This is a genomic window from Oligosphaera ethanolica (genome assembly GCF_030814695.1).
GTDB classification, from domain to species: Bacteria; Verrucomicrobiota; Lentisphaeria; order Oligosphaerales; family Oligosphaeraceae; genus Oligosphaera; species Oligosphaera ethanolica.
Genome location: NZ_JAUSVL010000001.1, coordinates 1,729,248 through 1,844,590 on the forward strand (window position 1 = coordinate 1,729,248; position 115,343 = coordinate 1,844,590).

Sequence of the window (115,343 nt, forward strand, 5' to 3'; positions counted from 1 at the left end):
CGTGGCCGAGGGCGTCATTCGAACCCACTACTGCGACGTGCCCTGCCAGGTCCGTCTGGACTGGCTGTCGGCCAGACACGGACTCGTCGATCTCAAGACCTGCGACAGCCTCCGATACTTCGAGAACGACTGTCGCCGCTATGGCTACATCCACCAGCTGGCCTTCTACCGCGCGGTCATCCGCCAGGAGTCGGGGGAGACGGTGCCCGTGCACATCATTGCCGTGGAGAAGAACGAGCCCTTCGCGGCGGGGGTGTGGCCTTAATTACTTCCTGGAATTTAACTCACACACATATATTGTAATGTCAATGTATTACTTTTGTATTATGTTCAGTGCAAGAAAAAAACAGGAGCTGCGTTGTGGAAACAACCAAAACAACCATTTTTACCGTCCGCTTGGATGCTCAAGTGAAAAAAGACGCCGAACGTCTCTTCCGTGATCTGGGCATGACCTTGTCTTCGGCAGTCAATATTTTCCTGCATCAGTCTCTGATGGCGCAGGGCTTGCCCTTTCCCGTCCGCAAAGAACAACTCCCGAACAAAGCGACAGTTGCGGCAATGCGCGAAGCCCTTGAACTAGCGAACGATCCCAACGCCAAAACGTTTTCCTCGGTCGACGAATTGATGCAGGATATGAACGAATGACCTACAATCTCCAAATCACCACGCAATTCAAAAAAGATTGCAAGCTGATGAAAAAGCGTGGCAAAGATTTGGATGAGTTGCGCACAGTCATTGAAATGCTTCAGGCCGGAACACCTTTGCCAGCAAAATATTATGACCACGAGTTGGTCGGCAAGCTAGCCAAATTCCGGGAATGCCACATTCAGCCAGACTGGCTGCTGATTTACCTCGTCATGCAGAACCACCTGGTCCTGACTTTGATGCGCACCGGCTCGCATAGTGATTTGTTCTGAAATTGATCAGACACCACTTGCAGGGAAAACAAAAACGCCGTCGAGTGCTTGGACCCGACGGCGTTCATAAACGTAATGGTGGAGCAAAACCTCGCGAACGAGCCGGCAGTCTCTGTTTTCTTTTATGCGCCGCCAAAGCAGCAGCACCTGACCACTGCTTTTTTAGCCGACCACCGCCCTACCCGCCGAGAACCATTCCCTGCCTGAATACCCCAAAAGCTGAAGGCCTAAAACGCCAAAAAGTTATCGTCCGCAGACATAAGCCTACCATAGAAAAGCCCAAGAAATCGACCAAGACCAGAAAGGCCGGCGGACCTGCGTCAAGCACAACTTTGTTAGCCGACTGCCGTCCTGCCCGCCGCAAGCCATTCCCTGCCTAAAAACCCAAAAAGCTGAAGGCCGATAACGCCGATAAGTTATCCACCGCGAGGATAAACCTACCATGGAAAAACCGTGCTACACGACCAAAATGGGGAGTGTGCGTGATTTTCTGTAAATACGCGGAACGGTCGCTCTGCAGGCGACTGGTCGCGCGTAACGCCTTTTGACGCTCATGCAGGCCATGGTGCGCCTGTGGCGACCCGACGAGAATGGGACACCATCTCGTCGGAGTCGGGTCGCCACCAGTGCCTGACCGGCTTGCCTGGGCAAAAAAAGTGGTAAGTTTCCCGAGTCGTCTAAGCTACCAACAAACACGCCTCGGAAAGGACTTACCACAATGTCTGAATGTACCACTGAAAATCCCATTCTGCAATCCATTTTGGAGCACGGCCTCGACGGCATTGCCGAATCGCTTCGCGTCATGCTCAACGAGGCCATGAGGCTCGAGCGCGAGAACCACCTTCACGCCTCCAGCTATCAGCGTTCAGCCGAACGTTCCGGCTACGCCAATGGCTACAAAAACAAGACGGTTCATACCCGAGTTGGCAGCATCACTCTGGATGTCCCTCAGACGCGGGATTCTGATTTCTATCCCTCTTGCCTGGAGCGCGGACTCCGTAGTGAGCGAGCCCTTACGGTGGCTATGGCGGAGATGTACGTGCAAGGCGTCGCAACCAGGAATGTCACCGAGATATTGGAGAAAATGTGTGGTCTGGAGGTCAGTGCATCCCAGGTCAGCAAAGCCACGGCGACGTTGGATGCGACCCTGACCGCCTGGCGGGAACGCCCGTTGTCCGAACCGGTGGATGTCCTTCTGGTTGACGCCCGCTACGAAAAGGTGCGCCGGGATGGCAATGTGCTGGATACGGCCCTGCTGACCGCCTATGGCATACTTCCCAATGGCCGGCGCAGGGTGCTCGGAGTCAGTGTCGAGCACTCGGAGGCAGAGATCCATTGGCGGAAGTTCTTCGAATCGCTTGCCGCGCGTGGCCTGCATGGCCTGAAGATGATCGTAAGTGACTCGCACGCCGGCTTGCAGGCGGCGAGAAAAAGCGTCTTTCCCTCCGTGCCATGGCAACGCTGCCAGTTCCACATCCAGAAAAACGCCACGGCCTACATCCCGAAAAAGACGATGGAGACGGAGGTGCATCGCGATATTCGCACGATCTTCTCCATGCCGTCCCGGGAGGAGGCGGAAAGTCTGCTCAAACGCACCGCCACGCGCTACAGAGAGGCCAAATTCAAGGACTTGGCCGACTGGATGGAGTCAAACATCCCCGAAGGCTTCACGGTCTACAGTGTGGCTAAAAACGACTTCGCCAGAAAAAGGTTGCGCACTACCAACATGGTCGAATTCCAAAACAAGGAGTTGAAAAAAAGGACTCGCAACATTAGGGTCTTCCCAAACAAGGGGGCGCTCCTGAGAATCGCCTCCGCAATGCTCATTGAACTGGATGAACAATGGCTTTCCGAAGAGAAGGCCTATATCTGATTTTTCCGTTGACGAAACGGGGAATTTACAGAAAAATGCGTACGTAGCCCGCCGCAATGCGGCAGACAACCCCAACGGGCTTGCGACAACTCTCATTATTGTTCTCTGTGGTAACGGAATAACAAGCTGCCACGTTGCATTAAGGAGGGATTTTCCCAATACCAAGAAGATGCATTATTTCTGTTTTGAAATAGTCAAAAAACACTATATACTCATTGCTGTCCTCGAAGTTGTGGCGTGAGAAGAAAAATCATAAGGTTAGGGAGGATTGTCACATGATGTCCAGAAAAAATCGCCAGTCCTGTTTTACCCTGATTGAACTGCTTGTCGTGATAGCAATTATTGCCATTTTGGCGGCCATGCTCTTACCGGCGTTGAGCAAGGCGCGCGAGAAAGCCCGCACTATCAGCTGCGTCTCCAACATGAAGCAGCTGGGTACGGCAAACATGATGTATTGCCAAGACTATGACGACTTCATTCCCATTGTCTACGGAAACAATGGCGCATACGGATCATCAGGCATCGGTCCGTGGTGGTGGGAATTGCTGGGAGAGTCCTATATCGGCGACAGGAAGATTTTCCGCTGCCCCACGAATCCGACCGGTATCTTGAGCGATTGGCATCGCACTTTGGGCAACAGCGGCAATGGCACCGCCCTTGCCCCCAACGACCATTATCTGCACTACGTCGCGTTCCAAAAACACAACTACCCCGATGGCGGAGGCGATTGGCGCTCCCGTACCCTTGGCTCATTCAAAAATCCCTCCTCACAGATTTTATATGGCGAATACAGCCAAGCCTACTCACACTGGTGTCCGAGCTGTAACGACGGACAGGAAAATGTCGCCATTTTCATCAGGGACAAGAACTTGCATAATAAGATCATGAACAGCACCATGGCGGACGGCCATGTCGAAAGCATCCCGTACCTGAAGCTCTCCAGCGCTTCGGATGGCGGTAATATGATCGGACACAACCAGTTCTAATCTTTGATGTAGCTACCTGCATGATCAACAACTGCATGCTGAAACGCAAGCAGAACTGGAACTACCGGCAACGCTGCATATACATGATCACGGTGACCGTGGAAAAACGCCGGCCACTCCTGGGACGGCTGACTGGATGCATCGACAACCCCGCCACCGAATTGAGCGACGTAGGTATGATGGTGGCCCAATGTTGGCAGGAAATCCCGGCGCGCTTCCCCGGTGTCTCCCTACTCGAATGGCAGGTGATGCCCGACCACTTCCACGGCATCATTTTCGTGCAAGCGCCTCAAGACAAACCCCTGGGGGCGATTATCGGCGCCTTCAAAGCGCACAGTACATCCCTTTACCGAGAGGGAATCCGCGCCGATTGCGGCGCGGCACAGAACGAAAGCGCCAGCCCGGAGGCCCCCCCGGCAAGTCCCGCCCCAAGCGCTCCGTCGCCAAGCCCTCCGCCGGCTGTTCCAGGGCTGGCCGTTCCGTGGCCGGCCGCTTGCGGCCGGCTTGAAGGCCCCGCCCCAAGCGCTCCTTCGCCAAGCACTCCGCCGGCTGTTCCAGGGCCGGCCGTTCCAGGGCCGGCCGTTCCAGGGCCGGCCGCTTGCGGCGGGCTTGAAGGCCCCGCCCCAAGCGCTCCTTCGCCAAGCCCTCCGCCGGCTGTTCCAGGGCTGGCCGTTCCGTGGCCGGCCGCTTGCGGCGGGCTTGAAGGCCCCGCCCCAAGCGCTCCTTCGCCAAGCACTCCGCCGGCTGTTCCAGGGCCGGCCGTTCCGTGGCCGGCCGCTTGCGGCCGGCTTGAAGCACGTCTCTGGTCACCAGGCTACCAGGACACAATCCTCCTCCACCGCGGGCAATTGGCCAACATGCGGGCTTATATCAAAGACAACCCGCGGCGCCTGGCAGTCAAGCGGGCGCATCCCGAGCTGTTTCGGATTATTCGCAACTTGTCGATCTGTGGCCATACCTTTGCGGCCATCGGCAATCCCTTTCTACTCGATGCCCCGGTCAAACGCCAGGTCCAAATCTCGCGCTCGGTGACCCCAGAGGCCTTGGCCGCGGCCGAAGCTGACCTGCTGGCAGCGGCACTACATGGCGCCGTGCTGGTGTCACCATGCATCAGCCCCGGCGAAAAGCAAATAGCCAGGGCGGCACTGCAGGCGGAGCTGCCGCTGATTGTCATTCTGGAAAATGGTTTCCCGGAATTGTACAAGCCGCCAAAATCTTATTTTGACGCCTGCGCCGCCGGCCGGCTGCTGATGCTGGCGCCCTGGCCGCATCATTCCGACCGGCGCTCGCTAACGCGTGAGCAATGCCTGACTCTGAACAGCTTCGCAGAACAAATCACCCAAGAGGACAACACACCATGAGCACCAACGCATCGTTGTTGCGGCGTTCGATATCGCCACGATAGTACTCGGCAGGCTCAATGTAGCGCGGACCGGCCCCGCGCCAAGCCATCGCGCCGCGCGGGGCGTACGTGTTCTGCCCATCGGTGAATCGAAATTTTGGCATCATCCCTTAACCGCGATTACATTCAGTCAATCGCCCAGCCATCAAGGAACACCAGGATGCCAAAATTGAAGTACCAGACTAATCTCAAAGTCCAAGCCATCACCCGCCACTTTCAAGATGGCGAGCCGCTATCCTCAATCTGCGCGGACCTGCGCGTGCCGCCGGTCGTATGTGAGCAATGGTGCAAGGACGTCATCAGCGGCCTCCCGTCGTTCTTTGCCTAAACTTTTCATATTTTTTGATAAATAAAGTAACTACCAGCTTTTTGAGCTTGTTTTTTTGTTTTCTGTAGTTACTCTTATTTGTTAACAGGAGTAACTACACCAACTCCTGTCAAGGAGGCGCGCATGTCCTATATTGTCCAACAACGTTTTGGCCAAGACCGCGTTCATGTCTATGTGGTTGACAGCCATCGGGTCGAGGGCCGGACCTATCCCGTGCAAAAACGGGTTTATCTTGGCGTACTCGACCAGGAGGCATCGGAGCTGCTGCTGGGCAGGAGCTGCTCCGAGCCCACGGCGGAGCTTGTCGCCCTGCTGCAGGCCAAGGGGATCAGCTACAGCGGGCGCAAGCGCCTGCTTCGCGAAAGGGAGACCGTGCTCAAGACCCTGACATCCTGTCACGACGTTGAACTGGGCCGCGTCTCTCTGCTTGCGCGACTTGCCAGCGACAGCGGCCTGCATGGTTCCCTGATACGCGCCTTTGGCGAGCAAGACGCTCAACGCATTTTGGCCGCGGCCAGTTTTGCGTGTTGCGAAGGAGGAGCGCTCTGCCGTCTTGAAGACTGGGCTGACGACACGTCTTTGCGTGACGCGGACCTGTCGTTGTCGCCGTCATCGGTGACTCGGCTGCTTCAGCACCTTGGCGAACATTCAGACCTGCGTAACGACTTTTTTCGTGCCTGGTTCAAGGCCAGCGGCAACCCGAAAGCTATGATCAGCGACACCACATCCATCTCCAGTTACGCAGAAAAGCTCTGCCTGGCCGAATGGGGGCACAATCGTGATGGCGAGCATTTGCCGCAGGTCAACTTGAACGTGGTGTATTCGCGAGAGACGCATCTGCCGTTGTTCTACAGGCTTATACATGGTAGTGTCGCCGATGTCACAACTCTGATAAACACCTCGCGAGCCATCACTAAGCTCGGCCTGTCAGCCTATACCTTCTCCCTGGACAGAGGGTTCTTCAGCGCAGAAAACCTGCATTACCTTCACAACGAAAAGCTGGGCTTCACCATCGGGGTGCCTGTGAGCAACAACCGCGAAGCAGAACGGCTGCTGGATAAAAACCGGCTGAAGTTCCGTTCCTTCAAGAGCATAGTCACCTTTGATGACACGACGCTACACCACGCGGCGGATACCTACGTAGTGACCAAACACGGACGAAAAGGCGAAAAAGACAGCTGGTTCGCCGCTACGGCCCATCTCTTTCTGAATAAAAGCGAACGCGCCAGGCAGGAACGCGAACTGGCAGAGCTGCTCCACGGTATCATGACGGACTTTTCGCGGACATCCTTCTCCACGCTTGAGGACGCCCAGGCATGGCTGACGGCGATAGCGGGCAAGAGCAAGGCGGACCTCTTCTCGGTCAGGAAAGCCACCCGCGGCCTGCGCGAGGAAGGCGATTGCGCAGCCATCTCGAAAGAGGGCGATTTCCAGCTCTGTGTGGCCGAAAAGACCTACGCGGCAACGATGAAAAACCTCGGTATGTTCATGGTGCTCAACAGCGATCGCGAAGCCGACGCCGAACAGACGCTGCGAGACAACCGCAGCCGGGACTGTCAGGAGAAGGTTTTCGACATTCTGAAAAACTCAACGGGCAACGATCGCCTGCGCTCCGCCGGCGATGACAGCGTTGAAGGACGGCTTTTCCTCGCCTTTATCGCCGTGACGCTGTTCAAGTTGCTTGAGAACGCGCTCCGCAAGGCCGATCTGCTGGGACACGTTTCGGTCAACAAGGCCCTTGACCAGGCACGGAAGCTCAGGGCCGTAGCCCACGCCGATGGTTCCAGAATCGTGGCCGAAGTGCCAATCAAGGTGAGGGAGATATTCGAGGTCGTGGCCCCGGGGCTGCTCACGGCACTCGCCGTCGACCCGGGAAGCGCTACCGCCACCGCCAGGCGATGGCAAAAAAATGTAGTTACTTCCAAGAGATGAAAAGTTTAGGCTGAAAACCCCAAAAGCTGAAGGCTCAAAACACCAAAAAGTTATCGTCCGCAGACATAAGCCTACCATAGAAAAGCCCAAGAAATCGACCAGGATAATCACGGCCACGCCAGCGGGTAGGCGTCAAGCCTCCTCGCTGCCATACCCCGCGCATAGCCGGATGGTCGTGTTTGTGTTAGCGTTATACATCAGTGTCTTGAAACGGTGTGGACAAAGATGTAGAACAGAAACCAGAGAACCGATAGTATGGAGAACAGCGCGGCATGACGCTTCCTCCCATGCAAACGCAGAGCCGCAATGATACCCAAGGGCAGCCAACCGTAAACCACGAGAATAAACAAAATGCCCTGAAATGCGTCCACGGCAAAAGACATCATTTTCCCTCGAGGTAGAGCAGGCACTGGTGGAGGACGCTGGCGGCGATTATGATGGCTTGCTGCAAGTGAATCGGCAGGTCGGGTTTCGGTTGTTTCGGGGTACTCATGGTCATCTCCTGGTTCAAACGGTAGCAGCACGCCGGTACCTCCGGCGCTGTCCATTTGAATTGCCCACTGAAACCAGGAACTTGGCGGGACAAAGAGCGCCGTCATCATTCGAGCCGGATGATGTAGCGAATGTCATCCTTGTTCCTCTTTGGGTCATATTTCGGCCAGCTTATCATGCCGTCATCATCACGGCCATTCGGGCCCACGCTCCAGACTTGAACTGCCTCAAGGTGGTGATTTTCTCTAATGAAGTCATACTCGGGCGGAGAGTTAGGGGACGCGTCACCTGCCGGTGAAGTCGTCGTCATGGGCCCGTCTTCCCTGCTGATCAGGCTGCAGGTCACTATCGGGACCTCACAAGGGCCAAGCCGGTATTTCAGCGGGGTACCGGAGAAAGGGTCCAAGGGAAGATCGTCCGGCTGCTCAGGATAGCGGCCGTCTTGGCGCTTGCTCCGTTCGGCCGCCAGCAAGGCGCGGGTGATGCGCAGTTTCGCGACGAGGGTAGGAAAATTTTGTTTGCCGGCCTTGTGCAGAGCGGGGGCAGTCAGCGCCAGGAACGGATTCGCGGTCGCGGGGCCAGGAAATTCAGCAAAATCGGCAATCGCGTAGGCGCGGATGGTTTCCTCTGCTGTGCGAGCCAGATAGCTCCAGGCTTGAGGAAAAAACCAACGCAAGGTATAATACTTCTGCGTCGGTTGGCTGTACTCGCTGCCGGGCAGCGGCAAAAAACGCGTCAACCAGTTGGTGGCGTTGACGGCAAAGACCGCCTCACCGTAGATGGCCTTTTGCTGCGTCGCGGGAACGGTGTTCTCCAAGTCATCAAGCTTCTGGATTTGCTCACGTAACCAGTCATCATCCAGCCATGGCTTGGCGGCGACACTGACGATTGCTTGCAGCCGGATGTCCTCAAGACCCATCCACACCAGACTGCTGATCAGCAGAGGATCATGTTGCAGGTAGCGGCAGAGGTTTTCCATGCGCGCCAAAGTCCGTTTCACCGTCTGCGCATCGCCGTCTTCCGAGGCAAAGCGAAGCCCCCAACGCTCGTATAACATCAGATTCCGGCACTGCGACAACTCGGGCAGCGGCATGCCGAACAGGGGTTGATTATCTGCATAGGGACGCTCAGTCGGCGGCAGCGGGCTCTCATGCATCGCGCTGCGCTTTTTCAGATTGTCATCGCCCCGAAACAACGCTTGCCAGTGATCGTAGATATCATCCGGGAACACCGCCTGCGGATATTGAACGATTGAGGCGCCGCTACGGTATTTTACGCCGTCCGGACTCCTCATGCCCGCCGTTTCCGCCGCGAACGCGGGTGCGAGGGCTTTCAAAGTATTCCAGAATTCCGCATCTGGCGCGCGCCCTTGGTGATATAACTCAGCCAGAGCCGATGGCGTCAAGGGGCGGCCAAAGTAGTCAGCCACGTCGGCAATCGCCTGATGATATTTCGTCGTGGCCTGTAAGGCCATGAGCAAACAGGCCAGGTAGCTGACGGCGGTCAAAATCCATAGGGCAAGCACAGGCTTGGTGATGAGTTTGCGATAGGGAACCTCGCCTAACCAGGCAATGGATTTGCCGATAAGAACGTACGCAGCGACCACCAAGAGGATGCTGATCAAAGCGAGGCAGCACCAGCCGCTGGCGGTAAAGCCGATGTACTTGTTGTAGTCGAAGCCCCGAATGTTCGTTTGGGCCAGGATCGTATCCAGGTCAGCGAATGCGCTGTCGGCAATCGCCCACAGCGTGAACACCGCGAAAACGGCCAGTATGGAGCTAATTGCCGATAAGTATCGGGCTTTGCGGCGGGCGGGATTTCGTCTGACCTGACGGGCGAAGCGTTGAGCAAGATACGAAGCGTAGAACAAAAGCAGCAGCGCGACGAGCAGCGGCGTCAAGATGTCAAGCCGGCTGAAAAAAGCGGCGGCGCCGCGAGAGCTCAGAAGTGCCGCCAAGGCATTGTGGAAAAACCACGCCAAGGCAAACCACGGCAAGGTAAACAGCAGTGTCCACGCAAAAAACGCGCCCTTTTCGGGCTCTGCGCCAAAGAACATTCTTTGTATCAGCTGCTTCATCATGACACTTCGTAGTTGCAGTTCGTTCGGTATGCATCCATTCATGACGCGACTAACGCCGACTGCGTCCTGACGCGGGATGGCTTGCACAGGAGGACTTGAGACGTTTTGTGCTGCGCACCTTGCCGCCCCCTTGGCAGCGCTACTTTCCATTCGGGCGCTTCCGATCTGTCCGTCCTGTGCTGCGCCCCTTGCCGCGCTGAATATTCCATCCCGTTAGGGGGAGGCCGTTACCAAAAACAGATCATCAATTTTCTCATACCACTTTCGTCCGAAGCATAGCCTAACATACCCCATCCCCCAACCCTGACAACTATAGTGGCCCCCAATAATTGGACAGGGCTTGAAGTGTAGAAGACTTTACCCGTTAGCCACCCCCGAGTAGCCCCGGTGGCGCTCAGTGACGATTGCCATGCCGTCGCCGAATTGCCAGGTAATCAGCCAGCCATTGATACCGGCCATGCCTGCAGTTTTGTTTTCAGCGTCAAAGGCGCGGTCGAAGATGGCCTAGGACAAACGCTCGCTGGGCGCTACATTCGCCAGGCACATCGCGTTCCACCGCGCCGGAAAGACGAATTACTGGCATACAGTGTCAATGGCTGACCAAGTACGTCATCACGGCGTAACACGCTGTTGTTTGTCGGCTTGGAGAGTGATATAGTGGAGCGGCTTTTTTGCTGCGACCGATGATGTTATGCGGGCGGAGGCATGAAGGCATCATATGGCAGGAGGCGTATCAATGGATAATAACTGGCCGTGGCGGCGCATCGTCCTAACGTGGGTACTGGCTATTGCCTGCGGTTACCTGTCGGCATTTGCCAGTGGGGATAGTCGCGCCGTGATTCGCGCCGTGATTCGCGCCTGCTTTTTATTCGCCTTCCTGACGGCCTTTTTACCGATGGCCAATCGCCTGCGCCGGCGTGGTGACTCGGGCTGGTGGTTGGTGCTGACTGCCGCCATGGGGTGGGGCTGCCTGGGCAATGCCTGTGCCTTCCTGTGGTTGGACTCGTTTGCGTTGCGGCTGTACTGGCCGCTGTACATTCTTGCCGGCGGCGTGTATCATGTCCTGCTGTATGGGGCGTATCTGCTGGGACATAAATACCAGCTCCGGAAAGTGCCGTTGTTCTTGCTATTGCTCCTAGCGGCCTGCCTTGGCTATGTCTTTCTCTCCTTGCCATTCATCAGCAGCGTGGAAATGTTGTTGGGGACAATCTTGTCGTCGGTCAACAGTGTCATTGTTGTGCCCGCCTATCTCCTGTTACTCTTTACGGCGATGAATGGCGATGCCTGGCAGGCTCGGGTGAAAGCCAGACGACGTTCGATCCTGGAAGTGCTTGCCGTCCTCAGTCTTGTCCTCGGCTTCGGCTTTGCAACCATGATAGGCGCGGCTATGAATAACGTTCTTCGCGAGTGCGAATTCATGCTGCGGCATCATTCATCGCTCGAGCCGTTGCGTGGACTGCAAGGCCGTCTGCGCGGAAAAGGGAGCAGCATGAAGGCCTATGACCCTGACGAAAAAGGCTGGGTGCCGGCCGTCATTGACTTCATTGGCGCGTGTATCCCTGAAGTCAACACCAAAACGCTGATGAATGACCCGCCCCGGGATGCCGTAGAGAAGGTCACGACCTCGCCTGACGGCAACTACGTCGCTGAGCTGAGTACGGCCGCAAAAGAGACGAATACCGCTTTGCAGATCAACAACGCCGCCACTGGCGAGCAGCTTTTTCGCGGACCGTTGACAGATCTTGGCTATAGACACGTTCTGGTTTGGTCAGATGACAGCAAAATGTTGGTGATGTTCGATAGCTGCGAAACAAATAACATCGTCGTGTGTGTTCAAGAGGACGGCAGCTTTTCCCAACAGCACATTGACGGGCGACTCCTGGGTTTTGTGCCGTCACGGAAAGACCTGCTGATCATCAAGGCCGGCAGCGTCTTCCGGCAACAGCCAAGCGCACTGCCGGAGGAATTGTTGCAGGTGCCATGGCTGAACGCGATACCTGGAATGGACTGCCAGACCATGACAACGACTCCCGATGGCCACTTTCTCATCATGCTCTGCAACCAGGAACATTTACTTGCACCCTCACAATCTCTCCTGATAGTGGCAAATCTGAGTGAAAGGACGATGTGTTGGCTAGAGGTTGATACCAGAGACGTCACCAAATATCTCGTTATGGAGGAATTACCGCATGAGCAGTAAACTCACGAAGATTTTTCTCTTGCTGGCAGTTCTCGAGTTGTTGATACTGTCCGGCTGTGGTCCGATATGATATGGACGGCCAGAAGTATCTGAATTGCCTGAGGCTGAACTGGCAGATGCTCAAGCATTGTTGCCGGGGGCGCTTTCTGACTTCGGCAGACGTCGCTCGCAGCTATGATCGGCTGGCTGACGACTACAACCGCAGTTGGCTGGTGCATCTGCGGGCCGTCACTGATCAACTGCTGGCGCTGTTGCCGACGCAGCTGGTGCAGGGTGACATCCTGGATCTGGGCTGTGGCAGCGGCTATACCAGCAGCCGGCTGCTGGCAGCCTACCCGGAACGTCATCTGGTCGCGGTGGACATATCAACTCAAATGCTGGCCCAGGCACGCCGCCGCTGCCCCGGCGGTGATTTCCGCACGGCGGACATGCTGGCATTTTGCCGGCAGGTTCCTGATGCCTCACAGGCCTTGGTGTTGTCCGCCTGGGCCATCGGCTACAGCCAGCCGGCAAAGCTCCTGCGGGAAATCAGCCGGGTGCTGGCCCCGGGCGGCTGGGAGTTGTTCGTGACGAACTTGGCGGACACCATGCAGCCCGTGTTTCTTGCCTACCGACGGACGCTGGCGCGTTTCCCCGAGCGGACGAAAGGCGCCATCGTTCACCATTTCCCGCCATCGCCGGCTGGGCTTGCCGACACTCTGCGGCGCTGTGGCGTCGCGGTTGACGAGCTGCAGGCGGGCGAGATCGCCATTACCCCGCCTGCGGCTGAAGATATAGTCGACTGGCTGCTCAAGACGGGCATACTGGCCGGCTTCGCCGAAATCCTGCCCATACACGATGACCAGGACGTGCGGGACTATTTTCGGCAGGAACTGCTGCTGGCGCTCAAGCAGCAGCCCCTGGCCCACCATTATTGCCTCGTGAAGGGAGCGCGTCCATGCTGAAATGGCTGAAAATCATGCTGATGCTGCACGATCCGCGGATATTGCGTGTGCCATTGCGGGTACTCCGCGAATTGCGGCGGCGCGGAATTGAGCGGCTGCCCGGGCGGTCGGCGCCGAAGTGCAGCGTGAACGGCCCGGCCTGGCGACCTTGCGCTATATGGCCAAATGGCTTGCCGGTGAAAACCCGACCCGCCATCAGGGGCAATGGGTCTTGAACTCGTTTCTGCCGCCGTTCCCCTCACGGGCATTTGACGCCATGTTCCTGGCTCTGCTTAGCGGTCGCCATCTCAGCCCGGTGTCGGCGTTTCTGGCGATCACGGCGCGCTGCGGTTTCAACTGCCCGCATTGCAGCGCACGGGGGCGGCCTACGGCGGAACTGACCACGACCGCCTGGCTGGACACTATCCGCCAGATACACGAACTGCAAACGGCCATCATCGGCTTCACCGGCGGCGATCCCATCCTGCGCGACGATTTGCCGCAGCTGATCAAAGCCGCTGCGGATGGCGGCTCGGCGACCATTCTCTTTACGACCGGACAGGGCTTTGATGCCGACTGCGCGGAGAAATTGCGGCAGGCTGGGCTCTGGGCGGTCTGTTTCAGCCTGGACCGGGCAGACGCGGCGGCCTGCAATGCGTTCCGTGGTCATCCGCAGGCATTTGCGACGGTCGAGCGGGCCGTCCCCCGCGCCTTGCAGGCAGGATTTTACACGATGCTCGGAGCGGTGGCCACGCCGGATTTTGTTGAAAGCAAGGAATACCTGGCCTTGCAACGCTTAGGCAAGGCGTGGGGAGTGCATGAACTGCGGCTGGTCGAGGGAATGCCCTGCGGCAATTGGCGGCACGCGCCTGATGAGCAATTCCTGAGCAAGCCGCAGATTGACGAGCTGCGCCGTTTTCACGTGGCTGCCAATCGTGCCGCTGCCAAACCCAAAATCTGCGCGTTCAATCAGATCGAGAGCCCCGAATTCTTCGGTTGCGCGGGCGGCACCCAGCATTTGTACATCGACAGCGCCGGTAAAGTCTGCCCCTGTGATTTTACGCCATTGAGTTTTGGCTCAATCAGCGACGAGAAACTCAACGACATCTGGCTGCGGATGAATCGCGCGCTCGGAGATAATCCGCGCCGCGAGTGCCTGATCCGCAAACACTACCGCCGCCTGGGCCAGTGGGTCGCCGACACCGGCGAATATCCCCTCCAACCCGACAACAGCTGCCGCTTTTGCCAAGGAATACAGGAACCCGCATTGCCTGACTATTTCCGGCATCTGCAACGCTGAGGATATGCACTTACCTGCCACATAAACAGCTGAGATACGTTCAGCCTATGCCTATAGTGACCCCCCAATAATTGGCCAGGGCTTGATGTGTAGAAGGCTTTATCCGTTGTCCACCCCGAGGAGCTATCACAGCTTGACGTCTGGGACTCCTGGAAACACCGCTGTAGGTCGCGCTTGTGGCGCTCAAATACAGCACCCGGCAGCACTCGACGGCACTCGACTGCACTCAACGGCAATCGCCCGTAATCGTTGGCGCGCGTCACCTTGGCTATCATAGATCGCGCTTTCTGGTCTGCACGCCATGCCAGACAACAAAGTCGTCCGTCGGCCCATCGGCCAGCGGCGCTTGTGTTTTCGGCTAAAATCCGTCTCTAGCCGTGGTCGCCCAGTTATACGAAACAATGCAGGCAGTTCGCCGCGATCGATAAATTTCGTGGCCTGAGCGTCCGCCTCAAAATGGCCAAATAGAGACCGCAACAGGCGTGCGCAGCGGAAAAAGAGACGCGTTTATAGGCGGAAAAAGCCCCAGGCATATAAACCTCATAAACCAGTGGACTTCTGACCTCGGCTACAGCGCTGAAGGCGCGATCTATGATAGCCCAGGGCAAGCGACGCCAAAGGCGGAGCGCCGCCCTGGGTGGCGCGCCTTTTTTGTTCGTGTTCCTCGGCCTCTTTGGCCCCAGTCGGCGAAGCTGACTGGGGCCAAAGAGGCAATGGAACCCGATATGACGTCTTCACCATCTTGTGCCTTGCGACCTTTGCATTGTATTTTTCGGTCGCCCTTACAGGGCTCATTTTGGATTGGGCCCCTACCCAGGGCGGCGCGCCCTGCGGGCGCTTGCCCTGGGCTATCTTAGGCCGCGCCTTTGGCGCTGAAAACAAATGGCCGCAGGAAAGCCTAATATCAATGGCTGACCGATTTCCCCAGCCGGTTGGCATCACAAACCGCAGCCAAATGGCATCACATTCCGCTGGCTAGCGCCAACACAATCGTTTTACGCTTCTGCGGCCTTCTGCGCCTGCTTCTCCTTCATGCGCCGGAGGACGCTGGCGGCGATCAGGAGTGCTTGCTGCAAGTGAATCGGCAGGTCGGGTTTCGGACGTTTCGGGGCGTTCATGGTACTCTCCTGGTTCAAACGCTAGCAGTACGCCGGTACCTCCGGCGCTGTCCATTTGAATTGCCCACTAAAACCAGGAAAACAAGGCGATAGGCGGGGAATAAGACGACGAGGACTAGGGGACCTCCCTCACGAGGCGGAAGCCCAGAAGAATGTCCCGAAGCATCTGCGACTTCGCCGAGCTGACCAAGTTCTTCGATCAGTACAACGTCAGCTTCTGCTCGGTGACGCAGGACATCAACACCTCGACCTCGTCCGGCCGGATGATGCTGAACATATTGATGACCTTCGCGCAGTACGAGCGTGAAATCATCGGCGAGCGCATCCGGGACAAGTTCGCGGCCAGCAAGCGCAAGGGAATGTGGATGGGTGGCGCGGTCCCGCTGGGCTACCGTGTCCAAGACCGCAAGCTGGTTGTCGTTGACGAGGAGGCCGAGTCCGTACGGCATATCTACCGGCGCTACCTTGACCTGCAATCGCCGAAAAGGATCGCCATCGAGCTCAATGCCAAGGGCCTCAAGACCAAGACCGGCCGCCCGTGGAACAAGGGCAACCTGCACCATATCCTCCGGAACTGCGTCTATATCGGGAAGGTGAGTCACAAGGGCGAAACCTTCGATGGCGAGCAGCCGGCCATCGTGGACCTGGACACCTGGGAAACGGTTCAGCACTTCATGAATGCCACCCCCACGAATACCGACCTGACGCGAAAGTCGGATTACGTGTCGGCCCTCAAGGGGCTGCTCACCTGCGGGCACTGCGGCGGCATGATGACCATGGCAGCTACCACCAGAAAGAACGGGAAGCGCTACTCGTATTACAAGTGCTCTAGGGACTCGCGGCGGGCGGTCTCAAGTTGCCCGGTCAAGCAGGTGGCCGCCACGACGCTTGAGGACGTGGTATTCGAGCAGATCTCGGCGGTGTTCCGTACGCCGGCCATGGCAGCCAGGCTCGCCGGTCTCAATGGCACTGACGCGGGCGGCATGGCCGATGCCCTCGGCAAGCCCTTCTGGGCCGCGGCGACCAGCGTGGAAAAGCGCCGGCTCGTCGAGCTTCTGGTAGAACGTATTCAACTCCACGAGGACAGAATGGATATGGAACTCAAAGCGGAGGGCATCATGGCCCTCAAGGAGCAAATCGACCATGAAAACCGTAACGACTGATCTTCTGCCCAATGGCAACCTGCAGGTGTCGGTGCCGATATGCCTGAAGCAGCATGGCAACGGCAAAAAAGTAATCGTGCCGGGAGCAGATGCCGTCGATCCCAGCCGGCAGGCGTTTCTCTTGGCCGTGGCGCGCGGACGCCGCTGGCAGCGGCTCATCGACGAAGGCAAAGTGGAGAACGTCAAGACCCTGGCGGCGGCCATTGGCCGCGACATCAGCTACGTGGCCCGCATTATCCGTCTGTCCGTACTGGCGCCGGACATCATCGCGGGAGCCATCGCCGGCGAGGATTTCGCCGGCTTGTCCGTCGATTTGGCCCGCAGGGCGATTCCGGACCTGTGGAGCGACCAAAAAGAACTGCTGACACGATGAGGAAACCGTAGCGAGAAAGCCGCTGGCCAAATGGTCGGCGGCAATGATAGTGTTTTCTCCGCAGATTCCGCAGATTGGCGCCGATTTTTTTTAGATTGGCTGCTTGGACATCCAAGGCCCAGCCTGCCACACATCGCGGCGCCAGTTGCCGGATGCGACATGCGCTCGTTACCGGATTGCGGCGTAGGCAACGGCGCCCGCTTGGAAATTCCACTCCGGCCAGGGGGGCTGCCCCCTGGCAACCCCCGCGGGCTCCTGCCTCGTCTCGCCCTGGCAACCCCCGCAGGCTCCGCCTCGCCGGCCTGCCCGGGCGCTCCGGGCGGAGCCCGGTGCTCAGCAAAGCGGCCGGGAATGGCCCTACTGAACTGGCGGCGCGGAAAGCGCCACGCGGAGGCCGCTGTTGCCGTAGCTGTAGTCCGGCCCGCTCCTGCTGCGGTACGCGGAGCGGCAGTACCTGGCGAGGTTGTCCCAGCTGCCGCCGCGGAGCACGCGGCCCGCGCCATCGTCCGTCTCCCGGCCAGCGGGTCCTGCCGGCTGTGCCAAGGTCACCGGCCCCGCCGGATACGTCTCAAACTTGTCCTGGCACCACTCCCAGACATTGCCGATCATATCGTATAGGCACCAGGCGTTGGGCTTGAACTGGCCGACCGCAATGGTGGTCCCTCGATATTCGCCTTTCTTCCCAGCGCCATAGGGGTAATTCCCTCTGAAGTTGGCCATCGACGCGTCCAGCGAATCACCATAGTGGAAGGCCGTCGTCGTCCCCGCTCGGCAGGCGTATTCCCACTCCGCCTCCAGCGGCAGGCGCAGGCCCGAACCGGCCTCTGTGCAGAACGCCTGGCAGTCGTCCCAGCTCACGCGCTCCACCGGCGCCGTCGCGCCGGCATTCGGAAAACCCGACGGATTCACCTTCATCACCTTCTCCCACTGCGCCTGAGTCACCTCGGTCTTGCCCAGGTAGAAGCCCTGCGGAATCGTCACTTGATGCTGGGTTTCGCCACTACTGCGGCCCGTCTCAGTGGTCGGACTCCCCATGGTGAAGGTCCCCGCCGGAATATACACCAGCTCAATGCCGCTTTGCTCGTGGATGATCGCCTGCACCCAGCCCGTGTTCGTGTAGGACTCCGGGCCCGCGCCTGGTGCCAGGCGGAAGCCCTCCGGAACCCGCTGATGGCGACTGGATTCAGCCCAGAGCGCCTTCGCCTCGGCATGTTCGGCATCAAGGGCCAGGGCCTTATCTGCTGCGGCCAGGACCGCCGGCCAGTCCTTTTGGACCTTCGCCGCGCGCGCAACAGCCAAATGCGACTCAATTATGGCAGCATCAACATTCGCCTTAAGCTGTTTCGCCTCGGCATGTTCGGCATCAAGGGCCAGGGCCTTATCTGCTGCGGCCAAGACCGCCGGCCAGTCCTTGTTGGTCATCGCCGTGCGCGCAACAGCCAAATGCGACTCAATTATCGCATTCATCTTGAGCACCTTCGCCTCGGCGTTGGCTGCGTCCAGGGCCAATGCCTTATCTACTGCCGCCATGGCCTCAGCCCAATCCTGCACGTTTATCGCCGTGCGTGACACGGCCATATGAACATTAATTCGTGCTGCGCGTTGGTGCATGAGAACAATAGTGCGGCCACCGGCCAGTACCGCTAGAAACACAATAACAATCATCACCAGTCGCTTTATTTTCTGTCGATGAGAAAGCTGGTCCTGCCGACAATGACGCAACAACCGTTCCGCCTCGGGGTGTCCTTGGTGATAAACCAGAAGCGCCTCGCAGGCAGCTTCCACTTCTGTCCAGCATTTCATAGTCCATGCCTGCTGGGCCTTCCGCAACAACCTTTCAACGGCCGCTTTGGACATCTCTGCCATCTGGGCCAACTCTTCAGCAGCCGTGCTTTCAACATTGAGGGCACTAGCTTGGGTGCAAAGAGCTGAGCAAGCTTCATAGTCGTTCTGGGATAATTTTTCACGGGCTGATGTCAGCAATGCGTCATATTCGGCCTTGAGAGCCGAATAATCTTTCTCCAGCTTCGCCAGTGGCTCCAAGGCAGACTGCATTCGCTGAGCGCAGACGGGATCATCGGCGTCGCCAATACTGTCTTGCAGGGACCACAACAGCGTCAACAGCCGTCCGCAGGAAACGAGCTTACGGTTTTCATACAAAGCCCGGGCGATCGGAATGCCGGCAACGAAGTCGTCCACATTTTTCTTTTCGGCTGCCGCGCCTGCCACCGCTCTCTGGCATAAATCAGCCAGTACCTCAGAATCGGGAAAATCATGCCTGGCCGTCTCTGCCAGCTGCTGCGCTTGTCGCCATCGTCTTAAAGCAATGGCCTTTTCAAGCTCGGCAGCAGTTGCCGTAACCCGCTTTGCTAACTGATCCAGCTGATTGCGGACTTCATTGGCCGTGGCATTTTCCGGGAAGATATCCAAGCATTCTGTCACTGCCTGTGCTGCAACCACATAGTTGTGTTTTTCCATGGCCGTTGCCATAGCGGTGAGTAGCTCATCGCGCCGTTGGAAAGCGGCTGCCGCGCCTGCCACCGCTCTCTGGCATAAATCAGCCAGTACCTCAGAATCGGGAAAATCATGCCTGGCCGTCTCTGCCAGCTGCTGCGCTTGCCTCCATCGTCTTGAAACAATGGCCTTTTCAAGCTCGGCAGCAGTTGCCGTAACCCGCTTTGCCAACTGATCCAGCTGCTTGCGGACTTCAGTGGCGGTGGCATTTGCCGGGAAGATATCCAGACATTCTGTCACTGCCTGTGCTGCAGCCGCATAGTTGTGTTTCTCCATGGCCGTTGCCATAGCGGTGAGTAGCTCCTCCCGCCGTTGCAAAGCGGCCTTGATGGCCGTAGCCATAGTCGAGAGTTGCTCGTCTCGCTGCTGCAAAGCAGTCTTGGCAGCCTCATTCAAGGCGCTGATCTCAGCGAGTAGTTCCTGCCCCTTACCTCCGGGCAGCCGGGCGTTCTTTGGCACATGGCCATATTCATTCGCAACCCGACTCCATTTGTTGTCGTTGCTGTAAGCACGCATTTTCTGCGCACTATCCCGCACGCTCAAGAACGCCTTCACCTCGGTACCACACCTCCCGCAGAAAGGCCTGTGCACCGGGTGTTCGCATTCGCACTCTGGACAAAGACAGGTCAGACCGGCACCGCAGCTGACACAGAATTTCACGCCGTCACGATTGCGCGCGTGACAAGAAGGACAGACGTTGTCGTCAAAGAGACCGCCGGATAGCCCCGAAATGCGCGTGCCGCATTCCGGACAGAATTTCGCCGTATCAGCAATCTCTTTATGGCATTGGGGACAGTGCACCGACGATTCCTCCCTAATTGCTGTAACAGTCACTCAGGCAATCACACCATGCCTGACCATGACAGCAACGCTGTCTCAAATATCGCCCCCACGACAATCATGTCAAATGAATGTAGTACGACGAAAAAATAAGCAGGCGATCCTGGGCCCCAAGCAGCCAGTCTCAAACATCATCTGCGTTAATCTGCGGAATCTGCGGAAAGAACACTACCATGGCCGAAGAGCCCCGGTCGGCGGCGCTTGTGTTTCCGGCTTGAGTTTGTCTCTAGCCGTGGTCGCCCAGTTATACGAAACAATGCAGGCAGTTCTCCGCGAACGCTAAATTTCGTGACCTGAGCGTCCGCCTCAAAACGGCCAAATAGAGACCGCGACAGGCACGCCCGGCGCACAAAGAGACGCGTTTATAGGCGGCAAAAGCCCCAGGCATAGAAACCTCATAAACCAGTGGACTTCTGACCTCGGCTACAGAGACAAGTGCCGAGATTGCCGGCCTGCGGGCGGTCAAAACGGCCCGCCAAGCGGTCTCGGCGGCGCCGGAGGGCGCCACGGGCAAACGCCGCAACACACTGCGTTTACGCCACTTGCGGAGAAAATAAAAACGCCATCGAGTAGCTGGACTCGATGGCGTCGATAAACGGGGTGGTGGAGCATATCGGGCTCGAACCGATGACCTTCTGCATGCCATGCAGACGCTCTAGCCAACTGAGCTAATGCCCCATTTTTTGGAAACAGCTTTACTATAGGGATGCTTCGCTACAAATCAAACAAATCCGTGCTATTTTTTGACTTGGCGTTACTTTTTTTCAACTGGCCGAGACAGCATCGGCCTAAGCCACCCAGAAAGGACCCCTGCCATGAAATCTCACTTCCAGCACTTCCTGTTGAAGCTCGTTTTGGCGGTTGCCGTTGTGGCGCCGATGCTCAGCATTGGCGGCCCCTTGGATGATCGTGACCAGTCGTCGGACCGCGGCGCGGACCTTCGGCCCGAGAAACGCCCCGGCAAGCCCGGTGAGAATGACTTGACGAACGCCCGCAAGAATCCCAAGTTCAAGGAGTTCTTTGCCGCCTACGACGAGATTGTCGGCATGTACCGCGAGCAGCAGGCGCTGGAGACCGCCAATGATCCCAAAGAGGCACGCAAAGCCAAGAGCAAGCTCGAACGGGTCGACCGCAAACTTGAGCGGGCCAAGCGGGACTTTTACAAGATCGCCGAAAAAATCCGCAAGCCATTGGATAAGGACTATGACAAGCTTCAAGAGCGCCTGGATGACTTGGGTAAAAAGGCTGAAGACGCCGAAGCAAAAAAGCAGGAAGACCGCGCCACGAAGTTCTATCAGGAACAAGGCAAGTACACCGGCAGCCATGCCAATCTGAAAAAACAGATCGATCTGATCAATTATCACCTGTTCTTTGATGAATACGAGCCTGAAAGTCTCGCTGATGAGCCAAAGGACGAACTCAAGGATGAGGACAAAGAGGGCGGCAAGAAGGAAAGAGGCCCGAAGAGGCCGAAGGACCGTCGCTGAGCACCACAAGCTGCCACCTGTGAACAAACGCCCCCGTCTGGTCAGTAGTAAGGACCAGACGGGGGCATTTTCGTGTGGTAATCCATCTCTCCAACGAGGAGATAAATTGTGCGGCCAAGATGGCCAGGCCGCCGGGACGGCGGCGGTCCCAGGATGAGGGCCATGCCGCCGGGACGGCGGCGCTCCCAGGCAGATTGCCGCCGGGACGGCGGCGGTCCCAGGCAGATTGCCGCCGGGACGGCGGCGGTCCCAGGATGAAGGCCATGCCGCCGGGACGGCGGCGTGGGATTATGTCCATTGCGTCCATGCTGTCCATAGAGCTCCCCGGTGCCTTGTCGGGAAGCAGGCCGCATGCGCCGGTGCGGGCGAGACGCCCGCACCACAAGCGAATGACGCGCGTGACCGTTCTGTGGTCGAGTGAGGCGCTGGCCTCAGCGAGGGTGCGGGCGAGACGCCCGCACCACAAGCGAATGACGCGCGTGACCGTTCTGTGGTCGAGTGAGGCGCTGGCCTCAGCGAGGGTGCGGGCGAGACGCCCGCACCACAATCGAATGACGCGCGTGACCGTTCTGTGGTCGAGTGAGGCGCTGGCCGCAGCGAGGGTGCGGGCGAGACGCCCGCACCACAATCGAATGACGCGCATGACCGTTCTGTGGTCGAGTGAGGCGCAGGCCTCAGCGAGGGTGCGGGCGAGACGCCCGCACCACAATCGAATGACGCGCATGACCGTTCTGTGGTCGAGTGAGGCGCAGGCCTCAGCGAGGGTGCGGGCGAGACGCCCGCGCCAGAAGCGACGAGGGGCGGCGTGATAATCGGAAGGCGGGCGCCAACGACACATGACGCTGATGGGCGGCGCGACGATGCGGGCGCGCCCGCACCCGAGTTTTGCCAAACTCCATGCCGCCGGGACGGCGGCGCGCACCTGCTCAGGGCTGGAGTTCGATGATGCCGGCGGCGGCGACATTGTAGGAGTAGCCGCCGGTGGGGGCCCACATCAGCCACAGATTGTCGTCGCCTTTGCGGACGGTCAGATTGAAGGCCAGGCGATTGTTGCGCGCGGGGTCGAGGCCGAGCGACGCGAGAGGAATGGCGATTTCCGCCTGCCAGAGATCCGGCCGGGGGCGCGTCGCCGCATATAGGAACATCGGCGACGCCGGTGCCATGCTCGGCTCAGCGGCGCCGTCCTTGGCAATCCTGTGTTCAATCACGCCATTGCCATAGCTGCGGAAGATATGAATGGGCTGTGCAGGGGCGGGGGGGAGCGCCTGCAGGCTGCATTCCACGGCATCGTAATCGCCCCAGGTGGCACCGTCGAGTTTCGCGGTAGCCGCAACGGGATTGGTCACTGCCACGTAGAGGAATTCGCCATCGTGGCTGAGCCAAGCGGAGCTGCTGCGGGCGGCGGCGGCACCATTGTAGTTCTTGGCGAGGGGCATGGCATCGGCGGCGAGGCGGCCGGCCCATTCGTCGGCCTCGATCACGCCATTAATTGCGGGCGCGGCGTTCGTCCGGCGCACCTTATACAACGGTGGGGTGCCGGCCGGCGGCGCTGGCCGCGCGGGCGGCGCCGCGCGTTTGGGCAGCGGCGGCAGGGGGCGTGGGGGCTCATGCGTCCAGGGCACCGGCGTCACCACGGGGCGCAGGGCATCGACGTAGAGGCCCATCTTCGCAAAGGGCGGCGCCTGGAAACCGGGGATGCGCTGGAAGACAGCGGCAGCGGCCTTGAAGCGGAAATCGCCCTTGGCGATATCTTCGAAGCCGGGATCGTCGTCGGTCTGCCAGTTCGAGTCATCGAGCTGCCAGTTGCCACTGCTGGGCTCGGCGCTCATCACCAGCAGGTTGCGCTGGGCGCGGTTCACACGCATGGCACTGGGCTGTGCGTCCATGAAGCCGACCAGCGCGGGGTAGCGTGTGATGTAGGGTTCGCTGGTAATATCGACATCCTGCAGCAGGCGTTTCTGCCACAGTTCGGATTCGACGTAGGTCCGCCAGCGCTGGTCATTCCAGGGTGATGATCCCAGCGGGCGCTTGCACTCGATGAAGACGTTGTCGGTGGCTAGATTATCGTGGCCACCGTGGGAGAACACCGTTCCGAAGTTGCCTTTACCGGGCTCGCCGCAACGGAAGAAGACATTACCGACGACCTTTTCGCCGCCATCGCCGTCATCGAAATAGATGGCGGCATTGCCGTGTCCCAAGGGGCGGCCGATGTTATACCAAAAATTATAGCGCACGACATTGCCGCGGCAGGACGGATTGCGGCCCTTGTAGAGCGCCCCGGCGTCATCGGCGGCCAAGCAGACATCGTGGACGACATTGTATTCGAAGACATGATCATTGCCGGACAGACTGATGGCCATGTGCGGTGCGTCATGGACGCGGTTATGGCGGGCGTTGTTGCCGACGCCGCGGAGCGCAATGGCCGATGCGTAGGTCAATTGATGCACGGCGAAACGCCAAATGTGGCAGTTTTCGATTACGTGCCCGGCGGGCGTCAGCGTCTTGCGGTCGCCGCCAGTGACATTGACGCCGCCCGTGCCCGTGTCGTGGACATCGCAGCCGACCACCCGCGCCGCGTTGCCGCCGTTGACACGGATGCCCTCGCGCTGCTGGTTGCGCACCACGCAGCCCTCAACGCGGAAGTCGTCGCAATCGTCTGCTGATATACCGACCTGCCCTTCTTCAATGACCAGTCCCTGCAGGTATACATGCGGCGTCTTGCTGAAGTGCAGAACTGAACCGCGCAGCACCGTGATGGCCAGGCGCGCCGTCGCTGGCGGGGCCGGCGGCCAGCAATACAACCGCTTGTTCTCGCAGTCGATGGTGTATTCGCCGGGCCGGGTCAATTCTTCCAGCAGATTGACCGCGCGCCAGCGCCGAGGCGAGGGGTTTCCCTGGCGCAGGCCGTATTGATGGCCGCGACTGAGGGTGATCTGTCGCGTCGCGGTGTCGATGTTTGCGACTTTGAGCACCTGCTCATACCAATCGAAACACCAGTACCCATGCAGCCACAGCCCACGGTCGGCATGCCAGCGGGCCGGCCTATCCCCGCTGTACTGGAAAATACCGCCACGGTCCTCGACCTTCCTTGCCTTGCTGGGATTGGCTGCATCGAATGCCCCGCCAGAACTGAAGGTGGCGCCGCTGTCGATGATCTTCTCGATAGTCGCCCAGCCATCCTCCGGCCAACAAGCCAGGTCCATACGTTGCCCATCGCAGTAGAGCTCCGGTAGGGCAAAGGGCATGCGGAAGCGCTCCTCGATCTTCGTCGGCAGGGCAATTCCCGCTGCCGCCAGATCGACCGCCAGAATGTGGTCGACCGCTGCCGGGTCTATGATCGCCCGCAGCGCCGGCGCCGTCACCGGTTGAAAAAGCTCGGGCGCGAGCCGGCGCGAGCCGGACAGGCGCGCGGTGCCGGGCTCGGCGGCCCGGATCAGCAGCGGCGAGGCCGCCGAGCCGCCGTCCTGCTCGGCAAAGCGCACGGTTGCCGACAGCTCGTAGAGGCCCGGCAGCAGCACAATTTCGCCGCCGGGAGTGCCTGTAGCTTGTGCCTGTTCGCGCAAGACGTCGCGAGCCCGGGCCAGCGACGCCAGGGGTGCGTTGCGGCTGCCGTCGCCCTGATCATTGCCCTGGGGACTGACGTAGAGCGTCACGGCATGACTGGAAACGGCGGCGCAGAAGATGATGCCAATGGCACAATGGCTGATTTTCATGGGCTACCTCACGGCTGAAAGGAGTGTTCGGAGGGTGGTTCCGGCTGCGTTTGCTGGTCCACGCAGCTCGCAAGGCCAATTGCAGTGCATGGGTAAAGAGGTTACAGTACATCAGCCTTGCGCGGAAAACTACCACCCGACTTTCCCCCCCCAACATCTGCAGGTCCTGCGCGTATGATTCACACCTCTCGTCTTGCCCTTTTATGCCTTCTTGCCGGCGCCCTGCTCTGCGGCTCCTGCCGCTCAGTATGGCCATTCAACCGCAAAAAATTGCTGCCCACCCCTGGCGGGGAAACCGAAACCACGGCCTCTAAATTGGCGAAGCCGCCCCCAGAAAAAGAAAAGCCGGCGGTGTCCATCGACAGGCTGGAAAAAGTCGCCAAGGCCGGCAATCCCAACGCCCAGCTGGCGCTGGGCAAAATTTATTTTGAAGGGCGTGCCAACGTCAAACAGGACTATGTCGAGGCCATCCGTTGGTTCACGATGGCAGCTGAAGCCGGCAATGGCGCGGCGATGTTCAATTTGGGGATATGCTATGAGAACGGGGTCGGGGTGGCCATGAATCCGACTGCGGCCTACGACTGGTACCGGAAGGCCGCGGATAGCGGCGTCGCGGAGGCGCAGGGCAAAGTCGCGGCCATCGCCGAGATGCGTGGTGACTACCAGAGCGCGGTGAAGTACCTGCGTCTGCGTGCCGATGCGGGTGACACCATCTGCCAGCGCAAGCTGGGCGTGTACATTCTCAACGGCATCGGCACCAACGCCCCCGCGTCCGAAGCGGTTACGTACCTGCTCAAAGCGGCTCGCAAAGGCGATATCCGCGCGCAAGTGTATCTGGCCGACTGCTACCAGCGCGGCAATGGCATCGAACGCAATTACTACGAGATGTTCAACTGGCTGACTCTGGCGGCGCAGGAAGGCGATCCCGAGGCCCAGACAAAGCTCGGTTACTGCTACCAGCGAGGCATGGGCATCTCCAGAAACACCGACCAGGCCGCAGCTTGCTACCAAAGCGCCGCCAACGCCGACTACGCGCCGGGAATCGTCGCCCTCGCCAGTTGCTACCTCGAAGGCTGCGGCGTCCCCCACGACCTCACGAAGGCCGTTGAACTCATGAAGAAAGCGGCCGAACTCGGGGACGAGATCGGCGAATACCAATACGGCATGGCGTTGCTCAGCGGTACCGGCGTCGAAGCCAATCCGGGCGAAGCCTTCACCTGGATCGAACGCAGCGCACAACAGAATTTCACTGCGGCCATGCTGCAAGTGGCCACACTCTATGAAGAGGGCATCGGCACCAGCAAGAACGATGGCGCGGCCCTGCACTGGCTGAGCAAGGCCGCAGATATCCGCAACCCCGAGGCCATGTACCGCATGGCCATGTTCCTGCTGGAAGGCCGCGCCACCCCCAAAAACCCCAGCCGCGCTAGAGAACTGCTCGACATGGCGGCCAAGTACGAGCACCCGAACGCTGCCACGGCCTTGAAAACGTTTTTCCCGGACAGCGCCACGCCTTGAGCGCTGGCCCTATCACCATTGACCGGGTTGCCACCCAATCGGCAGCCCGCCCTTGCAGAAGGAGTACTGACATGGACAATCCCGTGCGCAAAGTCACGGTCCGCGATCTCAGCAAAAAAAAGGCCGCCAAAGAGATGATCGTGACCATCACGGCCTATGACGCCATCATGGGCCGACTGGCAGACGAAGCCGGCTGCGATCTGATTCTGGTTGGCGATTCCATGGGCAACACCGTCCTCGGCTACCAGAACACCATCCCCGTCACCTTGGCCGAGAGTCTCATGCTCACGGCGGCGGTCTGCCGCGGCGTCAAGCGGGCCATGGTCATCGGCGACATGCCCTTCATGAGCTACCAGATCAACGGCGACGAAGCCGTCCGCAACGCCGGCCGTTATCTCAAGGAATGCGGCGCGGACGGCGTCAAGCTCGAGGGCGGGCGGGTCATGCTGCCGGTCATCAAGCGGCTGGTCGAAGCCGGCATCCCGGTTTTCGGACATATCGGCCTGCTGCCGCAGTCGGTACTCAAAGACGGCGGCTACCGCATTCATGGCCGCAGCAGCAACGAGGCCGCGGCGCTCCTTGACGACGCCCTTGCCGTCCAGGAAGCCGGCGCCTTCGCCGTCACCCTCGAAGGCATCCCCGCGCCACTCAGTGCGCAGATCAGCGAACAGCTGAGCATACCCACCATCGGCATTGGCGCCGGCCCGCACTGCGATGGCCAGATCCAAGTCATCACTGACCTCCTCGGCCTCGGCGGCGCTTTCCTGCCCCGGCACGCCAAACTCTACGCCAAATTGGCCGACACGGTGCGCGACGCCATTGGCACCTACCGCGAGGACGTCTGCGCCGGCCGCTTTCCCGGAGAGGAGCACAGCGCCAAATGATCATCCTCCGCAGCATCGCCGATACCCGCGCCGCCCTTGACTCCTGGCGGCGACGGGGGCAGACCATCGCCCTGGTGCCCACTATGGGCTACCTCCACGAAGGTCATATGTCGCTCGTGGACGAAGCCAAAAAACGCGCCGACCGCGTCGTCGTCAGCATCTACGTCAATCCCACCCAGTTCGGCCCCAACGAAGACCTGGACAAATATCCGCGCGACTTCGCCCGCGACGAAGCCTGCTGCCGGGCTCGCGGCGTCGACGCCATCTTCTATCCCGACAACGCCGTCATGTACTGCCCGGACCATTCCTGCTGGGTCACGGAAGAGAGTCTGTCGCAGACCATGTGCGGCGCGGCCCGGCCCGGGCATTTCCGTGGCGTGACCACGGTCGTCCTCAAGCTCTTCAATATCACCCGCTGCGACGTGGCGATCTTCGGCCGCAAAGACGCGCAGCAAGCGTTGATCATCTGCCGCATGGTGCGTGACCTGAATGTGCCGGTCGAGATCGTCGTCGCGCCTTTGGTGCGGGAACCAGACGGCCTGGCCATGAGTTCACGCAACAAGTACCTCAGCGACGACGAACGGCGCCGCGCCCTGAGCATCGCCAACGGCCTGAACCAGGCCACCGCGCTCTTCGCCGGCGGCCAGCGCCAGGCCGCCGCCCTCTGCGACCTGGTCAAGACCGGCATTGCCAACGCCGGCGGCAACATTGACTACGTGGTCGTGATGGACCGCGACAGCCTCCGCCCGCTGGCGACCGTCGACCGCCCGGCCGTCCTGGCCGTCGCCGCCTTCTTCGGCAAGACCCGCCTCATCGACAATGTCTTCCTGGACTGAAAAAACGAGCGCGGCCAGCAACCGGTGCTGCTGGCCGCGCCGTGGCTGTCCCCCGTGCGTTTCCGTGGAGTTGGCCAATACCCTGACGCCGTGTGATACGAAATCGATCGGCCATTGATAACGGCCAGTCCTGGGGGACGCCTGGGACCGGTGGGACTGATTGGCGGCGGCGCTGGGGCGAGGACTCACGACTCATGAGGCATGATCCCATGGATTGGACCACTGGGACGCTCGGGACCGTAGGGAATGACGCGTTGGACTTCGGGGACTGGTTGGGGACCTATTGGACTTCGGGGACCAGTTGCCTGACGCCTGGGACTGATTGGGTATACTTGGATATCCAGGGACTCCTGTAGCGCCGCCGTCCCGACGGTTTTCTCCTATAAAACCGATGGCTCTTCATTTAACGGTATCCATGGCACTTGTTGTTTCAACCAAGCAGCCCTTTCTCGTCGTGCATTTCCGCCGCGAAGCGGCAGAAGCGCTGAAAGCGCGATCTATGATAGCCCAGGGCAAGCGGCGCCGAAGGCGCGCGCCGCCCTGGGTAGCGCACCATATTGGCCCGTGTTCCTCAGCCTCTTTGGCTTCAGTCGGCGAAGCTGACTGGAGCCAAAGAGGCAATGGAACTCATTGATTGCTGCGGCAATTTTGCGCTGTGACCCTTCGTCGCAGGTCTTTTAGGCCGCCCTTACAGGGCTCTTTTGGGTGGGGCACCTTACCCAGGGCGACGCGCCCTGCGGGCGCTTGCCCTGGGCCTGGACTTTGGACAATCTTGCACGGACTCCTACGCAACGTCCGGTGCTGATTTTTTTCCCTCCGCCAGCTCGCTTTGCATTAAACGCACCAGATCGCGCAGGGATGGACGGGTGACCGGGTCGTTTCGCCACCGTTCTCGCGTTGGGAATGCCTCGTTTCGCTTGTCATCGTAGAGTCGTATGCTTGCCAGAAGCAAAGCGGCATAGCAAGCCGAGATGAAAGCGGGCACTTTAGCTACTGAATCTTTGTTCCACACCTGGGCTTTGCCAATGCCAAGTATTGCTTTCTGGTCTCGAAAGCTGACTTCGATCTCCCAGCGAAGCAAGTAAGCCCTTATAGCCTGTTCGATCGTGATCTTGTTTATGGCACCGGTTACGACCAGGAAGGCAGGCTGCCGATAGAGAGTGCGCCCATTCTTGGTCAGACGATAGGGAAAAGGCTTAATGACTATGAGATTACAGGGCTGATCGTGGGTCGCACCCGGCCACCTGACGTTTTGGACGCACTTGTAATGCACGGCAAGTTTACGTCCGTGCTTGAATACCTCCATGGTCCGCGTTTCGTAGTTGTCGCTGGCAAGAATATCCTTGGGTGAAGGCAGACGTTGGCCGTACTTGCGATTGCCTTTGCGTTGTTCGGGGCAAAGAGGCTCGACAAAGACCGTGTCCTTCCTCGCTCGCGCGACGATCACGGTGTTGTGAGGAGGATCAGTCAGGAAACAGCTGTTGGCAAAACTGCCGTCGGCGCTTTGGATAAGGACACGGTCGTAACCGCCAGGTATTGCGTCGATTGCCCCACGAAGGGAAAAAAGCTGCTGGCGACCGCGCACACTCATGTTGTGCTTTTTCTTCTCTTCCTTCAGTATCTGTTCCTCCTCCGGACTTGTCACTTTTCCAGCCTTGACCGGTGGTGCGTGTCTGAACGCCACGGGTACGGCTCGACTGGAGTTGGGATCAGAGCCGTGGCACATGATGGTCGTTTCCAGATAGCGCTGGCCAATGACCAGATTGACATGAAACGGGGGGCTGATAGGGTCCCGGGCGTAAGCAGTACCGGGGATTTTTTTGCCGGTCTTGCGCACGAGCGTATCGTCGATGGCGGAAATGATGGGGTCGTAGACTGGGCAGAGACTGACGGCCTCCTGGATAATGGGCCCGAATATGCCTTCACAGTCCCATTTACTCCGGGAGAAAAGTTTATAGAACGCGCTCCAGTGGAACACCATATCTAGAAAGTTAATGGCGCTGGTTATGGTTTTTGGATGACTGGCGCCCAAAAGGCCGATGCCTATCGTGACAAATCGCTTTCGTGACCGAACATCCTTGATGCCCACGCTCAGAGTCGCCAAAAAAGCACGCAACCACACAAGCAGCGATTTGTTTTCCATGGCTAATCGTCCTCCTCTTGGTCCAGCAGTGCAAATTCGTTGCGTCCTGTACGCCGGAACGTGTGTCCGTCGAGAACCTTCTTGGTCATCGCCGACACGATGGACTCGCGACGCAGCTTCACGCCATGGCGCTTCTGCACGCGGTCAAGGATCTCATTGATGTGAAGAGGCTCCCCCGCTTCTCGGAGTATATCGCTAACTAGTAACATGTTAGATCTTTTTCCGGCTGCCTTTCGGTTCGCTTCCAGGCGACCGTCCAAACCTTTGGCCGAGCGCAATGCCTTTAGTCCGGATTCAAGCATTGTTTCCAAGACATTACAGAGATCATTGCTGCTGATTTCTTTTGCCATACCCGTAGCCCTTCTTTGTTGTGACCAGACACGCCAGCATTCAAGCTACGGGTAGCATAATACGGAGTAGGTAGAATGCAAATTAATTTTTAGATTTATTTTTAAACAAAAAAAATTGTCCAAAGTCCAGACCCAGGGCGACGCGCCCTGCGGGCGCTTGCCCTGGGCTATCTTAGGGCGCACCTTCGGTGCTCAAAACCTCGGCGAATGATCTTGTGCATGGTTACCAATCAACTCATCGCCGGCGATTGCCGCATGCTAGGTGAAGAGCATTGCTCCTATGAAATCCGCTGCCTGGTTAGCCACCCATGTGTAATAGCAGGGCGGCGACTGGCCGTAGGTTTCCAGCAAATTGTCCCTGGTGTTTTCACCACCGGGGTGATTACTCCTATGAAACACGCTGCCGCAAAGGTCGGCGGAAATCAAGGTCGAATGGCTGGGCGGCGGCGGGCCGTGGGTTTCCTGCAAATTGTCCCAGCGAAGCGCCGGGGTGTACACTGACCGATTACGTGTGATACTACACGAAGACCTTCTTGAGGAATTCGATGCTGGAGCGGGCAATTTTGTCCGCGCCGAAGGAGAAATCGAAGACCTCGACGGATGCGTAGTCGTCATAGCCGATGGCTTTGACGCCACGGACGATGGGCGCGTAGTCGGTGTCGCCCCAGCCCGGGCCGTTGCGGTTGGCGTCGTTGACATGGAAGTGGCCGACGTAGCCTTTGGCGCCCATGATGATCTCATCCAGGGGCCGCCCTTCGTCGCACATGGCTTTGACGTCAATGTGCACGCGGAAATTGGGGTGATCGCCCAGCTCCTGGCACATCCGCACGCCTTCGCCGACCGTGGTAATGAAGTCGGTTTCGGTTCGCGCGAGGGGCTCAATACAGAGCACGACTCCACGTTCGGCAGCGGTATCAAGCAGGGACGCAAACGTGTCCTTAGCCCAATTCCATGCCTGCTGATAACTCACCCCGGGCATGAGATTGCGGCTCTTGGGCGAGCCGATCACCATGCGGTCGCCACCAAAATCCGCACAGCAGTGAATCAGCGCCGCGAAATAATCGCGGGTTTTCTTGCGCAAAGCCGCGTCGGGGCAGTTCAAGTACAGGCCGGTGGGCTTCACCAGCAGCCAGTGCAGGCCGATGATGGCGACGCCGCTGGCCTCGGCCGTGGCGCGAATGCTGTCCCGCTGCGCCGGCGTGATGTCCAGCACGGAGTCTGCCAGCGTGAACGGCGCCACTTCCAGGCCCTGGTAACCGCAGTCGCGCGCCAGTTTCAGACAGTCGGCCAGCGGCCAGCCTTCACAGAATTCGTTGCACATGGCAAATTTCATAACACGCGTCCTTTGCATTAAAGATACTCATTCGGTCGTCCGGGGCTAGGCCATGCCGCCCCGCGGCTGGCACGGCCCTAACCATAATTGGAGCCGGCCGAGAATCAAGTCCGCCAGCCCATGCCGCCAGCTCGGCCACTCCCCACCGCCACAGTCGTCGGTATGTATCCATCTAATTCATAATGAGCACATTGCACAAGGAGCGAAAAGCGCCTTTTCTCGTCCCAGCCATTGCACATGACCGCCGATAAACTATATTAGGCGAATTCTTTTCCTGACTTGACCATTTTCAACCATCAACCCATCAACGGATTATGCCTACCTACGAGTACAAATGCGAACAGTGCGGCGACCGCTTTGACCACTTCCAAAGCATGACTTCAGAACCACTGCAAACCTGCAAAAAATGCAGCGGCAAACTCCGCCGCTTGATCGGCGAAGGCGCCGGCATCCTCTTCAAAGGCAGCGGCTTTTACTGCACCGACTACAAAAAAAGCAGCAGCAACGGCGCGAGCACCCCGGCCAAAAACACCGACAGCGGCTCGTCCACCAGCGGCGGCAAAGACGGTGGCAGCAGCAGCTCGTCCACCAGCGGCGGCAAAGACGGTGGCAGCGGCACGAAAAAGAACAGCGCCGCGACTTGAGCGCCGTGGCGACTGCGCTTGCAACTGAACAAACGAAACATTCCGCGAGGAAAGAAGACCATGATCAAATGTCCCAAATGTGGATCAGACAACCTACTGAACGCCATCTTCTGCCGTGGCTGCGGTGAGAAGCTCGATTTGAGCGAACTCAAACCCGACTCGTTCCTCGAAAAAAAGTTAACGAAGTCGCAGAAGATCATGAAGATCGTCAATCAGGTGCTTAGCGTCGTCATCGCTCTGCTGCTGATCACGCTGATCGTGGGCATATTCTTCCCCGTCGCGCACCTCACTGGCAACGAGCCCAGCGCCGACGCCACCAAGCAATTTGAAGAGGCGCAGACATTCGGCGTACAGGCCGTCCGGCGCGGCCGCCGGCCGCCACGCAACAAGGATGATGACAAGCCCAGCAGCAAGAGTTTCACCTTCAGCAGCCAGGATGCCACGGCGCTGCTCAACAAGTCCCTGCATCTGCCCATCACCGGCGGCGACAACAAACTGACCTCGGAAAACCTCAGCGTGAGTTTTGCCGGCGACGGCTGCGCCACCCTCATCCTCACCAGCAAACTGATGGGTAAGGTGCCCATGCACAACACCGTCGTCGTCAAGCCGACGGTCAGCAACGGTGTCCTAGCCATGAATGTGCAGAAAACCAAGATCGGCTTCGTGCCCGTGCCCGCACAGCTGAACCAAAAGATCACCCAGAAATTCGTCAATCTGTCCGGCGGCAGCACCGCCCTGGATAAGATCAAGAGCAAGCTTACCGAAGTCAAGATCAGCGACGGCTCGCTGACCATCACGGTGAGCAAAAAATAAACGCCGCCGCCGGCCACCGTTCCTCCCCCGCAACCGCGGCCGCCACAGCCTGGACAGCAGCATGAGCGAACCCGCCGGAAATTTCATTCTGAGCGTCAGCGATCTGACGGCGCGGGTGAAATGGCTGCTGGAACAGAATTTCCGGACACTGGCCGTCCAGGGCGAAATCAGCGACTTGGTCGTCCATCGTTCGGGCCACGTTTATTTCACGCTCAAAGATCGCGGCAGCCAACTTCGGGCCGTATTCTTTCGTGGTGCCGCCGCCGCTGAGCGTCTGCAGCTTGCGCGCGGCATGGCCGTAGTCGCCACCGGCAGCTTAACCGTCTATGAACCCCAGGGCGCTTACCAGCTGTCGGTTCTGGACGTCAAACCGCTGGGTCTTGGCGACCTCCACCAGCGCTTCGAAGAACTCAAGCTACGGCTACAGACCGAAGGCCTCTTTGATCTCGAGCGCAAACGGCCCATACCAACACTGCCCCGCTGCGTCGGGCTGATCACGTCACTCGACGGCGCCGCCATCCAAGATTTCTTCAATGTCCTGAACCGCCGCTTTGCCGGCATGCACGTGCGCATCATCCCCACGGCCGTCCAGGGCGATAACGCTGCCGCCCAGATCGCCAACGCCATTCGCTTCTTCAATGTCCGCCGGGCTTGCGAGGTCATCGTCGTCACCCGCGGCGGCGGCAGCATCGAAGACCTCTGGGCCTTCAATGAAGAAGTGCTCGCCAGAGCCGTCGCCAGCTCCGAAATCCCCGTTATCAGCGCCGTCGGCCACGAACGCGACCACAGCATCTGCGACTTTGTCGCCGACTTCCGCGCCCCAACCCCATCAGCGGCAGCCGAACTGGTCGTGCAAGCAAAAGAAAGTTTCACCGACCGCGTCGAAAACCTCCGCCGTCGTCTGCGCGATGCCTTGCTGCTGCGTCTGGCTGCCCTGCGCCAGCGTTACGCCCGCGCGGCCAGCTGCCCCTTTCTGCAACGGCCTGACGACATCGTTCTGCAACGGCAGCAGCGCTTGGACTATCTTGCCGCGCGTCTGGAACAGACCTTGCCACGGCTACATGAACGCGCGCGCAGCCGCTTGGCCAACGCCAGCAGCCGCCTGCCGTTGGCGCTCAATGCCCTCGTTCGCCAGCGCCGGGATCGTTTTGCCCGGGCGGAACAGACCCTCAACGCCCTGGCGCCGCGACGCGTGCTCGCCCGTGGCTACAGCATCCTACTGAACCAACGCGGCCTGGCCCTCCGTGATGCCGCCGAAACGCAGCCCGGCGAAAGCATCCACGCCATGCTGGCCAAAGGCGACCTGGAACTCAACGTCAACCGCGTCATCCCAACGGAGCCATCGCCATGAATCAACAACCAGAACCCGAACTGAGCTTCGAAGAAGCACTGACGCGCCTGGAAGGCATCGTCAGCCAACTCGAAAATGGCGGTCTGTCCCTCGAACAAAGCATGGCGTACTTCGAAGAAGGCATGCGCCTGCAAAAAGCCTGCGCCGGCAAGCTGGGCGAGGCCGAGAAAAAAATTGAAGTGCTCGTCAAAAAAGCCGAGGGCGACTACGCCTGGGAAGATCGCGGCGAAAAAGGCCCCGGCAACGCCGGCCTAGCCCGCGAAAGCCGCTAGCCAGGCGGCCACGAGCAGTACGGCGGCGGCACCGGCCAGCGCCAGCTGCAGCCAGCGCCAGGCTAGCGCCGGTCGACAGACAGGCAGCAGCGCGCCGATAGCCACGCCGGCACCGAAGCCGCAGCCGTGTCCGAGCAAGTCGCTGCCGGGCGCGGTGCCGTAGATGCCGAGCATCGCCAAGCCAGCCAGCAGGGGCAGCCAAGGCACGATCCGCAACAGCTGTCCCCGCCCGCCCTGGCGCCGTCGCCAGCTATGCCAGGTCCGCACCGCGCTGAGTATGCCCAACAGCCCGAAGACCATCGTGGACGCCCCCAAGGCGCTGTGTCCTTCCGGTGCCAGCGCGATCATCACGGCATTGCCCAGCGCGCCAGCAAACACCATTGCCGCCCAGGCCGCGCCGGCGCCGATCTCGGCGCCCAGTACTGCCAGCAGGCCGAGCATCCAGAAGAGATTGCCCAGCACGTGTGGCGCATCCGCATGGAGGGTCAGGGCCGTCAGCACTCGCCACCACTCGCCAGCGGCAAACGCCGAATCCCGCCACGCGCCACGCTCGCGCCAGCCAAGCCCCGGCGTGTTTTCCACCCACAGGTAAAAACGGAAGAGCGCCGCCGCGCTCGCCAAAGCCGCAAAAAAGGACGCGTCGCTCACCAACGGCTCATTGGCCCTGGGGTCGGCGGGCGCCTGCCGCGGCCACGCGTGATTGATCCGCTCATAGGCCGCCAGCTCCTCACCGGCCTTTTCCGCATAGCCCGCCGGCACCGCAATGCGGCGTTCAGCACCATCGTACTCGACCCGGTACGGCACCCGCCGGGACGCCAACGCCGCTATCCATGGATTAAAGCGCGACGCCGGCGAAGGCACGAAATAGACCTCGTCCTCAGCCACGTCTGGAACATCGTCACCGGCAGCATTGGCGCGAGCGCCCATCGGGGCAACAACCGCTTGCACAAGGGCGGCACCGGGGCTGGCCGGAAGCGGTTCTGGAGCTCGTTTCTGCTCATCAGGATCTACATGCATCTTCAGGTCTCGCAGTTCTTGTCTTCTCTACCGTTCCCCTACTGGCGCTGAAGGTCCTATCAGGTTTGCGTCATGGCTATTTTATCAGCGCTGGCGGTCTTGACTAATATACTGAGAAACAATATAATAACCCCGCTTTTCACCCCTGAGCATGACTGACATGCAGAGATTAGCCGGCCAACAGCCGAGCCCTATGATGTCGGCTTTGAGTCTGGGATGGTAGTCAGCCTCAACTATGCCGGCGCGATAACGGGGCCATGTCCCCCTGATAGTTTCACTGGCGCCGGCTGCCGTTTTTTTGCCTTTGGCCCGTCCAAGGTTGTTTCATTCTATTCTCGGGGTATGTTATCCGTTCTGCCCTAACTTAAGGACAGCACCTAACTTATAGCAATCAAAAACGTCGCATACTGCGCGTACGGAGGCATCATGACCATGACGAAACGTGATTTGGTGGTTCGGGTCGCTCGTCAAACCAACCTCAAACAAAGTGAAGTGATGGATGTTATTCAGCTGACGCTGGATACCATTACTGAAGAACTCGCTGCCGGCCGCAGCATCGAATTCCGCAACTTCGGCGTGTTTGAAGTCATGCGCCGCAAAGAACGCGTTGGCCGCAACCCCAATGAGCCCAAGACCGAAGTGAAAATCCCCGAACGCGCTGTCGTCAAATTCAAACCGGGCAAGGAAATGCGCAAACTGGTGCTCAAACTCGATCCGCAAGACCTCCAATAAGGCGGCCGACGGTCAGACAAAGCTTATAGTCAACGACGATTTTTCCCGAAGCCAGCCTTGTGCTGGCTTCTTTTCTTGCCCCATGACAGACTCGCCGGCGCCCCGCCGCCGGTGACCTGTCCAGCCCCCAGCCCCCCGCAGGAGTCTCTTCATGGCCGCCAACGAGCCCCTACCCGGCACCGCCGATATCTGGGAACCAGAAACCCTCGACTGGATTGAACTGGAAAACAACGCCCGCGATGTCTTCCACCGCTACAGCTACAGCGAACTGCGCACGCCAATCTTCGAGCGTACCGACGTCTTCGTCCGCAATCTCGGCAACGAAACCGACGTCGTGCAGAAGGAAATGTACAGTTTCAACGACCGCGGCGGCCGCAGCCTCACCCTGCGCCCGGAAGGGACCGCCGGCGTCATCCGCGCCATCGCTTTCCGCGGCCTCGAACAGGGCGACGAAGCCCGCGTATTCTACTTCGGGCCGATGTTCCGCGGGGAACGCCCGGCGGCTGGCCGCCGGCGCCAGTTCCACCAAATTGGCGTCGAAGCCGTCGGCAATGACTCGCCGTGGATGGACGCCGAGTGCATCGCCATGCTCACGCAGTACCTCGATCAGCTCGGCATCAGCGGCTCCCGCGTGATGCTCAACACTCGCGGCTTGCCGGCTGACCGGCCGAAGATCAGCGCCGCGCTGGTCGAGTACTTCACGCCACACGCACCGGCCATGTGCGAAGACTGCCAGCGGCGACTCAGCACCAACGTCTGGCGCATGCTCGACTGCAAGAATCCCGCCTGCCACGACATTGCGCTCAAGGCCCCGAACATCGTCGATCTCCTGGGCGATGAAAGCCGTGGCTTCTTCACCCGGGTCTGCCAGGGCCTGAAAGACCTCGGCGTGTCCTACGAACTGGCGCCACGCCTGGTCCGCGGCCTCGACTACTACATCCACACGGTTTTTGAAGTGACCCATCCCGGCCTCGGCGCGCAGGACGCTCTCGCCGGCGGCGGCCGCTACCGTATCGAACTGCCAGGCGGCAAGAAGGCCGTCGAGGGCATTGGCTTCGCGGCTGGTATGGAACGCCTGCTGATGGCCCGGGCCAGCCTCGGCTTGCAGACACAGCCCAATGCCGAAGCGGACGTCATGGTCCTCAGCCTCGGCGACAACGCGCTGCTGCCCGGCCTGCAGTTAGCCCAGCAGCTCCGCCTGGACTGCGGTGGTCTGCGCATCAAGGCGGACTTTTCCGGCCGCAGTCTCAAGGCGCAGTTGCGCGGTGCCAACAAGGCCGGCGCCAAAGTGGCCCTGATCCGCGGCGACGACGAACTCGCGCAGGGCAGCGTCCTCTGCCGCGACATGACTTCGTCCGAACAAGAAAGCGTCGCCCTTAGCAACCTCGCGGCGTGGCTGCGCGGCAAACTGCCGACGGCATAAGCGTATTCACCGATTTGAAGCCACTCACAGCGCAAAGGAACCCCCATGGCCTATACACGCACGCATCACTGCAATGAGCTGGGCACAGCCCAGATCGGTCAATCGGTCAGCCTCTGCGGCTGGGTCAATTCCAGCCGCAATTTGGGCGGGCTGATCTTCATCGACCTCCGCGACCGCGAAGGCATCACCCAGCTGTTTATCGACCCCGCGCAGAACCCCGAACTGGCCGCCAAGGCCAAAGACATCCGCGAAGAGTGGGTCCTCGCCGTTAGTGGCGTCATCCGCAGCCGGCCTGACAACATGGTCAACAAGCAGCGCCAGACCGGCGCCATAGAAGTCGAACTGAGCTCGCTGACGGTCCTCAATCAGGCTCAGCCCATGCCCTTCCACCTGGACGATCCCAGCGCCAGCGATGACCTAAAACTCAAGTACCGCTACCTCGACATGCGCCGCTCCGGCATCGTCGCCAATCTCCGCCTCCGCCACCGCATCACCAAGGTCTGCCGCGACGTGCTTGACGCCAATGGTTTCATGGAAGTCGAAACGCCCATCCTCAGCAAAAGCACGCCCGAAGGCGCCCGCGACTACCTCGTGCCCAGCCGCGTCCGCCCAGGCACCTTCTACGCCCTGCCGCAGGCGCCCCAGCAGTACAAGCAGATCCTCATGGTCGGCGGCGTCGAACGCTACTTCCAAATCGCTCGCTGCTTCCGCGATGAGGACCTCCGCGCCGACCGCCAGCCCGAATTCACCCAGATCGACCTCGAAATGAGCTTCGTCGAACAGGACGACGTCATGGCCCTGGTGGAAAAAATGATCGTGGCCGTCGTCAAAGACGTCCACGGCATCGACGTACCCACGCCTTTCCCGCGCCTAAGCTACCAGATCGCCATGGACCGATATGGCTCCGACAAGCCCGACCTGCGCTTCGCCATGGACATCCAGGACCTCGGCGCTGTCTTCGCCAAATCCGAATTCAAGGCCTTCCGCGAGGCCCTTGACGCCGGCGGCGTCATTCGCGCCATCAACGGCAAGGGCATGGCCGCCGCCAGCAGCCGTAAGCAGCTGGACGCGTGGACCGAAACGGCCCGCCTCTTCGGCGCCAAGGGCCTCGTCTGGCTCAAGGTCGAGGCCGACGGCAGCATCAGCGGCTCCGCCGCCAAATTCATCAGCGAAGACGAAAAACACGCACTGCTTGGCGCCATGGATGCCACGGCCGGCGACCTACTGCTGATCGTCGCCGACCAGTGGCGTTGCGCCTGCGAAGTCATGGGCCGCCTGCGCCTCGACCTGGCCGCCAAGGCCGGCATCATTGATGACAAAGTGCTGAATTTCCTCTGGGTCGTCGAGTTTCCGCTGCTGGACTGGGACGCCGAATCCGGCCGTTTTGTCGCCGTGCATCATCCCTTCACGAGTCCGCTGGACGAAGACCTCTCCCAGCTGAGCAGTGACCCCGGCAAGGTCCGGGCCAAGGCCTACGACGTCGTGCTCAACGGCGTCGAGCTCGGCGGCGGCTCCATCCGCATCCACCAGGCCGATCGCCAGGCGCTGATGTTCAAGACGCTCGGCATTAGCGACGACGAGGCCAAGCTGCGCTTCGGCCACATCCTCGAAGCGTTCTCCTTCGGTGCGCCGCCCCACGGTGGTCTGGCCATTGGCCTCGACCGCTTCGTTATGCTCATGTGCGGCGCAAAATCAATCCGTGACGTCATTGCCTTCCCCAAAACCGCCAAAGCCGCCTGTCTGATGACGGATTCGCCCAGCACGGTTGATCCCGCCCAGCTCGCGGAGCTCTGCATCGCCAGCACTGTCAAAGACAGCTGATCCACACTGCCACCGCCCCGCCGCCGCCGCCCGCGCTCTGCGCGCGGCGCGGTTGCCGTACTCACCGACTTCGCCATGACCGCCAACACCACCATCGCAGCGCTCGACATCGGCTCCAACACCGTCATGACTCTCGTCATGCAAGCCGATGAACAAGGACAACTGCAGGTCATGGACGAATTCGGCGAGGTCACCCAGCTCGGCGCCGGCGCTAACGCCAAAAACGGCCATTGTCTGCGCGACGAGCCCATGGCCCGCAGCCTCGCCGCCGTCCGCCGCCAGCTCGCCCAACTGCGCGACCGCTACCGCCATTTCACCTTGGTCGCCGCCGCTACCAGCGCCGTCCGCGATGCGCCCAATGGCGCGGCTTTCATGCACCAATGCGGACAGGAACTCGCCCTGCAGGACGCACCAACCATCCTCAGCGGCGCCCTGGAGGCCGAAGCGACCTTCCTCGGCGCCGCCAGCGCCTTCGCCCCACACCAAGCCTTCATCAACATCGATCCCGGTGGCGGCAGCACGGAATTCAGCGCCGGCGAGCCTGGACAACTCGGCCACGCCTTCAGCCTGCCCATCGGCTGCGTCCGCTGGCGCGACCGTTTCGACCTCGGCGAAGCATTCGGCAACGACGCACGCGAACACGCCGCACATGCCGTCCGCGATGCCATCAACTCCGCCGGCAAAGACATCGCCGACCTACAATGCGCCGCCAGCAAAAACGGCGGCAGAGCTGTACTTAGTGCCACTGGCGGCACTGCCGCCACGTTGGGCGCCGTCCTTGCCGCCCGCCACGACTTCGACCCCCGCCTAGTCCATGGCCGTCACTGCGGCGTCGCCGAAATTGCCGGCCTGCTTGACCGCATCGCCGCCATGGACTGCGCCACGCGTCAGGCGTTGCCAGGCATGCCGCCGGGCCGCGCCAGCGTTTTTCCCGCCGGACTGATCATCATGTTCAGCAGCATGTGCGCGCTAGGCCATGAGAAGCTGATCATTAACTGCCACGGCTTACGCCACGGCCTCATTTCCCTCCTCCAGCGGGGCCGTCTCGCCCCACAGCTGAGTGTGTAAAGCATGCGTCGTGTCATCGTCATCATCCTGTGCCTGGTCGGCTGTTGCCTGGCTGAGATTCGGCAGCTGACCATTCTGCAGAGTACCGACATCCACGGCGTCTTCACGCCTGCCGACCGCAGCGACTCGTCGCAACCCGGCTCGTGGCTGCAACTGGCCACCGTCATCGCTGACCAACGTCAGAAATACGGCGAAGATCAGTGCCTGCTTATTGACTGCGGCGACACCGTCCAGGGCAGCCTCACCACCGCGCTTTCCCGCGGCGAAACCGCCATCGTCCCCCTCCGCCAGCTCGGCTACGATGTGTGGATACCCGGCAACCACGAACTCGACTACGGCCTGGAGCAGTACCAGCGCTTCCTCGCCTTGGCCGGCAACATGGCCCTCGGCAACAACTTCCGCGTCAAAGGCCAGCCCGCGCCGGCGCCGTGGCGGCTCTTCATCCGCAACGGCATCCGCGTCGCCGTCATCGGCGCCCAGGCGTCTTTCACCTCCAACTGGCTGCTGCCGCAATACAGCGCCCAATGCGACATCGAACGCGCCGCCGACATGCTGCAACGCGTGCTCCCAGACGTGCACCGCACAAAGCCCGACATGATTGTCCTAGCCACCCACCAGGCATGGTTCGAATTCAAGGACAGCCGCGGCGTCAATGAAATCAATGACATCGCCCGGCGCTTCCCAGAAATCGACCTCATTCTCGGCGCCCACAGCCACCGGCTGGTCCCCGGCCAGCGCATCGGCCTGAAAAGCTGGTACGTCCAGCCGGGCTGCCACGGCGCGGGCCTGGGCGTCATCCAGGCCCAGGTGGACATCAGCGCCCACCGCGTCGTCGATATCGCTTCCGAAGTCGTGCCCGTCGGCGCGGACACACCTGAATGTCCGCAGCTGGCACAGGCCCTCCGCCCATGGCTCACACGGGCGAAAGAGGCCGGCCGGCAGATCGTGCTCCCGGCCCTGGCCCGGCCCATCAGCGCCAGCGGGCGCCCAGGCGTCAACTGCGCCACCAGCGAACTCATCTGCCAGGCCATCGCCGACGCCACCGGCGCCGACGCCGTCATCCACGGCAAGTTGTCCACCAAAAGCCTCGACGGCCCGGCTGTGACCATCGCCGATCTCTTCCAACTCGTCCCCTACGAAAACAACATCGTCCTCGCCGAAGTAACCCCAGACGAACTCGCCGCCATCGTCAGCGAACAATGGACCCAGCGCGATAACTACCGCTTCTGCGGACTCTGGGGACGCTCCTGTCGCATCAACAGCGCCGGCAAAGCCACCATGGTCGATAATGCCCACCACAGCAGCGAGGCTGGCACCGGTAACAGCGCGCCCAAAGCCACCGCCGGCAACGTTCAGGCGGGGCGCCTGCTCCTGGCCATGAACAGCCACACCGCCGCTGGCTCGGGCGTCCTGCCCGTGCTCACCAGCATCATCCGGGCGGAGGCCGCCCGCTGCCGTGACAGCAGCATCAGCACCCGCGACTGCGTCGAGGCATTCCTGCGCCAACACCCCGGCATCGTCGTTACGCCGCGCCAATGGCTCATCACCGACCGCGACCACTAGCCGCCCACAGTGAAAATCCCGGCGCCATAAAAAAACACGCTGGACATCAGCCGGGTGATTTGCATCTTGCGCTTTTTTCCATTACATTTTCTTCCCGTCGTCCCCCAACCCGAAAGGCCAATTACCTATGAAGTACGACGAGAACCGCGCCTTGCTTGCCACCGAGATTCCCGGCTTGACATCACCCCAGCGCGGTAAAGTGCGCGATGTCTATGACCTCGGCGACAAGCTGCTTTTCGTAGCCACCGACCGCATTAGCGCCTTCGACTGCGTCATGCCCAACGGCATTCCCGACAAAGGCAAGGTCCTCACCCAGCTCAGTCTCTTCTGGTTCGATTTCTTTGCCGACACCCCTAACCACCTCATCACGGCTGACGTGGACGATTTTCCCCCGACACTAGCCGCAGCCAAGGACGACTTGCGGGACCGCGCCATGCTGGTGAAGAAGCTGCGCATTGTCCCCGTCGAGTGCGTCGTACGGGGCTACCTGGCCGGCTCGGGCTGGAAAGAATATCAGCAGCAGGGCACCGTCTGCGGCACCCCCCTGCGCGCAGGCTACGCCAACTGCGAGCGGCTTGATCAGCCCATCTTCACGCCGACCACCAAGGAAAGCTCCGGCCACGACATGCCCATTTCCTTCGCCGAACTCAGCGACAAAGTCGGCGCCGACCTGGCGCAACAGCTGCAAGATATGGCCCTGGACCTCTACCTCCAAGCCGCCGACTACGCCCTCACCCGCGATATCATCATCGCCGATACCAAATTTGAGTTCGGCCTTGACGAAAACGGCGTTCTCACCCTCGCCGACGAAGTCCTCACGCCAGACTCCAGCCGCTTCTGGCCTGCCGCTTCCTATCAGCCCGGGCAGAACCCGCCGAGCCTGGACAAGCAATTTGTCCGCGACTGGCTGGACGGCGTCGGCTTCAACCACCAACCGCCCGCGCCGAAGCTGCCTGCTGACGTCGTCACTCAAACCCGAGAAAAATATCTCACGGCTCTCGAACAACTCCGGGCCTGACGGGATTGCTCGGCTGTACCGCCGAGCAACTGCGAGCTAATCGGGCAGTGATTGATAACCAAAGCTGTGGTGCCTCTACGAGGCACTGTCCGTTGGCAGGCTGCGTCCCCAGGCTAAAGCCTGGGGTTAAGCATGGTTAAGCGCCTACGGCGCAAAACTTGGCACTCGAATGATGGTGGTTTTCGGCCCGAACCGGACAAAGCAAGTCGTCAGATCGGCCAAGTTCGGCCCGGAGGGCCGCACCATGCATAGCCCCGGTTGAGGCGCCCGGAGGGCGCCGCAACCCGGGGTATGATAGCACGTTAGAATTGCGCCCGGAGGGCGCCACATTGGCGAGGCACGCCGCGTCCCACGCGCCAGCCAGAGGCATGCTGTGCATCCGTTATCAATCACTCCTATGAAACCCGCTGCCGCAAAGGTCGGCGGAAATCAAGTTCGAATGGCTGGGCGGCGGCGGGCCGTGGGTTTCCTGCAAATTGTCCCAGCGAAGCGCCGGGGTGTACACTGACCGATTACACCGCGAGCATCAGAGCTCACGGGCGCTATTTGACTACGAGTTCAATGTCACCCAGTAACTCGTCGCCACGGAACAACTTCAGCGTCGGCAGTGGCTTGTGCTGCAGAAATTCGGACGACAAGCTCAGACGCAGGCGCAGTTGCAGGTCTTCTGCCTGCATCTCGACCGTAATGCCCGTCGCAGGTTGCCAGCGCAGTTCCTCGGCCAGCTTGGCAAAAATGGCCTTGGTGCCGGCCTGTTGTTCATCCACCGTGACCTGCTGTCCATTGCCTTGCCGCCTAGCTGGCATCAAGCGGCGCCGGCCACGGCCCTGGGCGCCCTCGGCGGCAACCCGGATGATGGCTAGCTCACGCTGTTGTGCGCCACCACCAGCGATCTCCGCCCGCGTGAATTCCAGCAGCGGATTTTTCACCACCAAGGCCCGGCCACGCACATGGCCATGCAACAGCAGCTGCAGATCGCTATAATTCTCCAGACCTTTGACCGCAACACTCACCCGCTCGTGAAATTCGCCCAAGGGCAAAGGCAGGCGGGGCCGAATCGCCAGCTCATGGCGGCCATGGGCCAACGGCTTCAGCTCAAACTCAAAACGCTCGCTCGCCTCCGGCGCCACAAAGCTGACTGCATCGCCAGCCAGCGCCGTCGTCGTCAATTCGAAATGCCGTTTCCACATCACATCGACGCCTTCAAAACTGCCAAGGTCCATTTCCGTTCCCGGCGACACCTGCACCGGCTGGACACACTCACCGTAGACAGCGAAGCGCAGGCTCTCGCAGTTGCCGAAATCCACGATCACATGCCGGGTGAAGGGCCCGGGAGTGAGCGCCGAGGCGTCAAGCTGAAGCCGGAGGCTAAAGGTGTCGCCTGGGAAAAGATTGAGGTTCATGGGCGCTTCCAACACCGCAATGCAGGGGCAGGTCGAGCGCGCGACGCGAAATAGGATCGCGCCTTCACCCGCATGGCGAAATTGCACCCGTATTTCATGCCGGGAGCGATCGTAAACCCGACCAAGCTGCAAAGCGCCCTCGTTCGTAATCTGCACTGGGCATTTGGGAAGTTCGCCCGGACGCGCCGGCGCGGGTAAGAGCAGGGGCAGTTCACCCTCGGCAAATACCCCCAGCGTACAGATAATCAACATAAGCCACGCCGTCTTCATCTTTGCACGTACTCCCATTGATAATGACCTGCAGCCGTGTAAAACACGCACCCGGCAGTTTGCGAAACAACCAGCACGCCATCACGAAGCGCCGCCGACCAACTCGCACGCAATCAAATCATGCAGAAAATACTCCGCCTGAGCCAACATGCAATAGAGATAAAGCGACAACAACGTAAGCAGTCAGTCGTCCCTGGCCAATGCATCCGGCAGGCGTTATTATTCAGGCTATATTATGCCTTCCACCCCCCTGACGCAACGATTATCCGAAAGACTTCCACTGTGAATCTCCCCGCACTTGGCATTCTCATTATAGGCAGTTTCGGTTTGCTGATCGCTGCCTGGCGCCATCATCACATGGCCAACATCCCCGGCAACAAAGCGCAGCAAAACCGTTCGGCAACGTGGAATATTTATACTGAGGCGGCCATCGTCATCATGCTGACTTTTGCCAGCCTCTTTTTCGCGTCACAGTTCTTCACCCAGCGTGAACACGTGATGTTCAGCAGCGCTCTCATGGCCATGCTCAGTATTCTCGGCAGCCACAACCGCCTGCGCGTAGCTATCCGCGATCAGGAGATTAGCGACAAAGCTCGCCACCGCATTCTTCTCAACCACCTCTTTTTCTGCTGCGCCATGGGCTGCTTCATGGGCGCTATTCTCGTTCTCATCTTCAACCGATAGTCTCACCTCTTATCTTCATTTCACCAGCAACCAAAGGACATGATCATGTACGTCGGACGCATCGTCGCAGTCGCCTGCACCCCCCAAGGCCGTGGAGCCGCCCTCTATCGCGTTTCATCGCGCTCTTTTCCCAATCGCGAAGCCAAGATACTCAACCAGGCCATAGCGATTGTGCCCAAAGCCGGCTTTGAAAACGACATCCAGAAGAATCCCTACATTGCTTACAACTGCCTGCGTATCGCCCGCGGCATGGCCGTCGTCAGCAACGGCTCCCACACCGATCCCGTTGCCGAAAAGATCCAGGCCGGCCTGCCCCCCCGTGATGCCATGGCCTCCGTCATGCTGGCCATGGACTACGAGCACGACAGCCTCGACACGCCCCGCATCACCGGCGTCGTCACCCCCGACGGCCAGCACGGCTGGCTCGCCATCATCCGCAAAGATGCGATCATCGTCCGCGAATTCACCCTGCAGCCAGGCCAGGCCTTCTACGTCTGCACCTACGAAAAAAATGCGCCTGGACTCGACCAGGCTGACAGCCAATTCGACGCCAGTGACGCCGACGACGCCTGCGATTATATCCTCAAGCGCGGCGTCTTCGCCGACTTCGAAAAACCCGTGTCGGCCGCTTGCGCCGTCGCCGATGCCACCGCCCAGTTCCAGACCGCTATCCGCTGAACACGGGCAGTGCGCCCCGGGCAGCAGCCCCAGCCAAGCTGCCGCCCGGAAGCGCCAGCACCTCAGCTCTTGCGCACAACAAAGCCGCCGTGGGGTAAATCCCACGGCGGCTTTAGTCAGGCTGTACTAGAACGAACCGGGCCTATCAGGCGTCGATTCCGTCCTTGGCGGCGCGCATGGCCGCGAGCTGCTTTTCGAGAGCGCGAATATCGGCATCAATGACGGCCTTGTTGGCTTTCTTGATGGCCTTGAGAATCTCTTCGCGCGTCGCGGCGTCAACTTTTTTCCAGAACTTCCAAGAGATCAGCATGCCGCCACACTGTTCGAAAAGCTGCTCGGCTGCTTCGCGCTGTTCCTTGGCACGTTTCCGGCCTTCACTAATGCTGGTTTTGCGATCTTCGGTCATGGCTTTTGCACCTTTTTGGGTTTCGCTCATTGCTGTTTCCCTTTGTTCCTGTCACTTCCACATCTGCTAACAGAGTAAATATACAGGAGAAGAGCAAATAATCTCTCAAACACGGAAAAAATAATGACAGATTTACAGGATGCAAGCCACTTTCTGCAATTGGCATTTACTTCACTATTTGTATATATACCACTGGCAGCAAAATGGCTTCGTCCTCACCTCTACCCGCGACACTGCAGATGTCGTCGCAATTAGTCTGCCGCAACAGAGAAATTAGTATCACATATGATCATCGTTATTAATCAATCCATCTGCGTGTTGTTATATGCCGCCGATGCGTTTTTCAGCGCAAATTAACCCGGTGACTATTTATATTTTTTGGGGTGGCAGTTCTGAATAGATACGTCGTCGTCACGATCATTCCAGCCGCGACGGCGCGTTGCCTGCGCCCATTCGCGGGCGCGGCGCATTGTCAGCCGGCGGGCAGCTACTACATTATCAGCCGCCAGCAAGCATCTTTTATCATCATCGAGCCATTATTGATCACAGGAGCACACGATCCATGCATCACAACTTAGCCGGCAAGCCCGTTCCCCCCGACATGCTGGTCAATCTTCCTCGCCTGGTATCCTTGTACTACGCCACCCAGCCTGATTATGAGCAGCCGGAACAACGCGTCGTGTTCGGCACCTCGGGCCACCGCGGCAGTTCCCTCAACGGCAGCTTCACCGAAAGCCACATCCTGGCAATCACCCAGGCGGTGTGCGATTACCGGCGGCAAGCCGGCATTGACGGGCCGCTCTTCCTGGGGATGGACACCCACGCGCTCTCCGAACCAGCACACAGCAGCGCTCTTTGCGTGCTGGCCGCCAATGGCATCCAAACCCGCATCGCCCGCGATCACGACTTCACGCCGACGCCGGTGGTGTCGCACACCATTCTCGGCTACAACCGCGGCCGCAAAGAGGGCCTCGCTGACGGTATTGTCATCACCCCGTCGCATAACCCGCCCGAAGACGGCGGCATCAAATACAACCCCACCCACGGCGGCCCCGCTGAATCCGCTATGACCAAATGGATCGCCAGCGCCGCCAATGTCTACCTGAAGAACGGCAACGCCGACGTCAAGCGCGTCGGGCTCGCCCAGGCCGTTGCTGCCGATTGCGTTCAGGAGTACGACTATCGCACGCCCTACATCGCCGATCTTGACGCCATCATTGACATGACCGCCATTCGCCGCGCCGGCATCCGCATCGGCGCCGACGCTCTCGGCGGCGCCGGCATCAACTACTGGCGCGCCATCGCCGAGTGCTACGGCCTGGACATCACCATCATCAACGGCCATGCCGACCCCAGCTTTCGCTTCATGCGCCTGGATCACGACGGCCGCGTCCGCATGGACTGCTCGTCGGCATTCGCCATGGGCAGCCTCATTCGCCTGCGCAACGACTACGACATCGCCTTTGGCAATGACCCCGATTTCGACCGCCACGGCATTGTCACCCCCAGCGCCGGCCTGATGAATCCCAATCACTACCTCGCCGTGGCCATCCAGTATCTCTTCAGCACCCGCACGGCGTGGCCCCGGCAGGCCGGGGTCGGCAAATCCGTCGTCAGCAGCTGCATGATTGACAAGGTGGCCGCAAAACTCGGCCGCCGGCTGGTGGAGGTGCCTGTGGGCTTCAAATGGTTCGTCAGCGGCCTGCTTGACTCGTCGCTGGGCTTCGGCGGCGAAGAAAGCGCCGGCGCCAGCTTCCTGCGCAAAAATGGCCAGGTGTGGACGACCGACAAGGACGGCTTCATCCTCGCCCTCCTGGCCGCCGAGATCACCGCCGTCACCGGCCGTGACCCCGCTGAGCATTACCAGGACCTCGTCGCCGAATTCGGTGAGACGTTCTACGGCCGCATTGACTCACGCGCCACCCCCGAACAGAAGGCGCGCCTCGCCGCACTCAAACCCGAGGACATCAGGGCGACGACCCTCGGCGGCGACCCCATCACCGCCAAACTGACCCGCGCCGCCGGCAACCAGGCCGATATCGGCGGACTAAAACTGTGCACGGCGCACGGCTGGGTCGCCATCCGCCCCTCAGGCACCGAAAATACCATGAAAGTCTACGCCGAAAGCACCATCAGCGCCAAGCACCTCAAGCAATTGCAGGAGGAAGCCGCCGCGCTTATCGACTGATTGGCCAGCCCGGCTGGCCTCGCGCCAACCGGGCGTCAGCGGTATTTCTGGTAGAGATCGAAGAAGCGATCCTCGTATTCATCAAAAACGCCGTAGTCACGCAGTTTTTTGCCGAGGGCCTCGGCCTTATCCCGGCTGTCCACGGCGGCAAAATCGTCGCGAATCTCATTGCGCACTGCCCAAGGCACGCCGCCCTCGAGGTCCAGCAGGCCGCGTGCGGCTAGTTCGCGGGCGTTGCGCGGGCCGGAGCGATTCACCAGCTCATTGAGGAAGACAAGCAGAGACACTTCCCAGAACGGGTCTGGCCCAACCATGACCCCGCGCAACTCCCGCAAATTGTCCTGGGCGTCTTTGGCGACCTGCTCGGCGATATCATCAACCATGCCACCGAGGAGCTCTTCGTTGTGCTCCTCCTTCTCGAAACGCAGGCCGTACTGCACAATGCGCATGCTGTCCTTGCGGTTCAACACATCCCCAAAGTAGCGCCGGGCGTCCTCCCCAAAATTGTCCAAAGCCTCATGGAGGAAATAATGGGGCGTGATGACACGCGGCCTGGCGGAACGAACCACGCCCCGGCGCATGCGGACCTTCTCGTCCACGTCAGGGACCTCGGACAACACATAGTACTGCACGACGGTTTCGCCAAAGGTCTCCAGCAGACGCGGCGGCCGATACACCACCCGAGTCATCCGAGCCGCATACCATAATTCATTCTGTGAAGGCATGAAACACCTGTATTCCCTTTGCTGCAACCCGCTTAGGACTGCAGATGACAGACCTCAATGCGCACGTCGCCACGCGCCAGCTCAACAACCAACCAGGCACCGACAGCAGCGCCACAGGCCACCACCGCTGCTCCAAATATAAGACGACATGGGCGTTTTCCCCGCCCGACGGGACAAAATCAACCTTTTCATTTTCTACTCAATCACATTTAAATTTGCCTTTTCGGGGCTATTCTACTTAGGCTCTTTTTCCTCCAATCACATCTACTGAGGTCTTTGATGAACGAGAAAAATATCACCAAACACATTGACTGGTTTTGCTATCACGTTGTTTCAGAAAAATTACTCAGTGCCGAAGACTGCATAGCCGTCCTGGAGGCGATAGAAGGGGAAAACCTGACGCCGACCGTCGACCTCATTATCCAAGTCGCCCACGACAATGAGCTCTGCGCGAACATCGACCGGCTCAACGAACTCAAAGACATGAGCAAGCAGGAAGCCGACGTTTTTGGGTTCCCCAGCCGCAGCATCTTCTCGTCTGCCAGCGCCCCCCTGACGCCAAAGGCCCCGGCCGCGCCAGCCGCTGCCGCACGCCCCGCTCACGCATCACCAGCCCCCGCCAGTCCCACGGCAATTTCCACTGCCGGGCCGCTGCCCACCGCCAACGCGCCAGCTTGGTTGCAAGGCTGGCCTGACCTCAATGAAGCCGCTGGCCTGGACTACCCGCAGGCCAAAAATCTCCTCAACGACTTCCTCCACCGGGCGCGCCAAGAAAAATGCAGTGACGTCCACCTTTCGGCTGGCGCCTACCCCTTCGTCCGTCGCTACAAGGAAGTCATGTACGTTCCCGGGCAGAACATCCTCTCGAAGGAAGCCTCCGAACGCCTGAATTTGGCGCCTTTGACTGAAGGACAGCGCGAGGAGTTCATTGCCAACCATGACTTGGACTACAGCTACAGCATCACCCTCCAAGATCGCTACCGCACCAATCTGCTCAAGCAGCGCCTGGGCGTAGCGGGCGCCTACCGCATCATCGATTCGACCGTGCGCTCCATCCGCGACCTCGGGTTCAAGAATCCCGAAATTGTGGAAAAACTGACCACGAACAACCAGGGGCTGATTCTGGTCACCGGACCGGCTGGCTGCGGCAAGTCGACCACCCTGGCCGCGTTGGTCGACTACGTCAACCGCAACCGCAAAGACCACATCATCAGTGTCGAAGATCCCATTGAGATCATCCATCATCCCAAGGGCTGCAACGTCACCCAGCGCGAGCTGAACAGCCACACGCGCTCCTTCGGCAACGCCCTGCGCGCCGCCCTGCGCGAAGACCCCGACGTCATCGTCATCGGCGAAATGCGCGACCTGGAAACCATCGAGATGGCCATCCACTCCTCTGAGACCGGCCACTTGGTTATCGGCACTCTCAACACCAGCAGCGCCGCTGACACCATGAACCGCATTCTCGACGTCTTCCCCTACAACCAGCAAGCGCAGATCCGCGCGATGGTCGCCGAAAGTCTCAAGGGCGTCATTTGTCAACAGCTCTACACCAACATCAACGGCGACGGCGTGGTCATGGGCGCCGAGATCATGCTAGGCACCCTGGCCATCTCCAATCTGATTCGCGAAGGCAAGACCTTCCAGATCGACTCGACCCTCCAGACCGGCCGCAACATCGGCATGAGCACCATGGAGCAAAGTCACGTCGATCTCTTCAAGGCCGGCGTGCGCAGCTACGACCAGACCATCCCCTTCGTCCGCAATCAGGAGCTTATCCGCGAAATGCAGGTCTTCGAAGCGCAACGCATGGGCACCAAAAAAGCCGAAGCCACTGCGGCGGCCGCCGCTGCCGGCGGCAATCAGAAACGGAAGTGGTTCTAACCAGCGGCGTTCCCGCGGCGGCACGCCATCGTCCCCTTGCACCCCACAAACAGCACAACCCGCGATTCAGCTTAACGATAGAAGGACATGCTCATGGCCAAAATTGATGACTTCCTGCGTGATATGGTCGGCAAAGGCGGCTCGGACCTGCACCTCTGCTCCACTCTGCCACCAAAAACCCGTATCCACGGCGAACTCACGCCACTGGATTTCCCAGCCATCAGCCCCGAGGAAATGGAGGACATTCTCCACGAAATCGCCACCGATGCCAAATGGGACTGGTACAAGGAAAACCTCGACCAGGACTTCGCCTACGAGATTCCCGGCCTGGCTCGTTTCCGCGTCAACTACCTCTTCAATCACTTCGGCCCGGGCGCCATTCTGCGTATCATTCCGACTCGCATCAAGACCATTGAGGAACTGCATCTGCCGCCGGTCCTCCACGAAGTCTGTCAGTACACGCGCGGTCTCGTGCTGGTGACTGGCCCGACCGGCAGCGGCAAATCCACGACCCTGGCCGCCATGATCGACTACATCAACAATACCCAGGCCAGGCACATTATCACCATTGAAGACCCGATCGAATTCGTCCACCCAAACAAAAAATCCATCATCGTCCAGCGCGAAGTCGGCGCCGACACCACGGCCTTCAGCGTCGCTCTGCGCGGCGCCATGCGCGCCGACCCGGACATCATCCTCGTCGGCGAAATGCGCGACCTGGAGACGATCAACTTGGCTTTGACCTGCGCGTCCATGGGCATGCTCGTCTTCGGCACCCTCCACACCAACAACGCGCCCAAGACCGTCGACCGCATTATCGACACCTTCCCCGCCGAGCAGCAGCCGCAAATCCGTGCCATGCTCTCCCAGTCGCTCGCATCGGTTGTTTCACAGCTACTCTGCCGGACTGCCGATGGCAAGGGCCGTGTCGCCGTCCACGAAATCCTCCTCCGCCACGAAGCGCTGCCGGCGACCATCCGCGAGGGCGCCATCGCCAATATCCGCAGTATCATCGAGCAGTCCAGCGGCCGCGGCATGAAAACCATGGACAGCGAACTCATGTCCCTGCTCAAGGAAGGGCGCATCTCCGGCATGGAGGCCTACATGAAAGCCACCAACAAGTCCGATTTCGAATCCAAACTCAGTGCCGAAGACCTCAAATTCCTCAAGTCCTAAAATTACCCCAACGCCCCCGCCCCGGATGCTGCCTGCGCTGGGGCGCACTTTTTACCCTCTCACCCGACGGACAGCCCCACCCACGCGCACAGGCTACGACTGCGTTCTCGTAGCGACCATCAACCCAGCCCACCACCACCGCTATAGACGGAGCACTTGATCATGTCACAGGCTCTGAGCATCGGCACTCTCTTGCGACTGCCGGACATCACCCCGGAACGCCTGCAGTTCCTACGCCAGGCCGGCCTCGAATGCTGCCAGCTCGCCCGCGTCGGCGAAGACTGGCTGCATGGCCAGCAAGGCGCCGACAACAGCGCCGCGCTCATGCGCCTGCTCGCGGAACATGCCATCAAAGCCGTGTCGGTGTTCCTGTCCTTCCCCGCTCAGCGCTTCACGGCCGACGGCGGTGGCTTCGGCCTGACCCCACCGCAACCCCGCGCCGGCCGCATCGCGTCGGCCTGCCGACAGATGCTCTGGGCCCGCCAGCACCACATCGACTTCATCACCTGCCATGTGGGCAAAATGCCCGCACACGGCGACAACGACTACCAACAGCTCATTGACGACCTGCGCCAAGTCGCCCGCTTCGCCAACGAAAATGGCCAGCGCTTCCTCTTCGAAACCGGCCCGGAAAGCGCCCATGAGCTGCAACAGACCTTCAACGACATCGGCATGGACAACGTCGGCGTCAATTTTGACCCGGCAAATCTGCTGATCTACAACCAGGACGACCCAGCCGATTTCCTCTCTCTGCTTGCCGACCGCGTCGGCGTCGTGCATTGCAAGGATGGCCGTCGCCCCGAGCAGACCGGCCACATGGGCAAGGAAACGCCGCTGGGCAAGGGTGATACCCGCTTCGCCGAGCTCCTGGCGCAGCTGGTCGGCCATGGCTTCCGCGGCCCGCTGATCATCGAACGCGAACTGCCACTCGGACCAGAACAGCAACGCGATGTCGCCGAAGCCATCGCCTGGCTCAAACAACTGCGGCAACTACTGCTTAACGCGTAGCTCCTACTCGGCTCAGTGTGAAACCCGGCGGTGATCTTTGCGGCAGCAGGGCTTGTCCGGCAACAACCCCACTTCCATTGCGTTGCCCTGCAAGTAGCAGGACAGCTCATGATAGCGCCTCAGGCGGGGCGGCGTCCAGCGTCATGCTGCTTGATGCATGATGCCGCGCGCATGCGCGGCGGGACCTACCCTTTCAGAACCACAGTGTCGCGGGCAACGGCATGTCCATTTCGGCGACCTGTTTGAGCAACGCGGCCTGTTCTTTGGCGCATTCCGGCGGCATGGCGTGCTGATCCAGAGCGACGCCCATGGCGGCCAGCATCTCGCTCATGCTGTCCTGGAGCGACAGCAGTTCGACGTGAACCCGCCTTGGCCGCGCGGGCAGACGCCCGAGGAGCTCCAGCAGCACAGCCGGCAGCCCCTGCCGAAATTCCAGCAGCGATGCGCCGGGCATGGCGATTTGCGCGCAAAGCGGGCTGCGGCTTTGATGATCGCTGACGAGGAAGACATAGGTCGCAGGCACGGCGCCGTTCTCGTCGGCCTGTGCGGGATCGGGCGGCGCCAGCAGCAGTTCGAGGCGCAGTTCCTGCTTGCCGGTGCGCTTGGCGGCGACTGCCGCCAGCGCGTCGCTGTCCGCAGTCGGCGTTGACCGCGGCAACAGCTCGTCGAGAATCATGGTGACGCGGTCCGTCCGCCAGGCGATGGCGCCCTGTTCATCCTTGGTGGCCAGCCTCGCCACGTAGTCATCTTCGTGACCCGGCACCACCGCCAGGGACGCCGCTCCGCTCTGGATCTCGCGCACGAGCACCGTCGCCTGGCGCAGAACATGCGCCAGCAAGCATATGTCACTGATGTTCAGGCGTGAGGGATAATACCCCGGCCTAAGACTGCGAAAAACCGGATAATGGCCGTCAAAGGCCTCCGGCAGGGTGATGGCCGCGACAATATCGCGGTCCAGGCTGTCCAGCATACCCTTGGGCACCGCGGCAAAACACAGCCCGGGCACGTCGCAGCATAGGTCGCTGACAAAAGCCATGTCCGGCGTGTTGCTCAAGGACCACAGTATGTCCAAACCGCGAGCGCCGCTGAAGATGGTCAGTTCGCACTGGTCGCCTTCGCGGCCAGTGATTTTTGCGAACTGCAGTTCGCCGTCGTCAGGATTCTGCACCGCGAAGACGTCGTCCTCGCCGAGTGTCTTCCACGGCTGCGCCGCGAGGAGCGCAAATGCGGCGTCGTACAACGCCTGATACAAAAATTGCTCCAACTGCGTGACCGCCATCGGCGTCCCTTTCTCTCTCTACAACGATTAGGTCAACAATAAGTCCGCGGTAAACCAACATCGCTCCGCAGAGGGCGGTCCGCGACATCGGCGGGCATCAGCGCCCCTGTTGCCAGCGGGCCAGCATCAGATCCAGAATGGCATCGGCGACTTCCAGTTTGCTCTGCATCGGCAACTCGATACTGCTGCCATCGCGAAGATGCACCGTCACCCGATTGGTAGCTACCGCAAAACCGCTGCCGGCCTCGGATATGTCATTGGCACAGAGCATGTCACAGCCCTTGCGGTACAACTTTTCGCGCGCATTGGCCTCGACCTCATGCGTCTCAGCCGCAAAACCGACCAAAAAGGGCCGCGAGGGCAAGGCGCCCACCGCTGCCAGAATGTCCGGTGTACGCTGCAAAAGCAGGCTGAACGTACTTTCCTGGCCCTTTTTGATCTTTTCCCGGGAGTAGGCCACCGGCGTATAATCGGCCACCGCCGCGCATAGTATGGCGGCGTTATGCTCAGGCAGCCGCGCCGTGACCGCGTCGTACATCTGCTGGGCGCTGCGCACGGCGCAGCACTCGATGCCCGCATGCGGCGGCACCGGCCAGGTCATCGGCCCGTGAATCAACAGTACTTTCGCGCCGCGTCGCGCCGCCTTCACCGCCAAGGCCACGCCCATGCGCCCCGTCGAACGGTTGGTCACGTAGCGCGCGGGATCGGCGTCCTCTGCCGTCGGCCCAGCCGTGACCAGCAGACGCATGTCACGACAGTCCTGCGGCGTCAGCGCCGTCAGCGCCGCTTCCAGGCACTGCTCCACCGAGGCCACGCAGAGCGCACCCAAAGCGCCGAGCGGCTCGGCCGCCGCGCTGGGCCGGATTAACGCAAACTGCGGCCCCAGCCGTGCTGCCAGTTCGTCCATAAAAGCCGGCTGCAGGTCCGTCGGCAGCAGTGCCGGTGCGACCAGCAGGGGCCGTTTCAGCGCCTGACGGCGTTCTTCCCAGCCCTCCCCCGCCAGCAACTCCAGCAGCTGCAGGGACAGGGGCGCGGCCATCACCAGATCGGCCTCGTGCAGCCGTTCGCTGCTCAATGCCGCAAACGATAACGAGGCATGGCCGGACAGGGCCGAATACGCCAAAGGCGGCATGAAGATATTGGCGGACTCGCTGCTGGCGACCGTCACCGACAACCCGGCCGCGCGCAAACCGTTAAGCAATGCCGGCACCCGCAACAGCACCGCCGGTCCATCCACCAGAACAATGACTTTTCCTTGCATAGTTGGTCTCCGGGAGCAGCCGGACCGCACACCGCAGCGGCCAACATGGCCACTGCCGTCACCGCCGGCGCTGATCCGGCGTCCTTACGCCTGCTCCTCCAAGGACCGCAGATACTGGATGCCCTCGGCTAATTTCAGTTCCGGGGCGATATTGGCGCGGAAATCTTCGATGGTGATAAAGTGGCTGTATTGCTGCTTCTGCAACAACTTGATAATCAGCGGGAAATTGAAGAGGCCCTCGGCCATGCTGCAGGCCTCCCACTTCCACTGCGCGGTACCCTTGGCGTCTTTGTCGCCGGGGAACGGCCGATGCGCCCCAAAATGGCAATGCGCGAGATAATCGCCCAGCAGCGACAGCGCCAACGCCGGCGTCTCAAAGCCGTCCTTCACCATGTTCTGCGGGTCGTAAATCACACCCACGGCCGACGACGAGAACTGGCTGAGAATCCGATAGGCCAGCGAGGCACTCGGGTGGATCGTCCCGCCATGCATCTCCAGCACCAACTTGACGCCACTGCCTTTGGTCAATTCCAGGCAACGCGCGTAACCGGCAACAGTCTCGCCGTAAATGGACCAGTAGTTCTCGCCGTCCTTGCCCGTGTAGCCCGCCGCAGCAGCCAGACGAATAAAGGGCGCCCCGGCGGCAACCGCGCCAGCCAGCGCGTGCTTGAACTGCTCTAGGTCAAGACAGGTCATGTTCGTCGCCAAACCAGCCAACGACAAGCCATGATCCGACAGTATCTGCCGGATCGCTGGGGCCTTCTCCGCAAAATTTTCCGGCGTGACGTCGTTCACGTGATAGCCCCAGCTGCTCGGTTCGGCCTTGGCGCGCACCTCGTCAGACACCCGCCGGACCCGCAGTTCAACGCCGTCGAAACCAAGCTTTTGCAGGAGCGCCGCCTGTTGTGCCATGTCCAGGGCGGGCAGACACACTGTGGTCACACTGTACTTCATGATCAACTCCTTGATGATAAAACACTACGCCGGCATTGCTCAGCCCGGCACGGTCATTGCTCAGCCTGGCACTGCTGTCATTTGGGTTCGGGACGAATGGAACGAACCTCAATCAGTGGGTAGCGCCAGTTTTCGGGACGGACGTCCATGCCATCCAATTGCACCCGCATATCTTCCCATTCCCGCAGATTGATATACGGCGCTATCAAGTAGGCCACGAGCTCTTTCCGCTCACCGCGGGGCTCGCACAAGGCATGCGTGGCCTTGCCGGCACTGTTGGGCCGCAGGGGCACCAGCAGACCATTACCGCTGAACTTCGGCGGTAGCTTTTCAGCCTCGAGGCGCAGCCGTTCTGCCTCAAGCCGTTTGGCGTCGGCGTCGGCGCGGGCCTTCTCTTCGGCCTCGGCGGCCAGGCGTTTGGCATTGGCATCGGCAAGGGCCTTCTCTTCGGCCTCGGCGGCCAGGCGTTTGGCGTCGGCATCGGCGCGGGCCTTTGCTTCGGCCTCTGCGGTCAGGCGTTTGGCGTCGGCGTCGGCGCGGGCCTTTGCTTCGGCCTCTGCGGTCTGGCGTTTGGCGTCGGCGTCAGCGCGGGCCTTTGCTTCGGCCTCTGCGGTCTGGCGTTTGGCGTCGGCGTCAGCGCGGGCCTTTTCCTCGGCCAGGCGTTTGTTTTCGAGTTCTTCGCGTTCCTTCTTGGCCTGTTCAATCTGCACCATGACGGCCTGTTTTTCCTGGGTGATGGCCGCTGCCTGCTGTTTCAGCGCATCCAGCAGTTCATTTTCCCGTTGCACCTGTACATCGACCGCTTTTTTCTCCTCCTGGAGTTTTGTCAATCGCGCCTGTGCTTCGTTCTTTTCTTTTTCCACATCGGCGATGGCCAGCTGCAGTTCGGCATGGCGAGTGCTGCCGTCCTTGATTGCGGATTCGGCGGCGACGACCTTTGCGCGCAGGGCTTCGGCCTGGGCAGCGGCATCGGTCTGTTCTTTGGCCAAGCGGTCGGCTTCCGCCTTGGCGACGGCAGCCAGGCGGTCGGCTTCGGCCTTGGCCTTGGCCAACGCGTCGGCATGACGTTTGGCTTCGGCTTCCCAGTTAGCCCGTTCGGCACTAACCGTCTGCGCCTTTTTTTCCGCCTCTTTCTTCAAGTCTTCCAAGCGGATCTGTTCCAGACGGGCTGAGGTATCGGCTTTCTCGCGGGCCATCAAGGCCGCCTCAAGCTGCTTGGCGGCGTCGGTTTTCATCGCCTGCATGCGTTCTTCCTCCGCACGCAGAACGGCGATTTCCTTTTCCCGTTCGGCGGTGTGCTGTTTGATCAGCTCGGCTTCGGCCTGCAAGGCCTCCAGGCGTTCGGCCTCCACCTGCAGACTCGCCTGTTGACGGGCGAGCTCTTCGGTCAGGCGTGGCGCCACCTGCGCCGGCGCCGGCGCCGCGCTCTTGACCACCTCGGCCTTGACTGGTGTCGGCGGGTCCTGCAGGGCAATGTAGTCCGCGCTCACCCACGCCGTCGCCTTGTCCGGCACCCGCACCTGCCGCCAGTTGTCTGCCTCCGCCCCGACTATCGTCAACTTGCTGCCCTTGCCCACCTTGCCGAAGGACGTGAACACCAGACTGGGGCCGGCGTATAGCAGACACGGCTCCGTCACGACGTCACCATTGGTGGCGACGCTGTCGGCCGTCACCCAGCAGACAAAGTTGTCATTGAGCTCGACTTCATACCAGCCGTCCTTCATGTTCACGACGGTGAGGATGTCGTCTTTCCGAAACTGGCCAATGCGCTCATAATGCGTACTGGGACGGGCACGGACATTCACCTGCGTCGCCGTCACCACGCCAGCCTGGGGCCAGCCTTCAGCAAACACCGACACGGCACCCACGAGCAGCACCAGAGCCAGCGCCAAGGCAAAGACGTCACGCGAAAAATACTTCATGGCATGTTTTCCTCAACTGGTGGCCGATCGGCGCAAGGCCAACGGTCGTGCTATCTATTCGTCCCCGGGATTTTCATGCTCGCAGCCATCCCAACAGTAGGTACAGAGGCATTCCTTCGGGATACCAATCGCCGCAATCATATCATCCAGGCGCTGGTACTTCAAGGACGTCAGCCCAAGATCTTCACGGATGTGATCGACCATCGCCGCATATTTCTCAGTAGTACAATCCGTGTACTGATCCAGATTCGCCTCGCAGTCGCCCTCAAGATGCTGGATGGCCCGGCGCGCCGCCAATTCCAGCAAGGCCCGCGAACGGGAAAAATTCAGGTACTTGCAATTGAACAGGATGGGCGGACACGCCGAACGCACGTGTATCTCCTTGGCACCCAGCTCGGGCAGGCGCTTGAAGGTGTCGCGCAACTGCGTCCCGCGCACAATGGAATCTTCGCAGAAGAGCAGCTTCTGATCGCGGATAAAGCGCTCAATGGCAATCAGTTTCATCTGCGCGACGAGCTCGCGGGTCGGCTGGTCACTGGGGATGAAGCTCCGCGGCCAAGTCGGTGTGTACTTGGCAAACGAACGTTTGTAGGGCAGGCCCGACGCGTGCGAATAGCCCAACGCATGCGCCGTGCCCGAATCCGGCACGCCCACCACCGCGTCCACGTCCAGTTTGCCATCCCGTTCTGCCAAGGCCATGCCGCAGCGATAGCGGACATCCTCCACGTTGATGCCTTCGTAACATGATGCGGGAAAGCCGTAGTAGATCCACAGGAACGCGCACATCCGCATGGTCTTGCGGGGCGGCAGAATCTGCTGTATGCCATTGCGTTCGTGCAACAGCACGGCTTCGCCAGGCCCCAGCCGGCGCACGACTTTGAAGCCGAGGTTGTCCAGCGCGCAAGTCTCAAAGGTCGCCGCCAGGCTGCCGTCACTCTTCTGGCCGATGATCACGGGCGTGCGTCCATATCGATCGCGCGCGGCGTACACGCCCTCCTTGGCCAGCAGCAGCATGGAACAGGAGCCCTGAATCTTATCCTGCGCCGAACGGATGCCGTCGGCAAAATTGGCTTCAAGACTGATGAGTGAGGCGACCATCTCGGTGGGATTCACGCCTTCGCCCAGGATTTCGGCAAAATGCGCGCGGGTGCTGCGGAAGGCGTTGCGACTCAGCTCACCAAGGTTGTTGATCACACCAACAGTGGTGATGCCGAAAGTCCCGAGGTGCGACGAGACGATCAGGGGCTGATCACCCGTATCGCTAATACAGCCAATGCCGCGGGAGCCCTTGAGCTCATCGACATCGACTTGGAACTTACTGCGAAACTGCGCGTTGCTGATATCATGAATAAAGCGTTTGAAACCTTTTTCGCCCCAGACCATCATACCACCACGCTGATTGCCCAGGTGCGAATGATAGTCAGTGCCAAAGAAAAGATCCTGAACACAACTACCTGCAGAGACGACGCCAAAGAAACCGCCCATACTTTTCAGCCTTCTTTCGTTCTAGCCAGTGCTCGTACCATCGTCAGCCGATACGCCCGAGGGGGGCTGTCCGGCGTGTCCGACCTCGTCCCTGACTGGCCTGCCGTTTCACCAGCACGTCCAGTCTTGAGGACCAGGGCCCATTCAGAACTCAGCGCTTTGGGGCGTGCGCGGGAAGGGAATAACATCACGGATGTTACCCATGCCCGTACAGAAACGCACCATGCGTTCAAAACCCAGGCCGAAGCCCGCATGCGGCACGGTTCCGAAGCGCCGCAAATCGCAATACCACCAGTAATCTTCCGGAGTCATGCCGATGTCGCGGATGCGTGCTTCCAGCACATCCAGGCGCTCCTCGCGTTGGCTGCCGCCGATGATCTCGCCGACCGTCGGCAACAGCACGTCCATGGCCGCGACCGTCTTCTGATCGTCATTCAGGCGCATGTAGAAGGCTTTGATCTCTTTCGGGTAGTTCATCACAATCACCGGCCCGTGGAAGAGCTCCTCGGCCAGATAGCGCTCGTGCTCGGACTGCAGGTCCGCGCCCCAGTAGGGCTTGAACTCAAATTTGTCCGCCGCCTTTTCCAGCAGGGCAATGGCCTCGGTGTAGCTGATGCGGGTAAACTCCGCCTTGGCGAGGGCTTCGAGGTTTGCCAGCAGGCCCTTCTCCACGCGCTGGTCGAAGAATTTGAGGTCTTCGGGGCAACGCGCGAGCACTTCCTGGAACAGGAAGCGCAGATAGTCCTCAGCCAGATCAGCGTCGTCATTGAGATCGGCAAAGGCGATTTCCGGTTCGATCATCCAGAATTCGGCCAGATGCCTGGTCGTGTTGGAGTTTTCGGCGCGGAAGGTCGGCCCGAAGGTATAGACATTGCCGAGGGCGCAGGCATGGGTTTCGGCTTCCAGCTGGCCACTGACCGTGAGGTTGGCCGGCCGCGCAAAGAAATCCTGCTTGAAGTCGATCTTGCCGCTGTCGGGATCCCGCGGCGGTTTCTCCAGGTCGAGGGTCGTCACCTGGAACATCTCGCCGGCGCCTTCGCAGTCGCTGGCGGTGATGATCGGCGCGTTGAAGTAGTAGAAATCCCGCTCCTGGAAGAAGCGGTGAGTGGCAAAGGCCAAGGCGTTGCGTACCCGCGCCACCGCCCCGAAGGTGTTGGTGCGCGCCCGCAGATGGGCGACTTCACGCAGACGCTCGAAGGATATGCGGCTCTTGCCCAAGGGGTATTCCAGCGGATCGCAGAAGCCCAGCACGGTCAAGGTCGTGGCCTGCAGCTCAACGGCCTGGCCGGACGCCGGCGACTCTACCAGCTGACCCGTCACTTTTATCGACGCACCGGGATGCAGACGCGTAACCTCGGATGCATAATTGGCCAGACTCGCCGGCGCCAGCACCTGCAGATTGCCCATGCAGGAACCGTCATTCAATTCAACAAACGACATGCCCGCCTTCGAATCCCGACGAGTACGCACCCAACCAGCAACCGTCATCTCTTTGCCGTACTCACGGCTGGCTAGCGCGTCACGCACCAATGTCCGCCTCATTATCCGCTCCTTGAATCACCATCTGCACTATATGCAAAACAAACGCCGGCATCCACGCGGTGCTGCCGACTGCCACACGTTATTGCGAAAACTTGTAATATAGCATGACTTGCCCGGCAGTCCGCAGCACCAAAACGGAATTGTGGATTGCCCCGCAAGCGGTCAGTCATTGATACTAGCCTTTCCCGCAGTATGCTTAGCCAAGCGCGCCCGTCTCCCGAAGCGTCACGCGCCTGTCTCCCAGCCGTGGTGCGGGCTTATAGCCCGCGCCGTCGCAAGAGACCAGCAGGCGCCCACTCGCGCGCCCGACATCCCAGGCCGCGAAGCGGCAGCAGCGCTGAAAGCGAAAGGCGCCGGGGAGCCGGTTATCAATTACTCCCATGAAACCCGCTGCCGCAAAGGTCGGCGGATATCAAGGTACAATGGCTGGGCGGCGAATGGCCGTGGGTTTGCTGCAAATTGTCCCCGGTGTATTCCCCACCGGGGTGGTTACTGACCGATTACATCTCGCGGCCGTGGAGTGGGCGTCTCGCCCACTCCGACAAGACGGCTCATTATACCGTCCTCGTCATCCACGCCGACCGTACCCAGCACGTCTCCCCCGCCACACGGGCCACACGAGCCGTGCGCACAGCGGCTTCCTGTCGCTGCACCTTTGGCGGCGCGAACTGCCGCACCGCAACACGGCACAGCGCCAAAAATCGGCGTTAATCTGCGACATCTGCGGAGAAACAAATGGTTTAGTGCCAGAGCGGGTTCATGGCGACGTCGTCGCCGAGAGCGTCCCGGAGCGGGTCTTTTTCCTCGGCGGAGAAACCCAGCCACGAGCGCCGACGCCAGCCTTCGGCGTGGGTGAAGCGTCCGGTGCGGCGTCCGAGTTCTGCCGCGAAGCCCACCATGACCTTCTGGTATGCGTCCATGCCTTGGCTCACATCCAGCCATTCCTTTTGCGAGCTATGGCAGCTGAGCATGTCCCATTTCATCTGCATGACTGGCGCGATATTGACAAAGAATTCCGGCTCAATGCGGCGCCGGAACGGGTCCATCAGACCATGCGGAATCGCGTGATAGACCACCACGTCGTCCTGAATGGGCGGGCGCGGCGGCCGACACTGGGCGTTGCGCATGCCACGGCAAAACGCCGCCGTTACGGCGACACGACAGCTGTTGATGTGGTCCTCCATGTAGTCGTCCGTCGACTGCGTGAGCACTATCTGCGGGCGGACGTCGCGCACCACGCTGAGGACCTGACTGATGACATCCCAGTTGTGAAACACCTCCAGGTCGTTGCACACCGCCGGGTGCCAGACGGCCCCGGCCAATTTGCAGGCCGCCTGGCCCTCTGCGCGCCGCTTGGCGACGATCGTCTCGACGTCGTCCACCGCCGTGCCGCAGCTGCCGTTGGCAATGGTCATGCAGTGCATTTCCCAGCCTCGCGCCTGCAGCATCAGCATGGTGCCGGCAAACATGAATTCAATGTCGTCCGGATGGGCCACCAGGGCCAAAACTCGTGGTTTTTCGCTCATTAGTGCATCTCCACGGCGCAGGGGCCAATGCCCGGGCGATAGAAATTGAACTGGACATTGGGATGATCCGCCAGCAGGCTCATGGGCACGGCCGAATCCGCCAAGCCCTTGCTGATCATGAACGTGGTCAGGCGCATGCCAAAGGCGTTGTCGTGGCAACCGGCCTGCCAGATGGACACCTTGTCGCATTTCCAGGTCTCCTGCGGCCCCACCGTCGCCGCCACAGTCGGCACCATGGCGATATTGCCGCCGCCCGACGTCCGGGCGTTCTGCATGACGGTCATGGGATGGAGATCCACGATGCGGGTGGCCAGCTGCCGGTACTCGGCCGGCGTCGGCGGCCGCTCTGCGTAGGCACCGGCGCGCTTCACCGGGTCGTTGAACGCCCAGTGCTTGGTGTCGCCCTGCCCCCCTTGCATCAAGCGGCAGCGGACGCTGTCAAAACTCCGGCTGTACACGGACAGATCGCCGGTGGGGAAATGCATGTTCGCTTCCGGCAGGCGCAGCTCGGGCCGAATGCGGTCAAAGCACAGCGCCTTGTCACAGCGTGAAAAGGACAACGGGTGATCCGCGCTCACGGCCACGCCGTTTTCCACCCACTCGTCCATGCCCCAGAAATGCGCACCCAAACGCCCCAGATTCATGCCAGTGGCGTTGACGATGCGGGCCACCAGCGGCAGCTGCTCCGTCGGTCCGATCGGCCCGCAGACGCCGCAGGGATTATCTGGCGTCGACTGCTGCCACGCCTCGATATACTCCAGGGCCTCCGCCAGATAGAACTCTTCAATGCTGTCAAACATCACGACCTTGAAGCCGGGGCGCGACAGCTGCTCCAGGTCGCGCACCGTCAGCTTCGCCACGTCGGCGACCAGGTCGTCGCTGATCGTCGTGTAATCCCACCATTCCGGAGCTACCACACTGCGTTTTCTCATCACGTCAATCTCCCTGAAGTGAAATCCATGCCTGCGCCAGCACTGCGCCGGGCGCTTCCGGAACGCTATTGTAATGACCTTTGCGCCTTTTGCAACAGGACGCCCACAGTAGGCCACGCGGTGAAAAAAACATTCCCCAGGCCAACCACGACGCCCTCTGCGTATATAGTACCCGTCACCAGGCTCTGTTACGTCCTCCAGCACAGCTCACCCACGGATGTCACCCCAGTCAGAAGGCCCTTGTCAATGAAAGACCACGTCAGCACCCGCAGCGCCGCCCCCGCCGTCACCGCCGTCACCCTCACCGGTGGCTTCTGGCAGGATAAACAGCGCGTCAACCGCGACATCACCCTCCCCATCGAATACGACCAGTGCAAGAAAACCGGCCGTCTCGACGCCTGGAAACTGGAGTGGAAACCCGGCCAGCCCAATCCCCCCCACATCTTCTGGGACTCCGATGTCGCCAAGTGGATCGAAGCCGTCGGCTACAGCCTCGCACAATTCCCCGACCCCGCCCTGCAGGCCCTCTGCGATGAGGTCATCGACTGGATGGCCGCCGCCCAACAGCCCGACGGCTACCTCAATGTCCATTTCACCATTGTCGAGCCCGACAAACGCTGGAGCAACCTCGAAGGCGCCCACGAACTCTACTGCGCCGGACACCTCATGGAAGCCGCCGTCGCCTACTACCAGGGCACCGGCAAACGCACGCTACTCGACGTCATGTGCCGCTATGCCGACTACATTGCCGCGACCTTTGGGCACGGCCCCGGCCAAAAACGCGGCTATCCCGGCCACGAGGAAATCGAGCTGGCGCTCGTCAAGCTCGCCAAAGCCAGCGGCAACGACAAGTACCTCAAGCTGGCCGAATACTTCATCAACGAGCGCGGCCAGCAGCCCCACTACTACGACCAGGAACGCCGCGCCCGTGGTGATGCGCCCAAGAACCACGGCCCCGCCGAGATCGGTCCCTACGCAGTCTTCCAGGCACACCTGCCCGTCCGCGAACAACTCACCGCCGAGGGCCACGCCGTCCGCGCCTGCTATCTCTACGCTGGTATGGCCAGCGTCGCCAAAGCCACCGGCGATCCGTCGCTGCTGGACGCCTGCCGGCGCCTCTGGGACAACATCAGCACCCGCCGCATGTACATCACCGGCGGCGTCGGCTCGTCGCGCTTTTCCGAGCGCTTCACCTTCGACTACGACCTGCCCAACGAAGAGGCCTACGCCGAAACCTGCGCGGCCATCGCCCTGGTCTTCTTCGCCCGCAACATGCTCGAATGCGATCCCGACAGCCGCTATGCCGATGTCATGGAACGCGCCCTCTACAACGGCGTCATCAGCGGCGTGTCACTGGACGGCCGGCATTTCTTCTACGACAACCTTTTAGCCAGTCATCCGGAATATCACAAATTCAGCGGCCAGAAATCCCCGCGTCGCCAAGAATGGTTCGGCTGCGCCTGCTGCCCGCCTAACATCGCTCGCGTGCTCGCGTCCATCGGCAGCTATTTCTACACCAGCAACGACGATGCTATCTGGGCACACAGCTACGCCAGCTGCGACGCGACCTTCTCGGTCGCCGGCCAAAATGTCCGCCTCAATCAGCAGACCAACTACCCGTGGGACGGCGATGTCGCCATCACCGTCCACCCCGACCAGCCCTGCTCCTTCGCCCTGGCCCTGCGCATCCCCGACTGGTGCCGCCAGGCCGCCCTCAAAGTCAACGGCAAGACCATGGCCATCCCGGCAATCAACGAACGCGGCTACGCCGTCATCCGCCGCCAATGGCAGGCGGGCGACAAGGTCGAGCTGAGCCTAGCCATGGCGCCCGAGCGCATCTACGCCCACCCGTCCGTCCGTCATGACGCCGGCCGCGTCGCCCTCCAGCGCGGCCCCGTCGTCTACTGCCTGGAAGAAGTGGACAACGGCCCGGACCTCGCCGACCTGCGCCTCCCCCCCGTCGCTGAACTCGACGTCCACCCAGGCCCCGCCGATCTCGGCGGCGTCCCCGTCATCACCGGCCCGGCCCTGCGCCGCGACAAAAGCGCCTGGGATATCAAGCTCTACGCGGCCGACAATTCCCACTACCACGCCGGCTCCCTCATGGCCATTCCGTATTTCCTCTGGGCAAACCGCGACCCCGGCGAAATGATCATCTGGATCCTCGAATAAGCACGCTCACCAGACGTCCCGCGCCATGCGTACAACTGCGCCGGCGCGGGCGCCGATGGCAAACGCACGGCCGCTACTGGCCGAATGTCCCGGATCGTGCATAGTATGCTCTTCTTTCGTGCGCAACCGCAAGCCACGCCAACTGGCGGCCTTTGAGGAATGGCATCATGACCTTTCGCGCCATCATCATCAGCATCATCGGCGTCATTCTGCTGTGCAGTTTCACCTTCTTCAACGACATGGTCATCGGCGGCACCTTCCTGGTGGGCAATTTCATGCCCTTCAGCATCATGGGCACGCTGATTCTCTTTGTGCTCCTGGGCAATCCCCTCCTCGCCCGCGGCGGCAAGAACTGGCCGCTAAGCGGCAAAGAGCTGGCCGTCATCATCACCCTGATCTTCTTCTCCTGCTTCATTCCCGGCCGCGGCCTCATGCACCATTTTGCCAACGTGCTCATGTTCCCGCACCACTACACCCGCACCAATGCCTCATGGAAAGCCGGTAGTCCGCGCATCGCTCTCAATGACATCAGCGACTGGCATAAAGTCGCCGCCGTCCTCAGCGCCGCCCCCGACCAACAGCACGCCGCCGCGCTCATTCGCAAACACCTCAGCCCAGACCTGCTCGCCATGCTGGCCGACAGCTCGCACGACATCCCCAACCCCGACTGCCAATTCCGCGCCCTCAGCGAATTCAATCGCCTCATCCAGGACAAGGCCTTCCACGACGAACTGCGCAGCAACCCGCCGCCACTGCCCGGTTACGCGCGCTACCTGCTCAAAAGCAACGATGACCAGCTCTCCGAGGAAGAACTCCAGGGCCTCACCCGCGCCGTCTTCGACGTCGCCTTCGCCGGCGCCATCCGCTTGCGCAACCCCGGTGCCGTCTCGCATATCCCGCCGCTCATGCTGGCCAATCCACGTCAGGACGCCAATGCCCTCGACGGCTTTGTCAACGGCATCGGCGTCGGCGACGAGTCCATCTCCATGTTCCACGACATTCCCTGGCGCGCCTGGCAGCACACGCTGCTGTTCTGGCTGCCGATCATGTTCATCATCTGCACCAGCGCCACCGGCCTGGCGATGGTGGTCCACCGCCAATGGATCAGCCATGAGCACCTGCCCTACCCCACGGTGGAATTCATGCGCATGCTCATGCCCGAACCCGGTCAGGTCCTCAGCAGCGTCTTTCGCAACCGGCTCTTCTGGCTCGGCCTGTTGCCCGTCCTGGTCATCCACCTGAACAACTGCGCCGCCACTTGGTGGCCCACCGTGCTCATCCCCGTCAAACTCAACTTCGTCTTCACGCCGCTGCTCAAAATGGCCCCAACCTACTACCGCTCCGGCATTCACATCTGGGCGCTCTTCGCGCCGACCATCTTCTTCGTGGTCATCGGCTTCGCCTATTTTCTGCCCAAGGACATCTCGCTGTCCCTGGGACTCTCCCCCTTCGTCTACGGTTTTGTGACCGGCAAGCTCGCCGGCTTCGGCATCGTCATGGGCTCGACCATGCTCAAGCCGACGCTAAACACCTTCTGCTACGGCGGCGCCTACATCGGCATGTTCGCCGTGCTTATGTACACTGGCCGGCGCTACTACGGGTCCGTCCTGCGCCGCTGCCTCGGCCTGAAAGGCGGCGACCCGGTGGAAGTCCACGCCGTCTGGGGCGCCCGCATGGTCTTCCTCGGCATGATCGCCTTCGTGCTGATGACGCAGCTGATCGACCTCGAATGGCCGATCGCCTTGATGTACATCTCGGGGATGCTGGTGCTGCTCACGGTCGTCAGCCGGCTTCTGGCCGAGGCCGGCGTGTACTACCTGCATACCTACGTCTTCCCCTGCGCCATCATCTGGGGCTTCCTTGGGGTGCAATCTCTCGGCCCCGAGCAGATCCTCATCATCGGCACCATCTCCTGCGTCACCTTCGTCGATTCCCGCGAGTGCTTCATGCCCTACGCCGTCGCCGGTTTCTGCTTGAGCGACCGCATGCAGTGCCGCATCGGCAAACTCGCCATCACCGGCCTGGCCATCATCATCATCGGCCTGGCCGCCGGCGTGCCGGCGACGCTCTATTACCAACACAAAAATGGCGGCACCCGCAGCGGCGACGGCTGGACCCGCTACACGCCCATGATCGCCATCAATGCCAACATCGAACTGCGCAACACCCTGCAAGCACAGGGCGCCTTGAAGATTATCGAGGACCGCAGCCCCTGGGAACGCATCAAGGCGATCAAACCCGTTGCGCCGTCCCTGGTGGCCTTCGCCATCACCTTCTCGCTCGTGATCATCTTCACCCTCTGCCGACATCGCTTCCCCTGGTGGCCACTGCATCCAGTGATGTTCTTGACGCTGGCCACCTACCAGAGCATCGTCCTGTCCTTCTCCTTCCTCATCGGCTGGCTCATCAAATCGCTGGTCACCCGCTTCGGTGGCGGCAAACTCTACCAGGACCTAAAACCCTTCATGGCCGGCATCGTCGCCGGCGAATTCCTCGCCGGCGTCATCGCCATCATCATCGGCCTCGTCTACTACTTCACGACCGGCAACCCGCCCAAGAGCTTCGCCATCCTCCGCTCGTGACCATGACAGGGCGCCAGTTTCCTTCGCGGGCGCCCACACTCCACCCGTCATTCAAAAAGTGCAATTTCGACAATGGAATAATGTCCAAGGGCGTGCATAGTATGTAGTTTCACCACCCGACGCCCACCATCCGCAGCATTGTTTCAGGACTCGAAATATGACCTTTCGCTCCATTGTCATTGGCATTCTTGGCGTCATTATTCTCTGTGGCTTCACCTTTTTCAATGACATGGTCATCCGCGGCACTTTCCTGGTCGGCAATTTCTTGCCGTTCAGCATCATGGGCTCGCTCATCCTCTTCGTCCTCCTGGGCAACCCCCTGCTGGCCATGTTCGGCAAACGCTGGGCTCTGAGCGGCAAAGAGCTTGCGGTCATCATCGCCCTGCTGTTCTTCGCTTGCTTTATCCCCGGCCGGGGCTTCATGCACCATTTCACCAACGTGCTGATGTTCCCGCATCACTACACCCGCACCAACACCGCGTGGAAGAGCGACAGCCCCCGCATCGCCATCAATGCCATCAGCGACTGGCGCAAAATCGCCAACGCCCTCCGCGCCGGCTCAGTCCAGGACAGCCCCGCCGCCGCCCTTATCCGCAGCAAACTCTCCGCCGATCTGCTGGCCAAGCTCCCCGAAAACCCCGACCAACAGCCTGGCAGCGACTTCCAATTCAAAGCCCTGGACGAATTCAACGCCATTATCCTGCAGAAGGGTCTCCACGCCGATCTGCGACAAGACGGCGCCTTCCTCCCCAACTACGCCAAATTCCTCCTCGAAAATCCCGACGCTCAGCTCAGCGAAGAAGAACTCCAGGGCATCACCCGCGCCGCCTTTGACGTCGCCTTCGGTGACGGCATCCGCCTGCGCAACCCCGGCGCCATCGCCCACATCCCGCCAATCATGCTGGCCAATCCGCGCGTGGACGCCAATGCCCTCGACGGCTTCATCAACGGCCTGGGCTCCGGCGACGCCGGCATCTCCCTGCGCAATGACATTCCATGGCAAGCTTGGCGCCGCCCACTGCTGTTTTGGCTGCCGCTCATGTTCATCGTCTGCGCCTGTGCCACCGGCCTGGCCATGGTCATCCACCGCCAGTGGATCACCCACGAACACCTGCCCTACCCCACGGTGGAATTCGCCCGCATGCTCCTACCCGAACCCGGCAAGGTCATCAGCGACATCTTCCGCAGCCGCTGGTTCTGGATCGGCCTCCTGCCCGTATTAATCATCCACATGAACAACTGCGGTGTCGCCTGGTGGCCGGACTACCTCATCCCCGTGCGTTTGCGCTATTCTTTCTCGCCCCTGCTCAAGCTCTTTCCGACCTACTACCGCTCCGGCATTGGCTACTGGACGCTGTTCAACCCGGTGATTTACTTCGTTGTCATCGGCTTTGCCTATTTCCTACCCAAGGACATCTCGCTGTCGCTGGGCATTGCGCCCTACGTCTTTGGCTTCATCACGGGCAAACTGGCGGCCTACGGCGTCGTCATGGGCACGACCATGATCCGCCCGACCCTGCACACGTTCTGCTATGCCGGCTCCTACCTGGCCATGTTCGCCGTACTCATGTACACCGGCCGGCACTACTACGGCTCAGTCCTGCGCCGCTGTCTCGGCCTGAAAGGCGGCGACCCGGTTGAACCCCACGCCGTCTGGGGCGGCCGCCTGCTCTTCCTCGGCATGATCGCCTTCGTCCTCATGACGCAATTGGCCGGCTTGCAATGGCAGATTTCGCTGCTGTACATCACCGGCATGCTGGTACTGCTCACCGTGGTCAGCCGGCTGCTGGCCGAGGCCGGCGTGTTCTATCTGCACACCAACCTCTTTCCCTGCGCCATTATCTGGGGCTTCCTCGGCGTCCAGGCCATCGGCCCCGAGCAGCTGCTGATCATCGGCATGATGTCCTGCGTCATGTTCGTCGATCCTCGCGAATGCTTCATGCCCTACGCAGTCGAAAGCCTCGGGCTGACCGATCGCCTGCAGCTCCGCATCGGCAAAGTCGGCGTCATGGGCCTGGCCGTCATCATCATCGGCCTGGCCGTAGCTGTGCCAACCACCATGTACTTCCAGTACAAGGACGGCGCCATCCTGACCGGCGACGGCTGGTCCTACGGCAGCCCGCCCACCATGGCCATCAACGCCAATATCAGCCTGCGTACCACCATGCAGGCGCAAGGATCCCTCCAGGCCATCGACCAGCGCAGCGGCTGGCAGCGCTTCCGAGACATGAAGCCCGAAGGGCCCTCGCTCATCGCCTTCGCCATCACCTTCTCGCTGGTCATCCTCTTTACCGCCTGTCGCCATCGCTTCCCCTGGTGGCCACTGCACCCAGTGATGTTCCTCACCCTCGCCACCTGGCAAAGCACCGTGCTGGCCTTCTCCTTCATCATCGGCTGGCTCGTCAAATCATTGGTCACCAAATTCGGCGGCGGCAAACTCTACCAGGACCTCAAACCGCTCATGGCCGGCCTCGTCGCCGGCGAATTCCTCGCCGGCGTCATTGCCATCATCATCGGCCTCGTCTACTACTTCGTCACCGGCGAACCTCCCAAGAGCTTCGCCATCATGAGATAAGACCCGCAGTAACAGGGCCGCGCCACATACTGCGATAAACCGACTACCTTCCACGCGCCCGTCTCCCAACACCTCCCGCGCCCGTCTCCCGACCGTGCTGCGGGCTCTTGCCCGCAGCATCGCATGAGTGTTGCCTGCCACGGAAAATGGCCGCGTTTCTGCCAACTACGACGGCCGGAGACGTTCTTTCGAACCTCGCCACCGGCCAGCTGTCCCTCGCCGCGAAGCGGCAGAAGCGCTGAAAGCGCGAAACATACCAGGGTTGCCTGCCACGGAAAATGGCCGTGTTTCTGCCAACTACGACGGCCGGAGACGTTCTTTCGAACCTCGCCACCGGCCAGCTGTCCCTCGCCGCGAAGCGGCAGAAGCGCTGAAAGCGCGAAACATACCAGCCCAGGGCAAGCACGCTGAAGGCGTGCGCCGCCCTGGGTAAGACGGCACTATGGCCGTGTTCCTCGGCCCTTTCGTCCCCAGTCGGCGAAGCTGACTGGGGACGAAAGGGCAATGGAACTTATATGAAGAGCATTGGCCGCATGAAACCAGTGGGCTCCCATCCCGCGCCCGTTGCCCGCGCCTGCCCCCTCGCCCGCCCGTCTCCCTCCCCCCATCCACAAAACAAAGCGGCCGCGCCGCAGACTCGATCGTCTGCGGCGCGGCCGCATCATAAAAGCCCCGCCGATCTTATTTGGCGTAATCGACCGACCGCGTTTCGCGGATGATCGACACCCTGATCTGGCCGGGATAGCGCATTTCTTTCTCAATGCGCTCGGCCATCTCGCGAGCCAGAATCGACGCGCGTTCCTCAGTGATTTTCTCAGGCTGGACGATGACGCGCAGTTCGCGGCCGGCCTGAATCGCGAAGCAGTTCTCAACGCCGTCAAAGGCATTGCCAATGCTCTCCAGCTGCTCCAGGCGCTTCAGGTAGAGCTCGGTGGTCTCAGAGCGGGCACCGGGCCGACTGGCGCTCAGTGCGTCACAAATCTGCACCAGAATGGCCATTAGCGAGGTCTTTTCCGCCTCCTCGTGATGCGCGGCTACGGCATTGACAACGTCGTCCTCTTCGCCGGCGCGCTTCAGCAGGTCCGCGCCGATCAGCGCATGCGTGCCTTCCACCTCGTGATCGACGGCCTTGCCAATGTCATGCAGCAGCCCCGCCCGGCGGGCTTTGTGTTCATCAAGACCGACCTGCGCCGCAATGGCGCCCATCATGGACGCGACCTCAATAGAGTGCATGAGCACATTCTGCGAATAGCTGTAGCGGTATTTCAAACGCCCCAGCAGGGTCACGATATTCTGACGCAGGCGGGTAATGCCCAGCTGGTTCACCGTGTCCTGGCCGGCCTTCTGTATCTCCGCTTCCACGTCCTTGCGCACCTTCGTCACAATCTCCTCAACCCGCGCCGGGTGAATCCGGCCGTCTGCCACCAGGCGCTCCATGGTAATGCGCGCAACCTCCCGGCGAACCGGGTCAAAGCAGGATATCACCACGGCCTCCGGCGTGTCGTCAATCAGCACATTCACGCCAGTCGCGGCCTCAATGGTGCGGATATTCCGGCCCTCGCGGCCGATAATGCGCCCCTTCATGTCCTCATTGGGCAAAGGAATGGTCGATGTCGTCCGCTCGTAGGCGCAGTCGCCAGCATAACGCTGCATGGCGGTGATCATCACCTCCTGCGCTTCCTGCATCAGCAGCTGCTTGTTCTCCTCCTGGTAGCGGCGGATCAGCGTGCCACGCTCGGTTTCCAACGACTCTTCCAGCCGCGCCAGCAACTGCCGCTTCGCTTCGTCCTGTGAAAGACCAGCAACGCGCTCCAATTCCTGTATCTGCTGGCCAATCTTGACGTCAAGCTCGTCCTTCTTCACTTTCAACGCATCGGACTGCGCCCGCAACTCCTTGTCACGATTCTCCAATTGCGCCGTGCGCTGATCAAGCTGCTCCAACTTCTTGTCGACGTTGTCTTCCTTGGCCGTCAGCCGCTCCTCGGCCTTCTGCAGTTCTTTCCGGCGCTGCTTGGTCGATACCTCGAATTCATCGCGTGACGCAATCAGCTCTTCCTTGGCCTTGATCCGCGCTTCCTTGACGATGTTCTCAGCTTCCAGGCTGGCTTTCTGGCGAATGAGCTCGGCTTCCTCACGAGCCTGCGCCAGCAAGCTGTTGCCGCCCTCCCCACTTGTCCGGCGCTGTCTGATTAACAGAGCCAACAAGCCAAAAACCGCTACTGTAACCACCAGCACAATCACCAAGACAATTTCCCCGCCGCCCAACTGTGCCAACAGCCCTGTCATTAGGGCCGGTAATAACCCCTGTGTAATCATCATAAAATCCTTTCTGCCACTCAGGCAATATGTCCGCCACATGAAACCACACGTGTTTCCGTAGCGACATAGTCCATGCGCACGTCGTGCGCATGAGTCGGTATGGCCGGGACGATCTGACAATCGTGGGCCACGCCGATCTTGATGCCTGTCGCGCCCGTGAGTAAACGGTCATAATAACCGCGCCCGCGGCCAAGGCGGTTGCCGGTCTGGTCAAAGGCCAAACCGGGCACCAACCACGTCCAGGGCGGCTCACAGTCAAAGGGGGGATGCAATCGCGGAAGAGCTGGGTGCGGCTCGCGTATGCCATAATGACCGGCAACCAGCTGCGTGTCCAAATCATGGACCGCAACCATGGCGTAGGCCTGCTCATGCTCAATAAATGCAGGCAAATACAACGCCTTGCCAGTTTTCAGCCAGGCCACCAGATAATCGCTGATATCCGGCTCGAGCCCAAATGCCATATATGCAGCCAACGCCTGCCCTTCAGCTAGCACCGACAACTCCGACAACAACGATGCAATCACTCGGCCACTGCGCAATGAATCTGGCCGGGTTGCGCGTAAGCGCGCCCGTATCTCATGTCGCAGCGCTTCCTTTGTTGTCAAATGGGTCGGCATGTGCATTGGTGGGCACAGTAACAGCCACAACTGGCAGTCAGCCCCATGGCCTCAGTCAACACCCTGAATTCCTCGAACGCGCCTCCATGCGGAAATCACGTCTCTATCATTCGATGACAACAACCAACCCAAACGGCAACAACACCTTGGCCATCGCCGCCCGAACCGAACCGCCGCCATCTGCCTAAATACTTCGCCGCCTCACCCGAGACGACTTGAATAAGTTAGGACACAATACCTAACTTTCAATGTTTTTCGCCAGGCATTTAGCACGAAAACGTAACCGGTCAGTGTACACCCCGGCGCTTCGCTGGGGTGTACACTGACCAATTACACGAAAACCAGCCGGAGTTATTACATTTTTGAAAAAAATGCCGCCGGGGCGCGAATGCCGCGCCGTTCAGAAAGAGGCTTGATAGAAGCGTTGCTGGCGGTTAACAAAATCGGGAATTATGCGTGAGCGCCAAAGTTGCCAGGCACACCAGAGATTCACCAGCCCGAACACCGTCGCCCCCAGCAGTGCCACGGGATTGCCGGACGCGCCTGGCGCGTAATGCTGCAGCGCATAGGCGAGCAGTAACAGGCCGGAAAGAACGGCCCAGCCGGTGAGCAACGGTTGCGACCAGCGCCGACCATGCCACACGCGATAGACCAGCCAGAGACAGAGCACCAGGAGCAACAGACTGCGCCACACCAGGATGTCGCGCGTGCGGTCGGGGTCTAGCAGCAAATAGACGTTCACCACATTCAGAGCCGCCACCGGCAATACCAGCAACGCGCAGATCATCCCCAGGAGAATCCGACCGTGCTGCTGCGGCACGCTCAGAGTCTCCTCCAGCAGCGACACGTAGGATGGCAGGCGCCCGCGCTCGTCGGCCTTGTAATCCGGCTCGCCGCGATCATCACTATGCGAATCATGACCGCAATTCGGGCACAATTCGCGAATGAAGATGGCGTCTTTGCCGCAATGCGGGCACTTCTGAATCTGCTTCATAGATTGCTGACACCTCGTATCTGCACTGACCTCTTGCGCCCACCAGGCGCCCATATACCGCCACCGCATAGCACCGAAACAACTCGCGTTGGCGCCGCCACAAAGCTGTTGAAAACCCCGCCAAGGTGACCATCTTATGGTTCGCACCACGCGCAACCGCCATACACAAGCAAGTAACAACGAATGACACAGTCAGTCCATTGGCACAGGGCCTAGTATTGACAACGGAAAAGATACTATCATGCGCACACGTATTCCAGCAGCAGCGGCACTCCTCCTCAGCGCGGTGTTCGCCATCGCCCAGAACGTGATTTTTGTCGACGCCGCCCGGGGCGACGACCAGCAGGACGGCCTCAGTCCGCAGACCGCGTTGCGCAGCATCGCCGCCGCCATGGCCAAAGTCCAGCCGGGTGACACGGTGTCGCTGGGTGCCGGCCAGTATTTTTACGAGAGCATGGTCTTCGTCCGCGGTGGCACGCCCTGGCGCCCCATCACCATCGAAGGCAACGGCGCGACCATCAGCGGCCTGGCGCCCGTCCCCGCCGACCAGTGGCAAGACCGCGGCGACGGCCTGTTCTTCCAACCCGACGGCACTCGCGTCGGCGCCCTGGAACCCTACCTCATTGACGGCGATGGCCGGCGCCTGGAGGGCTCCCGCAAGCCCGAGGAGCTCAAAGTCGGCCAGGCCTGCTGGCCCGCCAAGGGTATTTACCTGCGCTGCGCACCCGGCGTCACCCCGGCCCAGCTTGGTCTCCGCGGCACTTACCGGCCCTGCGGCGTCACCATGACCAACATCAGCTACGTCACCATCCGCAATCTCAACGCCGAGTACTTCGCCAATGACGGCTTCAACATGCACGGCTACTGCCGCGGTCTCCACTATGAAAACATCTGCGGCCGCCACAACGGCGACGACGGCTTCTCCAACCACGAAGACGTCGCCGCGGTCGTCCGCGGCGGCCATTTTCACCACAACAACTACGGCATCCAGGACATCAGCGTCGCGCGCTCTCTCTACCAGGGCGTGCTCGTCGAGCACAACCACCGCGCTGGCGCGGACTTCTGGGGCGGCTTCCGCAGCATGGAAGACTCGCTCGTGCGCGACAACGCCGGTGGGCAGGTCGTCATCCGCAGCACCCTCGTCGCCACAGCCGGCTACGAACCCGACGATCCCATGGCCGCCGGCACGCTCTTCCTCAAAAACGTCGTCATCAGCGGCGGCCCGCAGGGCCTGGTCGTCATGAGCAATGCCCGCGCCACCGTGCAGCGTTGCAGCATCCTAGACGCTGCCATCGGCGCCAGCGTCCTCAGTGGTGCCGCGCTTCACCTCTTCCACTCGCTGATCAGGCATCCCGAAGGCGGCCATGCCCTGCTGCTCCAGGGCGGCACCCTACGGGCCAACGGCAACGCCTACCACCCCGGCGCCTTCCGCATCAATGATCAAGACTTCCCGCCGACGGCCTTCGCCGACTTCCAGAGCGCCTGCGGCCAGGACGCCCAATCGGTGCTGGGTGCACCATCCTTCCGCGGCATGTTCCTGGCCCAACAGCCGAAGGTCATGGACGGCCGACAGCGCCGGGCGCCAGGCATCGCCAGCCCCATTGATTTGCCCGTCGGTGACATCGCTCCGCCGGAGCCCCAAGTCGTCACCAGCACCGGGCCGCTGCAACTCGACTTCGATTTCGAAAGCGACAACCCGTGGGCTCTCGCCTACGTCTGGCCAGAACGCGCCCCCGACGGCGCGACCATCGCCGCCCAGGCCGTCCTTAGCGACCAGCACGCCGCCAGCGGCAAGCAGGCCGTCGCCGTTTCGGCGCATTTCCCCCCCGCCGACAAAACCAGGACCTGGCAACTCAAGCTTTTCTCGGTCCGCTTCGATAGCCTCGACCGACCCGTCACCGCGCTGTCCTTCAAGCTCTTCGGCGACGGCAGCAACACCCGCTTCATCCCGCGCATCCGCGATCGCAGCGGCGAGCAGTTCTTTGGCCCCGATGGACGCTTGGACTGGCAAGGCTGGCGCATAATCAACTGGGACCTCAAGGAACAGCCGCCAAAATACCTCGGCGGCGACAACAATCAGCAGCAGGACGGACCGCCCATGGAAGTCGTCGTGGACTTCTTCCCGGAAATCCCCCCCGCCGGCGGCTCCGCCACATTCTTTCTCGACGACCTCAGCATCCGCTGCGACTAGCCGCGGCGGCAACACGATGCTATCCTTTCATTTTCTCTCAACGATTTTCATCCCCCCCCCATCCCGCAAAGGACCACCGTCATGATCAACCCGCTAAACGGCCGCGTCACCATCCGTGAATCCCAATCCAGCGAGCAGGCGGATATCCTCATCGCCGGCGACTGCTGCCCCCGCCTCATTGCCGAAGAGCGCGTCCTCGACGGCCAGGCCCATGACATCCTCGCGCCGCTTCACGATATCTTCGCGACTGCCGATCTCTCCCTGATCCAATTTGAAACGCCTTTGACCAGCGACGACACTCCCATCACCAAAAGCGGCCCCAATATCCGCTGCCACCCCGGCACCATCGACTTCCTGCACGCCTGGGGCGGCGATGTCGCCCTCCTCGCCAACAACCATATCGGCGACTTCGGCCCTAAAGCCGCCATGGATACCATCGCCCAACTCCGCGACAACGGCTTCCACACCGTCGGCGCCGGCGAAAACCTCGCCGCCGCCTACCAGCCGCTGATCCGCGAGATCAACGGCATCCGTATCGGCATCCTCAATTTCGCCGAAAACGAATTCGGCAGCGCCACCCCGGATCGCCCCGGCGCCGCGCCGCTCTCGCCCGCCCTGAACACCCGCCAAATCAGCGACCTGGCCAAGGAGGTCGACTGCTGCCTAGTCGTCCTCCACGGCGGCAACGAACACAACCCCCTCCCCAGCCCACGCGTGGTCGAGATGTGCCGGACTTTCATCGACGCCGGCGCCGCCATGGTCGTCAATATCCACACCCACTGCCCACAGGGCACCGAGCTCTGGCACGGCAAGCCCATCGTCTACAGTCTCGGTAATTTCTTCTTCCCCGAACGCGCCCCCAAAGCCGACGATCCCACCAACTTCTGGTACCTGGGCTACATGGTCCGCTTCAGCATCGACAAAGGCGGCGCAACCGCCATGGAGCTCATCCCCACCACCTTCACCACTGACGCCGACACCGTCAGACCACTCGCCGGCAAACAGCGCGAGGGCTTCTTCAACTACATCAATACCATCTCCGCGCCCATCGCCGATATGCAGGAGCTGCGAGGCTTCTTCGAATGCTGGGCCGCCAGCAGCGGCTACCCCCGCGCTTTCATCAAGCCGTCATGGACTCCCGAGGACTTCGACGCGCCCGCGCCAAACCCCAATCTCCTCGGTCTCCGTAATCTGCTTACCTGCGAAGCCCACAATGAACTGGTGACGACCTACCTGCGACTCGTCGAAGAAGGCCGCCGCGCAGAAGCGCTCGCCCGCAAACCACAACTCGACCAACTAGGCAAGGCATCCTTCATGCTCGGCTGAACGCCAACCCACGGAAAAAGCTCCCGCCACCGCCCCAAAGACGGCGCTTGCGGCGTTATATTAACGCATTGCCAGCGCCGGCCTTCTGGCCGGTTTTCGTTCCTTTTGTCCCTTGCAGGAGTACGCCGTTATGGAGTTCGTCAGACGGGTTTTTGTCGAAAAACGCCCTGGTTTCGATGTGGAAGCGCGCCATCTCTTGAGTGATCTGCGCGAAAACCTCGGCATCCGCGGCCTGGAGCGCGTCCGCATCTGCAAACGCTACGATCTCTCCGGGCTGAGCGACGGCGAATATCTGGCCGCGCGCGACAGCGTCCTCTCCGAGCCCAACTGCGATGTCGTCTACGACGAGGCGCTGCCGCCTTGCGCCGGCCAGCTGTTTGCCGTCGAGTTTCTGCCGGGCCAATACGACCAGCGCGCGGACTCCGCCGCGCAGTGCGTGCAGCTGCTCACCCAAAAAGACCGCCCGCTGGTGCGCAGTGCCACGCTGTACATCCTCGACGGCGCCATCAGCACCAAGCAGCTAACGACCATCAAGAACTACCTGATCAACCCGGTCGAAAGCCAGGAGGCGTCGCTGGCCAAGCCGTCCTCGCTGGCCATGAGCGCCGCCGTGCCAGACGACGTGCCCGTCATGACCGGCTTCATCAACAAAAGCGCCGCCGACATCGCCAACATGGTCAAGGACCTCGGCATGGCCATGAGCGCTGAAGACCTCGCCTTCTGCCAGCGCTATTTCCGCGACGAGGAGCAGCGCGACCCCAGCTTCGCCGAACTCCGCGTCATCGACACCTACTGGTCTGATCACTGCCGCCACACGACTTTCCATACCAGCATCGACGAAGTCGAAATCGACCTCAGCGAACTGACCAAGCCGATCCTCAAAAGCTACCAGCAGTACCAGCAGATCCGCCACGACCTCGGCCGCCAGAACAAACCCTGCTGCCTTATGGACCTGGCCACCATCGGCCTCCGCGAACTCAAAAAACAAGGCAAACTCGCTAATCTTGATGCGTCGGAAGAAATCAACGCCTGCTCTATCGTCATCAGCGCCGATATCGACGGCAAGGACGAAGAGTGGCTGGTCATGTTCAAAAACGAAACCCACAACCACCCCACCGAAATCGAGCCCTTCGGCGGCGCGGCCACCTGCCTCGGCGGCGCCATCCGCGACCCGCTCTCCGGTCGCGCCTACGTCTACCAAGCCATGCGCATCACCGGCTCCGCTGATCCCCGCGCCAGTCTCGACGACACGCTGCCCGGCAAGCTCCCCCAACGCAAAATCACCACTACCGCCGCCGCCGGCTTCTCGTCCTACGGCAACCAGATCGGCCTCGCCGCCGGCAAAGTCCAGGAAATCTACCACCAGGGCTACATGGCTAAGCGCATGGAACTCGGCGCCGTCATCGCCGCCGCACCGCGCCGCAATGTCGTCCGCAAGGCACCAACGCCGGGCGACGTCATCCTCCTCATCGGCGGCCGCACCGGCCGCGATGGCTGCGGCGGCGCCACCGGCTCCTCAAAAGCACACACCGGCGAGTCACTCCAACAATGCGGCGCCGAAGTGCAAAAAGGCAACCCACTCACCGAACGCAATATCCAGCGGCTCTTCCGCGTCGCCGACTTCGCCCAGCGCGTCAAACGCTGCAACGACTTCGGCGCCGGCGGCGTCTGCGTCGCCATCGGCGAACTCGCCAGCGGACTGGACATTGATCTCGATAAGGTCCCCAAAAAATACGACGGTCTCGACGGTACGGAGCTGGCCATTTCCGAATCCCAGGAACGCATGGCCTGCGTCTTCGCTCCCGAGGACGTCGCCGCAGCCATTGACTTGGCCGCCCGTGAGAATCTCGAAGCGACGCCAGTCGCGGTTGTGACCGACGCGGAACGCCTGCGCATGCAGTGGCGCGGCAAGACCATTATCGACCTGGCCCGGTCCTTCCTGGACACCAACGGCGTCACCCAGCACGCCACGGCCGTCATTACCGCGCCGGACCCCGATGCCAATTTCTTCCTGCAGGCCGTCGCCGCCGGCACCGCCGCGCCATCCATCGCCGATGCCTGGCTGGCCACGCTGCGCGACCTCAATGTCTGCTCCCAAAAAGGCCTCATTGAGCGCTTCGACGGCACCATCGGCGCCGCGACGGTCATCAGCCCCTTCGGCGGCAAAACACGCCTGACGCCCAACGAGGCCATGGCGGCAAAACTGCCCGTCGCCGGCTGCACCAACACCTGCACCCTCATGAGCCACGGCTTCAACCCGCAGCTCAGCGCATGGAGCCCGTACCACGGCGCCCTCTACGCCGTCATCGAGGCCAACGCCAAAATCGCCGCCGCCGGTGGTGACGTCAGCCAGGTCCGCATGTCTTTCCAAGAATACTTCGAACGCCTGGGCGACGACGAAACGCGCTGGGGCAAGCCCCTCGCCGCCCTCCTCGGCGGCCTCAAAGGCCAGCTCGAATTCGGCACTGCGGCCATCGGCGGCAAGGACTCCATGTCCGGCTCCTTTGAAGACATCTCAGTGCCGCCGACACTGGTGGCCTTCGCCGTCACCTGCTGCAAGGCCGGCGGCCTCCGCAGCCCCGAGCTCAAACACCCCGGCAGCCGCCTCCTCCTGCTCACCGCGCCCCGCAATGCTCAAGAAATGCCCGACTTTGCCCAGCTGCGCCAGAATTACGCCAATCTCCACCGCTGGATCAACACCGAGCGGATCATCGCCGCCACCCACACGGTCGGCCAGGGCGGCGTCGCCGCCGCGCTCGCCAAAATGTGCTTCGGCAACTGGCTGGGCGCGACCCTCGACGACGGCTGGGACGCCAGCAATCTCTTCTCTCCGGACTACGGCGCGATCATCATCGAAACCGTCCCCGGCTGGACCGAGACGCTCCCCGGCACCGTGCCACTAGGCTGGACCAGCGCCGAACCCGTAATCCGCACCGGCAACAACAGCATCAGCCTTGATGACGCTGCGGCCGCGTGGCAGGAACCGCTCGAAAAGGTCTTCCCCACCCGCGCCGATCAAGCGCCACCGCCACCGCCCTGGCAACCCTACACCAAGGGCCCGCGCCGCCAGAAAACCAGCAAAATTGCCAAACCGCGCGTCTTCATCCCCGTCTTCCCCGGCACCAACTGCGAATACGACACTCAGCGGGCTTTCGAGCGCGCCGGCGCCGTCGTCGACCGCGTGGTCCTGCGTAACCGCAGCACCGCCGAGATCGAGGAGAGCGTCCAAGCCATCCTCAAGGCTATTGCCAACGCCCAAATCATCGTCTTCGCCGGCGGTTTCTCCGGCGGCGACGAACCGGACGGCAGCGGCAAATTCATCGCCACGACCTTCCGCAATCCCCGCGTCGCCGCCGCCACCGAAGCGCTGCTGCGCGAACGCGACGGCCTCGCCCTCGGTATCTGCAACGGCTTCCAGGCGCTGATCAAACTCGGCCTCGTCCCCTACGGCGAAATCCGCCCGCGCCTGGCCAATGACGACCCAACCCTCACCTTCAATACCATCGCCCGCCACGCTGCCACCACCGTCAGGACCATCGTCGCCTCCAATCTCTCGCCGTGGCTCATGCATACCACGCCTGGCGAGGTCCACGAAATGGCCATCTCACACGGCGAGGGCCGCTTCGTCGCCAGCGACCAGCAAGTCAAGGATCTCCTCGACAACGGCCAGGTAGCCTTCCAATACGCCGATCTCAACAGCAAACCCTGCGCCGATATGCCCTGGAACCCCAACGGCTCCATCGCCGCTATCGAGGGCATCTGTTCGCCCGACGGCCGCGTCCTCGGCAAAATGGGCCACAGCGAACGCAGCGTCGACACCCATATCAGCATCAATATCCCCGGCCAACGCAGCCAGGGACTCTTCCAGGCCGGCGTCGACTACTTCGCGTAAAACTTGGTATGAATATCCGACTGATCCGACTGATCAGACTGATCCGACTGATCCGACTGATCCGACGACTGATCGGTCCGATCGGTCCGATCCGTCCGATCAGTCCGCGATAACCAGACAGGCGAGCCGTCCGCGACAACCAGCTGACGATCCGTCCGCGAAAAAACCAACAAAAACGCCCGGGGCGCAATGCCCCGGGCGTGTGTGTTTTCCTCACGTGTTGCGCGCGACTATCGCGCACTCTGTGCTTATTGTGCCGGAATACCCACCGGTGCGGCGGCGCCGTTTTCAGGGGCGGGCTTGAAGACCTCGGCAAAAATGGTGATGTCCTCCTGGGTCACGCTGGCCAGGAAGCTGGCGGCGTTGCCCTTCTGCTCAGTCTTCATGCTTTCGAGCATAGGCGTCATCTTGCCGATCTTCTGCATCATCATCATCTTCAGCGACGGCATCACCATGGTGTCCATCAGCATGCTCTTGATCAGCGTCGCATCCTCAACGGTCGCCATCAGCACCGAGAAGACAAAGTCGATCTTATCGCCGGATTTGACCGTAAAGACCGTCCCCTTCATCTTGGCAAAGCCCGCCATGATACCGCCCATGGCCGGATTCGTCGCCTGCTGCTGCTGCGCGAACTCGGCAATCTTGGTGCGCATCGGCTCGGTCGGCGCGAACAGGAAGAAACTGTCACTGTCTTTCGTGCCCTGCTGCATTTCGGCGAGGCCCGCGGGATACTCTGCCGGTTTGCCGGAAGCTAGCCGGCCAAGGGCGCTCTTCACTGCCGCCTCACCGCCGAAAAACAGCACTCGGCCATCGCAAGGCATGGCCACAAAAAGCTGCGTGAACATCGCGTCCGCAGGCGCGTCGGGATTGAAGACGGACACGACTGGCACGCCCTGAATTTCCATCTCGTCAATGATGCTCTCCACACCACCAAGAACACTGTTTTCTTCCAACGCCGTCCGCAGCTTCTTTTTCTCAATCGGCTGCTTGAACTCGCTGGCAAACACCATGTCCATCTGCTGAAAATTCATCTTCTGACCAAAGGTCCACTGGGCGAGATTGATCGACACCAAAGTCCGCAAGGTATCTTCGGGTTTCACGCCAAGATCCTTGCCCATGCCCTCGGCAAAGGTCGCCAATTCATTCCATTTAGCCAGCTGATCGGGCATGCCGCCTTGCTGGATCACGTTGACCTGTTCGCGGAATTGCTCAAACTGACCCGTCAACGGCGATTTCGACGCTCGCTCCAGGTCGGAAAAGAAGACTATGCTGGCGTTGGGTACCAACGCCGCCTTGAGAGCTTCCGCCGGCGTGCTCGCCATCGCTGGCAAGCCAAGTAGAGTACAATAGCCGATCAGTAGAACATAGAGAGTCGTTTTCATCGCTGCATTTCCTTCCAGTTAGGGAACACTTCACCGCGCAACAGCTGCCAGCCAGCAACACCACAACGCCAGTAACTGGCTGTCTCTCGCGACTTCAGACCTCGCGCGTTACTGGTTTTGCCGGCACAGCCAAATAAACCTCAAAACATAACCTTTGCGCACCCCGCATGCAATGGCCAACAACGCCCACCTGACGTTTTTTCGTAATCGGTCAGTAACCACCCCGGCGCTTCGCTGGGACAATTTGCAGGAAACCCACGGCCCGCCGCCGTCCAGCCATCCGACCTTGATTTCCGCCGACCTTTGCGGCAGCGTGTTTCATAGGAGTAACCACCCCGGCAGGGAATTCACCGAGAACAATTTGCCGGAAACCCACGGCCAGTCGCCGCCCAGCCATCCGACCTTGATTACCGCTGACCTTCGCGGCAGCGGGTTTCATAGGAGTCATTGATACCGTGTGGACCACGGCTTAAGCGCAGCTCGCTTCGCGCGCGCGACCATAGGATGGGGGCCCCCTACGGTGGGGGGGCTGATTTCAAGAACCGCAGAAAAAGTAGTCAAAAACTCGCCCATTGACAAGCAAAAAAACGCCGAATAACAGCAAATTGTGGATCACTATGATTTGAGCTGTCTTGTTCGTGTGATTTGGGTATTCATCGTTGTGAGTTCTGGTGAACCGATCGCGTCGCTCAGATGCCCGCTTTATCGCGGCGGCGAGCGATATTCCACCTGAGTCATGTCCCTCTAGTGCGTAGGTGGGCGGCGCTGGCAATAACGGCGTATCAATGACTGCCCGACGACGCGAAAAGGTACTCGGTCAGTCATGTCCCTCTTGTGCGTAGGTGGGCGGCGCTGGCAATAACGGCGTATCAATGACTGCCCGACGACGCGAAAAGGTACTCGGTCAGTCATGTCCCTCTTGTGCGTAGGTGGGCGGCGCTGGCAATAACGGCGTATCAATGACTGCCCGACGACGCGAAAAGGTACTCGGTCAGTAACCACCTCGTTGGGGAAAACACCGGGGACAATGTGCCGGAAACCCACGGCCAGTTGCCGCCCAGCCATTGGACCTTGATTTCCGCCGACCTTCGCGGCAGCGGGTTTCATAGGAGGAATTGATAATTGAGCCGTAGAGCAACAGACGGCTCTCGGTGCGTCCGTCTCCCAGCGTGGTGCAGGCTTTCAGCCCGCGCCGTCGCAAGAGGCCAGCAGGCGGAGCCAAGTAGCGCGCCCGGGGCCGTTCCGTGGGGCGCCCTGCTGGGCGCCCAAAACTCGGCGTCATGCGGCGCTATCGACTCGGGCGGACACACAGGTCCGCTCCTGCTTAGACTCGGGCGGGCACACAGGTCCGCTCCTACTTAGTTCTGCGCGTAGCCCCACTCCAACAGTTCGCGGGCCAGCGCATCGCGGCTCTTGCTGTTGGCGGCACCCATAACCACCACGGCCAGACGGCGACCGTCGCGGTCGCAGGTCAGAGTGATGCAATGCCCGGCTTTGTTGGTCACGCCGGTCTTCATGCCATTGACGCCGGGACAACGCCCGAGCAGGCTGTTGGTGGTATCCAGATAGAGAATTTTCTTGTCTTCGCGAATGGCATCACGCCGTACCGTTGTCCAGCGCATGATCTCCGGAACGTCCATCAGCACCCCAGCCAGATAGGCCAGCTCCACGGGGCTACTGAGATTTTCCCGGCCATTGTCCGGCAAGCCGTGCGTATTATGGAAGACGAATTGCCGGCAGCCCAGCGCCTTGGCGCGTTCGTTCATCCGCGTCACAAACGCGCTCTCGCTGCCGCTGAGGAATTCCCCGAGCAGGTAGGCGCAGTCGTTGGCGCTGCGAATCAGCACGCATTTGAGCAGCTCGTCAATGGTCAGGGTTTCCCGGGGGTCCAGCCACACCTGACGCCCGCCGATCTTGGAGGCGGCAACCGTGACCTGTACCGGCGTTTCCAGGGTCAGGCGCCCCTCCGAGGCATGCAAGTCCTCAACCACCAGCAAGGCCGTCATCATCTTGGTCATGGAAGCAATGGGATAAGCCTGCAGCATGTGCTTGCCCCAATACACCGTGCGAGAACTCAAATCGACAACCGCACCGGCGGCAATGTCCCCCGTCCGCGTCTCCACCGCCTTCGGCAGAGACCGGCTGCTCACCGTGAAATAACTCGGCGAAAACGGCGTGAAAACCGGCCCGGCCGGCACTGGCGGCTCCGGCGGCGACAAGGGCGCGCCTGCCCCCGGCGCGGCGGCTTCGAGAACTGTCTCACTGGCCACCTCGGGCGCCTGCATGCCGTCATCCGGTGACATCACCATAACCCCAAATACCACCAGATGAACAATGACAATCCCGCCTAGGATGTAATACTTCAACATCAAAACCTTCTCCTCTTAGTCGTTATCACCGTCATGGTCAGGACGCGCGGAAGCAGCACCGGCGCTCCCGTCGGCGTCCGCAGTCTCCGCAGAACCCGTCCGCGGCCCACGCCGACGCGGCCGCCGGCGACGCTTCTTGGCGGGCACCGCCGCTGCCGCTACATCCGCTTCCTCCGGCAGAGGGAGCGCCTCGGCGGCGCCGCAGTCGCGCCCCATGGCGTGCAACAGCAATATCAGCAAGGCACGGCCATACTTATATTCACGATGGCGGAAGCAACGTCGCGCTCGTTCAGGGTCGGCCAACGTCGGCAGCATCATGAACATGTCGCGGATGCGCGCAGAAAAAAAGCGCGGGAGGACAAAGCCCTCGTAAAAAGCCAGAATCGCGGCACTGCAGGCCGAGCCGCTGTCGCCACCGGGCCGCCAAAGGCCCCGCTCGTCCTCGGGCTCCTGCAGCTGGCTGACCACCCACGGCAGACAGGCCGTCGCCAGCGCCAGCGCTTTCGAACTCGAATAGTCGCCACCGCGCAGAGCCGCATCACGTTCCCCCAGCGCGTGCCGCGTGGCCGCGCCCAGTGGCTCGCCCCAGAGCCGCGCCATGGCCGGCCAGAAATGCGCCAGCAAACCGTAATCGGCAAACGCCGTGAAGATCTCCAGCGAGCGGCCCGTGAAAAATATCTTCAGCAACTCTTCAAACAACCGCGACACCGACGCCAGACGGATGCTCGCCGCGTGTTTACGCAACGCCGCCCCCAGCTCCGGCTCCAGCGTAAAACCCTGCTGACCGACCAGCTTCAAGGCCCGCAGCAGACGCACCGGGTCCTCTTCCAGGCGCAATGCCGGGTCACCAACCGTCCGCACCACCCGGCGACGCATGTCGTCAATGCCGCCAACGAGGTCAATGATGCCGCGATTGCCGGCGACGTCGTAATACAGCGAATTGACGGTGAAATCACGGCGGCGGGCATCCTCTTCCAGAGTGCCGTAGCGGTTGTCATTCCAGATCATCACCCCGTCGTCGTCATAGCGGCCGCGGCGCTCACTGGCAGTCGGCTCCCGCCGAAACGTGCTCACTTCGTAGATATCCCCGCCCGAAAAAACATGGGCCAGGCGAAAACGCCGGCCGATAATGCGGCAGCCCCGCCGGCTGAAAACGGCCTGGACTTCCTCGGGCGACGCCGATGTCGCAATGTCGTAGTCTTTCGGTGCGTGGTCCAGCAGGAGGTCGCGAACGGCGCCGCCCACAATGAATGCCTCATAACCACTATCCACCAGCCGTTGAACAACGGCGGCGGCGGCAGGGCGAATTTTGTCACGTATTGGCATAACGAAGGTGCTATCTAGTATATCCATCGGCGGACGACACAGGGCCATTCGCCGAAAAACTCAAACTCAGTTGTTCTGCCGGCGGCCATAGAATTTGCGCCACGGGCGCGAAGGTCCGGCGATGAATGGGACATGGCCCCCGTGCCGCCAGCGCGGCCAGATGCTCAGCCGTGCCATAGCCCTTGTGACGAGCAAAACCATACTCGGGATACTCGCGGTCGTACTCTAACATCAGCTGGTCACGGTGCGTCTTGGCAATGATGCTCGCAGCGGCAATGCTGGCCGATAAGGCATCGCCCTTGATCACAAATTGCGCCGGATAGGGAAAGTCAGGCACGCGCAGGCCATCAACCAGCACCAACTCCGGCGAAGGCTGCAAAGCCCGCGCTGCTTCGCGCATGGCCTCGTGGGTCGCTCGTAATATATTGATCTCGTCAATGCGCGCCGCACTCTTCACGGACACCGCATAGCGAACCCGCGCATCGGCACGCAAGGCCACCGCCAATTCCTCCCGGACGCCCTCCCGCAAGGCCTTGGAATCGCGCACCGGCAAGGAAAAGCCATCTGCCGGCAGGATCACCGCCGCCGCGACCACCGGCCCAGCCAGCGGGCCGCGACCAGCCTCGTCCACCCCCGCAACCAACAGCACGCCATCACGCACGCGTGCCGCGCGCTCGTAGCTGAATAAATCAGCACTCTGCTGCTGTCCGCCCGCCAAGCCCATGCCACGGCCTTTGTCAGCGGCGCCCGTCATGCCGACGCCTGTGGGGAAAAACAAGGGAAGGAAACATGTGGCATGTCTCCTTCCCATTCAATCATCGCAGATAGTGATGCCGGACACGCCACAGCAGCATCAGCGCTGGCGCTTCTCCTTCACCGTCGCGGCATTGCCGACCTGATCGCGCAGATAGTACAACTTGGCGCGGCGAACGCTGCCCTGACGAATGCGCTTGAAACTGGCAATACGCGGCGAGTGCAGCGGAATTACCCGCTCGACGCCTTGGCCGTGGCTGACACGACGCAGCGTCACACTCTCGGAAATGCCACCGCCATTCCGGGCAATCACCGTGCCCGTAAACGCCTGTATGCGTTCCTTGCCGCCTTCAATAATACGAACGTCAACCTGGATCGTGTCGCCAATGCCAAACTCCGGCAACGACGGCTTCAGATTCTCTTGACGAAGCTCTTCAATCACACTCTTTTTTGTTTCCATTGACTTCACCTGTTTCCATGTGCTGTCGCAGCAAGTCTGGACGCCGTCCCGCAGTCCGTATTACCCGCTGCTCCTGTCGCCATTTTCTTATTTCTTCATGATTTCCCGACAGGAGCACGTCGGGAACCTTCATGTTCCGGAAAACCACCGGCCGCGTATACTGAGGGTACTCCAACAAGGGCTCCCTGCCGAATGACTCGTCGTCGGAAGACTCGTCCGATCCCAAAGCACCAGGCAAGAGCCGTATCACCGCGTCAGACACCACTACTGCTGCAATGGCGCCGTTCGTCAATACATAATCGCCCAATGACAACTCTTCGTCAATCAGGGCCTGGCGAGCACGTTCGTCAATGCCTTCGTAGTGCCCACAGACCAATATCAGGTGCTTTTTCGTCGCCAACCGCCGTGCCGTGGCCTGGTTGAAAGGCCGGCCCTGCGGCGTCATCAGCACCACATGCGCGTCGTCATCAAGCAAACTCTCAATACACTCAAACAGCGGCTCAACCCGCAACACCATGCCGGCGCCACCCCCATAAGGGCTGTCATCGACACTCTGTCGACGGTCGTGCGCATAATCACGCAAATTAACCAGTTTGATATCGACCAGTCCTTCACGCTGAGCCCGGCCCATGATCGATTCGCTGAGCGGGCCGGCACAGATCGCCGGAAAAAGACTGACAATCTCAAGGCGCATCGCCCGCCTTCAGGTTAATCCAACACGTCAACCGTGACCCGCAAGCCAATACGGCCGGAAGCGCCACTGACCAATGAACGAATCGCCGCAATCGTCTTGCCGCTCTTGCCGATGATCTTGCCGATGTCCTTCTTCACACAGGTGATCTGGATCACGCTCATCTTGTCGCGCTCAACCGTGGCAATCTTCACCTCGGCAGGCTCGTCAACTAAAGACCGGACAACGTACAGCACGAAGCTCTCAAGACCAGCCAGAGATACCGGCGGAGCTAACTCGCCAACATCGCCGCCAGGCGACGATGACAACCCCGCAGAGGCTTCGGGCACAGCAGCTTTGCTGTCAGCGGCCGGAACACTGTCGTCACTGGCCGCAAACAAATTTTTTAGAAATGAAAACGCCATGATAACTTATGCCTGTGCTGTGGTCGCTTCAGGCTGTCCAGCAGCGCGAGCCCGTTTGATAATTGCAGTCACCGTCTCACTGGGCTGGGCACCACGGGGAATCCAGTAGTCAACCCGGGCCAAGTCGATGCGCTCGAACTCATGACGGGGATCGTACACCCCGATGATCTCGATGAAACGACCATCACGAGGACTGCGGGAGTCCGTCACCACAATACGGTGACATGGCGCATTGCGTTTACCTGTTCTACGAAGTCTGATCTTTACCGACATGCTTGCTTTCCTTGGCTCCGAAGCGCAACCTACCACACAAAGACAGCGTGTGTCACTGCACTTCTTTCTTTGCACATATCAAAAAATATGACAAATAGTGTTTTAGAAGTCGTCTAATATATACAGCCTATGCCACTCTGGCAAATCAGCTGATGACCTTTTCCTATTTTTCCCGTAATCGGCCAGCCATTGATACCAGCCTTTCCCGCAGTATGCTGAGCCAAGCGCCCGTTTCCCGAAGCGTCACGCGCCCGTTTGGCGGTCGTGGTGCGGGCGTCTCGCCCGCAGCGGCGAGACGGCTCATTACACCGTCCTCGCCATCCACGCCGACTGTCGCGCGCCCGTCTTCCGGTCGTTTGGCGCTTAGAGGCCCTTGCTCTGGAGGACGCGCTGCAACTCCATCTGGAAGAGCTGCATGTCCCGCGGCGTCGGCTTCGCCGAGCCCTCGCCGAGCTGGAAGCCAAGCCGGCCGGACTGATCCAGGGTCCACTCGCCCTTGGCGCCAGACGCAAATTCCACGTCGCCGCTGAACATCGCGCCGGGGCGGACCACGGGGCTGACATCGACCTTGGTCTTGCCCTCAGCGGCCTCGCGGGCCAAGTCGTCCTGCATCTTCTGTAGCAACGCGCTGAGCTTGGTCTGGAACAGCCTGATGTCGTCCTCGCTGGGCTGAGCGTCCTGGCCCTCGGCCAGTTGCAGCCCCAGGCGGCCCGTCTGATCCATATACCACCCGCCGTGCAGCCCGGAGGCAAAGCGCACCGCGCCGCTCATGGCCGTGCCTCGGCGCGGCTGCGCGTCCAGGGTCACGCGAGTGCCAGAGCCGTCGTCATCGGCATCGGTAGCGTCATCGTCGGCATCGCCTTCGCGCGCGGCGGCGACCTCGTCATCCTCGGCGCCGCCATCCTCTACCTCGTCATCGTCCTCATCATATGCGTCCTCGGCCTCAGTTAGGGCATCCGTCTCGCCCGCCCCTGCGTCGGCAGCTGGCGCGGCGACGACTGCAGCTGGCGCCGGGGTTTTGGGCTTGTCGTGTTTCTGCCAATCGACGCTGAGATCGGCGGCGATGAGGCGCAGATCAAGAAAGGTCATGCGCAGGCCATGCTCATCGGACAGGAGCTTCTGCACATCGGACAGCGACATGCCCTCGTTGAGTTTCTGCGCAATGAGCTCATTGCGTTCTTTATTGGTCATCATGCTATGCTTTCCTCACTTTGCTTTTGGCACGCAGGGCTGTCATGTACGCGCGTTCACGCCAGCGGCAGACTCGCCGCCGCCGCCGCTTGGCCGTGCCGTTTTTCCCGCTCGTCGGGCTCGTAGAAATTCACTGCCAGCGCGGGGAATTCCCGGCGGAGCAGCGCCTTGGCTTTGTCCAAAATGATCTTGCCGCCATCGCCGGTGACCACGCGACCGAGTACTTCCACGTGGCGCACGCAGGGATAGAAATCGCCGTAATGGGCCACGCTGTAGCCCAAATACACCCCGATTGTCTCGTAAATGCGCCGTGCCCGCTCGTCGCCGGCGGCCATCAGTTCCTGCACCCGCAGCAGGCGTTTGGGGAAATCATGCTCCGGCAAGTCCGGCATGGCAATGCCCGCCAGCGGTATCAGCCGCGCCACGGCCTGCTGCGAAAAATAGTTCGCGCCAACGCCGAAGTCCCGCGACCACTCGTCCACCGCCGCCCGGGGGTTGTAATCCACCGGCGCAAAGGCCAGCTCGTTCATCCAGCCCTTGATCGCGCGCTGGTCATCCACATAACCGCCGGCCAGTGACGATCCCATCGCCAACCCGAGGACCGCGCCGTCATTGAGCGCAATGGCGCCGGCCAGCGCCGTAACATCGCCGTCGTTCTCCAGCCGCAGGGGCACGCCCCATGCCTGCTCAATCGTCTTAAAGATCGGGGCGGCCTCACGCTCGAAGCGTTCGCGTGGCGTGATGCCGCGGAACAGCGACGCCACTCGCACCCGGCCATCCACATAGACGCCGGCCGAACTGCCGCCAATCGCCTGCACCTTCGCCTCGGGATCTACCGCCTTGATGGCCTTTTCGGCCTCTTTGAGCACCCACATGATCTGGTCGAAATGGTAGCGGATGTCGGTCTGAGGTTTGGGATCCCAGACGTATTCGGCGCTGAGCAGCGGCTCGCCGTCCGCCCGCAGCGCCAGCTTGCCGTCCTTGACCACGGCGACCTTGCGGTCGCTGGCGCCGAGATCGAAACCAATGCGCCAGCCCGTCCAGTCCAACTTCACTGCGCTGCTGGCGCCGTCACTGGCAACAGGCATATCTGCCGGGGTCGGCGCGTGCACAAAGGTCATTGGCTGTTCGTAGGTCTGCTCGCCCCAGAACTCGGCGTCAAATGCCCGCATGCCCGTGCGACTGTAACAGCTCCGCAACCAGGTCACCAGCTCCTGCGGACCATGAACCGTCACTTTCCAACCACCAAACTGCCACAGGAGAAATTTCACCACGCGGTCCACGTAGAAGTAATTGGCCGCCGCGGCAGGATGACGCATATCATAAACCCGCGTCGAAAAACACGACACGCGCTGGCGATCACGTTCAACGGCAATCAGCAGCGGCACCGCCGCGCCCGACGCGTTAACATCTGCCAGAAACGCCCGATTACACAAGGCGGGCGGGCAAAATTCCGGGTCCAATACTGGCTGCGTTGGCGCTTTCACCAGCTTGAATACATCCTGCATATCTGCCTTCTCCTGTTACCTACTGTTTGCCTCAGATGGCCTAACGACGCCCCCGCCCGCATCGGGCGCGGCGCCACGTTGCTCATTCAGCGCCACAGCGACGCCGGGTAGCGGCCCGCCGCGGTCAAGGCCCGTATCTGCTCGACCACCACGGCGCGATCCTCTGCGTAAGTCATGCCAAACCAGCGTTCGCTGGACTCCAGGACCACCGCCCGGCATTCCCCACGATGGATCAGCGTGTCAACCACAGTCGGGATATAAAATTCGGATTTGGCCTCATGCCCGCGCGCCTGCAGAAATTCCTTGAACAGCGTCTCGAGATGGGCGAAGAGCCCCGGCATGAAGCCCCAGAAATTGAGTGACACGGGCTCATTCCCCGTCAACGCCTGCCATTGGCCATCATTATCAAGATAACGCGCGCCGCCGGCAGTTTTTTCGATTTGCGTGCGTTCGACCACCGTCTGCAACTCGCCGCGCGCGTCCTTGCTGCACACACCGCGCGAAACCGACCCGTGCTCCGACAGGGTGTTGGCCAGTTTGTAAGCGACCATCGCGTAGGTCGTCGCCGTGCACTGCGGTGAGCGCATGAAATCCGCCAGCACCTGGTAGGATTCGGCCCCGTAAAAGTCATCTGCATTGATAGCCGCGAAAGGGCCACTGATCGCGTTGCGCGCCGACCAGACCGCATGCCCGGTGCCCCATGGCTTCTGTCGCCCCGCCGGACAACTGAAGCCGGCCGGCAAGTCGTCCAGTCGCTGTACCACAAAATCCAGGCTCATCTTGCCGGCGAGCTTCGCCGCGAAATGCTCGCGCAAGGGCTCGCGCAATTCCTCGCGAATGACCAGGCAGACCTGCCGGAAGCCCGCCCGCCACGCGTCGTATATCGAATAGTCGAGCACAAATTCGCCGTCGGGGCCCACCGGGTCCATCTGCTTGATTCCACCATAGCGGCTGCCCAGGCCGGCAGCAAGCACCAAGAGAGTCGGAGCGTCCATCATCTCATCCTTCCATCACATCACTGGAGCCAATTGCGAGCGCACTAGCCGTCTTGCGCCCTTCAGCGCTTCGCAGCCGCCACCGCGGCTGCCGCAACCGCCGCGATGTCATCCCAGCGACCGGCTTTGATCAGCTCTTTCTTCGCAACCCAGGTGCCGCCGACAAACGCCACCTGCGGTATCGCCAGATACTCCGCCAGATTGCCGGTCGTCACCCCGCCCGTAGGGCAGAAGCTGATGCCCAGGTGACCGTAGGGCCCCAGCAGAGCCTTCAGCATCGCGACGCCACCAGCAGCCTCCGCCGGAAAAAATTTCAGCAGCGAGCAGCCCATTTCGACAGCGCGCTCCACATCGCTGGGCGTGCAGACGCCCGGCGCAAAGGGCATGGCGCACTCACGCGCGGCGGCAATGGTCGTCGGATTGCAGCCCGGCGCGACGGCAAAGCGCGCCCCGGCGTCAACGGCCTTGCGCATCTGCTCCGCAGTCAGGATGGTACCGGCACCAAGAATCATCTCGGGAAAGCGCTTTGCGGCCTCGCGGATCGTAGCCTCCGCCGCTGCCGTCCGGAAAGTGATTTCCGCCACCGGCAAACCGCCTGCGATGAGCGCTTCGCATAAACGCAGCCCCTCGTCGGGACTGTCCACCGCCACCACCGGCACCACACCATATGAACGCAAACGATCAAACATGGTCGACCTCACACTTTGCCCATGAAAAAACTGCTCCAAAGCATCTCGCGAACGCCAAAGGCGTAACCTTCTCAATGTAATCCCCAGCCACCGCAACGCAACCTGCCAATAGCCACTATCACCAATTACGGGCAACCGGTCCCGGCGGCAAGACTCCTGGGACCGCCGCCGGCGCGGCGGCAGTCGATTGCCGTCGATTGCCATCGATTGCCGTCGATTGCCGTCGATTGCCGTCGATTGCCGTCGATTGCCGTCGATTGCCGTCGATTGCCGTCGATTGCCGTCGATTGCAGTCGGCAGGCATCCTAGGAGCGCCGGCGGCGCGGGTGGAGCCAAATCACAACAAATCACAATATGTTATCACAGAGCGCGTTGCGGCTTTACATCACCAGAATGTAGCCTTACTCTTACAGGCATGCCGGCGCGTGTCACCGGCCCACACCCAGCCCCGGCACTATTCACCACTCACCGCAACCACGGCTCATTCACTCACAGGCGCGACATGGCCTCATTCCACCACCAACAGCTGCTTTGCTGCGGCGTCGTCACGGCCGTGACAATCGCCCTCAGCAGCAACACCTTGGCGAGGTCCGACAACTCAGTCGCCGAGACCTTGCCGGCGGACATTCCGGCCACTGCCACTGCCTTTCTGACAGTGCAGATTGAGCCAGCGGGAGCCGTTGCGCTTGGCGCGGCTTGGTCCATCGACGGCGAGCAATGGCATAGCAGCGGCAGCGAGCTCGAACTGTCCTGTGAGCAGTACTGCGTCCGCTTCCGGCATGTCCCCGGCTGCATCGCTCCGTCGGACTGGGTCATCAACCTGGACTACCCCAGTCGCTATAGCACTCTGAACGCAGTCTACGAACTGCGCGCGCCAAGCAGCTACCCCTTTTACCTGCCGTTGCGCATCACCAGCCAGAACGGCGACTGCTACACGCTGCATGCCGTCAGCGACCGTGACGCCAGCGACAACATCGTGCCCGAAGAAGATCGGCTCCTGGCGCCACCAGCGAAGGAGGACCTGCCATCGGCCGCGCTGCTAGCGCTGCGACCTGGTGCCAATACCCCCGCCGCGCTCTCCTGGGATTGCCATCGCCATGCCGAGGCCATGCAGTGGCTACTCCAGGTGAACATCCCTCTACAGAGCCAGTCCCTCAGCATCAGCTGGGCACTGGCGGAGATCATCGGCGACAACGCGGTACGCCTGGTCGATATGGCCAACCCGCTGCATTCATACGATCTGCATGAGGCTGGCGAAGTGCCTGTCAGCTCGCCCGGCAGCCACCAGTTCCTCGTCACCGCCCACGGCCCGGCTATGGCTTATACGGATCTGTCCGTCTTGCCTGGCTGGAATCTGGTCAATTTTTCCGCGCCGCCAGCCAAGCCATGGCAGACCCTGCTCCGGCAATGCGCAGCAATGACCTGGTCAGACCGTGCAAAAGCTTGGGTCCGCAGCCGTGACCTCCGGGCCGGGCCGCACTGGCTATTCGCATTGGCTAGCGGCACCCTGCGGGTTTATCTGGAATCCGACACGAACGCGGCGGCGGCCTTGGCTACCGGCCCGTGGGTTCTGACCACCCTCGACACGGCTGGCCTCTGGCTCGGTGCACCTCAGGCCGTATGGTCCTGGCAAGGCGGCAACTACCGCCCCGTCACCGGCAATCGAGAAGCCAACCGGCCTTACTGGGTGTTTTTCACCACGCCGCAATAGCCATGATCAGCGGCGCCACCAGCAACAGCAGACGACAGCTAACCAACGTCGCGGCCTCACGTCCCCGGCAGCGGGGCACGTCGCGGCCTAGAGGTCTTTCGAAAAGTCCCCAGACGACTTTTGCCTGTCAAGACTGCCTTCATCCGGTGTTCTTTTGATCATAAATATAGATATGACTGCCGAAAAACAACGGAGAAAAGTTTAGTACATAGGTGCCGTTCACAAATTACGTTTACACATTGCAGTGCAAACGCTCTTTCATGTCATACCTTGTCGCCGGCCAACATTTCCCCGGCCGCGAAGCGGCAAGCGCCCTGGAAGGGCGCTGTCATCGTAGCCCAGGGCAAGCGACGCCGAAGGCGGAGCGCCACCCTGGGTACAGCGCTTATTGCGCTCGTGTTCCTCGGCCTCTTTGGCCCCAGTCGGCGCAGCTGACTGGGGCCAAAGAGGCAATGGAGCCTCACTTTTTATTGTTTGCGATGTCGCACGCTTTCAGCGTGCCTGGGTATAGCTGTAAATGTAATTATCGAACGGCCCCATACTATCGCCTAGCGCTGAGCCGAAAATGGCTAGGTGGGAGAGCGCGAGGGGGAGGAAAGGAGCGTTGCCCCTTTCCTCCCCCTCGCAAAACCTACCTAATGCATTGCGGACGGCCTCTCCCTAGCGCTGCTCAGCACCGGAAGCATCAGCAGCACCGTCCCAGCTACGGGCGGCGTCCATGATCTGCCGCAGCGGCCGGCCACTGGCCATGGCTAATTCGCGCGCCGAGTCATACTCGGGCACCAGCTCGCTGTGCCCGCCTGGTCGCATGACGCGCTTGCAGCGCAATGCCCCCCAGGGTGTCTGAATGAGCTCGGCTTGCCGGGACAGCACCCAGCGGCGCTCTTCGCGCATGCGCACGCCCAGCGTGCTGGTTTCACGCAGCGCTAGCGTCGCCAGCCGCTGCGCGTCCTCGCAGCGCGCCAGCACCCGCACCTGCGTGCCAGGGCGGTTCTTCTTCATCTGCACGGCGACAAAACTGACGTCCAGCGCGCCAGCAGCCAGGCCGCGCTCCAATAGATAGCCGAGGGCCTCCGGGCTCATGTCGTCCACTTCAAAACTGATTACGGCCACGACATCCGTCTGCAGTCCGGCCTTGCCGTCGGCCGGTTCAAAAAGCAGCGCGCGCACCACATTAGGCATCAGCTCAAATTCTTTGCGACCGTGGCCGTAGCCCGTGCCAAGGAGAGTCATGGGCTGGGAGGGCAATGCGCCCTCGCTCAAAGCCGTCAGCACCGCCGCCCCCGTCGGCGTCGTCAACTCGCCCATGATCGGCAGGCGAGTCACCGCGTAGCCTTCCAGAAGCTTTGCCGTCGCCGGTGCCGGCACCGGCATCACCCCGTGCGCACAACGAACCGTGCCATGGCCAATCTTGTAGCCGCTGCAGTACACAACGTCGACTGACAGCTGCTCCAAAGCCAGGCATATCCCAAAAATGTCCGCTATCGAATCAACCGCGCCCACTTCGTGGAAATGCACGTCGTCAGGACTCACGCCGTGTATCGCGGCCTCAGCCGCCGCTAGTCGCCGAAAAATCTTCTCGGCCCGCGCTTTGGCCCGCGCCGCCGCACTGCTGCCGTGTATCAACGACAAGATGTCACTCAGCCCACGATGCGCATGCACGTGAGCTGGAATCGCCGCGCCAACGTCGCTGTGCGAGTGAGAATGCTCATCGCCGTGATCATGCGTATGGCCGTGGACTTGCGGGTCACCAGGCGCGTGCGTGTGGTCATGCGAGTGCACGACACCATCGCCATGGTCGTGGTCGTGTGTGTGGACGGGATTTTCACCGGGGGCATGCGCGTGGTCGTGGTCGTGCTCATGGGCCTCGCCGGGGGCATGCGCGTGATCGTGGTCGTGCTCATGGGCCTCGCCGGGGGCATGCGCGTGGTCGTGCTCATGCTCATGGGCCTCGCCGGGGGCATGCGCGTGGTCGTGGTCGTGCCCATCGGCATCAGCGCCATGTTCCAGGACCCGCAGGTATCCGCACATGATGCCGTGGCGGCATTTTTCCCGGGTGAATGCCAGCTGAACGCCGGCCAGTCCGCATTCCTGGAGAGTGGCCGTGATGGGTGCCGGATCGGCGCCGAGATCAATCAATGCCGCCAGAATCATGTCGCCGGCAGCGCCCGAGAGGGGTTCCAAACTCAATACCCGCATGTTCATCGCCCTTTCTGCTCCGACTGACCATTCACGGCTTGAAGCGCGTCAGCTCCCGCTGCCACGCGCGGGAGCGCCTTGATCCACCAGAAAATCCTCATTGACGACCTGCAGCGAATAACGCCGGGCGATGTCAAGGCATTCATCGGTATTGCCCCACACATCCTGCGGTCGATGGGCATCAGAGCTGACCATCACCGGCGCCTGGTATTCGGCGATCATCTCCCAAAACGTCATCAGCGGATACATGAATCGCCAGCTGGCACCGTCCTCAATCATCTTCTTGCGCAAACCGTAGGCGTTGATTTCCAAGGGGACTTTGCAGTCCACCGACGCCTGCGCAATGGTTCGTACACAGGCGTGAAGTTCCTCGCCGGCGCCACGGTACGCCACCCCGAACAAATCCGGGTGGGCAATAAAAGCATAGTGGCCGCTGCTGATGGTCTTGACGATGTGGTCGGTGTAGGCATGCAGCTGCTGAACGTCCATCTGCTGCCCATAGATCGGCACCCACTCACCAGCATACGGATACCAGTGGGCCGCGCCAATCAGATAAGCAAGACCGTGCCGCCCCAGCAATTCATCCTGGTAAAACGCCACGTGCTCGGTCACATGCTCGCATTCCATGCCCGCATGGACGCGCAAACCCGGATAAGCCGCCGCCGCGTCACGAATGGCCTGCACATAACCCGGCAGTTCCGCCATCGCCATGCGCGTGCTCTGCCAACGACCGTCCGGATGTGGCGTGTGATCGCTGATGCCCAACGCCGTTACGCCCTGCGCCACCGCTGCCTCGCAGTAGTCTGCCACACCGCCCGACGCGTGCTTGCACAACGCCGTGTGCGTGTGAAAATTCCGCCGTGTTGTCACCGCCACTCCACCTGATCTGTGGACTGTACCGCCACAGCTAACCTACCTGAAACAAAACAACCCAACTCACACGAGTTGGGTCTGAACTGTGGCTGCCCGACCTGGATTTGAACCAAGACAAACTGATCCAGAATCAGTTGTGCTACCATTACACCATCGGGCATCCATGAAATCTTTTGACGAGCAGTTAAAATATCTGATCAACCGCTCTTGTCAACCACCACCACCGACAAAAATTGATTCGCCGGTAATCCCTCTGTCATTGATAACGGATGCCCGACATGCCCCCGGGCAGCGGCGCGCTGCCGTCCAGGAGTCCCCACCGGCACCAGTCGTCCCCTGCACCCTTTTCGCTCGCCCTGGCGCCCCCATCATCCTGTTGGCATGTGCGCGCTCAAAACAAATGCCTGCAGAAAAGTCTGCGGACCATGGCGACCGGTTGGCGTTGCGCGACAGCCACGTATCGACTACCCGCAATGAAAGAAGCTGCGTGACGCGATTGAATCACAAATAATACCATGAACCCGTCACAATCAGCCCATTTTTGTGTCTTTTTCATCAAATAGGCACTTGCTTCATTCCCAAAAAATCGCTACACTGTTCTTGTTGACAAAAAGAAAAAGGCATTTCGCCTTCATATCATGGCAAAGACTCGCAGTCCTTGGCTTTTGGCCAGCGTGGCGTTCATTATCATTAGTACGGGTACTTTTCGTTAAGGCGTAGAAAACCAATCCCAACTAGGAGAAGATCATGCAGAAAAAGTTCTTTACGCTCATCGAACTCCTTGTCGTCATCGCCATCATCGCCATTTTGGCGGCCATGCTCTTGCCGGCTCTGAGTAAAGCCCGCGCGAAGGCCCGGGCAATTTCCTGCACGTCCAATCTAAAGCAGCTCGGCCTGGGCATGACCATGTACCAAGCCGATTTCAGTGACGCCTTCCCCTATTGGCACTGGGCCAGCCATTACCAGCTGCCATTGGCCCAGCAGCCCACCTTTTGGACCACCGCCGTCTATCCCTATGTTGGCGATGGCAACGCGTTCATCTGCCCCGTGCGCACCGACAGCGACCTGCGCAACTACGGCGGCTATTACAGCAACCAACTTTACCCTGGCGCCAAAATCAAATCCTGCTACGGCATCAACGAAAACCTCCATGCCGCCGACAATGGCACCAAGCCCCCCATGACCCTCAACGACCTCAAGGCACCCTCGGATACCTTCCTTTTCGGCGACTGCACGTCGCATCTCAGCGGCCCAGCTGACACGCAGGGCTTTTATGACCGGCTTTGCCGAGTTCTCAACTCCACCGCGACAAACTACGACAGCGCCACCGCCCATGGCGTGGGCTCAAACATCACCTACGTCGATGGCCATGTTGCCCTGGAAAACTGGCGTCTTTTCCGCAACGGTGGCCGGATTCTCTTCACCTATGCGTATTACAAGAAATAGGACCTTACTGTTTGGCTGCATTATCTGCAGCTGCTTACTCAGCCCCCACAAATGAAAGAAGAATGATGAAAAGCCGCTCCTTCACGCTCATCGAACTCCTCGTCGTCATCGCCATCATCGCCATTTTGGCCGCCATGCTCTTGCCGGCTCTGAGCAAAGCCCGGGAGAAGGCCCGCACCATTTCCTGCGCCAGTGGTCTTAAGCAGGTCGGCCTGGCCATCAACATGTACATGGACGACAACCAGGGCAACATCCCGCAGGTTGAATCGGCCCTGATGGGAACGGGTTTCGCTGCCAGCCGCGTCACCTGGCGCCAACAGATGGTCACCTACATCGGCGACAGCAAGATCATGCGCTGCCCCTCCGATGACCGCACGACGTCCTTCGACTCCGGCAATATCATCATGACCTCGGGTTCCGTGGACCTGATCAAGTGCCATGGCTCCTACGCCAACAACTTCAAGATCAGCAGCTGGAATCCCTGCACCAACCAGAGCGAGCTGAAACAACCGTCCGAACTGGCCTGGGCCGGCGATCAGGTCAACTTGACCAACCGCGCTTTCTGCGTCGGCGGCACGCCGTCTACTGACACCAATACCAAAAATCAGCTCGGCGCCGGCGTCACCGCGCCGCGCCACGGCGGCGGCCTGAATCTGGTGATGATTGATGGCCATGTCGCCTGGACCAAGAGCATCGGCGCCTGGTCAAACTACATCGCCAGCACCGGCAGCGCCGCGCGGCGCATGTGGTTCAATGAATAACACGCCATAACCACCAGTCAGCAACACGCGCCGGCCCGACGGGAAGTACCCGCCGGGCCGGCGCATTTTTCAGTCAATTTTCTTCGGCAACAATTACCGCTGGCGATTGAGATATTCGCCCATGCGCTGGCGGAGGCGGGTCAGCGCCTCGGGATCAGGCAGGATTTTGGTGGAGTAGCGCCCGCCAGCGTTGGGAATGCTCACCAGTTCGGCAGCCTGGGCGATAATATCGGCGGCTTCGCCGCAGCCGGCCGCCGCGGCCTTTTTCAGCAGCAGGAGGTACTCGTAGTCCTCTACACCGTCACGGGCGGCTTCGAGGCGAATGGTGGTGACCAGGCCGGAAAAGCCGGCCGGTTCGCCGGGATAGACCAAGAAGCCGTCGCCATTGGGGTAGCGGATCCAGTAGCGGGCGTCCTCACCGGGCCGGTCGGCCTGGGAGATGTAAGCGTGCCAGCCGTATTTCCAGGGGTCGTAGGTCAGCCAGTTGATGCCCCAGAATTCATAGGCTTCGACATCATACTTGAAGCAGTAATGCGGCAGCAGGCGCTCAATGGCGCAGTAGGGCGTATCGGTGCACATCTGGCCGTCGGTGGTGAACCAGAAACGATCGCCAGCGGCGGCGCGTTCGCGCAACACCTCTTCAGGGAAGCAGCCGTAGCTGCCGGCGCCCCACACCGTGATGGCGCCATTCCAGTCGGGGCAATGCCGCCAGCTGCTGCTGTAGATCGGCATGTCGGGCTCCACCTCCTGGATCATGGTGCAAAGGGCCTTCATCTGGACGCGAATGTGCTCGTGGCTGAAGTGAGGTTCGTCGGAGATGTAGAGCACAATCTTGTCCGCCCAGCCCTTTTCGCGCATGTGGTCCATGTAGAGCTTCAAGCATTGCTGATAGACCGACTTGTACTCGGGCCGCAGCTGGTCGCGGGGAACGTCTGCCCACGGATGCTCGCCCTCGTAGGGCGCGACGCCAAGCACCTTCTTCGGCGGATACGCCCAACCGAAGAGATAGAAAAAGCCCGGCGTGTAGGAACGCACGAAGCCGAGCTCGTCAAAATGCCGGGTGGCGGCCTGGTCGTAGGCGCTGAAATCCGCCGTGACCACGCCGTCGGCACCGAGCTTGAAAGACGGCGACGCCAGGACATTGTCAGGCGACACCTTTTTGTCCGCCATGAAGGCGAGGAACTGATCCTGGAGCTGGGCGCCATTGAGGCCGCCTTGCGACCACAGCGCCCACGGTGTGGGCCGGTAGTCATAGACCGCCGCCAGGCTCGGACGCGCCGGCAAGGTGAAATTCCACACCGTGATGGCCACGGGCAAGGTCGCCAGCAACTCGCCGCGCTGCCGTATTTCGATCTGGCCGCGATGCGTGCCCGGGCGCGCATTGGCGCTGGCGCGGATGGACACCCAGATGGCGCGGGTGTCGTTGGCCGGCAAGGTCAGTTTGGCCGTGGGCATGATGGGGTCCGGCCACATGCCGGCCCAACCGTCGGTGCTGCCTTGGCCCGTGGGCTGTTTGCGCTCCCACTCCGGCCGGCGGTTGCTGAAGTAGCCGCTGCGGTGGTCGATGGGCACATAGCCCAGCACGCCCGCTGTCAGTTCCAGGCCCGCGTCGGCAAACTGCGGCAGGACCAACTCCAGATCATCGCGCGTCACGCCGCTGCGCAGAGCCACATGCAGGCCCTCGTCTTCGCCCTTGGCCAGACTCACCGCCAGTGGCGCCGCCTGGCGCCCAAACCAGCGGCTGAACACCCCCGGCCGCGCCAGCAGGTCGCGGGCCTGCGCCGGCGGCGTATCTTCCGGGAAGACCTTCACCACCGGATTGACCTGCCAGGCCATCAATGCCGCCGGCGGCACCGGTGCCACTTCGGGAATCCCCACAATGGACCGCACCGACGGCGCCAGGAAGGCTCCGTCGTGTTTGAGCACGCCAGTGCAGTTCATGGTCAGATGCATCTGGAAAGTGCGGGCATCGGCTGGCGCGGTGAAAGACCCAAACAACGGCGTCCAGTCGCTGTCGCCCTGGACGCCCGGGCCAGCACCGAGATAGCCGCCTGGACAGACTTCGTCCGCCTCATTGCGGAGGTGCGCATGCAGCTGCGCCTTGGCGCTGAGTTTCTCGCTGGCCATCCACACGCCGTAAATGTAGGTCTGCCCGGGCTTGATGGCCACGCTCTGCCGCCAGCCAATCCAGTCGGGCTTGCTGCCTGCCGGGACGTCCAGCCGCGCGTAGCGCGCCCCAAAGCCACCCGGGCGTCCCAGGCTGAACCACGACGACGACGCGTCTTCCTTCTCGCCACTGCCCAGCCAGTATTCAGGCAACATGGCACCATCTTCAAAACTGGGATTGCGTAGCATGTTGGCCTTGCTGCTCATCAGCGCGACGTAGTCGGCAACGCCGGCACTCGGCGGCAGCTCGACCAGTATCTGGTCCGAGGGAATATCGCTGCCCAGCGCACTCTGCAGCTTGGGCGCCGCCGCCGGTTTTGCCGAGCGGTCTTCGCTGACGTAGAGGTAGTACACCTTTTCCGTCCGCGGCGGCACCGAGCAGGTGAAAAGCAGCCCGTCGCCAAAACGAGTGACCTTGACATCCTCGTTTTCATAGGTCAGGCGAAAGTCGGGGTTCTGCAAGCGCCGGAACACGTCGCTGGTCGCGATATTGGCCAAGACACCCGCCAGCGGTTCGTCGCTGGTGTTCATGACTTTCACCGGCACCCGGAACAGCCACGGCCGGCCGCGCGGCGCGGACAACCACGGCACGTCGGCACCCACGCGCTGCAACAACTGCCGTTCGGCGGCACCGACCGCCAACGTGTAGCGGGGTGCATCCGAGCCGCCTTCCATACGGAAGTCATCAAACCAGGCGGCGCCCGCGCCACGCAACACCGAACCAGTCGTCAGCAGAGTGGCACCAGCGGGTATTTCCACCTCAAGGCTCAACTCCTGCCAGTCAAAGTTGCCCTTGCCAGCGCTGACCACGCGATTGACCATCTGTGAATTGCCGGGACTGCCCACATGCACAAACCAGCCGGCCGATTCGGTGACGCCCTCGCCGCGCACCCGCACCCGCAGCATGTATTTTTCCCCGGGTTGCACCGGCATGCCCGCTCGTTCAATGCCGAACCAACTGGACTCGGCATTGGCATCAGCCGTGGCCTTGACGCAGTACGCGCCGTCCGCAGGACGGTCCGTTGCCAGTTCGACGCGATGCTGCGCATCAGTCAGCTTCGGGCGCCAGCCCACCGGCATGCCCTGGGCGACTTTCTCGAACGAGCCGTTGAGATCGCCAGCAGTCGGTATGCGCAAGTAGTCCGACACTGGCCAGGCCGACGGATTGTCGTAGTACACCAGCAGCTTTTGCGTCGACGCCCCATCCGGGCTAACCGGCACGTACAGCGTCCCAGCCGCAGGCACCACGCCAATCTCGACGCGTTCGCCGCTTGCATCGGCCACCGCCCATAACAGTTCTGCGCCACTGTCCGCCGCCACCACTCGGATGCCAGCTACCGGCATACCCACCAGCGGCAGGGAGGCAGACACACCAGCCTCGCCAGCCACCGGCACACCCACCGGCAGCATCTGCTTGGCGTCCATCGTCGGCAAATTGCTGAACTGCAAGGCAAAACGACCGCGCCAACTGTCCTGCCGACTCAACGCCAGCCGGTCATGCCACGGCTGCGCCGACAACGACAACGGTAACGCAAACAAAACCAGCAGCCCCAACACCCATCCTCTTGCTCTTGTCATAATACCCGCACTCCTTTTCTATTGTAGACCGACATATACTGCGATAACCATATCTGCAAAAAACTACGCCCGACAGATTGCCGAATAAGCAGCTAACAGCCAAATGTAAGCCCCTGCGCCTGTCTTGCCACCTGAAAACAACTAATCAGATCAGACCGATCAGACCGATCAGACCGATCAGACCGACGATCCGTCCGATCAGACCGATCAAATCGACGATCCGTCCGATCCGTCCGATCCGTCCGCGACAAAACTAAGTCGATCAGACCGATCAAATCGACGCTCCGTCCGCTTGCTTATTCTTCCCCAGCATCGCCTGCGGAACCAGCCCCCCGGCATTATGGTATAGGGCTTACACACTCTTCTTATTGCTTACACGACATATTCGCATGCGAAAATCATTTACAAATCCCGACGACGGCCCGCCTGAGCCGCGCTGCTGGTCATACGACCTCGCCGACGGCTGGCTGGCCCGCGCCGGTAAAACCGACGACGACAACGACCTGCTGTCCCTGCGCTGCGCCCACCCGAACGACTGGTGGTTCCACGTTCACGCCATGCCCGGCAGCCACGTCGTCCTCAGCCACGCCGACAAAACCAAGGCGCCCGACGCTGACATTCTTCGCGCGGCCGCCGCCATCGCCGCCTGGCACAGCAAGGCCCGCGACGGCGGCAACTGCCCAGTGTCCTGCACCCAGGCACGCAATGTCTCAAAGCCCCGTGGCGCCAAACCCGGCACCGTCACCATCAGCAAGGAAAAAATCATCCGGGTCAAACCAGGATTGCCGCAGGACGGCCCGGCGTAAGGCGGCACCCTGTTACCACGCATCACCGAGCACAATCTCGTTATCGGTCAGTAACCACCCCGGTGGGAAAAAACACCGGGGACAATTTGCAGGAAACCCACGGCCAGTCGCTACCCAGCCATTCGACCTTGATTTCCGCCGACCTTTGCGGCAGCGAGTTTCATAGGAGTGATTGATAACCAAAACTGTGGTGCCTCTACGAGGCACTGTCTGTTAGCAGGCTGCGTCCCCAGGCTAAAGCCTGGGGTTAAGCATGGTTAAGCGCCTACGGCGCAAAAACATCGATATTTAATGATGGTGGTTTTCGGCCCGAACCGGACAAAGCAAGTCGTCAGATCGGCCAAGTTCGGCCCAGAGGGCCGGACCATGCATAACCCCTGGTGAGGCGCCCGGAGGGCGCCGCAACCAGGGGTATGATAGCAAGTTAGAATTGCGCCCGGAGGGCGCCACATTGGCGAGGCACGCCGCGTCCTGCGATAAAGTGGCATACCTGGCATGCCGCCGCCGTCCCCCTCAGGCAAGCAAGTGAGTTCCATTGCCTCTTTGGCCCCAGTCAGCTTCGCCGACTGAAGCCAAAGAGGCTGAGGAACACGGACCAATATGGCGCGCTACCCAGGGCGGCGCGCGCCATCGGCGCCGCTTGCCCTGGGCTGTCTTAGGCCGCGCCTTTGGCGCTGAAGACAAAATGCTGCAAAAAAAAGCCGGCACTGCGGCGTGAACGACTGGCATCAATGAGCAAGGCATCACCCACAATCTGGTGCCGGAGCCGGCGATCGCAACGCATTTTTTGCCACATCGTGCTAGATTACAAGTTTACACTTAAAAAGGCCCCCGGGCCGTTTGTCTTACTCAACGGAGAAGTCCATGTCCTATTTTCAACAGCTGCTCAACGACGGCGGACCCATTGTCTATGTGCTTCTGGGCTGCCTGCTTCTGGCGACAATCATCTTCCTCGACCGCTTTTTCTACTGCCATCGCGCTCGCATCGATACCCGCGAATTTCTCCGCGGGCTGTTCAACATCCTCAAGAACAACAAAGTCGTCGAGGCCATCGCCATCTGCGACAGCACGCCCGGACCGGTATCTGCCACAGTCCGCGCCGCCATCTGCCACTGCGACCAGGACGAGGGGAAGATCCGCCAGGCAGTGGACGAGGCCGCACTGACCGAGATTCCCCGGCTTGAACGTAATACCAAGCTGCTGGCCGCCATCGGCCAGATCGCCCCCGTGCTGGGCCTACTGGGCACCCTCATCAGCCTCATGAGCATCTTCAGCAAAATGCAGGGCCAGGGCCACTTTGTCGAAACCATCCAGCTCGCCGAACATGTCCGCAGCGCCCTCATCAGCTCCGTCATGGGACTCATTGTCGCCCTCGCAGTACAGCTGTTCTACTTCATCCTCGCCGAACAAATCGGCAAGATCGTCCTCGATATGGAAAAGAGCGCCAGCGAAATGATCTACTTCCTCGCAGCGCGCAAATTCACGCCCGCCGACCAAGGCGCCGTGTCAGCCTTGACCGCCACGCCCACCGAAGAAAGCGCCATCGACAACGCCACGATCAGCGACGAGATGGACGACGACAAGCAGAAAGACCTCTGATATGCCGCGCTGGAAAAGCACTATGGGCGTCACCGCCGGCCAGTACCCGCTGGTCGCCATACTCGACTTGTTTTTCATCCTGCTGATCTTTTTCCTCATCGGCAACAGCGTGGTCTTTTGGCCTGGCACCCAGGTCGAGACGTCGCTCAGCCTCCCGCGCACCGCGCAGGCCGAGATGCACGAAGCCGACAAACTCATCATCACCATCACCCGCTCGGGCCAGATCTTCTTCAACGAAAAAGCCCTCGACTGGCACGGCCTGGAAAAAGAGCTGCGCGAGCGAGTCCGGGAAAGCAACATCACCAGCGCCCGCCGACGCAATCTCGATCCCGCCACCGCTCCCAAGGCCTCGCGCCCACCAATGGTCGCCCTGCGGGCAGACAAAGATCTGCCCTATGAACGTATCAATGCCGTGATGGCTCTGGCGCGCTCCCTCGGCCTCGGGGTCTATCTTGTCGCCGACGTCGAAGCGACGAACGCCGCGCCACAGCTCAACCTCGCCCCAGCTCGCAGTAGCCAGATGCCATGAAGCGCCGAAACCGCCGCCAAACTTATCGCACGCACGCCCTGTGGCGCCGACTCTTCGCCTGCGCGACGGCACTGCTCTTGCTGTCGCCAATGCTTTTTCTCGACGTTACCAGCACCAGCGCCGACCCGCAGACCAACAGTGCGAACGACGCCGAGGTCGTCAGTCTACCGCCCCGCCCTGAGGCGGGGACCGCCCCAGCTCTGGCGACGATATACGACTGGCTGAGTATCAGCGACCCGACCATCTTTATCCTGCCCAATATCGACATGGGCTTTGCGCGCTTTCGCCCCCTGCCCCAGCATGAATTCCGCGCGGCGCTGCCCGCCAACGTCTGGAATCCGGGTGCTCCGACGCCGCCGGTGATTCATGCCATGGCCCTGCCCATTCGCTTGAGCAGCCTGGACTTGCTGCTGACCGAGCAATGGCCGCGGGATACGGCGCTGACCATACCGCCTCTGCCGCAATGGCAGACACCCAGCGGCATTTTCTGGCGCGATTTGCGTGGTCGTCTGGTCATTGACCCGCCCATCATCCAGCCGGATTTCATCAGCCAGGCCATCAACGACCACGGCCAGCCCCAGCAGATCACCCTGCTGGAAATCGAGTTGACGCCGTTGCTGCCCATGCCCCGCACGGTCATTCGCCAGAGTTGCGGCAATGTCAAACTCGATGCACTGCTGCTCAACGCCGTCCGCGATTATTTCCAACGCCAGCCCTTCACGCCGGCGACCGCCGGTCCCCGTCGCGCCCGCAAGCTCCTGCTGGAAATCGACTGGCGCCTGCCCGCAGCCCGTAGTTAAGGCCAATCTGCCCATGACCATCGCCTTTTTCATGACCATCAGCATCCAGAACGCCATGCTCCTGCACGTCCTGGGGCTTTTCGTGCTGGCTTTCGTCGCCTATATCATCACCATTATCCGCGACCAGGCCGTCGCCTGGGACATCTCCAGGCACAAGCTAGGCTCCTGCACCAAATGCGGCCTTGTCTTTCTCAGCAAACGCCAGGCCCAAATGCCCGAGTGCCCACGCTGCGCCGGCCGGGCCGAGCCATACCTGAACAAAAAAACCCACAGCCCATCCACCACCCAATGAGAATCATCAGCGGCGCAGCCCGGGGTATTCGCCTCACCGCCCCGGCAGGACGTGACGTCCGACCAACCGAAGACCGTGTCAAGGAAGCGATTTTCGCCACTATCGGCGACCTCGGCGACAGCGTCGTCGTCGATCTCTTCGCCGGCACTGGCGCCCTCGGGCTGGAGGCGTTCAGCCGCGGCGCCAGAAGCGTCCGTTTCGTCGAGAAGGCCCAGGCGCATTGCATGGTCATCAAGCAGAACCTCCAGGCTGTCCTCAAGGCCATGGGCAATCCGTCCGCGCCGGATATCGATGTGCTCTGCGGCGACGCCAGCCGCGCGCCGGCGTTGCTGCCGCAGCTGGCCGGCAGCTGCGACGTCATTCTCGCCGATCCGCCCTATCACCCCCCGGCGGGTGCCTACGGCGCCCGCGAGCTACTGCTGGATGCCGACTTCGCCGCCTGGGCCGGACCGCAGGCCCTCCTCGTCCTGGAATTCGGCGCCGACGTAAGTCTGCCATGGTCGCCGGACTCGCCCTGGCGCACTCTTAAGATCAAGACCTTCGGCATCCGCGCAGTGGCCTTCGCTAAGCTCGTGCAGTGAGCACGCCGGCAGCACCAGCCGACCCGTCAGTCGGATTTTCTTCGTCCAGCCGTGCTTTTTCCCCGAAAAAGCATTTCGTGGCTGGGAACTCGCGTTTTATCACTGGGTCAAAAGGGCTTTGTTCCCTCTGGCACCCCTGTTGTCGGCAACCTGAAAATCAGGAGGAAATGTTAGGCATGATCAAGGCTCAAGACGTGCAAAAATGGTTCGGGCCGAACCTCGTGGTGGACCACGTGTCCTTCGAGGTTCAATCCGGCGAAGTCCTGGGATTCCTGGGGCCCAACGGCGCCGGCAAGTCAACCACCATGCGGATGCTTACCGGCTTCCTACCCCTCTCCGGCGGCAAAATCGAAATTGGCGGCCACGACATCGAAACGGCCCCCATCGCGGCCAAAGCTCTCTTCGGCTACCTGCCAGAAAACGCCCCGGCGTACAACGACATGACCGTCGAGGACTTCCTGGCCTTCTGCGCCGCCATCCGCGGCTTCAGCGGCGATGAGAAGAAAAACGCGGTCGAGAAGGCGATCGAGACCTGCCACCTGCAAAAAGTCCGCCGACAGAGCATCGACACCCTGTCCAAAGGCTACTTCCACCGCTGCTGCTTTGCCCAGGCGATTCTTCACGACCCGCCGGTGCTGGTGCTTGACGAACCTACAGACGGCCTGGACCCCAACCAGAAGCACGAGATGCGCATGCTCATCCGCGACATGGGCAAGAGCAAGGCCATCATCGTTTCCACGCACATCCTCGAAGAAGTCGAGGCCATCTGCAGCCGCGTAATCATCATCGACCAGGGCAAACTCGTCTTCAACGGCAGCCCCGCCGAGCTCAAGGCGCGTTCCAACGACGCTGGCGCCGTGCAGGTCCGCGTTCACGGCGTGCCCTACGCCGACATCAGCAGCGCCCTCGGTGCCATCGCCGGCGCCGGCGACGTCAGCAAACTCGGCGCGGACGGCCAGGCCGTCACGGTGCTGGTCCAGCGCCAAGATCCCGCCATCGCCCTGGCGCCCGCCATCAAGGCCGTTTTGGACGGCAAGCACTGGCAATTTGACGAACTGCACACGGAAACCGGCCGGCTGGACGACGTCTTCCGCACCATCACCAGCCTTGACAGCGCGAAGGAGAACAAGGCATGAAAAATACCTGGATCATCGCCAAACGGGAGCTGGCCAGTTACTTCAACTCGCCAGTCGCCTACGTCTTCATCGTCATCTTCCTGCTCCTCACGGGCTTCTTCACCTTCATGATGGGCGGTTTCTTCCGCTTCAAAGAAGCGACCCTCACCAGCTTTTTTGTCTGGCACCCCTGGTTGTACATGCTGCTGGTGCCGGCCGTGGGCATGCGCCTGTGGTCTGAGGAACGCCGCCAGGGCACTCTCGAACTGCTCTTCACCATGCCCGTCAACACTGCCGCGGCCATCGCCGGCAAGTTCCTCGCCGGGTGGATCTTCCTGGGCTTCGCGCTGCTGCTGACCCTCCCGATGCCGATCACGGTCTGCTACCTGGGCGAGCCCGATCTGGGCCCCATGCTCACCGGCTACATCGGCAGTTTCCTCATGGCCGGTGCCTATCTGGCCATTAGCGGCATGACCTCGGCTTGCACTCGCAATCAGGTCATCAGCTTCATCACCTCGGTCGTTATCTGTCTGTTCCTGGTCCTTGCCGGCTACCCACCCGTCACCAACATCCTCCTCAAATGGGGCGCAGCCAACAACCTCGTCGAATTCGCCGCCGGCATCAGCGTCATGTTCCACTTTGAAAGCATGCAGCGCGGCGTCCTTGATCTCCGCGATTTCGTGTACTTCATCTCGCTGGTCGTCTTCGCCCTGTTCACTACCAACATCGTGCTGAAGACCTACCGCGCGTAAACCAACCGGCATGTCAGGCCGCCGCGACCGGCGGCCAAGGACCAAGGAGCAACGTTAACTATGAGCAGCCATAAAAAACATCTCGAGGCCTTCTTTTATTCCCTCGGTGGCGTCGCCGTCATGGCCGTCATCCTCATCATTGTCAACCTCATCTTCAAGCCGGCGAATGTCCGCTGGGACGTCACCAGCGACAAGCTTTTCACGCTGTCGGACGGCACCATCCAGACCCTGCAGAAACTCGACCAGCCAGTAAGCATCCGCTTCTACTACTCCAAGGACGTCGCACAAATGCCGGTCTTCATGAAGACCTACGCCAACCGCGTCGAAGACATCCTCAAAGAGTACAAGCGCAATGCCGGCAAGCACATCGATGTCACCAAGCTCAATCCCCAGCCCGACTCCGACGCGGAGGATTCCGCCCACCTCGACGGCGTCGTCGGCCAGCCGATGGACGCCCTCGGCATGGAAGACCGCGTGTACCTCGGCATCGCCATCAGCTGCGCCGGCCGCCTGGCCACGCTGCCCTTCCTCAGCCCCGAACGCGAAAGCCTGCTGGAATACGACATCACCCGCGCCCTCATCAACGTCACCAACCCCAGCAAGCCCAAAGTCGGCGTCATCAGCCCCATGATGGTCATGGGCGGCATCGACAACCCCAATATGATGATGCAGGGGCAACCGGGCGGTATGAAGCCCGCGTGGATGATCATCACCGAACTCAAAAAAGAATACGACGTCGTCGAGCTGCCCGTCAGCAGCGACGCCATCGCCGACGACATTGACATCGTCATGGCCATCCACCCGAAGGAGCTTGAGGCCAAGACGCTCTTTGCCCTCGACCAGTTCGTCCTCCGCGGCGGCCGCTTGATCGCTTTCCTCGACCCGATGTGCATGGCCGACATGCAGAACCAGCCGCAGCAGATGCAGTACATGCCGCCAGCCGCATCGTCCCTTGATCCGCTACTCAAGGCATGGGGAGTCAGCTTCGAGACCGAAAAAGTCGTCCTCGACCGCAGCGCCGCCACCGAAATCCGCCAGGGACCACAAAGCGGCGCCGAGACCATGCCGAGCGTCCTCAGTCTTGGCGTGGAGCATATCGACCGCAATGACCCGGCCGTCGCCCTCCTCAATTCCATGCTCATGCTCAATACCGGCGCCTTCGCCGGCACGCCCGCCGAGGGCCTCACCAAAACCGTCCTCATCAGCAGTTCCGACGACTCGCAGTTTCTCGAAAAATACATGGCCCAGCGCAGCGGCAAGGATCTCATGAAGGACTTCCGCGCCGACCTCACCACCAAAGAACTCGCCATCCGCCTCACCGGCACCTTCAAAACCGCCTATCCCGACGGCAAACCCGGCGAAGCAAAAGCCGACGAAGACGGCAAGAACGGCGAAGCAAAAGCCGAGTCTGTCAGCACCTGGCTGAGCGCATCGAGCAAGCCCGGCGCGGTAGTGCTGGTTGCGGACGCCGACATGCTCTACGATCCCTTCTGCGTACGCCGCAGCTCGATCTTCGGCCAGACTTTCGTCCAGCCTATCAACCAGAATCTGGCTTTTGCGCAGAATATGCTGGAGAGTCTCAGCGGCGACAACGCGCTGTTCAGCATCCGCTCCCGCGGCGGCACATCCCGCCCCTTCACCCGCGTGAAGGCCATGGAGCTGGCCGCCAACGAGCG

90 protein-coding genes, 2 tRNA genes and 2 pseudogenes (2 of these 94 cut by a window edge) are annotated in these 115,343 nt (G+C 60.9%); 53 read left to right on the forward strand and 41 right to left on the reverse strand.

The window, feature by feature from the left end; translation table 11 throughout:
- The 8 genes from J3R75_RS05780 to J3R75_RS05815 form a co-directional block, all read left to right on the forward strand.
- Window positions 1-265, forward strand: partial view of a PD-(D/E)XK nuclease-like domain-containing protein gene (locus J3R75_RS05780; RefSeq protein WP_307265502.1) — the end only. It extends 419 nt beyond the left edge of the window; 265 of the gene's 684 nt are visible here — the last part of the coding sequence; the start codon falls outside the window, past its left edge; the stop codon is at window positions 263-265.
- 95 nt (window positions 266-360) lie between these two features.
- Window positions 361-645 carry a type II toxin-antitoxin system RelB/DinJ family antitoxin gene (locus J3R75_RS05785; protein WP_307260429.1) on the forward strand — a complete coding sequence of 95 codons (285 nt, stop codon included), beginning with the start codon at window positions 361-363 and terminating at the stop codon, window positions 643-645.
- A complete protein-coding gene (locus J3R75_RS05790; protein ID WP_307260430.1) occupies window positions 642-917 on the forward strand; it encodes a type II toxin-antitoxin system YafQ family toxin in 276 nt (91 codons plus the stop codon). Before J3R75_RS05785 ends, J3R75_RS05790 begins: the two co-directional genes overlap by 4 nt.
- 718 nt (window positions 918-1,635) lie before the next feature.
- The gene (locus J3R75_RS05795; RefSeq protein WP_307259164.1) at window positions 1,636-2,790 is read left to right on the forward strand and encodes an IS256 family transposase; all 1,155 of its coding nucleotides are present in this window, start codon (window positions 1,636-1,638) and stop codon (window positions 2,788-2,790) included.
- A 275-nt stretch (window positions 2,791-3,065) separates the two neighbouring features.
- Complete coding sequence (locus J3R75_RS05800) at window positions 3,066-3,776, forward strand: DUF1559 family PulG-like putative transporter (protein WP_307260431.1); 711 nt, start codon at window positions 3,066-3,068, stop codon at window positions 3,774-3,776.
- Between the two features lie 857 nt (window positions 3,777-4,633).
- Window positions 4,634-5,137, forward strand: a complete 504-nt coding sequence (locus J3R75_RS05805) for a hypothetical protein (RefSeq protein WP_307260432.1) — start codon at window positions 4,634-4,636, stop codon at window positions 5,135-5,137.
- A 201-nt stretch (window positions 5,138-5,338) separates the two neighbouring features.
- Window positions 5,339-5,506, forward strand: coding sequence for a hypothetical protein (locus J3R75_RS05810; RefSeq protein WP_307260434.1), 168 nt, complete (start codon window positions 5,339-5,341; stop codon window positions 5,504-5,506).
- Window positions 5,507-5,629: 123 nt separating this feature from the next.
- Window positions 5,630-7,438 carry an IS1634 family transposase gene (locus J3R75_RS05815; RefSeq protein WP_307260435.1) on the forward strand — a complete coding sequence of 603 codons (1,809 nt, stop codon included), beginning with the start codon at window positions 5,630-5,632 and terminating at the stop codon, window positions 7,436-7,438.
- Window positions 7,439-8,036: 598 nt separating this feature from the next.
- Here the strand turns inward: J3R75_RS05815 and J3R75_RS05820 are convergent.
- On the reverse strand, window positions 8,037-10,010 hold the full coding sequence (locus J3R75_RS05820; RefSeq protein WP_307260436.1) for a hypothetical protein: 1,974 nt from the start codon (window positions 10,008-10,010) through the stop codon (window positions 8,037-8,039).
- 736 nt (window positions 10,011-10,746) lie between these two features.
- Here J3R75_RS05820 and J3R75_RS05825 point away from each other — a divergent pair.
- From J3R75_RS05825 to J3R75_RS05835, 3 genes are all read left to right on the forward strand, one after another.
- On the forward strand, window positions 10,747-12,210 hold the full coding sequence (locus tag J3R75_RS05825) for a hypothetical protein (RefSeq protein WP_307260437.1): 1,464 nt from the start codon (window positions 10,747-10,749) through the stop codon (window positions 12,208-12,210).
- Between the two features lie 71 nt (window positions 12,211-12,281).
- Window positions 12,282-13,154, forward strand: coding sequence for a class I SAM-dependent methyltransferase (locus tag J3R75_RS05830; RefSeq protein WP_307260438.1), 873 nt, complete (start codon window positions 12,282-12,284; stop codon window positions 13,152-13,154).
- 118 nt (window positions 13,155-13,272) lie between these two features.
- Window positions 13,273-14,433, forward strand: a complete 1,161-nt coding sequence (locus tag J3R75_RS05835) for a radical SAM/SPASM domain-containing protein (protein WP_307260439.1) — start codon at window positions 13,273-13,275, stop codon at window positions 14,431-14,433.
- Window positions 14,434-15,428: 995 nt separating this feature from the next.
- Here J3R75_RS05835 and J3R75_RS05840 read toward each other — a convergent pair.
- Window positions 15,429-15,551 (reverse strand): hypothetical protein, encoded by a 123-nt coding sequence (locus J3R75_RS05840; RefSeq protein ID WP_307260441.1) that lies wholly within the window; start codon window positions 15,549-15,551, stop codon window positions 15,429-15,431.
- A 149-nt stretch (window positions 15,552-15,700) separates the two neighbouring features.
- On the opposite strand from J3R75_RS05840, the pseudogene J3R75_RS05845 reads away from it, so the two are divergent.
- The 3 genes and pseudogenes from J3R75_RS05845 to J3R75_RS05855 form a co-directional block, all read left to right on the forward strand.
- A pseudogene (locus tag J3R75_RS05845) lies at window positions 15,701-16,210 on the forward strand (recombinase family protein); the annotation flags it as partial.
- Between the two features lie 15 nt (window positions 16,211-16,225).
- Entirely contained in the window at window positions 16,226-16,714 is a 489-nt protein-coding gene (locus tag J3R75_RS05850) for a recombinase zinc ribbon domain-containing protein (RefSeq protein ID WP_307265505.1), read from the forward strand.
- The gene (locus J3R75_RS05855) at window positions 16,695-17,087 is read left to right on the forward strand and encodes a hypothetical protein (RefSeq protein ID WP_307260442.1); all 393 of its coding nucleotides are present in this window, start codon (window positions 16,695-16,697) and stop codon (window positions 17,085-17,087) included. Before J3R75_RS05850 ends, J3R75_RS05855 begins: the two co-directional genes overlap by 20 nt.
- Before the next feature lie 357 nt (window positions 17,088-17,444).
- Here the strand turns inward: J3R75_RS05855 and J3R75_RS05860 are convergent, their stop codons facing one another.
- The 3 genes and pseudogenes from J3R75_RS05860 to J3R75_RS05865 form a co-directional block, all read right to left on the reverse strand.
- Window positions 17,445-20,156, reverse strand: coding sequence for a formylglycine-generating enzyme family protein (locus J3R75_RS05860; protein WP_307260444.1), 2,712 nt, complete (start codon window positions 20,154-20,156; stop codon window positions 17,445-17,447).
- 78 nt (window positions 20,157-20,234) lie between these two features.
- Window positions 20,235-20,435, reverse strand: a pseudogene (locus J3R75_RS19835) (zinc ribbon domain-containing protein); the annotation flags it as partial.
- Window positions 20,436-21,042: 607 nt separating this feature from the next.
- Window positions 21,043-21,119 (reverse strand) — tRNA-Ala (locus J3R75_RS05865).
- 137 nt (window positions 21,120-21,256) lie between these two features.
- On the opposite strand from J3R75_RS05865, the gene J3R75_RS05870 reads away from it, so the two are divergent.
- The gene (locus tag J3R75_RS05870; protein WP_307260445.1) at window positions 21,257-21,928 is read left to right on the forward strand and encodes a hypothetical protein; all 672 of its coding nucleotides are present in this window, start codon (window positions 21,257-21,259) and stop codon (window positions 21,926-21,928) included.
- A 926-nt stretch (window positions 21,929-22,854) separates the two neighbouring features.
- Here J3R75_RS05870 and J3R75_RS05875 read toward each other — a convergent pair.
- Window positions 22,855-25,641, reverse strand: coding sequence for a right-handed parallel beta-helix repeat-containing protein (locus J3R75_RS05875; RefSeq protein ID WP_307260447.1), 2,787 nt, complete (start codon window positions 25,639-25,641; stop codon window positions 22,855-22,857).
- A 351-nt stretch (window positions 25,642-25,992) separates the two neighbouring features.
- Between J3R75_RS05875 and J3R75_RS05880 the strand changes: the two genes are divergently transcribed.
- From J3R75_RS05880 to panC, 3 genes are all read left to right on the forward strand, one after another.
- The gene (locus J3R75_RS05880; RefSeq protein WP_307260448.1) at window positions 25,993-27,159 is read left to right on the forward strand and encodes an SEL1-like repeat protein; all 1,167 of its coding nucleotides are present in this window, start codon (window positions 25,993-25,995) and stop codon (window positions 27,157-27,159) included.
- Window positions 27,160-27,230: 71 nt separating this feature from the next.
- Window positions 27,231-28,043, forward strand: a complete 813-nt coding sequence (gene panB, locus J3R75_RS05885) for a 3-methyl-2-oxobutanoate hydroxymethyltransferase (protein WP_307260449.1) — start codon at window positions 27,231-27,233, stop codon at window positions 28,041-28,043.
- The gene (panC, locus tag J3R75_RS05890; protein ID WP_307260450.1) at window positions 28,040-28,879 is read left to right on the forward strand and encodes a pantoate--beta-alanine ligase; all 840 of its coding nucleotides are present in this window, start codon (window positions 28,040-28,042) and stop codon (window positions 28,877-28,879) included. The genes panB and panC overlap by 4 nt, the downstream gene beginning before the upstream one ends.
- A gap of 784 nt (window positions 28,880-29,663) precedes the next feature.
- Here panC and J3R75_RS05895 read toward each other — a convergent pair.
- From J3R75_RS05895 to J3R75_RS05910, 4 genes are all read right to left on the reverse strand, one after another.
- Window positions 29,664-31,022: a transposase gene (locus tag J3R75_RS05895; RefSeq protein WP_307259069.1), complete on the reverse strand. Its 1,359-nt coding sequence runs from the start codon at window positions 31,020-31,022 to the stop codon at window positions 29,664-29,666.
- 2 nt (window positions 31,023-31,024) lie between these two features.
- Window positions 31,025-31,372, reverse strand: a complete 348-nt coding sequence (locus J3R75_RS05900; protein WP_307259070.1) for an HTH domain-containing protein — start codon at window positions 31,370-31,372, stop codon at window positions 31,025-31,027.
- A 258-nt stretch (window positions 31,373-31,630) separates the two neighbouring features.
- Entirely contained in the window at window positions 31,631-31,870 is a 240-nt protein-coding gene (locus J3R75_RS05905; RefSeq protein WP_307260451.1) for a hypothetical protein, read from the reverse strand.
- A 19-nt stretch (window positions 31,871-31,889) separates the two neighbouring features.
- Complete coding sequence (locus J3R75_RS05910) at window positions 31,890-32,705, reverse strand: sugar phosphate isomerase/epimerase family protein (RefSeq protein WP_307260452.1); 816 nt, start codon at window positions 32,703-32,705, stop codon at window positions 31,890-31,892.
- 314 nt (window positions 32,706-33,019) lie between these two features.
- On the opposite strand from J3R75_RS05910, the gene J3R75_RS05915 reads away from it, so the two are divergent.
- The 4 genes from J3R75_RS05915 (at window position 33,020) to J3R75_RS05930 (ending at window position 35,785) form a co-directional block, all read left to right on the forward strand.
- Window positions 33,020-33,349, forward strand: coding sequence for an FmdB family zinc ribbon protein (locus J3R75_RS05915; RefSeq protein WP_307260453.1), 330 nt, complete (start codon window positions 33,020-33,022; stop codon window positions 33,347-33,349).
- Between the two features lie 60 nt (window positions 33,350-33,409).
- Window positions 33,410-34,162, forward strand: coding sequence for a hypothetical protein (locus J3R75_RS05920; RefSeq protein ID WP_307260454.1), 753 nt, complete (start codon window positions 33,410-33,412; stop codon window positions 34,160-34,162).
- Between the two features lie 61 nt (window positions 34,163-34,223).
- Window positions 34,224-35,513: an exodeoxyribonuclease VII large subunit gene (gene xseA / locus J3R75_RS05925; RefSeq protein WP_307260455.1), complete on the forward strand. Its 1,290-nt coding sequence runs from the start codon at window positions 34,224-34,226 to the stop codon at window positions 35,511-35,513.
- Window positions 35,510-35,785 (forward strand): exodeoxyribonuclease VII small subunit, encoded by a 276-nt coding sequence (locus J3R75_RS05930; protein ID WP_307260456.1) that lies wholly within the window; start codon window positions 35,510-35,512, stop codon window positions 35,783-35,785. The genes xseA and J3R75_RS05930 overlap by 4 nt, the downstream gene beginning before the upstream one ends.
- Here the strand turns inward: J3R75_RS05930 and J3R75_RS05935 are convergent.
- Window positions 35,765-36,712, reverse strand: coding sequence for a rhomboid family intramembrane serine protease (locus J3R75_RS05935; RefSeq protein ID WP_307260457.1), 948 nt, complete (start codon window positions 36,710-36,712; stop codon window positions 35,765-35,767). The two genes, J3R75_RS05930 and J3R75_RS05935, sit on opposite strands and share 21 nt — an antisense overlap.
- A gap of 516 nt (window positions 36,713-37,228) precedes the next feature.
- Here J3R75_RS05935 and J3R75_RS05940 point away from each other — a divergent pair.
- From J3R75_RS05940 to J3R75_RS05965, 6 genes are all read left to right on the forward strand, one after another.
- On the forward strand, window positions 37,229-37,534 hold the full coding sequence (locus J3R75_RS05940; protein ID WP_307260458.1) for an HU family DNA-binding protein: 306 nt from the start codon (window positions 37,229-37,231) through the stop codon (window positions 37,532-37,534).
- Between the two features lie 151 nt (window positions 37,535-37,685).
- Window positions 37,686-38,957: a histidine--tRNA ligase gene (hisS, locus tag J3R75_RS05945; RefSeq protein ID WP_307260459.1), complete on the forward strand. Its 1,272-nt coding sequence runs from the start codon at window positions 37,686-37,688 to the stop codon at window positions 38,955-38,957.
- Between the two features lie 45 nt (window positions 38,958-39,002).
- A complete protein-coding gene (aspS, locus tag J3R75_RS05950) occupies window positions 39,003-40,778 on the forward strand; it encodes an aspartate--tRNA ligase (protein ID WP_307260460.1) in 1,776 nt (591 codons plus the stop codon).
- Between the two features lie 75 nt (window positions 40,779-40,853).
- Window positions 40,854-41,846, forward strand: a complete 993-nt coding sequence (locus tag J3R75_RS05955; protein WP_307260461.1) for a Ppx/GppA phosphatase family protein — start codon at window positions 40,854-40,856, stop codon at window positions 41,844-41,846.
- Between the two features lie 3 nt (window positions 41,847-41,849).
- Window positions 41,850-43,409, forward strand: a complete 1,560-nt coding sequence (locus J3R75_RS05960; protein ID WP_307260463.1) for a bifunctional metallophosphatase/5'-nucleotidase — start codon at window positions 41,850-41,852, stop codon at window positions 43,407-43,409.
- Window positions 43,410-43,536: 127 nt separating this feature from the next.
- Window positions 43,537-44,427 (forward strand): phosphoribosylaminoimidazolesuccinocarboxamide synthase, encoded by an 891-nt coding sequence (locus J3R75_RS05965; RefSeq protein ID WP_307260464.1) that lies wholly within the window; start codon window positions 43,537-43,539, stop codon window positions 44,425-44,427.
- A gap of 542 nt (window positions 44,428-44,969) precedes the next feature.
- Here J3R75_RS05965 and J3R75_RS05970 read toward each other — a convergent pair.
- Entirely contained in the window at window positions 44,970-46,118 is a 1,149-nt protein-coding gene (locus J3R75_RS05970) for a hypothetical protein (protein ID WP_307260465.1), read from the reverse strand.
- Window positions 46,119-46,382: 264 nt separating this feature from the next.
- Between J3R75_RS05970 and J3R75_RS05975 the strand changes: the two genes are divergently transcribed.
- Both J3R75_RS05975 and J3R75_RS05980 read left to right on the forward strand, forming a co-directional pair.
- The gene (locus J3R75_RS05975) at window positions 46,383-46,784 is read left to right on the forward strand and encodes a hypothetical protein (protein WP_307260466.1); all 402 of its coding nucleotides are present in this window, start codon (window positions 46,383-46,385) and stop codon (window positions 46,782-46,784) included.
- A gap of 45 nt (window positions 46,785-46,829) precedes the next feature.
- The gene (locus tag J3R75_RS05980; RefSeq protein ID WP_307260467.1) at window positions 46,830-47,462 is read left to right on the forward strand and encodes an IMP cyclohydrolase; all 633 of its coding nucleotides are present in this window, start codon (window positions 46,830-46,832) and stop codon (window positions 47,460-47,462) included.
- A gap of 145 nt (window positions 47,463-47,607) precedes the next feature.
- On the opposite strand, the gene J3R75_RS05985 is transcribed toward J3R75_RS05980, so the two are convergent.
- The gene (locus tag J3R75_RS05985; RefSeq protein WP_307260468.1) at window positions 47,608-47,898 is read right to left on the reverse strand and encodes a hypothetical protein; all 291 of its coding nucleotides are present in this window, start codon (window positions 47,896-47,898) and stop codon (window positions 47,608-47,610) included.
- A gap of 532 nt (window positions 47,899-48,430) precedes the next feature.
- Here J3R75_RS05985 and pgm point away from each other — a divergent pair.
- Window positions 48,431-50,056, forward strand: a complete 1,626-nt coding sequence (gene pgm, locus J3R75_RS05990) for a phosphoglucomutase (alpha-D-glucose-1,6-bisphosphate-dependent) (protein WP_307260469.1) — start codon at window positions 48,431-48,433, stop codon at window positions 50,054-50,056.
- Window positions 50,057-50,091: 35 nt separating this feature from the next.
- Here the strand turns inward: pgm and J3R75_RS05995 are convergent, their stop codons facing one another.
- Window positions 50,092-50,781 carry a hypothetical protein gene (locus J3R75_RS05995; protein ID WP_307260470.1) on the reverse strand — a complete coding sequence of 230 codons (690 nt, stop codon included), beginning with the start codon at window positions 50,779-50,781 and terminating at the stop codon, window positions 50,092-50,094.
- A gap of 279 nt (window positions 50,782-51,060) precedes the next feature.
- On the opposite strand from J3R75_RS05995, the gene J3R75_RS06000 reads away from it, so the two are divergent.
- From J3R75_RS06000 to J3R75_RS06010, 3 genes are all read left to right on the forward strand, one after another.
- The gene (locus tag J3R75_RS06000; protein ID WP_307260471.1) at window positions 51,061-52,665 is read left to right on the forward strand and encodes a type IV pilus twitching motility protein PilT; all 1,605 of its coding nucleotides are present in this window, start codon (window positions 51,061-51,063) and stop codon (window positions 52,663-52,665) included.
- A gap of 93 nt (window positions 52,666-52,758) precedes the next feature.
- Window positions 52,759-53,841 (forward strand): type IV pilus twitching motility protein PilT, encoded by a 1,083-nt coding sequence (locus J3R75_RS06005; protein WP_307260472.1) that lies wholly within the window; start codon window positions 52,759-52,761, stop codon window positions 53,839-53,841.
- A 162-nt stretch (window positions 53,842-54,003) separates the two neighbouring features.
- Entirely contained in the window at window positions 54,004-54,849 is an 846-nt protein-coding gene (locus J3R75_RS06010; RefSeq protein ID WP_307260473.1) for a sugar phosphate isomerase/epimerase family protein, read from the forward strand.
- 193 nt (window positions 54,850-55,042) lie between these two features.
- Here the strand turns inward: J3R75_RS06010 and J3R75_RS06015 are convergent, their stop codons facing one another.
- From J3R75_RS06015 to J3R75_RS06050, 8 genes are all read right to left on the reverse strand, one after another.
- The gene (locus tag J3R75_RS06015) at window positions 55,043-56,128 is read right to left on the reverse strand and encodes a DUF7309 domain-containing protein (protein WP_307260474.1); all 1,086 of its coding nucleotides are present in this window, start codon (window positions 56,126-56,128) and stop codon (window positions 55,043-55,045) included.
- Between the two features lie 97 nt (window positions 56,129-56,225).
- Entirely contained in the window at window positions 56,226-57,389 is a 1,164-nt protein-coding gene (gene coaBC / locus J3R75_RS06020) for a bifunctional phosphopantothenoylcysteine decarboxylase/phosphopantothenate--cysteine ligase CoaBC (protein ID WP_307260475.1), read from the reverse strand.
- An 84-nt stretch (window positions 57,390-57,473) separates the two neighbouring features.
- Window positions 57,474-58,343 carry a sugar phosphate isomerase/epimerase family protein gene (locus tag J3R75_RS06025; RefSeq protein ID WP_307260476.1) on the reverse strand — a complete coding sequence of 290 codons (870 nt, stop codon included), beginning with the start codon at window positions 58,341-58,343 and terminating at the stop codon, window positions 57,474-57,476.
- A gap of 77 nt (window positions 58,344-58,420) precedes the next feature.
- A complete protein-coding gene (locus J3R75_RS06030) occupies window positions 58,421-60,265 on the reverse strand; it encodes an SH3 domain-containing protein (protein WP_307260477.1) in 1,845 nt (614 codons plus the stop codon).
- Window positions 60,266-60,319: 54 nt separating this feature from the next.
- Entirely contained in the window at window positions 60,320-61,750 is a 1,431-nt protein-coding gene (locus J3R75_RS06035; RefSeq protein WP_307260478.1) for an amidophosphoribosyltransferase, read from the reverse strand.
- Between the two features lie 144 nt (window positions 61,751-61,894).
- On the reverse strand, window positions 61,895-63,292 hold the full coding sequence (asnS, locus tag J3R75_RS06040; protein WP_307260479.1) for an asparagine--tRNA ligase: 1,398 nt from the start codon (window positions 63,290-63,292) through the stop codon (window positions 61,895-61,897).
- A 740-nt stretch (window positions 63,293-64,032) separates the two neighbouring features.
- Window positions 64,033-64,818 carry a PIG-L deacetylase family protein gene (locus J3R75_RS06045; RefSeq protein WP_307260480.1) on the reverse strand — a complete coding sequence of 262 codons (786 nt, stop codon included), beginning with the start codon at window positions 64,816-64,818 and terminating at the stop codon, window positions 64,033-64,035.
- Complete coding sequence (locus tag J3R75_RS06050; protein ID WP_370882363.1) at window positions 64,818-65,753, reverse strand: sugar phosphate isomerase family; 936 nt, start codon at window positions 65,751-65,753, stop codon at window positions 64,818-64,820. Before J3R75_RS06050 ends, J3R75_RS06045 begins: the two co-directional genes overlap by 1 nt.
- A 243-nt stretch (window positions 65,754-65,996) precedes the next feature.
- On the opposite strand from J3R75_RS06050, the gene J3R75_RS06055 reads away from it, so the two are divergent.
- The 3 genes from J3R75_RS06055 to J3R75_RS06065 all read left to right on the forward strand — a co-directional run bounded on the left by J3R75_RS06055 (window position 65,997) and on the right by J3R75_RS06065 (window position 73,079).
- Window positions 65,997-67,922, forward strand: coding sequence for a glycoside hydrolase family 127 protein (locus J3R75_RS06055; RefSeq protein ID WP_307260482.1), 1,926 nt, complete (start codon window positions 65,997-65,999; stop codon window positions 67,920-67,922).
- 167 nt (window positions 67,923-68,089) lie between these two features.
- Window positions 68,090-70,504 (forward strand): DUF6785 family protein, encoded by a 2,415-nt coding sequence (locus tag J3R75_RS06060; RefSeq protein ID WP_307260483.1) that lies wholly within the window; start codon window positions 68,090-68,092, stop codon window positions 70,502-70,504.
- Between the two features lie 157 nt (window positions 70,505-70,661).
- A complete protein-coding gene (locus J3R75_RS06065) occupies window positions 70,662-73,079 on the forward strand; it encodes a DUF6785 family protein (protein ID WP_307260484.1) in 2,418 nt (805 codons plus the stop codon).
- 681 nt (window positions 73,080-73,760) lie between these two features.
- On the opposite strand, the gene rny is transcribed toward J3R75_RS06065, so the two are convergent.
- The 3 genes from rny to J3R75_RS06080 all read right to left on the reverse strand — a co-directional run bounded on the left by rny (window position 73,761) and on the right by J3R75_RS06080 (window position 77,009).
- On the reverse strand, window positions 73,761-75,353 hold the full coding sequence (rny, locus tag J3R75_RS06070) for a ribonuclease Y (RefSeq protein WP_307260485.1): 1,593 nt from the start codon (window positions 75,351-75,353) through the stop codon (window positions 73,761-73,763).
- A 62-nt stretch (window positions 75,354-75,415) separates the two neighbouring features.
- Complete coding sequence (locus J3R75_RS06075; RefSeq protein WP_307260486.1) at window positions 75,416-76,021, reverse strand: 5-formyltetrahydrofolate cyclo-ligase; 606 nt, start codon at window positions 76,019-76,021, stop codon at window positions 75,416-75,418.
- Window positions 76,022-76,415: 394 nt separating this feature from the next.
- A complete protein-coding gene (locus J3R75_RS06080; protein WP_307260487.1) occupies window positions 76,416-77,009 on the reverse strand; it encodes a zinc ribbon domain-containing protein in 594 nt (197 codons plus the stop codon).
- Window positions 77,010-77,250: 241 nt separating this feature from the next.
- Here J3R75_RS06080 and J3R75_RS06085 point away from each other — a divergent pair, with 241 nt between their 5' ends.
- From J3R75_RS06085 to J3R75_RS06095, 3 genes are all read left to right on the forward strand, one after another.
- On the forward strand, window positions 77,251-79,200 hold the full coding sequence (locus tag J3R75_RS06085; protein WP_307260488.1) for a right-handed parallel beta-helix repeat-containing protein: 1,950 nt from the start codon (window positions 77,251-77,253) through the stop codon (window positions 79,198-79,200).
- 81 nt (window positions 79,201-79,281) lie between these two features.
- On the forward strand, window positions 79,282-80,526 hold the full coding sequence (locus J3R75_RS06090) for a CapA family protein (RefSeq protein WP_307260489.1): 1,245 nt from the start codon (window positions 79,282-79,284) through the stop codon (window positions 80,524-80,526).
- A gap of 130 nt (window positions 80,527-80,656) precedes the next feature.
- Complete coding sequence (locus tag J3R75_RS06095; RefSeq protein ID WP_307260490.1) at window positions 80,657-84,418, forward strand: phosphoribosylformylglycinamidine synthase; 3,762 nt, start codon at window positions 80,657-80,659, stop codon at window positions 84,416-84,418.
- Window positions 84,419-84,666: 248 nt separating this feature from the next.
- Here J3R75_RS06095 and J3R75_RS06100 read toward each other — a convergent pair whose 3' ends face one another.
- A complete protein-coding gene (locus J3R75_RS06100; protein ID WP_307260491.1) occupies window positions 84,667-85,800 on the reverse strand; it encodes a hypothetical protein in 1,134 nt (377 codons plus the stop codon).
- 154 nt (window positions 85,801-85,954) lie between these two features.
- Here J3R75_RS06100 and J3R75_RS06105 point away from each other — a divergent pair, with 154 nt between their 5' ends.
- On the forward strand, window positions 85,955-86,251 hold the full coding sequence (locus tag J3R75_RS06105) for a hypothetical protein (RefSeq protein ID WP_307260492.1): 297 nt from the start codon (window positions 85,955-85,957) through the stop codon (window positions 86,249-86,251).
- Window positions 86,252-87,158: 907 nt separating this feature from the next.
- On the opposite strand, the gene J3R75_RS06110 is transcribed toward J3R75_RS06105, so the two are convergent.
- The 11 genes from J3R75_RS06110 to eda form a co-directional block, all read right to left on the reverse strand.
- The gene (locus J3R75_RS06110) at window positions 87,159-88,169 is read right to left on the reverse strand and encodes a D-alanyl-D-alanine carboxypeptidase family protein (RefSeq protein WP_307260493.1); all 1,011 of its coding nucleotides are present in this window, start codon (window positions 88,167-88,169) and stop codon (window positions 87,159-87,161) included.
- 15 nt (window positions 88,170-88,184) lie between these two features.
- Window positions 88,185-89,495 (reverse strand): polynucleotide adenylyltransferase PcnB, encoded by a 1,311-nt coding sequence (pcnB, locus tag J3R75_RS06115; RefSeq protein ID WP_307260494.1) that lies wholly within the window; start codon window positions 89,493-89,495, stop codon window positions 88,185-88,187.
- A 10-nt stretch (window positions 89,496-89,505) separates the two neighbouring features.
- Window positions 89,506-90,249: a ribonuclease HII gene (rnhB, locus tag J3R75_RS06120; RefSeq protein ID WP_307260495.1), complete on the reverse strand. Its 744-nt coding sequence runs from the start codon at window positions 90,247-90,249 to the stop codon at window positions 89,506-89,508.
- 99 nt (window positions 90,250-90,348) lie between these two features.
- A complete protein-coding gene (gene rplS, locus J3R75_RS06125; protein WP_307260496.1) occupies window positions 90,349-90,708 on the reverse strand; it encodes a 50S ribosomal protein L19 in 360 nt (119 codons plus the stop codon).
- Window positions 90,683-91,402 (reverse strand): tRNA (guanosine(37)-N1)-methyltransferase TrmD, encoded by a 720-nt coding sequence (gene trmD / locus J3R75_RS06130; protein ID WP_307260497.1) that lies wholly within the window; start codon window positions 91,400-91,402, stop codon window positions 90,683-90,685. The genes rplS and trmD overlap by 26 nt, the downstream gene beginning before the upstream one ends.
- Window positions 91,403-91,416: 14 nt before the next feature.
- Entirely contained in the window at window positions 91,417-91,803 is a 387-nt protein-coding gene (locus tag J3R75_RS06135) for a KH domain-containing protein (protein WP_307260498.1), read from the reverse strand.
- 6 nt (window positions 91,804-91,809) lie between these two features.
- Complete coding sequence (rpsP, locus tag J3R75_RS06140) at window positions 91,810-92,076, reverse strand: 30S ribosomal protein S16 (protein WP_307260499.1); 267 nt, start codon at window positions 92,074-92,076, stop codon at window positions 91,810-91,812.
- Window positions 92,077-92,439: 363 nt separating this feature from the next.
- Window positions 92,440-93,270, reverse strand: a complete 831-nt coding sequence (locus J3R75_RS06145) for a hypothetical protein (protein WP_307260500.1) — start codon at window positions 93,268-93,270, stop codon at window positions 92,440-92,442.
- A gap of 53 nt (window positions 93,271-93,323) precedes the next feature.
- Window positions 93,324-94,775 (reverse strand): hypothetical protein, encoded by a 1,452-nt coding sequence (locus tag J3R75_RS06150; protein ID WP_307260502.1) that lies wholly within the window; start codon window positions 94,773-94,775, stop codon window positions 93,324-93,326.
- An 86-nt stretch (window positions 94,776-94,861) separates the two neighbouring features.
- A complete protein-coding gene (locus J3R75_RS06155) occupies window positions 94,862-95,773 on the reverse strand; it encodes a nucleotidyltransferase family protein (RefSeq protein ID WP_307260503.1) in 912 nt (303 codons plus the stop codon).
- Between the two features lie 59 nt (window positions 95,774-95,832).
- Window positions 95,833-96,459, reverse strand: a complete 627-nt coding sequence (eda, locus tag J3R75_RS06160) for a bifunctional 4-hydroxy-2-oxoglutarate aldolase/2-dehydro-3-deoxy-phosphogluconate aldolase (RefSeq protein WP_307260505.1) — start codon at window positions 96,457-96,459, stop codon at window positions 95,833-95,835.
- 502 nt (window positions 96,460-96,961) lie between these two features.
- Here eda and J3R75_RS06165 point away from each other — a divergent pair.
- Window positions 96,962-98,170 (forward strand): hypothetical protein, encoded by a 1,209-nt coding sequence (locus tag J3R75_RS06165; RefSeq protein WP_307260507.1) that lies wholly within the window; start codon window positions 96,962-96,964, stop codon window positions 98,168-98,170.
- A gap of 660 nt (window positions 98,171-98,830) precedes the next feature.
- Here J3R75_RS06165 and larC read toward each other — a convergent pair.
- The 3 genes from larC to J3R75_RS06180 form a co-directional block, all read right to left on the reverse strand.
- Window positions 98,831-100,375: a nickel pincer cofactor biosynthesis protein LarC gene (gene larC / locus J3R75_RS06170; RefSeq protein WP_307260508.1), complete on the reverse strand. Its 1,545-nt coding sequence runs from the start codon at window positions 100,373-100,375 to the stop codon at window positions 98,831-98,833.
- Between the two features lie 42 nt (window positions 100,376-100,417).
- Complete coding sequence (locus J3R75_RS06175; RefSeq protein WP_307260510.1) at window positions 100,418-101,239, reverse strand: histidinol-phosphatase; 822 nt, start codon at window positions 101,237-101,239, stop codon at window positions 100,418-100,420.
- An 89-nt stretch (window positions 101,240-101,328) separates the two neighbouring features.
- A tRNA-Gln gene (locus tag J3R75_RS06180) sits at window positions 101,329-101,402 on the reverse strand.
- Between the two features lie 587 nt (window positions 101,403-101,989).
- Between J3R75_RS06180 and J3R75_RS06185 the strand changes: the two genes are divergently transcribed.
- Together J3R75_RS06185 and J3R75_RS06190 are read left to right on the forward strand one after the other, a co-directional pair.
- Complete coding sequence (locus J3R75_RS06185) at window positions 101,990-102,688, forward strand: DUF1559 family PulG-like putative transporter (RefSeq protein WP_307260512.1); 699 nt, start codon at window positions 101,990-101,992, stop codon at window positions 102,686-102,688.
- A 62-nt stretch (window positions 102,689-102,750) separates the two neighbouring features.
- On the forward strand, window positions 102,751-103,449 hold the full coding sequence (locus J3R75_RS06190) for a DUF1559 family PulG-like putative transporter (protein ID WP_307260514.1): 699 nt from the start codon (window positions 102,751-102,753) through the stop codon (window positions 103,447-103,449).
- Between the two features lie 93 nt (window positions 103,450-103,542).
- On the opposite strand, the gene J3R75_RS06195 is transcribed toward J3R75_RS06190, so the two are convergent.
- On the reverse strand, window positions 103,543-107,193 hold the full coding sequence (locus J3R75_RS06195; protein ID WP_307260515.1) for a glycoside hydrolase domain-containing protein: 3,651 nt from the start codon (window positions 107,191-107,193) through the stop codon (window positions 103,543-103,545).
- 389 nt (window positions 107,194-107,582) lie between these two features.
- Here J3R75_RS06195 and J3R75_RS06200 point away from each other — a divergent pair, with 389 nt between their 5' ends.
- The 9 genes from J3R75_RS06200 to J3R75_RS06240 all read left to right on the forward strand — a co-directional run.
- Entirely contained in the window at window positions 107,583-107,999 is a 417-nt protein-coding gene (locus tag J3R75_RS06200; RefSeq protein WP_307260517.1) for an NFACT RNA binding domain-containing protein, read from the forward strand.
- An 864-nt stretch (window positions 108,000-108,863) separates the two neighbouring features.
- Complete coding sequence (locus tag J3R75_RS06205) at window positions 108,864-109,598, forward strand: MotA/TolQ/ExbB proton channel family protein (RefSeq protein ID WP_307260519.1); 735 nt, start codon at window positions 108,864-108,866, stop codon at window positions 109,596-109,598.
- 1 nt (window position 109,599) lies between these two features.
- Window positions 109,600-110,127, forward strand: a complete 528-nt coding sequence (locus J3R75_RS06210; RefSeq protein ID WP_307260521.1) for an ExbD/TolR family protein — start codon at window positions 109,600-109,602, stop codon at window positions 110,125-110,127.
- A complete protein-coding gene (locus J3R75_RS06215) occupies window positions 110,124-110,927 on the forward strand; it encodes a hypothetical protein (protein ID WP_307260523.1) in 804 nt (267 codons plus the stop codon). The genes J3R75_RS06210 and J3R75_RS06215 overlap by 4 nt, the downstream gene beginning before the upstream one ends.
- A gap of 13 nt (window positions 110,928-110,940) precedes the next feature.
- Window positions 110,941-111,219 carry a hypothetical protein gene (locus J3R75_RS06220; RefSeq protein WP_307260525.1) on the forward strand — a complete coding sequence of 93 codons (279 nt, stop codon included), beginning with the start codon at window positions 110,941-110,943 and terminating at the stop codon, window positions 111,217-111,219.
- A complete protein-coding gene (gene rsmD, locus J3R75_RS06225) occupies window positions 111,216-111,800 on the forward strand; it encodes a 16S rRNA (guanine(966)-N(2))-methyltransferase RsmD (RefSeq protein WP_307260527.1) in 585 nt (194 codons plus the stop codon). Before J3R75_RS06220 ends, rsmD begins: the two co-directional genes overlap by 4 nt.
- 176 nt (window positions 111,801-111,976) lie before the next feature.
- Window positions 111,977-112,936 carry an ABC transporter ATP-binding protein gene (locus tag J3R75_RS06230; RefSeq protein ID WP_307260529.1) on the forward strand — a complete coding sequence of 320 codons (960 nt, stop codon included), beginning with the start codon at window positions 111,977-111,979 and terminating at the stop codon, window positions 112,934-112,936.
- Window positions 112,933-113,667, forward strand: a complete 735-nt coding sequence (locus tag J3R75_RS06235; RefSeq protein WP_307260531.1) for a heme exporter protein CcmB — start codon at window positions 112,933-112,935, stop codon at window positions 113,665-113,667. Before J3R75_RS06230 ends, J3R75_RS06235 begins: the two co-directional genes overlap by 4 nt.
- A gap of 60 nt (window positions 113,668-113,727) precedes the next feature.
- Window positions 113,728-115,343, forward strand: the 5' portion of a protein-coding gene (locus tag J3R75_RS06240) for a GldG family protein (RefSeq protein WP_307260532.1). Its footprint extends 316 nt past the window's final position; 1,616 of the gene's 1,932 nt are visible here — the first part of the coding sequence; it begins with the start codon at window positions 113,728-113,730; its stop codon lies off the right edge, out of view.

Excerpts from the sequence above, each read along its gene's own strand:
- J3R75_RS06055 (WP_307260482.1), top strand. The coding sequence starts at position 65,997 with ATGAAAGACCACGTCAGCACCCGCAGCGCCGCCCCCGCCGTCACCGCC.
- J3R75_RS05955 (WP_307260461.1), top strand. The coding sequence starts at position 40,854 with ATGACCGCCAACACCACCATCGCAGCGCTCGACATCGGCTCCAACACC.
- J3R75_RS05930 (WP_307260456.1), top strand. The coding sequence starts at position 35,510 with ATGAATCAACAACCAGAACCCGAACTGAGCTTCGAAGAAGCACTGACG.
- J3R75_RS06150 (WP_307260502.1), bottom strand. The coding sequence starts at position 94,775 with ATGCAGGATGTATTCAAGCTGGTGAAAGCGCCAACGCAGCCAGTATTG.
- J3R75_RS05815 (WP_307260435.1), top strand. The coding sequence starts at position 5,630 with ATGTCCTATATTGTCCAACAACGTTTTGGCCAAGACCGCGTTCATGTC.
- J3R75_RS05805 (WP_307260432.1), top strand. The coding sequence starts at position 4,634 with ATGCGGGCTTATATCAAAGACAACCCGCGGCGCCTGGCAGTCAAGCGG.
- J3R75_RS05985 (WP_307260468.1), bottom strand. The coding sequence starts at position 47,898 with ATGAGCGAAACCCAAAAAGGTGCAAAAGCCATGACCGAAGATCGCAAA.
- J3R75_RS06210 (WP_307260521.1), top strand. The coding sequence starts at position 109,600 with ATGCCGCGCTGGAAAAGCACTATGGGCGTCACCGCCGGCCAGTACCCG.
- eda (WP_307260505.1), bottom strand. The coding sequence starts at position 96,459 with ATGTTTGATCGTTTGCGTTCATATGGTGTGGTGCCGGTGGTGGCGGTG.
- J3R75_RS05795 (WP_307259164.1), top strand. The coding sequence starts at position 1,636 with ATGTCTGAATGTACCACTGAAAATCCCATTCTGCAATCCATTTTGGAG.
- J3R75_RS05870 (WP_307260445.1), top strand. The coding sequence starts at position 21,257 with ATGAAATCTCACTTCCAGCACTTCCTGTTGAAGCTCGTTTTGGCGGTT.
- J3R75_RS06060 (WP_307260483.1), top strand. The coding sequence starts at position 68,090 with ATGACCTTTCGCGCCATCATCATCAGCATCATCGGCGTCATTCTGCTG.
- J3R75_RS06035 (WP_307260478.1), bottom strand. The coding sequence starts at position 61,750 with ATGGGCGGTTTCTTTGGCGTCGTCTCTGCAGGTAGTTGTGTTCAGGAT.
- J3R75_RS05970 (WP_307260465.1), bottom strand. The coding sequence starts at position 46,118 with ATGGGAGTACGTGCAAAGATGAAGACGGCGTGGCTTATGTTGATTATC.
- J3R75_RS05840 (WP_307260441.1), bottom strand. The coding sequence starts at position 15,551 with ATGAACGCCCCGAAACGTCCGAAACCCGACCTGCCGATTCACTTGCAG.
- J3R75_RS05980 (WP_307260467.1), top strand. The coding sequence starts at position 46,830 with ATGTACGTCGGACGCATCGTCGCAGTCGCCTGCACCCCCCAAGGCCGT.
- rpsP (WP_307260499.1), bottom strand. The coding sequence starts at position 92,076 with ATGTCGGTAAAGATCAGACTTCGTAGAACAGGTAAACGCAATGCGCCA.
- rnhB (WP_307260495.1), bottom strand. The coding sequence starts at position 90,249 with ATGACGGGCGCCGCTGACAAAGGCCGTGGCATGGGCTTGGCGGGCGGA.
- J3R75_RS06000 (WP_307260471.1), top strand. The coding sequence starts at position 51,061 with ATGAACGAGAAAAATATCACCAAACACATTGACTGGTTTTGCTATCAC.
- J3R75_RS06015 (WP_307260474.1), bottom strand. The coding sequence starts at position 56,128 with ATGGCGGTCACGCAGTTGGAGCAATTTTTGTATCAGGCGTTGTACGAC.
- J3R75_RS06135 (WP_307260498.1), bottom strand. The coding sequence starts at position 91,803 with ATGGCGTTTTCATTTCTAAAAAATTTGTTTGCGGCCAGTGACGACAGT.
- J3R75_RS06065 (WP_307260484.1), top strand. The coding sequence starts at position 70,662 with ATGACCTTTCGCTCCATTGTCATTGGCATTCTTGGCGTCATTATTCTC.
- J3R75_RS05935 (WP_307260457.1), bottom strand. The coding sequence starts at position 36,712 with ATGGGCGCTCGCGCCAATGCTGCCGGTGACGATGTTCCAGACGTGGCT.
- J3R75_RS06145 (WP_307260500.1), bottom strand. The coding sequence starts at position 93,270 with ATGATGACCAATAAAGAACGCAATGAGCTCATTGCGCAGAAACTCAAC.
- J3R75_RS05850 (WP_307265505.1), top strand. The coding sequence starts at position 16,226 with ATGAATGCCACCCCCACGAATACCGACCTGACGCGAAAGTCGGATTAC.
- J3R75_RS06205 (WP_307260519.1), top strand. The coding sequence starts at position 108,864 with ATGTCCTATTTTCAACAGCTGCTCAACGACGGCGGACCCATTGTCTAT.
- larC (WP_307260508.1), bottom strand. The coding sequence starts at position 100,375 with ATGAACATGCGGGTATTGAGTTTGGAACCCCTCTCGGGCGCTGCCGGC.
- pcnB (WP_307260494.1), bottom strand. The coding sequence starts at position 89,495 with ATGCCAATACGTGACAAAATTCGCCCTGCCGCCGCCGCCGTTGTTCAA.
- asnS (WP_307260479.1), bottom strand. The coding sequence starts at position 63,292 with ATGAGGCGGACATTGGTGCGTGACGCGCTAGCCAGCCGTGAGTACGGC.
- J3R75_RS06215 (WP_307260523.1), top strand. The coding sequence starts at position 110,124 with ATGAAGCGCCGAAACCGCCGCCAAACTTATCGCACGCACGCCCTGTGG.
- aspS (WP_307260460.1), top strand. The coding sequence starts at position 39,003 with ATGGCCTATACACGCACGCATCACTGCAATGAGCTGGGCACAGCCCAG.
- J3R75_RS05900 (WP_307259070.1), bottom strand. The coding sequence starts at position 31,372 with ATGGCAAAAGAAATCAGCAGCAATGATCTCTGTAATGTCTTGGAAACA.
- rplS (WP_307260496.1), bottom strand. The coding sequence starts at position 90,708 with ATGGAAACAAAAAAGAGTGTGATTGAAGAGCTTCGTCAAGAGAATCTG.
- coaBC (WP_307260475.1), bottom strand. The coding sequence starts at position 57,389 with ATGCAAGGAAAAGTCATTGTTCTGGTGGATGGACCGGCGGTGCTGTTG.
- J3R75_RS06200 (WP_307260517.1), top strand. The coding sequence starts at position 107,583 with ATGCGAAAATCATTTACAAATCCCGACGACGGCCCGCCTGAGCCGCGC.
- J3R75_RS05960 (WP_307260463.1), top strand. The coding sequence starts at position 41,850 with ATGCGTCGTGTCATCGTCATCATCCTGTGCCTGGTCGGCTGTTGCCTG.
- J3R75_RS06045 (WP_307260480.1), bottom strand. The coding sequence starts at position 64,818 with ATGAGCGAAAAACCACGAGTTTTGGCCCTGGTGGCCCATCCGGACGAC.
- J3R75_RS06165 (WP_307260507.1), top strand. The coding sequence starts at position 96,962 with ATGGCCTCATTCCACCACCAACAGCTGCTTTGCTGCGGCGTCGTCACG.
- J3R75_RS06155 (WP_307260503.1), bottom strand. The coding sequence starts at position 95,773 with ATGATGGACGCTCCGACTCTCTTGGTGCTTGCTGCCGGCCTGGGCAGC.
- J3R75_RS06080 (WP_307260487.1), bottom strand. The coding sequence starts at position 77,009 with ATGAAGCAGATTCAGAAGTGCCCGCATTGCGGCAAAGACGCCATCTTC.
- J3R75_RS06090 (WP_307260489.1), top strand. The coding sequence starts at position 79,282 with ATGATCAACCCGCTAAACGGCCGCGTCACCATCCGTGAATCCCAATCC.
- J3R75_RS05965 (WP_307260464.1), top strand. The coding sequence starts at position 43,537 with ATGAAGTACGACGAGAACCGCGCCTTGCTTGCCACCGAGATTCCCGGC.
- J3R75_RS06095 (WP_307260490.1), top strand. The coding sequence starts at position 80,657 with ATGGAGTTCGTCAGACGGGTTTTTGTCGAAAAACGCCCTGGTTTCGAT.
- J3R75_RS06110 (WP_307260493.1), bottom strand. The coding sequence starts at position 88,169 with ATGTTGAAGTATTACATCCTAGGCGGGATTGTCATTGTTCATCTGGTG.
- J3R75_RS06085 (WP_307260488.1), top strand. The coding sequence starts at position 77,251 with ATGCGCACACGTATTCCAGCAGCAGCGGCACTCCTCCTCAGCGCGGTG.
- J3R75_RS05895 (WP_307259069.1), bottom strand. The coding sequence starts at position 31,022 with ATGGAAAACAAATCGCTGCTTGTGTGGTTGCGTGCTTTTTTGGCGACT.
- J3R75_RS05855 (WP_307260442.1), top strand. The coding sequence starts at position 16,695 with ATGAAAACCGTAACGACTGATCTTCTGCCCAATGGCAACCTGCAGGTG.
- J3R75_RS05915 (WP_307260453.1), top strand. The coding sequence starts at position 33,020 with ATGCCTACCTACGAGTACAAATGCGAACAGTGCGGCGACCGCTTTGAC.
- J3R75_RS05825 (WP_307260437.1), top strand. The coding sequence starts at position 10,747 with ATGGATAATAACTGGCCGTGGCGGCGCATCGTCCTAACGTGGGTACTG.
- J3R75_RS06010 (WP_307260473.1), top strand. The coding sequence starts at position 54,004 with ATGTCACAGGCTCTGAGCATCGGCACTCTCTTGCGACTGCCGGACATC.
- J3R75_RS05790 (WP_307260430.1), top strand. The coding sequence starts at position 642 with ATGACCTACAATCTCCAAATCACCACGCAATTCAAAAAAGATTGCAAG.
- J3R75_RS06025 (WP_307260476.1), bottom strand. The coding sequence starts at position 58,343 with ATGAAGTACAGTGTGACCACAGTGTGTCTGCCCGCCCTGGACATGGCA.
- J3R75_RS05810 (WP_307260434.1), top strand. The coding sequence starts at position 5,339 with ATGCCAAAATTGAAGTACCAGACTAATCTCAAAGTCCAAGCCATCACC.
- J3R75_RS05995 (WP_307260470.1), bottom strand. The coding sequence starts at position 50,781 with ATGCCTTCACAGAATGAATTATGGTATGCGGCTCGGATGACTCGGGTG.
- xseA (WP_307260455.1), top strand. The coding sequence starts at position 34,224 with ATGAGCGAACCCGCCGGAAATTTCATTCTGAGCGTCAGCGATCTGACG.
- J3R75_RS06230 (WP_307260529.1), top strand. The coding sequence starts at position 111,977 with ATGATCAAGGCTCAAGACGTGCAAAAATGGTTCGGGCCGAACCTCGTG.
- J3R75_RS06195 (WP_307260515.1), bottom strand. The coding sequence starts at position 107,193 with ATGACAAGAGCAAGAGGATGGGTGTTGGGGCTGCTGGTTTTGTTTGCG.
- J3R75_RS06100 (WP_307260491.1), bottom strand. The coding sequence starts at position 85,800 with ATGAAAACGACTCTCTATGTTCTACTGATCGGCTATTGTACTCTACTT.
- rsmD (WP_307260527.1), top strand. The coding sequence starts at position 111,216 with ATGAGAATCATCAGCGGCGCAGCCCGGGGTATTCGCCTCACCGCCCCG.
- J3R75_RS06005 (WP_307260472.1), top strand. The coding sequence starts at position 52,759 with ATGGCCAAAATTGATGACTTCCTGCGTGATATGGTCGGCAAAGGCGGC.
- J3R75_RS06190 (WP_307260514.1), top strand. The coding sequence starts at position 102,751 with ATGATGAAAAGCCGCTCCTTCACGCTCATCGAACTCCTCGTCGTCATC.
- panB (WP_307260449.1), top strand. The coding sequence starts at position 27,231 with ATGGACAATCCCGTGCGCAAAGTCACGGTCCGCGATCTCAGCAAAAAA.
- J3R75_RS06030 (WP_307260477.1), bottom strand. The coding sequence starts at position 60,265 with ATGAAGTATTTTTCGCGTGACGTCTTTGCCTTGGCGCTGGCTCTGGTG.
- J3R75_RS05830 (WP_307260438.1), top strand. The coding sequence starts at position 12,282 with ATGGACGGCCAGAAGTATCTGAATTGCCTGAGGCTGAACTGGCAGATG.
- J3R75_RS06220 (WP_307260525.1), top strand. The coding sequence starts at position 110,941 with ATGACCATCGCCTTTTTCATGACCATCAGCATCCAGAACGCCATGCTC.
- pgm (WP_307260469.1), top strand. The coding sequence starts at position 48,431 with ATGCATCACAACTTAGCCGGCAAGCCCGTTCCCCCCGACATGCTGGTC.
- J3R75_RS05820 (WP_307260436.1), bottom strand. The coding sequence starts at position 10,010 with ATGATGAAGCAGCTGATACAAAGAATGTTCTTTGGCGCAGAGCCCGAA.
- J3R75_RS06185 (WP_307260512.1), top strand. The coding sequence starts at position 101,990 with ATGCAGAAAAAGTTCTTTACGCTCATCGAACTCCTTGTCGTCATCGCC.
- J3R75_RS05800 (WP_307260431.1), top strand. The coding sequence starts at position 3,066 with ATGATGTCCAGAAAAAATCGCCAGTCCTGTTTTACCCTGATTGAACTG.
- J3R75_RS05875 (WP_307260447.1), bottom strand. The coding sequence starts at position 25,641 with ATGAAAATCAGCCATTGTGCCATTGGCATCATCTTCTGCGCCGCCGTT.
- J3R75_RS06235 (WP_307260531.1), top strand. The coding sequence starts at position 112,933 with ATGAAAAATACCTGGATCATCGCCAAACGGGAGCTGGCCAGTTACTTC.
- J3R75_RS05910 (WP_307260452.1), bottom strand. The coding sequence starts at position 32,705 with ATGAAATTTGCCATGTGCAACGAATTCTGTGAAGGCTGGCCGCTGGCC.
- panC (WP_307260450.1), top strand. The coding sequence starts at position 28,040 with ATGATCATCCTCCGCAGCATCGCCGATACCCGCGCCGCCCTTGACTCC.
- J3R75_RS06075 (WP_307260486.1), bottom strand. The coding sequence starts at position 76,021 with ATGCACATGCCGACCCATTTGACAACAAAGGAAGCGCTGCGACATGAG.
- J3R75_RS05920 (WP_307260454.1), top strand. The coding sequence starts at position 33,410 with ATGATCAAATGTCCCAAATGTGGATCAGACAACCTACTGAACGCCATC.
- J3R75_RS05940 (WP_307260458.1), top strand. The coding sequence starts at position 37,229 with ATGACCATGACGAAACGTGATTTGGTGGTTCGGGTCGCTCGTCAAACC.
- trmD (WP_307260497.1), bottom strand. The coding sequence starts at position 91,402 with ATGCGCCTTGAGATTGTCAGTCTTTTTCCGGCGATCTGTGCCGGCCCG.
- hisS (WP_307260459.1), top strand. The coding sequence starts at position 37,686 with ATGGCCGCCAACGAGCCCCTACCCGGCACCGCCGATATCTGGGAACCA.